Below are 95,840 nucleotides of genomic sequence, written 5' to 3'. Positions count from 1 at the left end.
ATACCATAGGATACATATGTATACAAAATAGAAAAAAATAATGATAAATACAAAAAATCGTAAAATATGACTATTAATTTGTGACTAATTAATCATTTACATCTGTTAATACAAAATTAAATAATATTAATGAGGTGATTTGCATTGGATACAGCTCAGAAAGAAATTGAAGACATACTTCTTGAGGAAGGCATCATAAAAATAGCCCAGCTAAAAGAAGCCTGGAGTCTCAATGCTTCTGCAAACAAGCCGATTCTTGATGTTTTGCTTGAAAATGGTGTGATAACTGAGAAACAAGCATTATTTGCCAGAGCAAAAAGTATGAATATTGCGTTTGCAGATTTGGAAAATTTGGAATTAGGTGATATGAACCTGCAAAAATCCATTCCTGAGTCTGTTGCAAGAAAGCATTGTGCAATACCTTACAAGTTGGATGGCAGCAGTCTGTTTGTGGCAATGAAGGACCCTGCGGATTTGTATGCCTTGGATGATTTGGCACTTTGCACAAAATATCAAATCCATCAGGTTTTAGGAGCAGAAAAAGAGATTGAGAGCCTCATTGAAAAGACATATAAGAAGGAAATCAAACAGGAAAAAATTGATCAGCTCAAGGAACTGCGTCTAAGTGAAGAGGATCTGGCGGATTTGGATAAATCAAAGATTCAGAAGATACTAGATGTTCAAAACAGGAGCAATTCTCCCATATTTAAAAGTCAGTTGGGAGGACTTTTGGTTAATAGCGGGGTTCTCACAGAGGAAAAGCTTGAAGAAGCCCTGCAGATACAGGCTGATAAAGGCGGTAAGCTGGGTGAAATACTGGTTAAAGAAAACTTCGTGCAGGAGCATGTATTATTCAAGTTTCTTGAAGTTCAATTAAATACCTCCTTTATAGATTTAAGAGAGGTAGAAATTCCTGCTGAAACAATAAGCCTGGTCAAGGAAAATTTATCAAGAAGATATAATCTCATTCCTGTGGAGCAGGATGGAGATAATCTTAAAGTCGCAATGGCTGACCCTTCCGATGTATTTGCACTTGACGATCTGAGACTGCTGACAGGTATGGAAATCATACCGTTGCTTGCAAAAGAAGAATACATATCTGAAAAAATAGACCAATACTACGAGAAACCAATTGTACCACAGCCGGAAGAGACACTGGAAGTTCCTGTGGATACCCTCATAGCAGATAAGCAGAAAGAATTCTTCAATGCCGATCTTGATGAAGAGATGAAGAAGGTAAATGAAGAAATCGCAGTTGAAATAAAAACTGTACAGCAAGAAGAGGATTTGAACGACTTAAGTGATGTATCCAATGCTCCTATTGTAAAAATGGTCAATATTATTTTCCAAAAGGCTATTGCACAAAGGGCAAGTGACATACATATAGAGCCATATGAGGATTGTATAGTCATCCGCTTCAGGGTGGACGGTCAACTGCTTGAAATAATGAAGCATGATAAGAAGATATTGTCCTCCATGGTTGCCAGAATAAAAATAATCAGTGCTCTTAATATTGCTGAAAAGAGGATACCTCAAGATGGAAGGATAACTATTACCGTCAATAGGAAAAATTTTGACATGCGTGTTTCCATACTTCCTACAGTCCATGGCGAAAAAGTGGTAATCAGAATTGCAGACAAGGATGCATTCAATGTTTCGAAAAAGGATTTAGGACTATTGGACGATGATATGCAGAATTTTAACGACATTATGGACAACCCTCATGGAATTGTACTTGTAACCGGGCCGACGGGAAGCGGAAAGTCCACTACCCTGTATACCGCTCTAAGAGAACTGAGCAAGCCAAATGTAAATATTCTTACAGTTGAAGACCCGGTTGAATGTGCTATCAAAGGCATAAACCAGGTGCAGGTGAATTCAAAGGCAGGGCTTACTTTTGGCTCCGCATTAAGAGCATTTCTCCGACAGGACCCCGACATAATAATGGTGGGTGAAATTCGAGACGGGGAAACTGCTGAAATAGCTACAAGAGCAGCTATCACCGGACACTTGGTATTAAGTACGCTCCATACCAATGATGCGGCAAGTTCAATAACCAGAATAATTGATATGGGTATAGAGCCTTTTGTTATTTCATCATCAATTGTGGGTGTTATTGCACAGAGACTGGTAAGGCGCTTATGCCCGGCATGTAAAGAGGAGCATATCCCTGACGAAAATGAAAAGGCCATGTTAAAACTTGAAACGGATGAGGAGGTAAAAATCTATAGGCCAACGGGCTGCAATGAATGTAACAATTCAGGCTACAAAGGAAGAATTGCAATTTACGAAATTATGAATATTACCAGAAAGCACAGGGAGATGATAGCAAAAAATTGCACATCCGACGAGCTGAAGGAGCTTTCAATAGGCCTTGGGATGCATACCCTGAGAGACAGTTGCATCATACGGGTTAAGGAAGGCACCACCTCCATGGATGAAATGTTAAGGGTGACATACAGCAAGGATTGAATCATATTTCAGTTAAGGTGATACTAATGGATTTAAATGAGATTTTGTTAGAATGTTTTCAGAAGAAAGCTTCCGATGTACATATAACAGCGGGTATTCCCATTGTTTTCAGAATTAACGGAGAGCTTGTATACAAGGATGAACGGGTGCTGACTCCTAAAGAATGCGAGGAGCTTTCAAAGCAGTGTATAGGCGATGAAGCTTATAACATTTTTTCAAGCAGCGGTGAAATGGATACTTCCTACGCAATTCCAAGCACAGGAAGATTCAGGGTGAATTTATATAAACAGCGGGGTACTGTAGCCATGGCATTTCGTAGTATTGCATACGAAATCCCCAAAATTGAGACGCTGGGGCTTCCTCAGGTGGTTTACCAGTTTGTCGCAAAGCAAAGAGGGCTGGTACTGGTGACTGGACCTACCGGAAGCGGTAAATCCACATCTCTGGCCGCAATGGTGGATTATATAAATTCAAATAGAAGATGCCATATCCTCACAATTGAAGACCCAATAGAATATATGCACAAGCATAAAAGAAGTGTAGTCAACCAGAGAGAAATAGGCAATGATACGGTTTCATATACAAAAGCATTGAGGGCCGCCTTAAGAGAGGACCCTGATGTAATACTGATCGGAGAAATGCGTGACCTTGAAACCATATCTATAGCTTTGACAGCAGCCGAAACAGGACATCTGGTTTTTTCAACGCTTCATACGGTGGGTGCGGCAAAAACTATTGACAGAATTGTAGATGTATTTCCGCCTCATCAGCAACCACAGGTAAGAAATCAGCTATCAACGGTTTTGCAGGGAATAATATCCCAGCAACTGATTGTCAACAAGGATGGAATGGGACGGTCGGTTGCAACGGAAGTTATGACATTGACTTCTGCAACCTCGAATTTAATAAGAGAGGCTAAAACACCACAGATAAACAGTTGTATATATAATGGAGCTCAGTTTGGGATGCATTCTATGGATATCAGCATAGCGAAATTATATAAAGCTGGAAAGATAAGTTATGAGTCAGCTTGTGAGTTTGCAATAGATATTGATAATCTAAAAAGATTATTGATTTAAAAAACATGGTAGGGGGGGATGGAAATGGCATTTTCATTTTTTAGCAACTACTTTTTAACTATCGACATAGGATTCAAATTGATTAAAGTTTTACAAATACGTAAAAAGGAAAATGATGCGATAGAAGTTGTCAATTTTGGCATCGGAAACACTCCGAAGGATTGTATAAAAAATGGTGCAATAAAGAATAAGGGTCGTGTAATAGATGAAATCAAGCGATTGATGCAGGATAACAATATTACTGCAAAGGAAGCAAAAATCGTAATGTCTGGAACAAACATCATAACAAGGATAATCATGATTGACGATGTGCCGGAAGATGAGGTTGGGGATAAGGTAATGAGAGAAATTGAAAGCTTTATGCCCATAAATATTGATGAACACAGTGTTGATTATAAAATTCTTGATTATGTTTATAAGGGGGGCATGAAGAAGCGCAGGATTTTTGTCACGGCAGTAAAGAAAAGTATTATCAGCAGCTATGTTGACATATTAAACAGCCTTAACCTGAAACCCATCTCTGTGGATACTCCGGCCAACAGCATAGCAAAGCTGTTCCATAAGGAGATAAGACTCAGAGAAATGGACGACAGGATACGGGTACAGCGCAATCAAAAATTTGATTCGGGAACTGTGGCGGTTTTGGATTTCGGATCTGAGACTACAATAGTAAATATATTGAAGAACAAGGTTATTGAATTCAACAGGGTCATTCTCATCGGAAGCAGCAATATAGACAAAGAGATTTTTGAGAAAATAATAACCGATAAATTAAAGATTGATTTTGCTGAACAGTATAAAAAGAAATACGGCATTGTTCTCAAGAGAGACTTTAACAACGATCTGGAGTGGAATTGCAGCGAAACCTCAAAGGTGGTCGTAAATGAGATTATCAAAAACATCAACATTTGCTTTGATTTTTATACGGCCAGATGCGGAGGAGAAAAGATAACCAAGATACTCATAACAGGAGGCGGCTCTCAACTGCCCAATCTCAGAGAGTATTTGGAGAGTATTTTCAAGGTGCCTTGCTATGAGACCAACTCCATAGATATTCCAGGCGTTGAGTTCTCTGTAAATCTTGATATAAATAGGATCAACTATCTGACAAATGCGCTTGGAATTGCCCTGTAACTGATTTTAACCAGGCTGTGGTTATAGAACTGTTTTTATCAGGAGGGAAATATGCCCATATATGAATTTAAGGCCAGAAACATTGAGGATAAAATACTGGAAGGAAGAAGCAAGTTCAGCAGCAAGGAAAGCCTGGCTGAGCAGTTGGAACTAAAGGGATACATACTTGTGGAGGCAAAAGAACTGAACGCCTTTACCGACATCTCCCAGATATCCATTTTCAAGCAAAGGGTAAAGGTCAAGGACCTTGCCATATTCTGCAGACAGTTTGCCATAATACTTGAGGCCGGAGTTCCCATTGCCACCGCGCTGGATGTTTTGAAGGAGCAAACCACAAACATAACGCTGAGGGATTGTATTTCAGACATTTATGAAGACATACAAAAGGGAACAGCACTGTCAGTGTCCATGAAAAAGCATGACAATCTTTTCCCAGAAATACTGATTTACATGGTGGAATCAGGAGAGCTCAGCGGTATGCTGGACAAAACCTTCTCCAGAATGGCTGAGCACTTTGAAAAGGAAAACAGACTGCACCAGAAGATCAAAAGTGCCATGACCTATCCGGCTATAGTGCTTTTGGTAGCTGTAGCGGTTATATTTGTACTGATGGTAAATGTGGTACCTTCGTTTTCCAGTATTTTAGGCGGCTTTGGAGTAGAAGTGCCTATATTTACAAAAGTACTCATCAGTATAAGCAGCTTTTTCCAGAGCTTCTGGTGGCTGATGATAGGCATTCTGCTGGGGGCGGTTGCTGGCTTTTCCCGTTACAGGAAGACCGACAGCGGGCGACATCTTTTCGGAAACCTGGCAATAAAATTACCAATTGTAAAGCAGGTCACCAGGAATGTAATAACCGCACGCTTCTCAAGGACCATGGGGACGCTGATGGCGTCAGGAGTGCTTATAATACAGGCACTGGAAGTTGTACAGAAGCTGTTGGGCAATATAATAATTGAAGAGAAAATTGATTTGGTCATTGAAGATATAAAGCAGGGAAAGGGCTTGTCCCAGCCCCTTGCGGCAATGAAGTACTTTCCTCCCATGATGGTTTCCATGATACGTATCGGAGAGGAATCAGGAAACCTGGACTATTCACTTGACAAAGCTGCAGATTTCTTTGACGAAGAGGTTGAAACCTCCGTACAGCAGCTAACATCACTAATCGAACCCATCATTGTAATATTTCTTGCAGTAATCGTCGCTTTCGTAATATTAAGCATCCTCTATCCCATGATGAGTATTTATCAGAACATGTCGGTATAAACCGTATGGTTATACTTTTACTTTCTTTTTTTGCTAATGTTGTACTTCACATTTCTATTTTTGTATAAACTGCTGTTGGTCAAGACCAATTGCTTTTTATAGCAGTACCCAAGTAAAAATAACAGAAAGGAGTAAACATTATGAAGGTTACAGAATTAACAACTACTGATGAAATAAAAGGAGGTGAAAGAATGAAAAGACTTATTAAGAATAATAAGGGCTTCTCGCTGGTTGAACTTCTGATTGTTATAGCAATAATGGGTGTTCTGGCGGTTATAGCTTTCAATATGTTCGGGGGAGTTCTCAATAACAGTAAGCAGAGAGCAGATGAACAGCAAGGAGATAATATTGGGAAAGCATTGCTTACATATTGTATTGATTCAAACGACTGGAAGCTGGAGGCGGGTAAAGTGTCCGGTTCTGGAATCAGTCTTACTGATGTTGGAGTAGTTACGGCACTTATGAGTACTATTGATATTAACGGTAAGAAGTTTGGACCATACCTTAGCAGAAAAGATCCAGATAAAAGTATTAGTGAAAATCTAGATGCATATTTACCGCAATACAGGGTTGGGAAAGGTGGAACATATGCAGGTTGGGACATTAAGATATTTTCAAATGAGCAAAATGTTAAATGTACTCCTGGTACAACCAGTAATGCAGCAATAACTAGAAATTAATGCCACTTGATATCTATAAGATCAAGTATAACTAAGTATGCAATGTAATACTTTTTGTGGATAGACTTATTAAATAACAGTATCTCCAACAAGTTTTTAATTTTTTAAAATTAAGAATTTGTTGGAGAAGACTTTAATTTATACACCACCCATTTTGTTCATATGATATAAAATTATTTGAAAGCCGGTGGTTATCATGAAAACCTCAAACAACAAGGGCTTTGCCCTTGTAGAAATGATTATCGTAATAGCTTTGATAGCTATTGTGCTGCCCCTCATATTGCAGTTATATATGTTCGGGCAGGAAACTTTTTCATATAATACCAGATTGGTTGCCCAGCAGTACACTGTTACCAATGTGCTTTCCCATGTAAGAGGAGATGTGCAGGAGGCCGCCTCGGTAGACACTTCATCGGTAACCTCCGGTGACCAGAAAACAGTCACACTGAAGCTGGGGTATTATGATGGCGGCACACCTGCGGCTATCACCAAAGTCAGGTATTGGAGAATAAGAGGCACCGTAGGCGGCGAAGGAATACTTGAATACAGCGGCGAAAAAAATATTGCCGATATCCTGACAGACAGTGATTATGCTGAGGTAGTGACAGGCCTGGATATGGATAAATGCAATTTTGAACGAAGGGGCTTCTCCAATCCGGAACGGCATAGACTGTCAATACAGGTCAAGCCGTTAGAAACAAATACCGGCAAAGGAGCAGCAAAAAATATGAGAGAGGCAATAATGACAGAGATATCTGTATTATATAAAGAAACATTGGATAGTTAAGGCCGGGTTAATTCCCCAGACCGGATTTGCCGGCTGGGAACGTGGAGGTTGAAATGAAAGATATAAATTTGATGCCTGAGGAGGCCAAGGCAGCGCCTGCTCCAAAGGCTAGAAACTTAAAAAAAGGCAGTATTCCTGTAAAGGCTGTTGTAATAGCAGTAGCGGCTCTGGTTTTTGTTTTAGGAAGTATCTTGAGCCCCAAAATATATGTTAAAGCTCTTGAAAGCCATACTGCTGCATTGCAGGCTGAAGTTGAAAGTGACAAATACACAGAGGTCAAGAATATAAATCAGCAGATTGCTGCAATACAGTCCAATATTTCTGGGAAGAAGGAGGTTATTGACAGCATTACCGCAAATCCGCTGTTAACAACTGATATTATCAACTTTGCGCAGCAGTCGGTTCCAAAGGGAGTGACAATTGACAGCCTGCAGTGCGGGGATAAAAGCCTTTCCATATCGGGTGTGGCAAAAGACAGTACGGCTGTGGCTGAGTACATATCAAATCTCACACGTATAAACGCATTCGCCGACTATACCTCCAAGGCTGCCTTCAGTTATGATAAAGCCAATGTCAAGCTTGCGTTTAAAATAGAATTGAGCCAAACCAACCAGGGGGTATAGCCATGAATTTTAAACTTAAAAGAAATGAGATAATTCTATTAAGTGCATTGGGAGTATTGATATATGCATTCATTTTCTACAAATTCATATGGATACCTGTAGTACCTGAGATAGGGGAGCAAAAAGATCAGATTTCACGATTGGAGTCACAGAAGCAAAGCCTGGATACCGATATTATGAATCTTGAAATGAAAAAGACCGAACTCCAGTCAAAACAGGCCGGGGATGAAAGACTTGCAGGCTATCTGAACAACGAAACCAATGTTACCGATTGCATAGAATATATGGATAGGCTCACGAATGTGGTTGGCAGTGAAATAACGGGTGTTAATATAGCTGCGCCTGAAAAAAAAGAAGTGAACCAATCAGCTTATTATGAAATAAAAATAGAGTTCAGCACTAAAGCAAAGCTGAACAAAATCATGGATATGGTAGAGTATATCGAGAGCAGCTCAAGAATAATTAAGGTAAACTCCTTCCGGTTGGCAAAGGAAGGAGAAGAAAATGCAAAAACCACCTCAGAAAGTGCAATTACTACAACACAGGAAGGTAAAAATTTTATTGCAGCCTTGAATATCAGCATGTTCGCGCTGAATCTGGAAGCGGCGGACAAGCTTTATGAGTATGGCAGGCATAAATTCAACCGTTTCGATTATGGAGCCGAAGCAGCCTTCGGAGCTTCTGTTTCAGGAGCCGCAGGCACGACAGATACTGCCACAAATATAGGTACGTCAAATAGTTCTGATTCAAAGGATTTTGAAATCAAGCTGAACAGTTTTTTTGCCGCAGGCGATAATTTTATTGTCTTTGGCCCTAACAGGTCAAAAGACGGGCTTTCTCTTAAGACCAACAAATATCTGACAATGGATATGAACATTGAGAAAAACTCCTATAGCATAAGTGTTTCAGATGCCTCGGGTAAAAGCAGGAAAATGAGCGGAACTGTTCCCGACAGGGATATAAATATGTATATCAATGTCCAGCTTTCTGGAGTTTCAGAAAATAATGGCTTGAATTTAAAGCTGAATATCAAAAACAACTCAGGAAATAACTTATACATTACATCTGTTGACAAATCCGACAGAGTCAGGCTTTATGACCGGCAGGGAAAAGGTATGGATAATGGAAGTAATGAAGAAAAAGTGACAATAAAGTAATAAGGTGGAGATATGTTTAAATTGTTAAAAAACAATAAAGGAATGACCATAACTGAGATAATTACCGCACTGGCTGTATTAGGAATAATATCCATTCCGCTTATGGCGGTTTTCTCAAACTCGGTACTGCTGACTAAAATGACCGGCAATCAATTGGAAATAAACGCTGTTATGCAGATAGCCAAAGCCGACGTGGTTCAGTCCGTCAAGAATGACGTTAGACTGTGTGATTTCAGCGATCCCGACAAAGAGATTTATCTTAATCCTTCAAGGCCAACTCCGGATGCCATATATGCTCATGTAGGCAATGAGACTGCTGCATTTTTGGAGCTGGGGACCGGTAATTTAACCGAAAAGTACAAGTATAAGGTAAGGTATGAGGATATGGGGGCCCCGGATATAGTCCGGCTTACAATTAAATTGTATACAGCTCAGGAGAAATTTCTTAGTGAACTGAAAATCGAGGTTTCCAGCCGGGATTTTCAATGAACAAAATAGCCGGCAGATAAAAATACGGACTGAAGCGAGGTGAAAAATACTTTTATGCTAAAACCTGTAAAAAATCAAAAAGGCTCTGTAATGCTGGCCGTGGTGGTTGTGCTGGCAATACTTGTCATCCTGGGAGTGGCGCTTCTGGACAGTTCTACTATGGGATATAAAATAAGCAAGCATGAAGAGACGGCCGATAAAGCGTATTATGCTGCACAAACAGGCATTGAAAGGTGTTTTTCCCATATCGTAGATTATTGTGCCAATGAAAGTAATACCAATGGAATGAACGGAGCTGACGAGGTTGCTTTTGCCCGTCAGGTAATTGAGAATATAAAGGCCAGTCTTGAAACAGAGCCTGGAAAAATCATATATAAAATAGACCTGTCCGGTGGTACAGGGGATACTGCCACTGTCACCATATCCGATATCAGGTATATTAAGCACCAGCCCTCTGAAGACCATGACCCGCGTAAAATAGATGTTACCGTTGGTGTGACTGCAGAGTCTGATTATGAAAGATTCGGAGACAGAGTCTCCAATAAAAAAATCAGTTCTTTTTTGAAAGTCACCATGCATGTACCAAAGGACTTTCAATTAAATGCTGCAATTTACACCATAGGAGATTTAATGGTTGAGAACATAAACGCCCAGGTTAAGGGAGATGTCGTAGCCTTCGGAACCTCTCCTCAGTACGCAAAACAAGTGCAGCAATATTACTATGGGGGCATTTACGCCAAAGATGGCGGGCATTTGTCCGTAGACGGAAATGCATACTCCAGGGGACTGATAAGAACAGGTGAGTACCTTAATATGAACAGCCTGGCTCCCAGCTCTATATACATATACAGAGATGCAATAGCAAACGGGATTCAGGTATTCGGAACAAAAGAGAGAATAGTGGTTGGAAGAAATGCGTACACCTTTGATGATCTGGAGATGAATGGTGAGGATTCCGTCATTGCCATTAATGGCAGCTATCTTGGATTGACAAATGAAAAGGATGCAAAGGCACATGACCAGAGCAGTGCTATTGTAAACAGTGCAATTATACACTATGCCGGTTCTGAGGACTCAATGAAATCCAGGATAGTAATTAACGGAGATGTAATTATAAACGGAGGAACCTTCAATGTGGACAGTGACGGAAATCCGACAAATCTGCTGGAACAGATTGAGGATGCATCTGTTCTGGTGTCGGGCAGCTTGGGCACACCTATGTATAAGGAATATCTTGATGAAATAAATAATGGGGTTATTGATCCCAGGGTTTCCCCTTACCATAGTTGGCTTTATGGTAAAAAGAGCCTTGCAACCGGATTTGTCAACTTGTTTCAGCGCTGGATGCAGAGAGCATTTATCGATGACAATGATATAGACTTATGGATGCAGCAAATTGATCTGGCCAGAGGCAGCGGGACAAATGACTCAACCTGCTTCGATATAAATACACCTGCCATATCGGGTTTTTGTCACTATGAGATCGGTGCAAATGACAGGATATATTTCATGAACCGTTCAAGGTACAATGCCTCAGACATGGAAGTTGAAATTCTGCCGTTGAGCTTTGTTACCACAGGCCCTGGTCTTGCCATTGATTATGTGACCGAACCGGCAAGCAGTTGGCCCAATTATATGAAGGATGGCCTGCCCCAGATATCCTCGGATTGGAAGGGGCAAGATCTGGATGATGACAGGATGTCAGAGAAACTCAAAGAGATATTGAATATGGTCAGGCCGTTGACCCAGCCATTTGCAAAAAGAGATTTCGATGGTACAAATACTTTTATTCTCAATAGTAACCAGCCTTCTACCGAAGCAAGCTCCGCAAACCTGTTTTTAAGTGTCAGGGATAAGTTGGAGGATAGATTCGGCACCGGCACAAAGCCACATGTTATAAATCTGAGTACAGTGACACCTGGAGCTGTTGATATTAATGCACAAATGAATGAACGAATCAGCAGTAGTACACCGGGAGCAATATCCACAGATGATTACTACCTGTTTATCAATTCCAACCCGAAAGTTACGCTGGAGGTCAGCGGAAGGGTCAATGGAATAGTATTCAGTATGGGAAAGGTGATACTTAAGAAGGATGCAGAGGTAACCGGTGCTGTTATTGCTGCCGGAAGAGGTTACACGCCCGATTCCGCATATGGCTATTTAAGTCCTGATAAGTCCTCAGCGGATCAGCAAACTGTAGCCGGTGTAACTACCAATTATCTTCCCCAGATACTGAAGGAGGGCCAGAACCTGCAAAGGCTGGATGATGGCAGCTACGCTGGAGTGCATTTTGCCGGCAGTGGTGTAGCTGACTTGGCAAGAGTTACTTTTCCGGGCAGGTATAATTTACTGACTGAGTTTTTAAATGAAGGTATAGATTTGGATTCAATATTTTAATTTCGTATAGAGGTGACCTACATGAAAAAAATACTGTTATTGGCGTTAGCAGGGACTTTAACCGTTGCGTTGTTTCTGGCAGGGTGTGCTTCGGGAGAGGCTGACACAGCTCAGAATACTGATAATGGCGGGAATAAACCCGCTTCATGGCAAACCGCTGTCAGTAAAGAGGATAATGAAAAAATTCAAAAGTTGATATCGGATTATTTTGTAAAAATGTATTCCGTACCGGTGGATAACTATCAGCAAAATTCAGAGTCCGGAAATATCCCTGATAATTTGCGCTCCTTTATTGCAAAACGAACAATAGAAGAAGGCAACAATAATGCTGAAATCGGTTTGAATTTTCCAAGGTTCGTGGGAATGAACGGAATAACCCTGATAGACTATACACCTCTTATGAGACTGGAAGACAGCAAACAACCGCAGATTGAAGCTACATATATAGAAGAAAATAACGGCAGCCTGCTTTACTTTGTAAAATTGAACTTAAAGGCAAAATGCATTATGGACGGATTGTTTGAAAAAAACTACAAGCTGAATGAGCAAGCTAATACATACCAGAAAATAACTGCACCGGCGGATAGTGATATTGATACTGTTCTGGTACAGACAAAATATGACGTTGAGCTGGTGAAGGAGGAAAAGGATTACAAGATTCTGAGGGCAAGAGAGTCTACCTTCAAACAGAAGGCAAGGGACAGGCTCTTCAGGTATAATAATGATTTTATTGCACGCATACCCTATCTGAACCTGGAAAAGACCGCCGATAATACAAATTACGCAAATAAACAGGATGGGGATACCTATAATAAAGAGAAAGCTGCAATAGTGTCCTTCTTTGAAAATATAATCAATCTGGATAATGAGAGGCGCATTCTTCTCAATAGCAGTTGGGATAAGGGTATAGCAGATTTCAGCAAATTGATGAACACTTTGTCCATAGCCAAAAATGAGGAAAAGCAGGATATCATGACAATTGGTGAGGATTATAGGGAAAAGTTTTCCAAGGAGGCTTTGCTGCTGCAAAACAACATATACAGCATAAGAGTTCAAGGAGAACTGAAGGATACCTGCAATGTTGCCTTGCATCCCGCCTATTCTGAAAAAAACAGTTGGTATATTGTCACTTTCAAGGCTGCTATGAACAAGAATACCGGAATCAGCGGAAGTGAAAAGGAATACAGCTTTGATTATTTAGTGAAATTGGTAAAAAAGGCTGCGGGCCCTCAAATAGAAAGCATAAAGCTCAATGGCATAAACACCGTGAACAGTCCGGCGGGGGAATAAACAATGATAATTCAAGTATTGACTGTTTTATTTGTATTTGCCATAGGGGCTTGCTGCGGGTCTTTCCTGAATGTTTGTATATGCAGGATTCCGAGAGGAGAGTCCATAGTAGCTGTTTCCTCCCACTGCACAAGCTGCAATGAAAAATTGAAACCCTTGAATCTTGTTCCCGTGTTGAGTTATCTGTTTCAGAGGGGAAAATGCAGTAACTGCGGGGAAAAAATATCACCCAGGTATATGTGTGTGGAAATTACAACTGCAATACTGTATGTCTGTTTGTTTTATAAATATGGCATAAATATTGAATTTTTTGCAATGGCATTACTGATATCCATACTGATAGTTATGTTTTTTATTGATCTTGAGTTCGGAATCATTCCAAACTCATTGGTTGCAGTTGCTGCAGCAGGCGGGGCAATACAGTATATTTCAAGTTTTTTTACACATATAGGCATATACGGCGACAGCAACTGGTGGAACCCTATATTAGGTGCCTTTTTAGGCAGTACGTTTTTTATTTTAGTGGCCAAAGCAGGTGCATACATATATAAGACGGAGAATACCATTGGCGGAGGAGATATAAAGGTACTTTTCCCGATCGGCTTGTTTTTGGGGTGGAAAATGATGATTGTGGCACTTTTTATCTCAATTGTAACAGCGGCTATGATTTGTGTTGTTCTTATTATATCTAAGAGGCTCAATAGAAAAGATACTATTCCCTTCGGGCCATTTATAGCGTTGGGAACAGTTATAACCATATTATTCGGCTGGCAGATCATGGGGATGTATTTTCATTGAACAGCCATTAAGCCAAATAATACTCAATATATCAGAAATAATTGAAAAAGCTTAAAAACAATGGGTGTAGTTTTTTCATTATAAATAAAATACTGTCATATATTTTTATGGAGGTGTATAAAAATGTATACTCAAACAAGAAAAGGTAAAGTGGGTTGTATGCTATTGGCTGTAATGCTTCTTGCAACCATGTTGGTTCCAAGCTTTGGCACAGTTACAGCCGTAGAGAGCAGCGCCGGTACCGAACCGGTCAGGATACTGGAAATACAGCCTACAACATCGTACGACATCACAGCCACAATGGAAACATCACTTGAAACATATTTCCAAAGGCCTGTAGAGATAATCAGAATGCCTATGCCGCTGATTATATCAAAGGCGGAGGAAATAAACGGAGCTTATGACATTGTCTATATAGGCAATAATATTTCTACATCGGATCCCTACAATAAATATTATCAGCAGAATGTCTATAAAAGATTCGGGCCTTCAGTCTCAGGAAACTGTAATGTTGCCACCTCTGTAACCGGCAACAAGGAATTTTATAACGGCAACGATATTTCGGATATAGCTGCAAATAAGATCAAGAGTTTTATTAAGTCAGGGCAGCTTATGGTATTTGACAGCGGAGTATTTGCGTCAGGTATGGAGACTACAAAGCTGTACAAGAATTTTAACAGCTATAGAAACAATAGCAGCTATACCAATGTAAAAGCAGGTACTACCGCCAATTTATTAAACAATTTGAAAAAATATAAAGAGTCGGGAATACATGTGCGGCCAATGCTTCAATTGACACAAAGGCCTGCAGAATACAACGGAAATAATATAGCAGTTAACAGCGGCCTTATGAGCTTTGTCATGAACCTGGATAACAGGAACAGTAATAAGTCCATGAGTGTTACCCTCTATATTGACAGCAACGGGGATGGGATATTCAAGAGCGATGAAGTATCCAGAACTTATACAGATGTAGGAGATGTAAATGGTTATTCGGTCAACTACCTTTTTTCAAGCAAGTATACCGGTGTGGTGCCATGGAAGATCGAGGTCACCGATGACAGTGGGGCTAAAGCCTATCAAACCGGGTTTGCCGCCTTCAAGGGTGAGGAACTCAATATAAGGGTACTTCAGTTGCTGCCGGACAATAGTGATAATTATGCAACCTTGAAATTATCTACATTGAGTAATTACCAAGGTAAGAATCTGTTACAAAGACCCGGTGAGTATAAAATCCAAATTACCGAAATGAAGATTAAGGATTTTAATGATAATTATGGTAAGCTGGTAGCCGGAAAGCCCACAATTTTAAATCAAAATTACGATATGGTCATTTTCGGCTTTGACGATGCATACAAGGGTGATTTGTCAGGACAGGCCCTCAAGGATATGGAGGCATTTGCCGATTCGGGCCAGGCCATAATGTTTACCCACGATACTATAGGTTTCACTAAGAGCAATCTGACGACAGCATTTAAGGACAGACTGGGCATGAATACTTTTGCAACCGACTCGAGCTTGCCCTCCGGGATATCGGTATCAACAGGCATGACCAGGCTTGCCCTGTTAAATGTAAATGGGGACAGCCGGTTTCCGGATACTGTATTGACAAAAAAAATAAATGAGAGCAATATTACGAAATATCCATTTATTTTAGGAGATATTACGGTTTCACCAACTCACCTGCAATATATAAGGCTGAATCCCGAAGATCCTGATATAGTTACTGCTTTTACATATAAAAATGAATACAGATATACACATGGCAGCAGAACAGCAAAGTTGATCACTCCTACGGTTAATGAGGACAAGTATCATGAGTATGACGGCCTCAACGACTATTATACGTATTTTAAAGGCAATCTGACCTTCTCCGGTACAGGCCACAGCCCAATTACATCGGGCGAAGAACTGGAGATGTTCGTAAATACCATATTAAAGGCTTCAAAAGGTGCCAATCATGCCCCCTCGGTAGAGATACTCGGACTGAATAATGACGAAGATATTGCCAATACACTGGGAACCCTTAACTTCAGACTTCTTGCCAATGACCCTGATAATGATGCAATCAGCAGTTGCAAGGTTTATATTGATAATGACGGTGATGGCATATATGAAGCGGGAGAAGGTGTAGCAACCTTCGAAGGCTCTGAGGCTCCTGTAATAGGGGTAGAGAAAGCTGTAGCAATGGTGAAGAATGTTGCAAAATCAGTCACCAGATTTAATATTAAGGCAGTTGTAACCGATACCAAAGGTGCACAGGGTTCAAAGGAAATATCCATAAACCATAAGAACACACCGGTATTGAGTATGAGCCATAATACAGTAAATGCCCTGGTTGGGGATACAGACAATATAAATATTTCGGTAAATGCCCAGGCTACTACCTATAATACTACCTATAAGGACCTTAAGCTCAGTATGCAGTTGAATTCCACTACATTTGGCAGTATTACAGCCATAGGCGGCGGCAGCGTAAACAATGGACAATACGCAAAGGATTTGAGCGCGGTCCGTTTTACCCCTACACCTGATACAATCACCCAGAACGGTCAAGTAAGCTTTGTTTGCAAGGCACCGGTTACAGCATATACGACAAATGCCATACTTTCATATAAGGATGCAATAGGAGCAGCGGCAACAATAAACGATCCTATTAGTATTAATGTGAAAACCGGAAATGTTTCAGCAGAACTGAAAGACTATGAAGGAAAAGCTTTTGCGGGTCAGAAGGTAACGCTCAAGAGATATATTAAAAATGAGGCAACAGGTCAGTTTACAGAGGATGCAGCCTTCGTACCCAGGACAGCAGACACAGACAGTACCGGTATTGCCGGTTTCAGCTCAGTACCCACCGGCTATTATGGTGTAAGTATAGTTTTACCGGAAGGGTATAAGCCTGTCAATAACAGCAATGTGGGACAGAATCTGACTAAGCTGGGCAGCCAACAGCTAAATTATGATAACAATACAATGGTTATAGAGTTTCCAAAGTTGTATCAGCCTCCGACACTTTCAATAACCGGCTCAAGTCTTGCTGTAATTTGGACTAAGAAGGATTTAAAGGTATCCATAAGTCCTGAGAAATATAGAAATGAAAAAGTTATATGGTCGGTTAATGATACGAAGATCGGGGAAATTAAACCTAAACTTGTTAAAGTAGGCGAAACATACCAGGAAGTGCCTAACACTGCAGTATTTTCAGCAAAGAAAGTGGGTAAAGTCACAATAACCTGTAAGGCTGAAAATAAAGATCCTGTGGGAAATGATATTGTTGGAACCTTCGAAATAAATGTGGTACAGGGTTCGATAGATATTAACTGATTGTTTTTAAAGAACGCCTTGTTTAAAACATGGCGTTCTTTCTGACTGATTCATAATTTTAAAAAAGATGGAAATAAAAATAGTAAATATAGATTTAATCAAGCAGGGAACACTTTGTTGTAAATTTATGACCTGCAAAGCTTGGATTTATTAGTGAAATACTCCGAGAAATTTTTAAAAAAAATCCTTGCAAATGTGTAGAATATGTAGTAAAATATTGAATGTTGTGGCGAAGGCATACGATGAAGTGGGAGATTGCTATCCTGTACCTGAATTCAGGGACGTAAGAGATAGGTAACTTTCACGGAGAATGTCCGATTCAAGAAACCGGGCGACAAGTCACTGTACATTTAGGTTTTATATTGCTGTGTAATATAATCGCTTTAAATGCCCAGGTTAAGTTTGTCCAATGAGCTTATAAGCTCAATAGAACTTTTAGTTCTACGGGATAAGAACAATCTGGGTTTTTATATAAAACGGTATGAAACACCCGGCATAGTGTACAGACGAATGCTTGTTGTACGTGACAATAATAAAACGTACGAGGAGGTTTATGTATGTCAAACAAACAGAAAATACGCATCAGATTAAAGGCGTTCGATCATCAGGTGTTAGATCAGTCAGCTGAGAAGATTGTTGAAACTGCTAAGAGGACAGGAGCAAGGGTTTCAGGACCAGTGCCGCTGCCTACTGAAAAAGAGATTATTACAATCTTAAGAGCTCCCCACAAATACAAGGACTCAAGAGAGCAGTTTGAAATGAGAACTCACAAGAGACTGATTGACATTCTTTTGCCAACACCAAAGACTGTTGACGCATTGATGAGACTGGATCTTCCAGCTGGCGTAGATATAGAAATCAAGCTTTAATAATTCGCAGGTAATGCGTTTTCCGTTTGATTTCTGCAGGGATAAAATATAATCTCTGTAGTGCCAGGGTAACAGAGGTCATGTTCATAGCGTGTAGCCGCGCCCCGTGAATAACATTCACAGTGTGTATCCGATACACATGGATTATGAACCAATAACCATAGGAGGTATTTTAAAAATGAAAAAGGCAATGATTGGCAAGAAAATCGGAATGACCCAGATATTTGACGAAAATGGTCTGGTAATACCAGTAACAGTTGTTGAAGCAGGCCCATTGACTGTTGTTCAGAAGAAGACAGTTGATACTGACGGATACGATGCCATAAAGGTCGGATATGCAAAGGTACAGGAAAAGAAGCTCAGCAAACCGGCTTTAGGACAGTTCACAAAGACTAAGCTGGCTCCAATGAAGTATTTGAAGGAATTCAGATTTGAAGACATTTCAGGTTTCGAAGTTGGACAGGAAATTAAAGCTGAGGAAATGTTTCAGGCTGGAGATAAAATAGACGTAAGCGGTATCTCAAAAGGTAAGGGCTTCCAGGGTACCATAAAGAGATACGGACAAAAGGGTGGTCCGGGAACTCACGGTTCCATGTACCATAGAAGAGTTGGTTCTATGAGTGCAAACACTAACCCTGCTAGAGTATTTAAGGGCAAGAAGCTGCCAGGTCACATGGGTATGGACAATACTACGGTTCAGAATCTTGAAGTTGTAAGAGTAGACGGCGAAAGAAGCCTTATTCTTATAAAGGGAGCTGTTCCAGGACCTAAGGGCGGATTGCTTGTTATTAAAAATACGGTTAAATCCGGTAAATAATAACGTTGAAGGGAGGAAGTAACACATGCCAAAGGTTGATTTATATAACATGAAAGGTGAAGTGGTTGGAGATATCCAGCTTAGCGACAATGTTTTTGGCGCAGACATAAACAAGAACGCTCTTCACGCTGCAGTGGTTAATCAGTTAGCAAATAAGAGACAGGGAACCCAGTCAACAAAGACCAAGAGTGAGGTTAGAGGTGGCGGTAGAAAGCCATGGAGACAAAAGGGAACCGGTCGTGCAAGACAAGGTAGTATTCGTTCAGCGCAGTGGATTAAAGGTGGTATTGTATTAGGACCTAAGCCACGCAGCTATAGATACACTCTTCCAAAGAAGGTTAAGCGTATAGCATTGAAGTCAGCATTGACCTCAAAGGTATCGGCAAATGAAATCCTGGTACTGGATAACCTCGCATTGGAAGCTATTAAGACAAAAGCAATGGTAGGAGTTCTCAACAGCCTCAAGGTTGATTCGAGTGCGCTGATAGTAATCGGCTCAAAGAACGATATCATCGCAAAGTCGGCAAGAAATATCCCCGGAGTTAAAACTGCACTTGTTAATACTATAAATGTATTTGATATATTGAAGTATGACAAATTCATTATAACAAAGGATGCTGTTGAAAAGGTTGAGGAGGTGTACGCATAATGAGATTACCACAAGATATAATCATAAAGCCACATATAACTGAAAAAAGTAATATGGAGATTGCTAGCGGTAAGTACACTTTTATAGTTGATGTCAAGTCAACCAAGACCGAGATCAAAAAGGCAGTTGAAGCATTATTCAGTGTAAAGGTGCTTCAGGTTAACACCATGAAGTATGAAGGCAAGGTTAAGCGCACCGGCGTTCACGAGGGACCCCGCGCAGACTGGAAAAAAGCCATAGTTAAAATAGATACTGATCCAAAGGCGGTTTCATACCTCACAACGGGCGGTAAAGCAGTATCAAACAATAAGAAATACAAGAGCAGTATCGAAGAATTCGGAGTTGCTCAGTAATTACACGCTATAAAGGAGTGAGAAGAGATGGCAGTAAAAAAGTATAGTCCTATTACCCCTGCAAGAAGGTTTATGACGTCACAGGATTATTCAGAATTATCAAAAGTTGAACCTGAAAAGTCATTATTGCAGCCAAACAGCAAAAACGGGGGAAGAAACTCATATGGAAGAATTACTGTTCGTCACCAGGGCGGCGGTAACAGACAAAAATATAGAGTTATAGACTTTAAGAGAGATAAAGACGGAATAAAGGCAAAAGTTGCTACAATCGAGTATGATCCGAACAGGACTGCAAATATTGCGCTTCTTAACTATGTGGACGGTGAAAAGAGATATATTCTTGCACCGGTTGGTTTAAAAGTAGGCGATATTGTTGAATCTGGTGAATCAGCAGATATCAGATCAGGAAATGCACTTCCTCTTGCAAATATCCCTGTAGGTTCATTGATTCACAACATAGAACTTAAACCCGGCAAGGGCGGACAGATGGTAAGAGCAGCCGGAAATTCAGCTCAGTTGATGGCCAAGGAAGGCGAATATGCCCAGGTAAGACTTCCATCAGGTGAAGTTCGTATGGTAAGGATCAACTGCAAGGCTACTCTCGGACAAATCGGCAACATTGAACATGAAAATGTTAAAATCGGTAAGGCCGGCAGAAAGAGATGGATGGGCGTCAGACCTACAGTTCGTGGTGTTGTTATGAACCCTGTAGACCATCCTCACGGTGGTGGTGAAGGTAAATCACCAATCGGAAGACCAAGCCCGGTTACTCCTTGGGGTAAACCTACTCTTGGTTACAAGACAAGAAAGAAGAAAAACAAATCTGATAAATTTATCGTTAAGAGAAGAAATCAGAAGTAATAAAAGGATTATAAAGTTCATGAAATGGACTTTGTTCCATAAAGAGAACTTCATCTTTAGAGACTTGGAAGTGAGAGCGGGGTAACCGCTCCGCCAAATCCTTTGAGATAGCGGCGAAGGGAGGATTTAAATTATGAGTAGATCAGTTAAAAAGGGACCTTATATATTGGCTTCATTGCTTAAGAAGATTGAAGAAATGAACAAGGTTAATGATAAGAAAGTTATCAAGACCTGGTCAAGGGCTTCAACAATATTCCCTCAGATGGTTGGACACACTATTGCTGTTCATGACGGCAAGAAGCATGTACCGGTTTATATAACTGAAGAAATGGTTGGCCACAAGCTTGGTGAATTTGCACCAACAAGAACATATAAGGGACACGCTGGAAACGAAAAGTCATCTTCATTAAGATAACAGCGTAATTTCCATGCTGAAAGTTAAGTTTAAGAATTAAAAGCTGAAAGGAGGCTATTCAGTTGGAGAAAAAGGTATTATCCAAAGAGGAGCTATTAAAAAATAAAGATCAGATTTTAGCGCAGCAAAATGCAAAGCATACAAAGTCTAATAAGCCTGCACTTCTTACCAAGAAGGAAAGAAAAGTTCTCGGAGTGGGTAAGGACGAAGGAAGAGCAATATTAAAGCATGCACGTATTTCCTCCAGAAAGGTTAAAATAGTGCTTGATTTAATTAAGAACAAGGGTATTGATGAGGCATATGGTGTTTTGAAATTCACCCCCAAGGCTGCATCAGAAGTTTTGTACAAGCTTCTTAAATCAGCAGAGGCAAATGCAGTCAACAATAACGGTTTGAATCACGATGAACTCTATGTTGCTGAAGCATTTGCAACACAGGGACCTACATTGAAGAGAATAATGCCGCGTGCACAAGGTAGAGCATTTAAAATTCAAAAAAGAACCAGTCATATAACATTGATTGTTAAGGAAAGACAATAAGCGAGAAGGAGGTTGGATGATGGGCCAGAAAGTTAATCCACATGGATTGAGAATCGGAATAATTAAAGATTGGGATACAAAATGGTATGCTAATGCCAAAACTTTCAGCAGTTATCTTGTTGAAGACGTTCAGATAAGAAAGTTTATCAAGAAGAAGCTTTATATCTCCGGCATATCAAGAATTGAAATAGACCGTGCGGCAAACAAGGTTAAAATCAACGTAAATACTGCCAAGCCAGGTCTTGTAATCGGTAAGGGTGGCCAGGGTATTGAAGAGCTCAGAAAAGAAGTTGAAAAGATGACAGGTAAAAGTGTTCTCATCAACATTACTGAGATCAAGAGTCCTGAAATGGACGCTCAGCTTGTTGCAGAAAACATTGCATCACAGCTTGAAAAGCGTATATCTTTCAGAAGAGCCATGAAACAGGCTATGTCAAGAACCATGAAGCTTGGAGCAAAGGGAATCAAGACTGCATGTGCAGGCAGACTGGGCGGTGCTGAAATCGCAAGAACAGAGCACTACCATGAAGGAACTATTCCTCTTCAAACACTTCGTGCTGACATAGATTATGGTTTTGCTGAAGCAGACACAACCTATGGTAAGATTGGTGTCAAGGTATGGATATATAAAGGAGAAGTTCTTCCAGCTGTTAAAAGAGAAAAAAAAGCGGAAGGAGGAGTTAAGTAATGTTAATGCCCAAAAGAGTAAAACGTAGAAGGGTTCACAGAGGCAGAATGACCGGTAAAGCTACAAGAGGTAATGTAGTATCCAACGGTGAATTCGGTATACAGGCTCTCGAACCCGCTTGGATCACAAGCAACCAGATCGAAGCTGCCAGAATAGCGATGACCCGTTTTATCAAGCGTGGCGGTAAGGTTTGGATAAAGATATTCCCAGATAAGCCGGTTACAAAGAAACCTGCTGAAACTCGTATGGGTAGCGGTAAAGGTTCACCTGAGTACTGGGTAGCAGTAGTTAAGCCAGGAAGAGTATTATTTGAAATTGCGGGAGTACCGGAGGAAACTGCTAGAGAGGCTTTAAGACTCGCTATGCACAAGCTTCCTGTAAAATGTAAGTTTGTAACCCGCGAAACAGAAATGGGTGGTGAAGCAAATGAAAGCTAGTGAAATCAGAGAAAAGGATATTGTTGAGTTGAATAAGGAATTGGGCGATTTAAAGTCTGAACTCTTTAAGCTTAGATTTCAGCTTGCTACAAATCAGCTTGAAAACCCAATGAAGCTAAAGGATGTTAAAAAGTCCATAGCTAAGGTAAAGACAATAATAAGGGAAAAAGAGCTTAGCGGAGTTGAGAAGTAATATTGATTACATTGCTCAAAGCTATAATAGACCTTAACCATAGAATGCGAAGCAAACACTCATGTAAACAACGTGGAACTTCGCATAGGGAATCACAAGTGCAAACATTGTGGACTTCAATGCGAGTGGGACATTAGTACGGACATCCTTAAATTCGCATTGTAATAACACCGTCAAACATGTGATGAAGGTTGGTGCAGAGTATTCGAAAAGGAGGTAATTCCACTTGGTTGAAAGAGCGTTAAGAAAGACTAGGGTTGGTAAGGTTGTCAGCAATAAGATGGATAAGACTATTGTTGTTGCTATAGAAACCAGCGTAAAGCATCCGTTATACGGAAAAATAGTAAAGAGAACTTACAAGCTTAAGGCACATGATGAGGAAAATGTGTGTCAGATAGGCGATAAAGTAAAAGTTATGGAGACAAGGCCATTGAGCAGGGAAAAGAGATGGAGACTTGTTGAAATTGTTGAAAAGGCACAATAATTGCTGTGTCTCATAGTCAAAGAAATTTACGCTGCGGTTATAATTCACCGCACAGAATCATTGGAAGGAGGTACCAGTATGATTCAAGTCCAGTCTAGGATGAAAGTAGCTGATAACACTGGAGCTAAGGAACTTATGTGTATTAAGGTTCTTGGCGGTTCTTGGAGAAAGTATGCTAATATTGGAGATATAATAGTAGCTTCTGTTAAAAATGCAACACCCGGCGGTGTTGTAAAGAAAGGTGACGTAGTTAAGTGCGTTATCGTACGCTCCAGGAAAGGCGTAAGAAGACCAGACGGTTCTTACATCAAGTTTGATGAAAACGCTGCAGTAATTATAAAGGAAGATAAGAACCCAAGAGGTACTCGTATATTTGGACCTGTTGCAAGAGAATTGAGAGATAAGGATTTCATGAAGATTCTTTCTCTTGCACCGGAAGTATTGTAAGGAAGGAGGCGGCTTAATTTGGCAATCAAAGTTCATGTTAAAAAGGAAGATACAGTTCTTGTGCTTTCAGGAAAAGATAGAGGCAAGAAGGGCAAGGTATTAAGCGTAAATCCTTCTACTAATCAAGTACTTGTTGAAGGCGTAAATATGTCAACAAAGCACAAAAAACCAAGAGGCAGATATCAGCAGGGTGGTATAATCCATCAGGAATCACCTGTTGACGGCTCAAATGTTATGTTGGTTTGTGACAAATGTGGCAAGCCTACAAAGGTGGCCAGGAAGATTCTCGACAATGGCCAGAAGGTTAGATCTTGCAAAAAGTGTGACGAAATAATTGATGTTATTCTTGAAAAGAAATAAAGCGCGACAAGAAAGGAGGTATTGTGGATGGCAAGGTTAAAAGACAAGTATTTAAAAGAAGCAGTTCCTGCTTTGCAAACAAAGTTTAAATATAGCAGCAACATGCAGATCCCTAAGATTGAGAAAGTTGTTCTTAACATGGGCGTTGGAGAAGTTAAGGACAATCCCAAGGCCATGGATGCTGCAGTGAGTGATATGACACTGATTACTGGTCAGAAGCCAATAGTTACAAAAGCTAAGAAATCAGTTGCGGCATTTAAGTTGAGAGAGGGAATGAGCATAGGCTGCAAGGTAACATTGAGAGGCGAAAGAATGTATGAATTCGTTGACAAACTCTTCAATGTGGCCCTTCCCAGAGTAAGAGACTTCAGAGGCTTAAACGGCAACTCATTTGATGGCAGAGGTAATTACTCAATGGGTATAAAGGATCAGTTGATATTCCCTGAAATCGAATATGACAAGATAGACAAGATAAGAGGTATGGATATAATTTTTGTAACTACGGCTAAAAGTGATGAAGAGGCTAAAGAGCTCTTGAAATTGCTTGGTATGCCATTCAGCCAGAACTAAGGAGGTATTGAGGGCATGGCAAAGAAATCTATGATCATAAAGCAACAGCGTACGCCCAAGTTTAGCAGCCGGGCATACAATAGATGTAAGATATGTGGAAGACCACATGCGTACATTAGAAAATTCGGAATTTGCCGTTTGTGCTTTAGACAGTTAGCGTACAAGGGCCAGATACCCGGCGTTAAGAAGGCAAGCTGGTAATAGACTTTGGAAGGAGGTTAAACATATGCAAATCACTGATGCAATCGCTGATATGTTAACCAGAATTAGAAATGCAGGTTCTGCAAAACATGAATCAGTTGATATACCCGCTTCCAACCTTAAGAGGTCCATAGCAACTATATTGCTGGAAGAAGGTTATATTAGGAATTTTGAAGAAGTAAACGATGGTAAGCAGGGTGTTATAAGAGTTAGCTTGAAGTACACTGGAAACAAGCAGAATGTTATAACTGGTATAAAGAGAATAAGCAAGCCCGGTTTGAGAGTATATGCCGGCAAGGAAGAGCTTCCTAAGGTATTGGGCGGTCTCGGAGTAGCTATTATCTCAACATCAAAGGGAATAATGACCGACAAGAAAGCCAGAACTGAAGGCGTAGGCGGAGAAGTACTGGCATTTGTATGGTAAAAGCGCGAACATGTTCGCGCAGTGGATTACTCCGTAATCACACGACAAAAACACTGGAAAAGTATTTTATATTTTTCCTGACTTGCTGCCAGTCTGATTTATATATCTGGCTGGTGGCGATAAAAGGTCTGAAAAGGGCGTATTAACGCTCATAATTTTAAGAACTGGAGGTTACGACATGTCAAGAATAGGTAAGTTGCCGATAGCTGTTCCCAAGGGAGTAGACATAAAGCTGAGCGGCGACAATGTGTTGACAGTAAAAGGATCAAAGGGAACTTTAACAAAACAGTTCCACAAGGATATGATCATCAAAGTGGAAGGCGAACAAATACTTGTTGAAAGACCTTCTGATTTAAAAATGCACAAGTCACTTCATGGTTTGACCAGAACACTTGTAAACAATATGGTTGAAGGCGTAACAAACGGATACCAGAAAGCTCTTGATATCAACGGTGTTGGTTACAGAGCTCAGAAGCAGGGCAAGAAGCTGGTACTGACCTTGGGATATTCACATCCTGTTGAAATGGATGATCCTGATGGGATTACTACTGAAGTACCTGCACCCAACAAGATAATTGTTAAGGGCATAGATAAGCAGGTAGTGGGAGAGATTGCTGCAAAGATTCGTGAAAAGAGACCACCTGAGCCTTATAAGGGTAAGGGTATCAAATACGAAAATGAAGTAATCAGACGTAAAGAAGGTAAGACTGGTGGCAAGGGTAAAAAGTAGAAAGGAGATGAGAGTAAATGATTAATAAACAAAACAGAAACGAAATAAGACTCAGAAAGCACGTTAGAGTACGTAAAAAAGTTGCTGGAACAACAGAACGTCCTAGACTGAATGTTTTCAGAAGTTTAAAAAACATTTATGTTCAGATTATTGATGATTCAACCGGCAATACTCTTGTATCCGCTTCAACCCTTGATACTGCGTTGAAAGGAAAAGTTGCTTACGGCGGAAACAAGGAAGCAGCTAAAGAAGTTGGAAAATTAATAGCTGAAAAGGCTGTTGAAAAGGGTATAAAGGCAGTTGTATTTGATAGAGGCGGATATATCTATCATGGAAGAGTAAAAGAGCTCGCTGACGCTGCAAGAGAAGCAGGCTTGGATTTCTAAGAGAAGGAGGGGAATACATTGCAACGAATTGATGCCAACACTTTGGGAGAACTGAAAGAAAAGGTTGTTAATATAGGTCGTGTAACAAAGGTTGTTAAGGGTGGTAGAAACTTCCGTTTCAGCGCTTTAGTTGTTGTAGGAGACGAAAACGGCTACGTTGGAAGCGGTATGGGTAAGGCTGCTGAAATACCTGAAGCTATCCGCAAGGGTATAGAAGATGCCAAGAAAAATCTTATAAAGGTTCCATTGGTGGATACTACAATACCACATGAAGCAACAGGAGTATTCGGAGCAGGTAAAGTATTGCTCAAACCAGCAGGACAAGGTACTGGTGTTATTGCTGGCGGTCCTGTCAGAGCCGTGCTTGAACTTGCAGGAATACGTGACATAAGAACGAAGTCATTGGGTTCAAACAACCCTATCAACATGGTTAACGCAACAATAAAAGGTCTTTCCCAGTTAAAGACCGCTGAGGATGTTGCCAGACTTCGCGGAAAAACTCCAGAAGAGATTCTGGGTTAGGGGGGACATTATGGCTAAGTTAAAAATAACTCTGAAGAAAAGTACAAATAAGGCCGTTGAAAATCAGGTTGCTACAGTAAAGGCTCTTGGCTTGGGTAAAATCGGTACTTCAGTTGAGCACAATGATAACCCGCAAATCAGAGGTATGATCAGAAAAGTTTCACATCTTGTTTGTGTAGAAGAAATATAAGGGAGGTGTAGTCAATGAAATTATTTGAATTACAGCCTGCTCCTGGATCAAAAAAGCTACCTAACAGAAAAGGTAGAGGTATAGGTACTGGTAACGGAAAAACTGCCGGCAAAGGTCACAAAGGACAGAATGCCCGTGCAGGTGGTGGTGTAAGACCTGGTTTCGAAGGTGGTCAGATGCCATTATACATGAGATTGCCTAAAAGAGGATTTAATAACTATGAGTTTGCTGACAAGTATACTGAAGTTAATGTATCAGAATTGAACATTTTCGAAGACGGTACTGTAGTTAATGAAGAATTACTTAAATCATCCGGCCTTGCCAAAAAGATTATTGATGGAGTAGCTATTTTAGGTAACGGTGAGTTAACTAAAAAGTTAACAGTTCAGGCGACTAAATTTACGAAGACAGCAACTAGCAAGATAGAAGCTGCGGGAGGAAAGGTCGAGGTGGTATAACGTGAGTGGTATGTTGGATACACTTAAGAATTCCTGGAAGATTCCTGATTTAAAAAGAAAACTTTTGATAACAATTGGTCTGCTTCTGATCTTCAGATTAGGCTCAAGAATTCCGGTTCCCGGACTTGACCCTACATTTTTTGCAAGCCTTATTGATAAAGGCGGACAGTTGTTTAATTTTCTTGATGTAGTTGGTGGAGGCTCCTTTAAAAATGCAACAATATTTGCCATGAGTATTACTCCATACATTAATGCATCAATTATTATGCAGCTTTTAACCATTGCCATTCCAAAGCTGGAACAGCTCTCAAAAGAGGGTGAGGAAGGCAGAAAGAAGATCGGCCAATGGATAAGATATGCAACGGTTATTCTTGCGTTTGTTCAGGCAATAGCTATCACTGTTAGTTTAAGAGGCGCAATTATTTCAGGACTTAACGTTATGACCTTCATTACAGTAACATTCACACTTACTGCCGGAACCGCATTTTTGATGTGGTTGGGTGAGCAGATCACCGAGTATGGTATTGGTAACGGTATTTCAATGCTTATCTTTGCAGGTATCGTATCAGCAGCTCCAAACGGGCTGAACTACCTTATCAGAAACTATCAGGCTGGAAAGCTTGGTAATGATGTCGTTGGAGTATTGAGCATAATCGGTATACTCGCTGTATTTGTTGCAATCGTAGCCTGCGTTGTTTTCGTTAACCAGGCAGAGCGCAGAATTCCAGTACAGTATGCCAAGAGAGTAGTTGGAAGAAAGGTTTACGGAGGACAGAGCACTCATTTGCCTATCAAGGTAAACTGGGCAGGTGTTATTCCAATAATCTTCGCCATGTCAATTATGGCGCTTCCTTCAACCATATTTGCTTTTGCAAGACCTAACACTACTACTGGTTTCATCGGATTTATGAAAAACTGGCAGTCACACTGGTCTTATGCACTGCTCTATGCGATTCTGATAATTGGTTTTACCTTCTTCTACACATATGTTCAGTTCAATCCCATTGAGCTTGCAAACAATATGAAGAAGAACGGTGGCTTCATACCTGGTATCAGACCCGGAAAGCCCACATCAGATTATATTCAAAAGGTTTTAAACAGAATTACCTGGTTTGGTGCACTATTCCTTGCCCTCATATCCATATTCCCATATGTTATTGTTTGGATTACCAAAGTACAGGGCGTATGGTTTGCAGGAACAAGTGTACTGATTCTCGTAGGTGTTGCTCTTGATACCGTAAGGCAGATTGAGTCACAGATGCTTATGAGACACTACAAGGGCTTTCTTGAATAGTCCGCAGTCAGTGTAATCCATAGCTTATATAAATAATTTAAATGTTTGGGGTTTATGATACGTCATAAACCCTTACTTTAAATTTGTTTGCTTTTTAATTTTATTCATTTGATTTTAATTTATACCATTGAGGTCAGTTATTGTAGAAGTATTTCCGGAGGTGTCCGGAATGCTGGTAGAACGGTAATAAGGGGGTAAACATTATGAAGATCGTACTTTTAGGGGCTCCTGGTGCAGGAAAGGGAACTCAGGCCAAGAATATATCTGAAAGACTATCCATACCACATATATCTACAGGAGATATCTTCAGAGCAAATATAAAGGGGAATACTCCACTTGGTCTAAAGGCAAAGGAATATATGGACAAAGGACAGCTTGTTCCGGATGAACTTACAGTTGAAATAGTTAAGGACAGACTGGCCAATCCCGACTGTGAAAAAGGATTTGTACTTGACGGTTTTCCAAGGACAATACCGCAGGCCGAATATCTTGACAGTGTTCTCGGTGAAATGAGTATTGAGTTGGATGCCACCTTGCTGATAAGCGTCAAGGATGAGGATATTATTGAAAGAATGTCAGGCAGACGCACCTGCCCCAACTGCGGAGCATCATACCATGTTGCTTTCAATCCTACCAAGGTTGAGGGAATCTGTGACATTTGCAAGACGCCGGTAATACAAAGAGCAGATGATGCTGCCGAAACAGTATTGAACAGGCTTGAGACTTACCACAAGCAGACACAGCCTTTAATAAGCTATTATGAAAAGGCCGGAAAGCTGAAAACTGCTGAAGGTGCTGATGCGGTTGAGGAAACAACTTCAAGGGTATTTGAGGCTTTGGGATTATAATAAGGACTAGAGGTAGGCATGTTTACTATAAAATCGCAATCTGAAATAGATAAGATGAGGAAGGCGGGAGAGGTTCTGTATGAAACTCTTCAGTTGCTTAAAAAGAATATAGCTCCCGGTGTTACCACAAAGGAACTGGATAGAATAGCTTTTGACAATATAAAAAAGCATAAGGCTGTCCCGTCATTTATGGGCTATAATCCGGGCGTACCCGGAGTAGTGCCGTTTCCGGCAAGCATATGCACATCTGTAAATGAAGAAGTGGTTCACGGAATACCCAGCAGTTTAAATCATCTGAAAGATGGCGATATTATTAGCATAGATGTAGGTGTCTATCTGGACGGCTATCACGCTGATGCCGCCCGGACCTATGGAGTGGGCAAAATATCCCATGAGGCACAGAAACTCATATCCGAAACCCGGCAGAGTTTTTATGAAGGACTGAAGCAGATGGAAATCGGCAAGCACATAAGAGATATTTCTGAGGCAATTCAGATGCATGCCGAAAGCAACGGCTTTTCGGTAGTCAGGGATTTCGTTGGTCACGGTATAGGAAAAGACTTGCATGAACTGCCGGATATTCCCAACTATATTACCAAACGCCGGGGTGCAAAGCTGGAAAGCGGAATGACCATCGCTGTGGAGCCCATGGTAAATGCCGGGGATTACAGTGTCAGGTTGCAGAATAACAGTTGGACGGTAGTGACGGCGGACGGGTCGCTTTCGGCTCATTATGAGAATACGGTAGCTATCACGGCTAATGGACCGTTGCTTTTAACAAAGTTTTAAAAGAATTTTAATAAATGTATTGTTATTATTGCAGTTTTCCTGTATAATTTATATTTGGTTTGACCTGTGTCAATTATGCGAAAGTGCTTTATTTAAGCCGCCGCAAATTGATAGATGGAATTTTATGCATAGAAGGTGACAGAGTTTTGAATAACGCGGGCAATGGATTGTTTTGTGGGTTGCACCACGTTCCTCGCGTTGAAGTTTCAAACGTGCAAGTGATTTTCAGGATTTTATTTTCATTTTGTGTCGCCGTTGTCTTATGACTTGGAGGTTTAGCATGAATGTAATGCTGGGACAGGTAGTTTGTTCAAAGGCAGGGCGGGATGAAGGCAGGATTTTTATTATCAGCGGTATTGTCGACGACAAGTATGTGTTTGTCAGTGATGGTGATCTCAGAAGATTTGAAAATCCCAAGAAGAAAAAAATCAAGCATCTGGATATTACTTCAATAATTATTGAGTCTTTGACCAAAAAACTCAATGACAGCATAAAAGTTACCAATGCCGAGATTAGAAAGGCTCTTGCCGAGGTAAAAGAGAAAAGTGAGAGCGGGGAATAATTTCCGGTAAAAATTATTAATAGATAAAAATCCTATTCTGTAAATATCCCGGTATATTTCGTGGTATTTGAAGGAGAACTCTGGAGGAGGTGCAAGTTTGGCAAAAGATGATGTTATAGAAGTCGAAGGAACCGTAATTGAGGCATTACCAAATGCTATGTTCCAGGTTGAGCTTGAAAATGGCCATAAAGTTCTGGCTCATATTTCAGGTAAGTTAAGAATGAACTTTATCCGGATACTTCCCGGTGATAAAGTGACAATTGAATTGTCCCCATATGACCTTACCAGAGGAAGGATTACTTGGAGAGCAAAATAATATACCTCTACTGGTTGTGAAATGGGAAAGGTATTATTAAATATAAAAAGCAGTATTAATTAATAAGACAGGTTTGTTTCTTAATATAAGGAGGCTATTAAAATGAAAGTTAAACCATCAGTTAAGACTATATGTGAAAAGTGCAAGATCATTAAGAGAAAAGGCAGAGTTATGATAATCTGCGAAAACCCAAAGCACAAGCAGAAGCAGGGTTGATTTTGAGGTGGGCCGTTTACGGCCCATAAACGGGTGCTATGCCCGATAAGCAATACTTACTTTCGTAAAATCTCACAAGAAGCGGCTGAACAAGAGAATTTTCCCAATTCTCAATGTCAATTTATTGACTTTGTTATTCTTGATGATATTTTAAATATTTGACGATATCGCCAGGATTTGGATGCCATAGGCTGTTTGGCCTTGGGAATGGCAATAATTACAATATCTGCATCCTGCGGTGGAGAATTAGCATGCAGTACGCGAAGCAGGCTGATCATGTATTCAGGCTTCGCGTAAAAAAAGCCCGAAGGCTTTTTTACAAGAATAAGTTATGAGAAATTATTTGGAGGTGTAGGAAAAGTATGGCACGTATTGCCGGAGTAGATTTACCCAGAGAAAAAAGGGTTGAAATTGGTCTAACTTACATTTTTGGAATCGGAAGAGCTAAGTCAAATGAAATTCTCGTTAAGACTGGCATCAATCCCGACACAAGAGTTAGAGATCTGACTGACGATGAAATCAACAAACTAAGAGAAACTATCGACAGAGAATATAAGGTTGAAGGTGACCTTAGAAGAGAAGTAGCGTTGAACATCAAGCGCCTTATTGAAATAGGCTGCTACAGGGGAAGAAGACACAGAATGGGTCTTCCAGTAAGAGGTCAGCGTACAAAGACAAATGCAAGGACTAGAAAAGGCCCTTCAAAAACCGTTAGCGGTAAAAAGAAATAGTTAAAGGAGGTTTGCGAACACATGGCAACAAAGACTGCTGGTGCTAAAAGAACAACCAGAAAAAGAAGAGAACGTAAAAATATTGAACGTGGAGCAGCTCATATCCGTTCATCTTTTAATAATACAATTGTTACCTTGACAGATACTGCCGGAAATGCGCTTTCATGGGCAAGTGCAGGCGGATTGGGTTTCAGAGGTTCAAGAAAGAGTACGCCATTTGCTGCACAGATGGCTGCAGAAACGGCTGCAAAGGCTGCAATGGAACATGGACTTAAAACTGTTGAAGTATACGTAAAGGGACCTGGAGCAGGCAGAGAAGCGGCAATCAGAGCATTGCAGGCTGCTGGTTTGGAAGTTAGTCTTATAAAGGACGTTACACCAATTCCTCATAATGGCTGCAGACCACCTAAGCGTAGAAGAGTTTAATTGATTATTATGGAGGTGTAAATTTAAATGGCAAGATATACTGAAGCAGTTTGCAGACTTTGCCGCAGAGAGGGCGAGAAGCTCTTTTTAAAGGGTGAGAGATGTTATACTGACAAATGTTCTATAGCAAGAAGGGCATATGCGCCCGGACAACACGGACAGGCTAAGAAGAAGATGTCAGAATACGGTATACAACATCGTGAAAAGCAAAAGGTAAGAAGATATTACGGCATACTGGAAGGCCAGTTCAGTGAATATTTTGAAATGGCTTCAAGACGTAAGGGCATAACAGGTGAAAACTTGTTACAGATATTGGAAACAAGACTTGACAATGTTGTCTACAGACTTGGACTTGGTACTTCAAGACCGGAATCAAGACAGTTGGTAACACATGGACACTTTACTGTAAACGGAAGACGTGTAAACATACCTTCATACCTCTTAAAGGTTGGAGATGTTATAGCACTCGCTCCCAAGAGCAGAAGCTCTGAAAAGGTTAAGGCTATCAGTGATATAACTGGTGGTAAGGTAATTCCGAAGTGGCTCGAGTATGATGCAGAAAACTTCACAGGAAAAGTTGTCGCTCTTCCTGCTAGAGAAGATATTGATTTGCCGATAAAGGAACATTTGATCGTAGAGTTGTACTCCAAGTAATAATAGGTAGATGGATAATTAACTTGGAAGCAACTGAAAGGATTATTTCCACAATAATTCTCTATGAGATGTATGTTAGAATCAGTTGCCCTCAAAAAATAAAAAGTTGTTAAGGGAGGGTTTTTGGTGATAGAAATAGAAAAGCCTAGAATTGAATGTGTTGCTAATAGCGATGATAACACATACGGCAAGTTTATTGTTGAGCCTTTGGAAAGAGGCTATGGTATTACTCTCGGTAATTCCTTGAGAAGAATATTGCTTTCTTCTTTACCTGGTGCCGCTGTCAATTCCATAAAGATTGACGGAGTGTTGCATGAATTCTCCACAGTGCCGGGTGTAGTTGAGGACGTAACAGAAATAATACTTAATATTAAGGCTCTTTCTTTAAAAATGCATGGCGAAGGATCGAAGGTCATATATATTGATGCAAATGGTGAAGGACCTATCACCGCTGGTGATATCATAACAGATCAGGATGTAGAGATACTTAATCCGGATCTTCATGTTGCAACATTGAACGGCGACCACAGATTCTACATGGAACTTGTAATCAGCAAGGGCAGAGGCTATGTTGCGGCTGAAAAGAACAAGCAGCCGGGACAGCCGATTGGTGTAATACCTGTTGACTCGATTTATACTCCTGTTAAAAAGGTTAATTACACTGTGGAAAACACCCGTGTTGGTCAGATAACAGATTATGACAAGCTTACCTTGGAGGTTTGGACAGACGGAAGTATTAATCCTGACGAGGCTATAAGCCTTGGCGCCAAGATATTGAGCGAACATTTGAATCTGTTTGTGGACTTGTCAGATCAAGCTAAGCATACTGAAATTATGGTAGAAAAAGAAGAAACAAAGAAAGAAAAAGTTCTTGAGATGACAATTGAGGAACTGGATCTCTCAGTAAGATCTTACAATTGTCTCAAAAGAGCCGGCATAAATACTGTTGAGGATCTTACCAACAAGACCGAAGAGGATATGATGAAGGTAAGAAATCTCGGCAGAAAGTCTCTTGAAGAGGTTCTTCAGAAGCTCCAGGCACTTGGACTTGTATTGGCTCCAAGTGAAGAATAGTCTGCAATGCAGGCATAGCAAAGAAAAACGTAAATGTTTACCTTTGTTTCCAGAATAATTACTATGAGAAATATAAATGCATTACAAGTAAAATACAAGGTAAGGAGGGATAGGTAATGCCAGCGCAAAGAAAGTTAGGGCGTGCAACTGACCAAAGAAAGGCAATTTTAAAGAATCTTACAACAGCATTATTTGTAAGTGGCAGAATTGAAACTACTGAGGCGAGAGCCAAGGAAGTTAAAAATATTGCAGAAAAACTTATCACTATAGCGATCAAGGAAGCAGACAACTTTACTTCAAAGCAGGTAAAGATCAGTTTAGCTAAGGTTGACAGCAAAGGTGCTAAGCTTACTGACTCCAAGACATCCAAGAACGGCAACAAGTACTTGGTTATCGACAGAGAGCAGAAGACTGATATGGTATCAGTTGATAATGCATCAAGACTTCATGCAAGAAGACTTATAATGAATTGGGTTTACAGACCAACTACTGCTGATGGAAAGAACGTAAACATCACAGATAAGCTTTTTGATGAAATTGCTCCTAAGTACAAGGGCAAGAATGGTGGTTATACAAGAATATACAAGCTGGGACCAAGAAGAGGCGACGCTGCTGAAATGGTTATCCTTGAGTTGGTATAACGAGGCGGGAAAAATGTATCCATGGTCACCAACTGTGACCTTTGCCTCATTGAAACGCCGCTGATGTAATGAGATTTTTCTACAATTGAAAAATTTCATTTGAATTTAGGCGTTATAATTCAGTATAAATAATTAAACTAAAATATTAGGGATTGGACCTGTTGGCAGCAAATGTATGTCCGGCAGGTTTGGTCCCTATATTTGTATGAGTGTTGTACTGCAAAGTAATTTTATACATACTGGACTATGTGTTAATAATCTAGTGTGAAAAAAATTAATTTATTGTTTATGAATTCTCATTTAAAAGTATGCGAGTACAATATAGAGAAATGGGAAGGCTGATTAAAAGGTACTTGCTGAAAAAGTAGGTGAAACGTAAATATTTTTTCCGGCAAAGTGACAGGATGTCACTTTGATGCAGCACGCGAGACCCGGATGGGCGAGTCGCTGCGACGGAATGAAAATGTTTACGGTGAACCGTATTTTTACAGGCAAGTACTTTGTGGCAATCCATTTCTCTATATTGTACGGGAATACTTAATATGGCAGCTTGGTAAGAAATTAATTTTTTATATAAGGGATGGAAGTTACCACTGCAATATGGATTAAATTTTTTGGAGGGTTACATGAGTATATTTTTTGATGTTCAGGAAGTGAGCTTTTCATATACCACCTATGGTGAGATCCCGGTGGAGGTTCCAGCTCTTGAAGGCGTTTCCGCCAAGATAGAAAAGGGCGATTTTGTTGTTATTCTCGGACGGAACGGTTCAGGAAAATCAACCTTTTCCAGGCTTCTGAACGCACTTCTTGTCCCCAAAAAAGGTATTGTCCTGGTAGCAGGAAAGGACACAGCCCTTGAAGACAATGTTTGGGATATCAGAAGTAATGCCGGCATGGTTTTTCAGAATCCGGACAATCAGATAATTGCAACTACTGTTGAGGAAGATGTTGCTTTTGGCCCGGAAAATCTGGGTGTGGAGCCTGCAGAGATAAGGAGAAGAGTTGATGAAGCTCTGGAGACAGTGGGAATAGGCCAGTTCAAAAGGAATGCACCGCATCTTTTGTCAGGAGGACAGAAACAGAGGGTTGCCATAGCAGGAATACTGGCTATGAAGCCGGAGTGCATAATACTTGACGAGGCTACCTCAATGCTGGACCCGGTAGGCCGAAGAGAAGTAATAAAGGTACTGAAAAAACTCAACAGGGAAGAAAACATTACAATTATACACATAACACATCATATGGATGAGGCTGCAATTGCGGACAGGCTGATGATAATAGACCATGGAGAGCTTGTACTGGACGGTTCGCCCCAGGCGGTTTTCAGCAATGTGGAAAAGGTGAAGAGCCTTGGTCTGGACGTGCCGCAGGTTACAGAACTGATGTACAACCTGAAGAAACAGGGCTTTGATATCCAAAGGCTTCCACTTTCAGTAGACGAGGCTTTCGAGATAATAAAGGGTTTGGCAAGGCAGAAAAATAATCCATAAAAAAATTATATGATTGTCTGTCCATATTCTTATGATTTTATGGCCTTCCAAATGATTCGCCATTGTCTATAACATAGACGCCCATTTATCATATTTTCATTGACTTTTTCATCTATTAGCGGCTTGTTCTCAGGCAAGGTGTAATCTGGGTTACCAGGAAATGCTGTTAAAAATTTTGCAAATTCTCTATCATTGGGGAAAACGCATATTACATCATCAAAAATATTAAATTGGATATCAATAAAACCATTATCAGATAATCTTTCAGAAAGAATAGCAATGATATCAGGGTATTCAGGGCAAATACCATATATTATTCCCCCAGGACAAAGAATCCGACTATGTTTAGTAATTGAGGTTGGTCCTCTTCTACAATACACTAAGTCAAATTGTCCATCTTCAAAGGGTAATTCTGATTTTGTGGCAGCACGTACGAAATTTACATTGTCTGCTTTATAATGCTCTTTTAGTGAGTCGGCAATTTTTAATAATTCTATAGACCAATCAAATCCAACAATTCCATAGGCGTACTTTGCCATTTTTATAGTAAAATCCCCATGTCCACACCCTGCGTCCAAGGCTGATTTTGAATTACGTAATAATTGAATTAACTCTTTTTCAAAAACATCTTCGCCGGAAATTCCCTCCACAGTAAATATTGCGTTGCTTTTATATCCACCATTCTTTTTGGCTACCATGTCATACCATTCCATACCCATCTTATGGTTCACTCCTAATTTCAATTTCAGGCCGAATATATAATAGTTCTTTATTTTTTAATCGCTTTATATACCCTGATGCCTCCGCTTTTATCCATATCCTCCACATTCCCGAAAACGCTTTTCATGATGTCCTTCAAGGTTGAGCCGCCTTTATTGTGAAAGGCCACCAGCCACAGGGAGCCATTCTCGGACAAGTGTCCCCGTGCCTCTGCAATAAGCCGGGTATTCAAATCCTTACCTGCTGCAAAAGGAGGGTTTGATACAATATCGTCAAAAAATCTACCGGTAAGAGCTTCGTAAAGATTGCTGTGAATGACCTGTACTTCCAGCTTGTTTGCAGCAGCATTTTTTCTTGTATAGTCAAGAGCCCTGTTATTTATATCTATCATGGAAACCTGCTGGGACGGGAAAAGGGCTTTGAGAAACAGGCCGATTGCACCGTAGCCGCAGCCCGCGTCAAGTATGGAACTGCCGCTGGGTGTAAAGTTTTTGATAAGATTATGAGACACCTTGTCAATCCTGCCTTCAAAGGAAAAAACACCGCTTACCGACGTGAAACTCAGTTGCCTGCCATTTATGGTTTCAGAAAAGCTTTTTTCTTTAATTTCCGAATCGGGATTTTCTGTATAATAATGCTGACTCATGCTTTTGTATTACCTCCGGTGAAAAATTCCAACAGCAGGGTCCGCCTAGACGCCGCCGTGCTTTATGGCTTACTTGACTTTTGTAATAATAACTATTATTATAACACATAGGTTAAGATAAATTTTTGTATGGGAAAAATTTATTACTCTTGTGTGTTTCATAATCCATGGCAGCCGGGAAAATCCGGTGTATTTTCTTGTGGAGGGGTTTTTTTGCAGATAAATGTACTGGAATACCTGGAACAGGCAGCATATAAATATCCTGATAAGGTTGCATTAAAGGATGAAACCCAGGAGATTACCTTTTTCGGGTTAGAACTGGAAGCCAAGGCACTTGGCACTATGATAACAGATAAAACATCGGGTTCGGTAAGAAACCCGGTAATTGTTTTTGTGGACAGGACATGCTCCACAATAGTTGCTTTTATGGGTGTGCTGTACAGTGGAAACTACTATGTACCCATAGATAATCAAACTCCTCCCCAAAGACTCAGGACAATTATTTCCACACTGAAGCCAAGGCTGATCTTATGCGGGGCAAAGGATATAAGGGCCTTTGAGGGAATGGCGGATTTACCTGAAATATTGAAGACTGATGAAATACAAAATAAGGCGGATAACGAAAAATTACAGGTTGTGAGAAGCAGGCTGATTGATACCGACCCTGTATATACCATTTTTACCTCCGGTTCAACCGGGACACCCAAGGGAATCGTGGTGCCCCATAGAAATGTCATGGACCTTGCAGAATGGCTTGATGACACCTTTGGCTTTACCAACGAGGATGTCATTGGCAATCAGACACCTTTTTATTTTGACGCCTCTGTCAAGGATATATATTTATGCCTTAAAAAAGGGATTACACTGTGCATTATTCCAAAGAAGCTGTTTATGTTCCCCGTGAAGCTGGTGGAGTATCTTAATGTGAACAGGATAACAGCCATTTTGTGGGCCACTTCAGCTATTACTCTTTTGTCCAACTCGCAGATATTTAAAAAAGTGCTGCCGGAGCACCTGAACAAGGTGTTTTTTGCAGGTGAGGCAATGTTCGCAAAGCACCTCAACGGCTGGCGGAAATATCTTCCGGAGGCAGAGTATATTAATCTGTACGGTCCCACCGAAGCAACTGTTGACTGTACGTATTATATTGTAAACAGGGAGTTTGGCGACGAGGAGGTAATACCTATCGGGAATGCCTGCCGGAATATGGAGGTTATCCTGCTGGATGAGGACAGAAGACCTGTTGACGGAAACCGGCCCGGAGAGCTTTGTGTCCGAGGGACGGGTGTTGCGTTGGGCTATATAAACAGCCCGGAGCTGTCTGCGGAGGTATTCATCCAGAATCCGTTGAACACAGCCTACAGGGATATATTATACTGCACCGGAGATATAGTAAGATATAACGAGTGCGGTGAACTGGTATTCCTCTCAAGGAAGGACGGGCAGGTAAAGCACATGGGAAACCGCATTGAGCTGGGCGAAATTGAAGCGGCGGTTAATGGGGTGAACCAGGTTCAGGCCTGTGTCTGCTTTTATGATCATGAAGCGGCTAAAATAATATTGTTTTATACAGGCAGTGTTGATAAGACCGAGCTTGTAATCAAGCTCAGCCAGAGACTCCCAAAATACATGCTGCCAAACGTTATTGAGCAGTTTGAGGCTTTTCCTTATAATGCAAACGGCAAGATAGACAGAAGAAAACTTTCGGAGAAATATGCCAATGAAAAGAATTGAGGAATTTGGAGAAATAAGCAGCCTTATAGCGCCATATATGAAAAAAGGGATTATGTCCAATAACTTCATGGTCAAGGATGGGTATGAGGCTTATATCGGCGCAGGAGATTTGTATTATGAATGCAGTGATTCGACTCTGATACTGCTTTTGGACTGCAGGACACACTGGCGCATTTTCTATCATATCAAGGGCCTGGAGGCCGGAATTGTACTTCCGGCAGATAAGCCGCTTGTTATGGAGCTTGTATATAAAAATGAGAATGAGGCAGTGGTAAGTCAGCTTGACTTTTGGGGTTCCAGAGGCTTCCGGCCTTATATATACAGACAGCGTATGAATGGCATTCCTGAGAAGCTTTTACTGGAAAGTGCAGGTAAAGGGCAGCACGCAGTGAAAAATGCTGCCTGTAAGCAGGCGGGGCAGATACGGGCGATGATAGCCGAAATGTTTGACCCGTATTTGGGCTGCATTCCAAGCCTGGATGAAGTGCTGGAATATATAAATAAAGAGGAGATGCTGGTGTCGGAAGACGGCAGCGGCAGTATCCTGGGAGTTTTGCACATAGGCAGCAAGAACTCCGCAAACTTTGTCCGGCACCTTTTAGTCCATCCTGATGCGCGGGGCAAGGGTATAGCAAAAGGCCTCCTGGCTCACTTTGCAAGAAGTGTAAGCGGACAGGGGGATGGCAGAATACAGCTATGGGTGAAGAAGGACAATATAAGTGCCAGGGGGCTGTATGAATGGGCAGGCTTCAAATATGACGGCTGGCAGTCCACAGGGCTTATAAAAAATCCATAAATTTATAAAAGTTAAAGGCTATGCGGAGGAGCAAAGCCGGAAATGGAGACTCACATGGAAGAATTATTGAGAATTTTAAAGGAATTGAGACCTGATATAGATTTTAATGAAAAAAAGGCACTGATAGACGACGGAGTGCTGGATTCCTTCGACATTGTGGCTTTGGTAGGTGAAATAGGAGAAACCTTCGATGTCCAGATCGGTGTTGAGGGTCTGGTGCCTGAAAACTTCAATACCGTACAGGCAATATTGGGTTTGATTAACAGATTGAGGGACGGAGAATAAGGGTATGTCACTGTCATCAGCTTCATTTTTAATATTTCTGGTGAGCACCGTTGCCCTATATTTTCTGGTGCCTAAAAAGCTTCAATGGATGGTTTTGCTTGCTGCCAGCTATTTCTACTACTTGTCGTACGGGGTTAAGATAGTTGGTTTTCTCCTTACGACAACCTTTACTACATATGTGGGGGGCTTATTGCTGGGAGAGCTCAACAGCCGCAGGAAAATACGGGTGAAGCAGCTTGGCAGGGAGGCCTCAAGTGAAGAGAAAAAAGCTGTCTCAGACAGGTTCACCGGAAATAAAAAATGGGTGGTTGCCGGCATTCTGCTTATAAATTTCGGCATTCTGGCCGCCATAAAATATTACAATTTTGCTGCTGAAAACACCAATGTGCTTTTGGGGCTGTTTACAGACGCAAGTTTTCCCAAAGTGAATTGGCTGCTTCCTGTAGGGCTTTCTTTTTATACCTTTCAATCTGCAGGTTATGTAATAGATGTTTACAGGGCCAAGTATCCACCGGAAAGGAACTTTTTTAAATTCGCCCTTTTTGTATCATTCTTTCCCCAGATCATACAGGGGCCCATCAGCCGCTTCGACCAGCTGGCCCATCAACTGTATGAGTCCCACGCCTTTAGCTTTGACCGCTTGAAATACGGCCTCCAGCTCATGATGTGGGGTTTCTTCAAGAAACTGGTGGTGGCGGACAGAACTGCGGTTATAGTTAGTAATGTTTTTGGAAATTATCAAAAATACTCCGGTGCTGAAATCGCCTTTGGAGTATTTATGTATTGTATACAGATATATTGTGACTTCTCAGGGGGCATAGACATTATCAGGGGTATTGCTCAGATACTGGGCATTGATATGATAGAGAATTTCCAGCGCCCCTATTTCGCAACCTCTCTGTCGGATTTCTGGAGAAGATGGCATATAAGCCTGGGGGCATGGATGAGAGATTACCTTTTTTATCCCCTGTCCTTGTCCAAGCCCTTCGGAAAGCTGGGCAAGTATGCCAGAAAGAAGCTTAAGGGCAATCTTGGGAAGATACTGCCTGTTTCACTGGTTACCTTTATAGTATTCTTTACAATAGGCATCTGGCATGGAGCCAGTTGGAAATATATAGCCTTCGGAATCTGGAACGGCGGGATAATCACCTTTTCGGTAATTAATGCCCCGGTTTATGAAAAGGCGTTGAAAAGGCTCCATATTAACCCCGAAAGTACCTGCTGGAAGCTGTTTCAAATATTAAGGACCACCGTATTGGTGTTTATAGGCAGGTATTTCACACGGGGGGAAGACCTTATGACTGCGCTGCGAATGCTGAAGCGTACGGTTTTGCATTTCGACTTGAGGAATTTGGCGGGAAATGTATTGTCCCTGGGGCTGGGAGCCTTTGATCTGCTGGTAATCCTTGTGTGCTGTACGGTTATACTGGGAATTGGCTATCTGAAAGAAAGAGGTGTCCACATCAGAAAGACCCTGGAGGAGAGGAACATGCTGGTTCAATGGCTGGTATTGCTGGCCGGACTTGCGGTTATTGCTTTCCTGGGCATATACAGGGAAGGCTATATAGCTTCCGAGTTTATATATAAGCAATTTTAAGGAGAAAGCAATGTCATCAAAAAAATGGTTTGTAATGTTTATAATTACGGTGCTGCTTCTGACTTTGGGAGTGGCAGGTATGAATATATTGGTGGACCCCTTCGGAGCATTTGGTGATAAGGTAATGCAGTGGTATACCTATGATTTTACAAAGAATCCAAGGGTGGCAAAGATAGCCTATATGGATCAGCACAAGGAAGAATATGATTCCTTCATAGTAGGCAGTTCCTCCACCTCTTCCTTTCCTGTGGAGCAGCTTGACAGATATATGAATGCCAGGTTCTATAACCTGTTCATGTATGGGGCGGACATGTATGATGTCAAGCAGACCACCCAGTATATCATTAATAACTACAAGGTTAAAAATCTTGTGCTGAACCTTGGTTTTATAAATGCCATGAGATACAAGGTTGAGTCGGACCCTTACACAGGAAGCCTGCATTACAAGACAGAGCAATCCTCTCAGTTTGATTTTCTTAAAAAATATCTTTTTGCCAATCCCAGCTATTCTCTGGAAAAGCTTCGGGCATACAAAAATGACAGTTATCTTCAAAACAAATACAAGGTTTTTGAGGTTGGCACAGGGGCATATGACAAGTCCTCAAGAGATGTTGAAAATATTCAGGCCATGCCGGACTACCTTGAAAAATACCCTGTTTTCAAGTCCTATCCAAAGGACAGGCACAACCTGGGGAGCATTGATGAGCTTATAGAAGACACCAAACTGATAAAAGCCCTTTGTGACAAGAACAATATAAATCTCCTTGTACTCTTTCCTCCCATGTATAATGAGTATGTTCAGAATTTCAGTCCCCAGCAGTTGACGGAGGTTTATACCCGACTGGCTGAAGTAACTGATTTCTGGGATTTCTCAACAAATTCCCTCACCTCGGACTGCCGTTTTTTTTATGACAGCACCCATTTCAGAAATGCAATGGGAAAGATGGCCCTTGCAAGGATTTTCGGAGATAATGAAATATATGTGCCTGAGGATATAGGCGTATATGTTACGTCACAAAATGCGGCGGAACAGGCTGCGGCCATGTCCAGGCCAATAAGTATGGATGATGAAAGCTATACAAAAAAAGTTCCGGTACTGATGTACCATGATATTGCCCCTAAGTCCACCGGGCCGCTTGTTATTTCCACACAGCAGTTTGAGGCTCAGCTAAAGGCCCTTGCCGGGGACGGATATACGGGGGTGTCCATCCAGCAGTTGCTGGATTATGTGGAAAAGGGGAGTGAGCTGCCTGAAAAGCCGGTGGTAATTACCTTTGATGACGGGTATCTCAGCAATTATGAACTGGCCTACCCACTATTGAAGAAGTATAATATGAAGGCCACAATATTTGTTATAGGCTCCTCAGTGGGCAAGGACAGGTATAAGGACACCCAGAATCCCATAACCCCTCATTTCAGCTACGGGCAGGCACAGGAAATGCTGAAATCCGGCATTGTAGACATACAGAGCCATACCTATGATATGCACCAATGGGCGCCTTTTGAAGAGGGAAAGGGAGAGGGAAAGGCCCGGACAAGCATAACACGGCTTGAGGGGGAAGCAGAGGACGCTTTTATTGACAACCTTCAGAAGGACATTTCACTCTCCAGGAAGAACATATTGGAGGAAACCGGAAACAAGGTCATGGCCCTGGCTTATCCTCTGGGGAAATACAGCGAGGTATCCGAGGTGGTACTGAGCAGGCTGGGCATTAAAGCCACATTTACCACAAAGGCCGGTACAAATACCCTTATAAAGGGGCTGCCCCAGTCACTGAGAGCAATGAACCGCTTCGGGATTACAGAGGACATTTCGCCGGAGGAACTTCTTGAGAGAATAAAGTGATTGACTGCTTACTTTTTTCATTCACTAAATATACCTGGTTGTGGTAATATTAATTATCAAGAAGCAATCAGTCTGACTTGAGTTTACTAAATTAGAAAGCCGGGAGTGCAATATGCCTATCAACATAGAAGGTTTGTCGTTTACCTATTCCAACGGCGGTCCTTTTGAGAAAAAAGCATTAAATGATATTAATTTAAATATAGAAGACGGAGAATTTATCGGAATCATCGGGCACACAGGTTCAGGCAAGTCGACGCTTATACAGCATTTCAACGGTATACTGAAACCTACGGGAGGACGTATTTCTGTAAATGGCATCGACACCAGGCAAAGAGACCTGAAAGTGCTGAGGCGCCAGGTGGGTATTGTTTTTCAATATCCCGAGCACCAGTTGTTCGAGGATACGGTAAAAAAGGATATTTCCTTTGGTTTGCTGAAGCTGGGACTGTCCGAGGAGGAAACTGCACAGCGGGTGCTGGCGGCACTGCAGTCGGTAGGTCTTGACCAGAGCATTCTTGAGAAATCTCCCTTTGAGCTTTCGGGGGGGCAGAAACGCAGGGTTGCAATAGCCGGAGTAGTTGCCATGATGCCCAAAATACTTGTGCTGGATGAGCCCACTGCAGGGCTGGACCCCAGCGGCAGGGACGAAATATTCGGCTATATCAAGAAGCTTCATAAGGACTTCAATATGACCATAATACTGGTGTCTCACAGCATGGAGGATATAGCAAGACTGGCGGAGAGGGTCATTGTAATGAACCAGGGTACGATTTTTATGGATAAGCCCTCGGCACAGGTGTATAATCAGCCTCAGGAACTTGAAAAAATAGGGCTCTCGGCTCCGCAGATAACCTATCTGATGAAAAGGCTGAAGGCCATAATACCCCACATCGATGAAAATATATTTACTGTAGAAGCGGCACTTAAGGAGCTTCAGAAGCATTTGAAGGCATAGTGCCGGGCTTTCATGGTTTTGACCGCGGCTGCGGCTCTGGGAGGAAAAAATGATACGAGATATAACAATTGGACAGTATGTGCCGGGGGATTCCATGCTTCACAAATCCGACCCCCGTACAAAAATCATACTGACCTTTGTAATGATGATATTCATATTTATGATAAACACCTATTGGGGATATCTGATGCTGACGCTTTTTACGGCATTGACCGTTGTGACTTCGAATATTCCTGTCAAATTTGTACTTAAAGGTTTAAAACCGGTTATATTCATTGTGATTTTTGCAGGAGTAATCAATATGTTTACCATAGGAGGCAGGACCATTTTTGAGTGGGGCTTCCTGAGAATGACCTATGAGGGTGTGGATACAGCCATTAAAATGGCTATACGGCTTTTCCTGCTGATTATCATTGCAAGCCTTCTGACCTATACCACCACACCCATAGCCCTGACCGACGGAATCGAAAAGCTTCTGGGCCCGCTGAAAAGGCTCAGGGTGCCTGTGCATGAGATAGCCATGATGATGACAATTGCTCTGAGATTCATTCCTACCCTTCTGGAGGAGACAGACAAGATAATAAAGGCGCAATCCTCAAGGGGTGCTGATTTTGACAGCGGAAACCTTATAGAGCGTGCCAAAAGCTTTATTCCAGTACTAATTCCCCTGTTTATAAGCGCATTCCGCAGGGCGGACGAGCTGGCAACGGCAATGGAAGCCAGGTGCTACAGAGGCAGTGAGGGCAGGACAAGGATGAAGCAGCTCAGCCTGACAAGGTATGATTTCGTTGCAACAGCCATAACCGTGGTCTTTATGGCCTGGGTGCTGGTAATGCAGTACATGGTATGGTAGTGGGTGGCATTGCAGTGCTTGGTATTGCTGTGGTTGGCGCTGCAGTACATGCTTTTGCTGCGGGTGCCTCTGCGGTAAAGGTTATAGAAGGCTGCTCTTTTCAGTTGCAGTGAAGTGTGAGAAATGTAAAAATGACAGGTGGAAAATGCGAAATATTAAACTGACCATAGAATATGAAGGAACAAATTATCACGGCTGGCAGGTTCAGAAAAATGCCGTCACCGTGCAGGAATGTATTGAAAAGGCACTTTCACGGCTTCTTGGGGAGAAAACCGGCGTGGTGGGCTGCAGCAGGACCGATGTGGGCGTGCATGCCTACGGTCAGGTTGCGCATTTTTTCACAGCTTCGGCAATCCCCGGGGAAAAGTTTTCCTATGCCCTGAACAATCTGCTGCCTGCGGATATTGTAATACAGAAATCGGAGGAGGAGCCTGAAAACTTTCACGCCAGATATTCCTCCAAAGGGAAACGGTATAGATATCTCATCTGCAATACCGCACACCAGTCTGCTTTAATGCGAAACAGGGCCTGTCATGTGAGGCCGGAGCTGGATTTTGAGCAAATGAGAAAAGCTGCGGAGCATTTTGAGGGAGAGCATGATTTCGCAGCTTTTCAGGCTACGGGAGGTCAAGTCCGCAGCACTGTACGGGAGATTTACAGCATGGCGGTTAAAAGAAGGGAAGACAGTCTCATAGAGCTTGAGGTCACAGGCAGCGGATTTTTGTACAACATGGTGAGAATAATTGCGGGAACTTTGATATATGTGGGAATGGGGAAGCTGGCCGAAAGCGATGTACCGGGAATTATCCGCGGGCTTGACAGGACGAAGGCGGGGAAGACAGCTCCGGCGCAGGGGTTGTATCTGATGGAGATATATTATTGAACAGCCTGCAAAAAAAGGTTCTCCTGTGAAGAAGTTTTAGCCGTTATTCAAGATATGCGGGCAAATTGGGGAAAATAAGCCCACAGGTATAAAATAATGGCATAATGCTAAGCATTACGCCCAATATCGTCTGTTTTATACTTAATAAGAAAAAATGAATTGAAAAACGATTATATGAGAGATATGGAGATATATCGAGAAAAATCGAGAGATAATGAGAGATAAATTAAAATCTCGGTAATTTATACTTGACATAGTTAGAAGTGTATATTAAAATGTTCTAGTGTCCAAGGACTTGAAAAATGAATAAGGAATTTTTATCAGGATTTCAGCAAATTATCAAGACCTCGAAACGGTTATAATTGAAAACCGTCACATATACGGTGAACACTGTTTGACATAGACAGTACAGATTTTTAAGGAGGTAGTATTAGGAAATGAAAACTTTCATGGCAAAAGCGGAACAGATTGAAAGAAAATGGTACATTATTGATGCTGAAGGTAAGCCGCTTGGAAGATTGGCAAGTGAAGTTGCCGCTATTCTAAGAGGAAAAAATAAGCCGATATTCACACCACATGTTGATACTGGCGATCATGTAATAGTACTGAATGCAGAAAAAGTTCTTTTGACAGGTAAAAAACTTGATCAGAAGCTTTACAGAACTCACTCACTTCATCCAGGCGGATTGAAGGAAGTCAAATACAAGCATTTGATGGAAAAGCACCCTGAAAGAGCTGTTGAAGTGGCGATTAAGGGAATGCTTCCTAAGAACAGTCTTGGAAGACAAATGTTCAGAAAGCTCAAAGTTTACAGAGGAACTGAACACAACCATCAGGCGCAGAAGCCTGAAGTACTTGACTTAAATATTTAATGGAGGGAGGACAAAATAATGGCAAAAGTATATTACTATGGTACAGGACGTAGAAAGAAATCAGTAGCAAGAGTAAGACTTGTTCCTGGTGAAGGCAAGATTCTTATAAATGACAGATCATTGGATGATTACTTTGGATTGGATACTTTGAAGGTTATAGTTAAACAACCATTAACCCTCACAGATACAGTGGCAAAGTTTGATGTTATATGCAAGGTTATCGGCGGAGGTTTCACCGGTCAGGCCGGCGCAATCAGACACGGAATAGCAAGAGCTCTCTTAAAGGCTGACGAAGAACTCAGACCGGCTCTTAAGAAAGCAGGCTTCCTCACAAGAGACCCAAGAATGAAGGAAAGAAAGAAATACGGTCTCAAGAAGGCAAGAAGAGCACCACAGTTCTCAAAGAGATAATATTCTTAACAAATACAAAACCCTCAAACGGTATAGTTTGGGGGTTTTATTATTTTCAAAATCTTATAAGGGCCAATAAAAGTTGGTGGATAATAGGCGTACAATAGACAAATATAAACCTATTTTTTAATTAATCTTTCATCGACACCGGCTGCAGTAAGCTGATGCAGTTTCTGAAGCAGAGACTAATTCGGAGCCATGTTTCACAATGTTTATAGTAATAGTACTGTCATTAAAAAAATAGCTTTATTTCTATGCCATGTATTGCTAAAATTAAAGATAAAAGAACTAGGAGTGTTATCATGGGACGTAAAATAGAATATTCTGATGAAGATTTAATCCCTCATGGGGATGGAGAATTACCCAGTAATATAAATATACCCAATAAAGCAATGTGGATTGGAATTGTATTCAACCTATTACCAAGCCTATTTTGCTTATTTTTAGCGTTATATTTTTCATTTGCCACTATACTGGATAAAAACATGGTTTGGGACTTTTCCAATAGGCTTCCTGGCATTATTATTTTTGGTATTCTTGCGTTATTGGGTTTTTGGATTACATACCGTTATTTTAAAAGAGATATAACCATAAAGAAAGAATTAAGAAAAAATAGAAACTAAAAACTAAATACTATTAGCTTAATGAATTAAGAGGATTACCCAGTAAATGGTAGTCCTCTTTTATATATCAAAAAATCGAAGGAAGCAGGGGTAACCCCAGCTATTTTGTTCCCAGAGCACAAATATGCTTGCTGTTTTCAAACAATTGGACTATTCTGAAGCCGCTGTCCCGCAGCAAATCTTTTGTAAGCTTTGCAGTGTTATACTCCTTCATGTGATATTCAATTTTATACTTCTCTGCCACAAGGACAAATTGCCCGCCCGGTGTCAGTTTATTATGTATTTCCCGGACAGCCTGCAAAATATGGGGCCAATGATAATGAGATTGAAAGGTGACTATTGCATCGAAAAAAGCATTTTCAAAAGGAAGCTCCAAAACAGATGCCTTCTCAATGGTGACAATACCTCTATTTATCAGCCGCTGGTTATATTGGGTGGATAGGGCCACTGCCTCAGGGGACAGATCGATTCCATAAACATGCTCAAACTTGCCGCTTTCGGCAAGCAGCCGAATTGCACTGCCTCCGCCGCAACTTACATCCAGCACGTTTTTTCCGGATTTGAGCTTCGATATTCCCCAAAGTGTCAGCCCCTTATGAGCGTTATTCATAATTTTCAACATCAATCTGCCGATAAAACCGTCCGGAAGACGACTTTGTTCAATCAAATTCTGCAAAAGTCCCATGATAGCTCCTTATATGAACGCAATTTATTTTCTGTTACAATTGTAGCTGAGCTAATTTTACTATACTCTGAACCACAAAACAACAGATGCTGCCCCGGTAGGGAGGCTGAGATTACTGAAATGCTGAACTACTGAAGTTCTGAACTACCTTAATTACCATAACATAAAAGTCAGAAGGCTATTTTTCAAAGTCTGAAAACATTTTCTTTGAAGCTGTGCCTGCCAGGTACAGCAGGATTGCTGTAGGTATTAAAACCCAAAATACCCTGTTGTGCAGCAGGTCAAGCAGGATACCATATACCATTTGTCCCAGGGGCTGTGCGCACAGTGTAATGGTTGCTGCATAGGACATGACTTTTCCCAGAAGCTCGTTGGGCGTCTTTTGCTGTATGATGGACAACCCGAATACCGAGAAAATCGTGGCTGGAAATTGTGCCAATACGAAGGATAGAATAATTGAGCCATATGAAACCATAGTGGGAGCCTTGAGCAAAAAGGCCAGGCCTGCGGGAAGCAGGCTGATTCCCAGTGCGGCAAGCAGTAAATACAGCTTTGAATTTTTAAATTTGCCAACAAGCAAGCCTGCCGCAATACTTCCCGCGATGGAAGCAGCTCCAAGTGCGCTTTCAGCCGCCCCGTAAAAGGTTGCGTCCAAGCCGAGGACATTTCGTATCATAAAGGGCATTCCCACTGTCGCAAGACTTGCAATAAAAAAGCTGATAATGGCAATTAGCAGCAAAAGCTTTAAGATATTTGGTTGTTCCTTTGTCATAAACCTCATGCTTGCTGAAAAGTCGTTTTTAATGATAGTGAAAATGTTGTTTTTCATACTGGAGGGTGTATGCTCCAATTTTATAAAGCACTCAAATAAAGCGGTTATAAAGAAACACACCACACTTGCTATTATAATCGGGTATAGTCCAAATATTGAATAGAAAACACTGCCCAGGATGGGAGCTGCTAATCCAGCCAAAGCTGACACCTGATAAACCGCGGCGTTTGCACGAATGACATTATCGCCTTCCTGCAACTGGGGAACACAGGCCGTTGCAGCAGGAGACTCAAAAGCCGCCAGGATGGACAGGATAACCATGATTGCTCCAATGGCTGTGACAACATTACTATCAGAAAGAATAAAAACAAAAGACAGTACCGACAGTCCGGATATAAAATCCAGTGCAACCATAATATTTCGCCGGTTTACCCTGTCTGCCAATATGCCGCCAAGGGGGGAGAGCAAGATTGTGGGAACGATTGAAATTGCCAGAAGGCTTGCAAAAATTGTGGCGGAGCCCGTGACCTCCAAAATGTACATGGATAATGCAAATCTAAGGATGGTATTACCGAAAAGGGAGCTTATCTGTCCAAAAAGCAATAATGTGAAGCTGCGGTTAAATAATTTTGAATTCATAGGATTTCCTCTCTTTTATACATTCGGTATGAATGTAAATGGTTAAATAAAAATTGCCTGATGGCAATTTTATTCCGGCAAGCTCTGCCGACATAACTCGATTATGTGGTCATCCAAAACAGGCATGCCCATTTTATCGGTAATTTCTTTGACAAACAGAAGCCGCTGCCAGCTTTCCTCTGCCGTACCGGGGTATATTGTGGGTATCATCCAGAAATTAGTAAGCAATACAAACACCTGGGCAAGCAGTTTTGCCTGTTCCGATTTTATTGAGCCATCCCGTATGCCCTCCTCAATTAATTCCTGGTACATAGGGGCTACCGTATCACGGTTATCGTCAATAAGAACCTTCAAAAAATTAGGACTGCCCAGCAACTGCATTGCTTCTATACTGATTTGGCGATGGTCACTGTTGTCGTCCAGTGATTGCAGGAACATTGATTTTATCTTTTCAAGTCCTGTCAAGTCCTTCTGCCTTTTTACCTTTTCAAATGGATTGTCGTCATAGAATAACTTCGTGGTCAACGCGTCCATTACTTCCTCTTTGGATTTAAAATGATGATAAAAAGCGCCTTTTGTCAGACCGCCCAGTTCACTTACAATATCCTGTATGGTTGTTTGCTCATAACCCTTTTTTAAAAAAAGTCTCATGGCTGCTTCCAGTATTTTTGCCTGCGTTTCTTCCGGATATTTGTTGCGTGCCATCCGCTGTTACCCTCCTTAAACAATATACATTCTATGAGTATGTATTGTATTATAGGGGCTAAGGCATATTTTGTCAAGTATACATTCACAGAGTATGAAATATGAACACATAATTCTCTGGCAACAAATTTCTGACAGCAATAAAAGCTACCCGTGTCACAGGCAGTAATTTTTAACTTTTCCTTCAAAATGTTATTTGGAGATATATTAATATTTTCTTTATAAAAGTAAACATATTTTGTAAAGGCTTTATATTTGTAAAGAAAAGGGGTATAATAATTTAAAGGAAGGTGATTAAATGGCAATTCATTATACAAAGCTTTTTAAACTGCTCTCGGAAAAAAACATTTCCAAAACTGAATTACAAAAACGTATAGGTATGTCTTCCACCACAATGGCGAAGCTTTCCAAAAATGAAAATGTATCAATAAAAATTATTGAAGATATCTGCAAGGTTTTGAATTGCCAGCCGGGTGATATAATGGAGATGGAAAACAGGATTGACAATCCGCTGCTTGAGCAGCTCAGGGAAGAGAAGGCAATGAAGCTCAAAGGCGGTATATATCATCAGACCCAAATAAAATTGGCATATAACTCCAATCGCATTGAGGGGAGCAAACTTTCAGAGGATCAGACAAGATATATTTACGAAACCAATTCCATTGTTACAGAAAAGGATGAAACAGCGTCTATTGATGATATTGTGGAGACCATAAATCATTTTCAGTGCTTTGATTATATGCTGGAAACGGCAGACCGGGAATTGTCGGAGGCTATTATCAAGGAATTCCACAGAATATTGAAAAGCAATACTTCGGACAGCCGGAAAGAATGGTTTAATGTGGGCGATTACAAAAAAAAGCCTAACATGACAGGTAACAGAAAGACAGCGGCGCCCTCCAAGGTAAAGGGTGAGATGGCTAAATTGCTCATTGATTACAGCCAGCTTCAGAAAGTAACCTTTGAAGATATTATTGAATTCCATTACAGTTTTGAAGCTGTTCATCCCTTCCAGGATGGAAATGGAAGGGTGGGGCGGATGATTATTTTTAAAGAGTGTCTGAGAAATGGGATAGCACCTTTTATTATTGACGAAGAGCATAAGCTGTTCTATTACCGGGGGCTGAAGGAGTTCGGGGAAGAGAGGGGATATCTGCTGGATACATGTTATTCGGCCCAGGATAGATATAAGGAACTTATGAGCTATTTTACGTAAGGAGTAGAGGGGCAGGAGACTTTAAAGACCATATTTTATGTGTTTGATTGTATATTTAAGATTATTCATTTTTGATATAATATATTGATTTTTTACACATAACACAAATATACCTGTCCTTTTATACTAATACATTTAAATCGGATAGAAAACAGGTGTAATTGTAAAGTAAAAAACAAACAAATCTGTTGATGTTTTTTTAAAAAAGTGTTATAATTTATAACATAAATGCATATAATATTGATATTAGGATGCATGGAGGAGTGATGAAATGTTTACGAGTGTTAAAATAAAAAATTACAAATCACTTATTAATTTAGAGGTAGATTTGTCTGCAAAAAAGAAAGAAGCTAAACCTCTTATTATTATTTATGGAGAAAATGGAGTAGGTAAATCAAACTTTTCAACTGTATTTTATACATTGTGTGAATCGTTGCGTACAATGTCAATAAAAACAGCATTACAAAAATTATTGGATGGCCATGATGATTCGCAGGATATAATGTCTAATGAGGGTCTTAGAATGTTTATCTCTAAAAATTTAAGTGATACAGAAGCAATAATCAGGAGTTGCAAGACTATTAATACGAATGAAAATATGTCGCTTGAATTTGAATTTGTAATAAACAACAGAAGTGGGAAGTATTTGATTGAATATGATAATAGCAAAGTAGTTCATGAAAAGCTAGAATACGTTTTAAACAAAAACAGGAATGTATTTTTTGAAATCCTTGAAAATAAAATAACAATTAATGAAAAGATATTTAATGATAATACCTATTATAAAGAATTTTATAATTTGCTAGAGAAATATAATGGAAAGCATACTTTTTTATCTATGCTCGTGTTTGAAATTGAAGATAAAGCAGAGGGGTATGTTAGGGGAAAAATTAATAAACGTCTTTATGACGTTATTGCTTCATTTATGTCCATGTCTATCCGGGTAAAATCAGGGTTTCGTTCAGAAAGAGGCAATATGGGTATCAGTCATAGAATGTTAGGTGTTCTTGATAATGGAACAATAAGTATAGCAGAAGAAAATGAATTAAACAATGCGGAAAGAATGGTAAATGAGTTCTTCACATTGGCATACTCTGATATTAAGGAAGCTTATTACAAAAGAGAAGTAGTAGATGAAAATATAAAATATAGTTTGTTTTTCAAAAAATTAATATATGGAAAAATTGTTGATGTTGATTATGAATTGGAATCTACGGGAACGCAATATCTATTGAGAATAATACCCTTTTTATTAATGAGTGTTGAAGGGGAAACCGTCATTATTGATGAGCTGGATACCGGTATCCATGATTTGCTGGTTAATAATATTTTATGTAATCTTATTGATTCAATCAAAGGTCAATTAATAATCACTACTCACAATACTATGCTTTTGGAATCGGATATTGATGCAGAGTATATTTATACGTTTGTTGTCGACAAAGATGCAAACAAGGAATTGGTTCCAATTGTTAAATTTGAAGATAGAGTGCACCCAAATTTAAATTATCGCAATAGATATCTAAAAGGAATGTATGGAGGAGTACCAGTCACTAGAGATCTTGATTTTGAAGAATTGCTAGATATGATGGAGTAGGGGGGCAGATATGGTAAAATCAAAACCCTGCTATTTAAAAGCTGTAGTCATCGTTCATGGAAAATCAGAAAAGCAGATATGTGATTACATCAAGTCTAACTTGAGGTTAAAAATGGAGGTGGTAAGTGAGAAAAAGGGAGAAAAATCAATACAAATAAATAGTTTAAAAAATATTTTAAATGATTCAAGATTTAGGTCATTTAATGACTTTATAACTCACTTTGATGATGCCGAAATAGTGTATATCAATAAGAAAAAGAAGTTATCTCCTGATTTCAAGATTTTTATAATTATGGATACAGATGATTGTACAGACAAAAGAAAGTCAGAATATATAAGTAAATCAATGTTTAAAGATCATTGGGCATATGATTATATTGTTCCAATATATGATACTCCAGATTTGGAATCTGTATTAGTAAAAGCAAAAATTCCATTTGAAAAGAAGGGTGTTGAACGAAAGAAAGAATATATTAAGATTTTCCCGACGAATAGCAAATATACTATAAGCGAGGCCTCGGAACTTAATAATTTCTGTAGTAATTTAAAGAAAGTAAAGGAAACAAATATGGATGAATTTGTTGAGTTCTGCCTAGGAAAAGTATAAAAGTAAATATATGTACACTACATAACAATTATCTAAAGCTGCTTGACATCCGGCAGCTTTTCTTATACATTAAAATTGAACAATGTTCAAAAAGGAGAAAATATGAAATCAGAACAGACAAAAGAAAAAATCATTGAAAATACAATTAAACTTATCCGGGAGTATGACGGGGACACTGAAAAGATAACCATCCGTAGAATAGCAGAGCAGGCCGGGGTTGGCACCGGACTTGTAAATCACTATTTCGGTCAGAAGGACACGCTGATTGAAATATGCGTACAGAGGATTATAAGCAATGTAATCCATTCCTTCCGCCCGGAAGATATACAGAGCAATTCGCCTGTGGAGAGGACAAAGTACACTGCAGGGCAGGTCATGGATTTTCTTATGGAAAACCGGCAGATTTCAAAGGTATCCATTTTAAATGACTTGAACTTTCCCCAGGCAATGGATAATACCATGAGGTCGGCTGCAGGCTTTGAACGCGGTCTGTCAGGAGAAGAACCCGGCGGGAAGGCCAAATTGGAGGCCTTCGCCATAACCGTAATAATGCAGGCTGCCTTCTTGCGGAAGGATGTATTCAAAGAGAGTATGGGAATAGATTTTTATTGCAAAAAAGAAAGAGATGCTTTTCTGGGAGAAATAATTGAAAAAATCTGTGGAGGTAGGAGTATATGAAATATCTGATACTAAACGGAAGCACCCGCCGGGGGAATACGTGGAAGATAGCCGGGCTGGCCAGGGAGAGGCTGCTGGAAAGGGATGCTGCGGCGGTTTTTGAGGAAATTCACCTTTCAGAACTGCAGCTTCCCTTTTGTATAGGCTGCAGCAATTGTTTCAGACTTGGAGGACAATACTGCCCTCATTGGGAAAAGCTCATCAGGGTTTTAAATGCATTTGACGGTGCGGACGGTATTATTGTGGCATCTGCCACCTTCAATCTCAGGGAAACCGGAATGCTGAAAAATCTTTTAGACCATATGTGCTACCTGCTGCACAGACCCAGATTCTTCACAAGAAAGGCCCTGGTAATCACTTCGGTGGGAGGGGTGGGCGGAGGCAGTGCCGCCAAGAGCATTGCAGGCACGCTCCTGGGAATTGGCTTCAACCGCTGCTATAGGCTGAGCCTCGGCACAGCCAGTTGGAATGCCTATGCCCCTGGAGAAAAGCATAAGAGCCGTATTAAAAAAGCCACGGACAGATTCTATAAGGATGTGGCAAGTGGAAAAATACATTATCCCTCCACAAGTATTTTGATACCCTATAATTTATTCAGGGGTATGGGCGTAAACTATGCGCCTGGAACAGAATATGAAACAGAGGATGGCATTTACTGGATTGAGCCCCGGAGACAAAAGAGGGCATATGACACTGACATACCTCTCACCATAATCCAGAAGGCTGTAGGAGGCATATTTTATGTTCTGGGAAAAACTTTTGGGAAACGAAGTATTGTCACATACAAAAAATCACTGGAAATAACAGGGCTTCCGTCAGAACGTATTGATATGTAAATTAAAACTCACAATACTTCACCTGCAACTTGGTAATTGATATCCGCAACTTGGCCTTTGTGCACTTGAAAGCAAAAAGCCCCGCGGATATTATATAGATGAATGGAGGTCGGCAAATGAAGATAAACATTCGGACCGACAACAGTGTAAAAGACACCGAAATAAACATTACCTGCAACCGTCTGACGCCAGAAATTGAAAGGCTGGTTTCTCTGATAAGGGTCATGGACCTGCAGCTTACCGGGGAGAAGAACGGGCATATACATATTCTGGACACTGGCAGTATCCTGTATATGGACACTGTGGACAAGAAGACATTTTTTTATACAAAGACAGATGTATACGAGTCCGCACTGCGCCTATACGAATTGGAGCAGCAGTTGAGCGGCACTGAATTTTTCAGGGCGAACAAATCCTGCATCGTGAATTTTGCCCAGATAAAGGCTTTGAAATCAGACCTGGACGGAAGAATACTGCTGACCATGAGCAACAATGAAAAGCTCTATGTTTCCAGGCAGTATGCACCATTTGTAAAAAAGAAGCTGGGGGTGAAGTGATATGGATAAGAAGTTTACAATATTTGATTTTTTCTCAGAGGCATTTAATACATTTTCCATAATGATAATCTGCATCACCTTGACCACCTATTTATTCGGAACGGACGCCGGAACAATATCCTCACTGTATAAGCTGGGAAGTGAGGGAATAGCTGTTGACACCATAGCACAGTTTATGTCGGCGGCACTTGTTCTGGAGTTGGTAAAAGTGTTCTGGTTTTCCGAGAAACTGATAAGGAATATGATGGCACTATGGAGAACAGTATGCATGGTCATATCCGTTATACCTGTCATGGCCGCCTTTGCAGGCATATTCGGGTGGTTCCCCCTGGATAATCTCCACGCCTGGGGTGGATTCCTCATATCCTTTGCAGTTTGCTTTGTACTTAGCCTGGGTGTGATTTATCTGAAGGCCAGGCTGGAAAGCAGAAAGTATGAGGAAGGCTTTAAACGGTACCGCCTTGAGCATGGATTGGAGGAAAAGGATGACTAGCATTGAGAGTATGAACAGTGTGGAGGTAAAAGATCTGGTCAGGTATTTCGGTGAAAAAAAGGTTCTGGACAATGTCAGCCTGACCGTGCGCTCCGGAGAAATATTCGGGCTTCTTGGCCCGTCGGGAGCGGGAAAGACCACCTTGATAAGGATATTGACGGGACAGTTGAAGTACTTTGGTGAAGCAAAGGTATTTAACACCCCCTGCTCCGACCTGGGAAAGGACATATACCGCAAGGTGGGAATGGTTATGGATAATTGCGGAATATATGAAAGGCTGAGCTGCAAGGATAACCTGAAGCTGTTTGCAGGTATATTCAAGGTGGAAAGTGAAAGACTGCATTGGGTCTTAAAAAGGGTCGGACTGGAGGAGTCCTTGAATACTCCCGCGGGAAGACTGTCAAAGGGCATGAAGCAAAGATTGCTGCTGGCAAGGGCGGTACTTCACAGCCCGGGGCTGCTGTTTCTGGATGAGCCTACCGGGGGCCTGGACCCGGTCACTGCCGGACAAATCCATGAATATCTGAGGGAGCTGCAGGAAAACGGGACGACTATTTTCCTGACAACCCATAACATGGAGGAGGCCGCTAAACTGTGCGGGCACATAGCCTTGCTCAATGACGGTAAAATTGTGGAATATGGAGTTCCCGACCACATATGCAGAAAATATAATGAAACAAACATTATTGAAATTACCCTGAAGACCGGTGAGACTGTGAGAATACCAAACAGTCCTGCGGGCTCGGACAGGATTTCCGGGTACTTCCGGGAAGAGCTGGTTGAAACAATCCACTCCTCCGAACCCAACCTGGAAACCGTATTTATCAGGCTGACAGGAAGGGGGCTGGATGCATGATGAGGATAAATCACATTACTGCCATATTGTCCAAGAATGTCAAGGATGTAATCAAAAATATACAGGTATTGATTTTGTTTGTGGTATATCCCGCAGTAGGGTTTATTATGACACAGTCCATAAACGTAGAAAAAGGCTTTTTTATTTCGGTTTTTGCCACAATGCATTTTGTATTTACGCCTATTGTTGTCTCGGCCCATATGATTTCGGAAGAAAAAGAGAAAAATACCCTCCGGGTGCTGAGAATGTCTGGAATCACCTCCACGGAATTCTTTCTGAGCACGGCGATATTCATAATATTTCTGGACTGTATTTCAGGAAGCACCTTTATTTTCATGGCGGGAGAGGGCGGAATCGACCCGGGGCTTTATTATTCTGGGGCAATTATGGGAAGCGCTGTGTCGATAATCCTCGGCATGTGCATAGGCACTTTTTCAAAGGGCTCAAGTGCGGCAAACGGCCTGGCAATTCCGCTGGGATTGTTTTTTTCCTTTCTTCCCATGCTTTCATACTTTAATAAAGGGCTGGAAAGTGTTTCAAAGTATCTTTACGGACAGCAGGTGGGCAATATGATATACGGGCAGGGCTGGTCGGCGGAAACCGGCATTATCTGTCTGGGCAATCTTGTGCTTATAATGGGATTGTACGTGGTACTATACAGGAGAACGAAAACAGAGGAGTAGTTAGCTGGCAATAACAGTCAGCAGCGAGTGTGTAACCGGAAGGCAGTGACGGTATTAAAAACCGCATATAGGCTATTTGGCAGGGCTCAGGGTCTTGCTGCCCATAAGGCAGTAAGACCCTGAGCCCTATTTAAATCAATTTATTTACATATAACCTATAAAATATTGCCAAATTAAAGAAATTTTGAGATAATCTATTAGTATGTTACAGCATTTTATTATTTTATACATTATCTAACAAATTTACGTTGCATTTTAGGAGCATATTTTACATTTTACTGGGACATATGACATTTTCATAAAGGGAGATGGTAGCAACGTGAAGAAAACCATAATTGTTGGGGCAGGGCCTGCGGGATTATCGGCAGGTTACCAGCTTTCAAAAAACCGTAATATTGTAGAAATATTTGAAGGTGACAGCCAGGTAGGCGGAATCAGTAAAACAGTAGAATATAAAGGGTATTACTTCGACCTTGGAGGACATAGGTTCTTCACTAAAATGGAGGATGTAAACAGCTTATGGAATGAAATTTTGGGCCAGGACTTCAGGAAAACTCCCAGGTTATCAAGAATCTACTACAGGAATAAATACTTCAATTACCCTATAACTCCTGCAAACGCTTTATTTGGTGTAGGTATGCTGCAAACCTTATTGATAATTTCAAGCTATATATGGATAAAAATTTTTCCATATAAAAATGAAGATACTTTTGAGGAATGGGTGTCAAACAGGTTTGGAAAAAAGCTGTATTCAATTTTTTTCAAGACCTATACGGAAAAGGTATGGGGAATTCCGTGCTCTACCATATTGGCGGAGTGGTCGGCGCAGAGAATCAAAGGTCTTTCTCTGGTAAGTACCATCAAAAATGCTTTTTTTAAAAAGAACAGGTCCAAAATAAAAACCCTGATAGATCAGTTTGATTATCCCACATATGGCCCGGGTATGATGTACACCGCCATGAAGGAGAAGATAGAAGAACTGGGGAACAAGGTGCATGTGAACTCAAGAGTCACGGCAGTCAATGTTGAAGGTGACGTGGTGAAAAGCATAGAGGTATCCCGCCAAAGTGGTGAAAAAAGTGTTGTCCACGGTGACGATTTCATATCAAGCATGCCGCTTACCGAGCTTGTCAAAATAATAAACCCGTGTTCAAGCAAAGAGGTTTTGGACGCTGTAAACAAGCTTAGCTACAGAAGCATCATAACAGTAGATATAATAGTCAACCAAAAACAGCTTTTCCCTGATAATTGGATATATATCCACTCTCCTGAGGTTAAGCTCGGCAGGATACAGAACTTTAAGAACTGGAGCAGGCATATGGTTCCCGACCAGGAAAAGACCTCCCTGGGACTTGAATATTTCTGTACGGAAAATGATGAATTGTGGAATATGTCTGACCAGGAGCTTTTCAAGCTGGCCTCAAGTGAAATTGAAAGAATCAGGATATGCAAGTCCTCGGACATAATTGACTATTGCATTGTAAAAGTACCCAAGGCATATCCCGTATATGATTTGAATTACAAGCAGCACATGGACATTATAGAGAAACATGTAAGGAAAATAAAGAATCTTCAGTTGGTGGGGCGTTACGGACTTTTTAAATACAACAACATGGACCACTCTATTGCCACAGGCTTATATGCGGCAAAAAACATAGAGGCCGGTGCATACATATACGATACCTGGTCGGTAAACACCGATGAAGAATATCATGAAGAACATGCAGAACCCCTGACCGAAAATAAAGAGGCTGTACCTGTACCATAAAGTAAATTCCCGGCAAGTCAATACTGCCTTAAATCAACACCAGGCAGAACAGGAGTATCATATATGATTAAAAGAACCTTCACGGAAGTAAACCGCTTGAAGTGGAGATTTGCAAGAATAATCTCCCTTCCAAGAATATTCAATTTTTTGCTTTATCTCATAGACAGGATTTTTCCGGCTCCCCGTGCAAAAGCCCGTCCTATGGCAGTGATGATAGAGCCTACCAACAAGTGCAATCTCAGATGCCCTATGTGCCCGGCAGTGATTGAAGGCACTTTGGGCATGAGGCCCGATATGACGGCGGACTTTTTTTCCTCGGTTGTGGGCAGCCTGTCTTCCCATGCCTTTTATCTTGCGCTGTGGAATTACGGAGAGCCTCTTATGAATAAAAATATAGAGCACATGATCAAGTGCGCGGTAGATAAAAAGTTTCTGGTGGAAATGCACACCAATGCGCAGCTATTGGATAAGCTTACCGAAAAGGCTTTTTTTAACGGGAACACCGGTGTTTCAGGATATTTGCCTGACAAAATGAGTATTTCCGTTGACAGCATCAATGAAGAAACATACAGGTACTACAGAAAAGGCGGAGAACTATCAATACTCAAAAATAATGTCAGGGATTTTATACTCAGAAGAAATACCTTTAAGTTGTCAAAGCCATGGGTTTCAGTACAGTTTATTCTTATGAAAAACAATGCGGATGAAATAGAGGGCACCTCCAGTATTAAAGCTTTCGCAAAAGATCTGGGGGTTGATGATTATGTTATCAAGTATTTCAGCTATAGAGGGGATAATCTTGAGGAATATCTTCCAACCAAGAAAAATCTGAGATTGAAGCAGGGCGGGAAAAACACCCGGAAACTCTGCACAAGACCGTGGAACTCCACCGTTGTTCTTTCTGACGGGACCGTACTGCCTTGCTGCTATGACTACAGCAATGAATGGCCCATGGGCAATTTAAACACAAAGTCCTTCAGTGAGATATGGAATGATGTCCCATATAGTGAATTCAGGGCCAGTCTTATTTCAGGAAAGGTTCCCAAGATATGCATAAACTGTCCCGGAAAAAGCTTTGGGACATTGTTCAGCAAGTAGTTATAAATTTTTAAAAATAAATTAAGTGAGGTTAAATTATGACTAAGAATGTGAAAGATATTTTAATTTCTGTGTTTTGTGTACTGATTGCCGGTGCCGCGGCTCTGTTCATATTGAGTTGGGATGAGCACGCCTTGAAAATTGCCAACCTGGGTGTCTTTTTCTTTAAACTCGTGCCCTTCGTCTTTGCAATCATGGCCATATGCTTCTTCCCCTTTGAAAAGATCAGTACCCCTGTAAAATTGCTGTTTTGCGTATCGGCCTTTGGTGTATTCTTCTGCTATGGAGTTGCAAAACTTATTTACTACTTCATAGAGCAGGTTACTTATGAAGAGTTTTACCTGCTGCTGCAACTCCTGACTCCGTTTATAATCCTGGCATTGGCGTTTGCATTGCGCTGCGGAGGGATGAAGAGCAAAGATGTGGGTATCTTTGGAGCAATATCCATTATATTTATGATTTCAGGCATAGAAGATTTAACTTCCCAGTATGTGAGAATTGCCATTGTACCAGGGTATCAAATTCCTGAAAACTGGGACTGGGCAAACCACATGACAGTTTTTCTCGGGAGAGTCCTGACCAAAAATGAGGCCTATATTTTTATAGCCGTTCACTTTGTAATTATAGCTCTTATACTATACCTTGCATATTCTAAGAACAATCCTCTGAAACGCCTGCTGAAAAGTAAGGGCGTGCTGGAAAATAATGAATTTAATAAATAATTCGGTAAAGGAAGATTCAGAATGGATAAAATTTTAGTAACCGGTGGTTCGGGTTTTTTTGGTCAAATATTGTTAAGGTATTTGACGGGTGAGGGATACGAATGCATCAACGTGGATATTGTGCCCTCGGAGTTTGAACATTCCAGTGTCATTCATTATCAGGAGGATATAAGAAACTTCAGCGGGCTGGACAGGATAGCAGGACAACATAAAATTACTGCAATTATTCACTGCGCTGCGATTTTGGGCCATGGAATAAACAGCAAAAAGGTGCTGTGGTCGACCAATGTGGAAGGTACGGAAAATATTGCGCGCCTTGCAAAAAAATATGGTATAAAAAAGGTGGTCTTTACCTCTTCAAATTGCCTTTGGGGAAACAGGTTCGACAGGCCGATTGTAGAGGAGGATGCACCCTGTCCGGTGGAACTTTATGGAAAGACCAAGCTGGAAGGGGAAAAAATACTGCTTGCATGCGGAGAATGGTTTGACAGTGTAATAATACGTTGTCCCACCATTATTGATTCAGGCCGGCTTGGACTCCTGGGAATTCTTTTTCAATTCATATATGAAAACAGAAAAATCTGGGTCGTCGGGAAAGGAAATAACTTTTATCAGTTCATATACGCGGAAGACCTGGCTGATGCCTGCTTGAAATCTGTCCACCACAAGGGAACGGAGATTTTCAATATTGGCTCTGACAATGTTAAGTCTTTTAACGCAGTATACAGCTATGTAATAGAAAAGGCCGGTTCAAAATCCAGAATCAAGAGTCTTCCAAAGAAATTAACCCTATTTGGAATGAAGGTTGCCTTTAAGCTCAGGCTGTCTCCCATGGGGCCATATCACTATAAAATGATAGCGGAAAGCTTTATTTTCGACACTGCCAAAATCAAAAAAGTTCTGGGCTGGAAGCCCAGTCTGACAAACGAGGAGATGTTGTACAAAGCGTACTGCTACTATCATGAAAACAAAAACGAAATTGATGGCAGAAAGGGAGTATCGCCCCACAGGAAGGTTGAAAATATGAGAATTATACATTTGCTCAGGTGGTTTTCATAATGGACAGGAACTTTGCAGCCCTGAAAGCGGTATATAAAAATGAAAACTTCCTGTCTCTCATGGGCAGCGGGTGCTTTGCACTGTTTGAGGCTTCTGTACTGTTTCTGATGGCTCATACCTATTCTCAGGGAACCTTCGGAGAGTGGATTATCTTCTATTCCGGCTTTACACTTATTGACAGGATGATTTTTGGAATAGGCTCCTTTTCGCTGGTCAAATTCCATTCAGAATCAATTGACTCCTGTGAAAAGGCTAAATTGACCGGTTCCTCATGGATTATTCAGATAATTATAATCTTCGCGTTGTCGGTATTGTCCTTCAGTATATTGAGACTGACACATCTGGCCGAAAGACAGTACGGGCTTACCCTGCTTTTGCTGTTTTTCCCGGTGCTGGCTCTGGTTAAGCTCCCTGTAAACCAGAGCCTTGCAATACTTCAGAGCGAAAACCGGTTTGCGGGCATACTCGTTCTACGAGCCGCAGGGATGGGATTTTTCGTGCTGTTCCTGCTGCTCAACATGCGGATGAAATTGGATATCCTGTACGTTGTGCCTGCATATGTGCTTTCTCATATGATAAACGCATTCATATGCTTTTTTAAAAGCTGGTCCGGCATAATACACCTGTTCCATTTTCAAAAGGCTCAAATCAGGAAGCTTATAATGTACGGAAAGTATTCCATGGGAACGTATATCGGCTTTAATATTCTCAGAGAGTCTGACGCAATAATTATTGCATTTCTGATGACGAAGTCGGATGCGGCACTATTTGTAATACCTCTGAGACTGATTGATATTTTAAATGTTCCCCTTATGGGGTTTATTGCAGTCATAGTTCCTAAAATATCAAGAGCCAGCTCTGACGGAAATTATGGCATGGCAAGAAACATATATTACAGATACGCCGGCGTATTGACGTACCTGTTCATACCCCTGACGGGATTGATGTACCTGCTTGCGCCGTATTTGATATGGATTTTCGGGGGAGCCGGGTATATGGGCAATCCCACGGTGCTCCACATTTTCCATATACTGCTTATATACGGTCTGATACTGCCTGTAGACAGCATTACCGGAACTACGCTGGACAGCATAAACAGGCCGCAGCTTAATTTTATAAAGGTTTCTATTATGGTGGTAATTAATATTGTGGGTGACATTTGGGCTATCAGGGTATTCGATTCAATGGTAGCTGTTGCCGTTGTTACAAACCTCAATCTTTTGTCCGGGCTGCTGGCCGGATTGATTATGCTAAAGAAAGAGTTGGGGATTAAGGTTTCATGCATTTTTTCGTACGGCTTCGCCATGATAAAGGAAAGCGTCCCCAGATAAGAGCTGTATGTGAGTATAAATCGAAAGGAAATAACACAAGATGGCAAACATTCAACTGACTACATGTATTGCGATTCCGGTCTACAACAGGCTTGACCTGATTAACCGCTGCCTGGACAGGTTGGAGAAACAATTGGACCAGGACAATATTCTGCTGCTTTTGGTTGATGACGGCAGCAGCCAGGAGTTTCAGGCTTCGGTATTGAAAAGGCAGCTATTTCAACGGAACAATGCTTTCTATGTAAAACATGAAAAAAATATGGGAGTCACGGCGGCCAGAAATACATCCATAAGCTGGTGCAGGACAAATAATGTGGACATCCTGATAATGCTGGACAGTGATTGTGAAGTAGCTGAGGATTTTATCCGGAAGCATATTGAGCTTCATAAAGCATTCCCTGATATAGCCTGCTTTGGTGCGGGAATAAATGGAGTCGGAAAGGGCTTTTGGGCTGTGGCTGACAGGATTATGAGCTGGGCTCCGTCAGTTCCGGCAGGAGCGGTCCGGGAGCTCAACAGGTCTTATTCTCCGCCTTCTGCAAATATAAGCTTTAAAATGTCAAAATTGCCTCTGAGGGATAAGGTATTCAATGAATGTCTGGAAACCGGAGAGGATGTTGCGTTAATCAGTGAACTGCGCAGAGCAGGTGAAAAAATATATTTTTCTCCACAACCTGCCGTAAGGCATTATGACAGGGATTCCGCAAAGGGAGTATTCAAACATGCGTATTCCTGGGGAAAGCATATCTATTTTCTTCAGATGGGCGGAAATATTTCTGCCAGATGCTTCAATATCTGGTACAGGATATTATTCTTCCTGTCGTTTTTTATTGCGCTGCCTGCCTTCGGATGTCTGGGAATGATATTCACAATAAAGCCCTGGCTGAGAACCAAGCCGTTATACGTTTTTTATTCACCTGTAATCTTCCTGCTTTGGGTGATAAAGGGAATAGCTGTCCTGCAAATGGCGTTGAATCCATTTTCCTATATTCCCGCCGGACATAAGAGTGTCTGCTGTGAAGCTGCCGGCCGGCAGGAAAAGATTAACTGAAAAGTGGTCGGAGAAAAGCCGGAAAATGCGTTGACACAAAATTATAGCTGGCATATAATATAAAAAAGTTATTTGATTGAATAAAGTCTCAAAAAAAGAGTTTGTTTCTATTTTTATGAGATGACTGTAAAGACTGCGAAAAGAAGAGTAGGTACCCGATACATTCACAGAGAGTCCTGTTGCTGAGAGAGGATATAGCTTGAAGGTACTGAATATGGTCTTGGAGTTGCGCACCGAACACCTGCATACGGGTATAAGGCTGCGACGGTCTCACCCGTTATAGTGATAAAGTATAAGGTGAAACACAGCCGCAACTTGTTTGCAGCTTCAGCATCCGTACTTGATGAGGCCTGTGTTGTGAGGCGCGGGTAAATTTGGGGTGGTAACACGAAGTCATACTCTCGTCTCCGAAAATAATATTTTCGGAGGTGGGAGTTTTTTATTGTCTTTTTTTTGTTTCAGATTTCAAATAAGTATTTGTGCCGCTGAAAGGCACCGAAAGGGAGGATACAATGAATAACGAAGAATGCAGGAATATATTGATAGGGGGCGCATGGCCTTATGCAAACGGTTCCCTCCATATTGGAAGGGTCTCGGCGCTTATACCGGGAGATATACTGGCCAGATACCACAGGGCAAAGGGAGACCGGGTGTTCTATGTGTCGGGCAGTGATTGCCACGGAACGCCTGTGGCTATCAGGGCAAGACAGGAGCAAAAAACGCCCCGGGAAATCAGCGACTTCTACCATCAGGAGTTTCAGGAATGCTTCAGACGTCTGGGTTTCACCTTTGATTCATATGACAGGACATCTTCAGAAGAGCACCGGGAGTTTGTACAAGATTTTCACAGTACAATGTATGAAGGAAAATATATATATGAAAAGAGCGCTCCCCAGGCTTTTTGCACCGTATGCAACTGTTTCCTGGCCGACAGGTTTGTGGAGGGCAAGTGCCCTGAGTGCGGGCAGGCTGCAAGAGGGGATCAGTGCGATTCCTGCGGCAAGGTATTGGAACCTGAGCTGCTGGTGGCTCCGCACTGCTCGGTATGCACGGCCACACCGGAGTTCAGGGAGACCAGGCATCTGTACCTGGCGCTTTCAGAACTGTCCGGAGAACTTGAAGCCTATATCGGCAGACATCCGGACTGGAGAAAAAATGCCCTGGCATTTTCAAAAAAATATATAAATGAAGGTTTGAGAGACCGGGCTGTCACCAGAGATTTAGATTGGGGCATTGAGGTTCCCAAGTCCGGTTATGACAACAAAAAAATCTATATCTGGGCGGAAAATGTACTTGGGTATTTGTCAGGCAGCTTGCAGGTGGCAGAAAGCAGGGGGGATGATTTCAAGGAACTCTGGTTCGGAGAAAATTCAAAACACTACTATGTTCACGGAAAGGATAATATTCCCTTCCACTCAATAATACTGCCGGGGCTTTTGCTGGCAAACGGAGCCGGCTGGCGGCTTCCAGACGAAATTATATCCTGTGAATACCTGACTCTGGAGGGTAGAAAGCTGTCAACCAGCAAAAAGCATGCTGTCTGGGTAAAGGATATGCTGGACAGCTTCCATGCCGACTCCATCAGATATTTTCTGATAACCAACGGCCCTGAAAAAAGGGATACGGATTTTACGTGGAGAGAATATGTAAACAGCCATAATGGAGAATTACTGGGGGCATATGGTAATTTCGCAAACAGGAATCTGGCTTTTGTTGCAAAATATTTTGAGGGGCTGATACCCGGAGGCGGCATTGATTGCGAAATATCTGAAAAGCTTGGGGAGCTGTATGAAGATACCGGCAGGAGAATAGAAAACGGTGCATTTAAGGAAGCACTGGATGTCCTGTTTGATTTCGTCAGGTGGTCCAACAAGTATTTTGATACACACAAGCCCTGGGAGACCAGGACTACAGCGCCTGAAGAATGCCGGAACACGATTTTCAACTGCCTGCAGATCATAGCCAATCTTTCAGTGCTGCTTAAGCCGTTTATCCCCTTTTCTTCTGAAAAGCTTCAAAGCTGGCTGGGGCTCAAGGACTGCTGGAGGCGGCAATTTGTGCCCGCAGGCTATTGCCTGCCTGAGACAGGCATATTATTTGAGAGAATTGATAAAAAAAGAGTGGAGGAAGAGGTAAGAAGGCTGTCTCAAGCATAGTTTCAAGGAGCTGCAGCACAAAATACAAGTGCGCAGCTCCTTTTTGGATTACATGCCGCCGCTGAAGGTAAGGAACAGCAGTACTGCGTTGGCGACGATTATAATGCCTGCAATGATCCAGCCTGCAACATTGGTTATGGACCTGTTTACAAGTGAACCCATAAGGTCCCTGCGCCGTGTTATTATCAGCATGGGGATTATTGCGGCCGGAAGGATGAAGCTCAGAGCAACCTGGCTTATTACCAGCGCCTGCATCGGATTTATCCCCAGGATAATTATGAGCATGGCCGGCAGCATGGTTACAAGCCTTGTAATATTGTCACTTATTTTCAGGCCCACGAAACCCTGCATTATGGTTGTGCCTGCCATTGTTCCCACCACTGAGGAGGATAAGCCGGAGGCAATCAGCGCCAGCCCGAAAGCTCCGCTTGAGGCGGCTCCCAGCAAGGGTGACAGTGACCTGTGTGCCTCTTCTATTGTTTCTACGGCCATGCCGTTGCGATAGAATACCGCGGCAGAGACAATCACCATGGCTGCATTAATTATAAAAGCAATATTCATTGCCACGGTGATGTCTATCCGCTCCATTCTCAAATGCCTTTTTTTCTGCTGTTCGGTGTGATTGCCGTTTCTCTGCTGTACAAGTTGGGAGTGCAGGTAAATCACATGGGGCATTACGGTAGCTCCCAGCATGCCCACTGCTATCATGACGGCTTCTCCTCCCGGCAGTGACGGGATTATTGCATGAAGCCCCGCCTGTGTCCAATCGGGTTTCGCCAGAAAAACCTCCAGTGTGTATGAAATGCAGATAACTGCCACCAATACTGAGATAATGATCTCAAGCATCCGCTGGCCGTATTTTCCCATATATACTATAAAAAAAGTCAGCACTGCCGTTAACAGGCCCGCCCAGAGCATGGGAATGCGAAAAAGCAGATAAAGGCCCAGGGTACAGCCAAGGAACTCCGCCAGATTAGTAGCCATGGCGGCCAGCTCGGCCACTACCCATAGACCCCAGTTTGTCTTGCGGGAAAAAACCCTGCCGCACATCTGAGGAAGGTTATAGCCCGTTGCGATTCCAAGCTTTGCGGAAAGGGACTGCAGAAAGATTGCCATAATATTGCTCCAGAGGATGACCCAGACAAGATTGTAATTGAATTTGGAACCTCCGCTGATATTGGTTGCAAAGTTGCCGGGGTCGACATAAGCCACGCTCACAATAAAGGCAGGGCCCAGAAATTTAAGCAGTGTCTGGAATCTTGAAAAGGGCTGGCGTTTTACTGTAAATATTTTTTCTATACCCATGGAATCGGACTTGGTTCCGGCTGAGGGTATGTAACTTTCTTCCAACATAATTGCACCTCATGGTATGTTTGCGTTCAGCTAATAACTTTAGCTTAGACTAATTTCGTTTACCTAATCTTAAAATATGTGCAGAATAAAAAAAGTGTTACATCTGAAATATAAGACAAAAAAAGCTGCGAAACGGCGGAAAACCACTACTGCACGTACGTCCGAATGATATTAAAAAAAACAGGAACAATAGATATGTACAAAAAAATCAGAAATATTATCATAATAAAGGAGAGCTGAATATGGCGTTACAGGTATATATAAACTTTAACGGAAATTGCAGGGAGGCTGTGGAATTTTATGCAGAGGTTTTTAAGGCGGAGAAGCAAAAGATAATGCTTATGGGAGACACACCTGCCAATCCCGATTTTCCCATCCCCGAAGACGCCAAAAAACTTGTCCTGCATACCTTCCTCGATATAAAAGGCGGAACCGTGATGTTTTCAGATGTTATGCCGGGAATGGACTTCAAGACAGGGAATAACATAAGCCTTACGGTTTTAAGCGACGATGCGGAGGAGGTCAGAAGCATGTTTGACAAGCTCAGCCAGGGAGGAACCGTGCAGATGGAACTGCAGGAAACCTTTTGGAGTAAGTGCTACGGCTTTGTCATCGACCGGTTCGGGGTAGGTTGGCAGCTTAGTCAAAGAGATGCCTGAGTACAAATCAAAACAGCGGAATATATATGGAAAAAGTGCTGTTTCACATCGGGAAACCGCACTTTTCTCATATGATGACAGTCAAAAAAAGTAAGCCTACGCAACAATTTCGGACTGCTCCTTTGTCTGCTGGTTTATCAGATATTCCTGGTAACTTAAATTCCGGCAAGGATAACTTTCCATATCCGAAGGGTTCTTTAAAAATAAATGTCCGGTAAACGTACATACCTTTTTCCCCTTCTCCTGGGAGTAATAGTCGCAATAGCCGCAGTCAAGCATAACATGCACCTCCATAACAAACATCAAATCTGCTTATAAGCCTATTATAGAACTGCGGTCATATATAACAAGGAATTAATTTTGGTGCAAATAAATCAAAGAATACCCGAGAGCATTATTTATACGGTTTTTTGCTCCTGATGTAGGCGGTCAGCTTATTGCTGATGTCGGCGTTATCCAGCAGGAATTTGTTAAAAAGCCCGATCTTGTTAAGAGTGGCAAGAGAAACGTAATGTTCAATCAATTCGGTCTCTGTGAGGATATCCTCCGACACGCCCAGATTTCCAAGAAATTCCTGAATGGTATTGTGCCTCTCCAGAAGAAATTTACCTATTTCACGTCCATTTTCCGTCAGAAAGATTATTCCGTATTTTTTGTAATCCAGCAGTCCCAATTTGCTCAGCTTCTGAACCATTTTTGTGGCAGACGGGGCTGCAACATTCAAAAGCTCCGAAAGGGTGTTGATTCTCATATACCCCTCTTTCAGGCTGTTTCTGTAAATCATCTCAAGATAGTCCTCCATAGCGGAAGTGAGAAGGTTCTTGTTTTGTGAAAGCAGTTGGTAGCCGCGCACTGTGTGAAATTTTGACAATTCTTCCACCGGTTGTTCACTATCCTTTATGAAATAAGGTTCCCATAGATAATATATTCAAAAACTTGGGATATATAACTTGCAGCATTCGGGGGGCAGTATTCCGGCAGGGTTGAGATTATATATTGTGTTTGCAACCATAATATAATAAAATTAAAATGCCAAAAAAGTTACCTGTGAATCAGGCTGTCATATACGGCGGGCGGAAACAGGAAACTTTAAGAACATGGGATAATAAAAACTGCGGGGGAAAAAATGCTTTTAATATATAATGGCAGGATACAAACAATGGCAGGAGCGGAATATACAAATGGATATATTTTGTGCGGGGATGACAAAATAATTGCAGTAGGCGGGGACATAAAGGAAATTGAAGCATTGCTTGAGCCGGATGTGAAAAAAATAGACTGCGGGGGAGGCTTTGTATTACCGGGACTTATCGATGCCCACAGCCACATCGGAATGTGGGAGGATGCGGTAGGCTTTGAGGGAGATGACGGGAATGAATCCACAGACCCGGTAACTCCGCAATTAAGAGCCATAGACGCTGTTTACCACGCCGACAGAGCCTTTGTTGAGGCATATGAGGCGGGAGTCACCACCGTGGTTACGGGGCCCGGAAGTGCAAATGTCATAGGCGGACAGTTTGCCGCCTTCAAAACCTTTGGGCGCAGTGTGGACGAAATGCTGATAAGGCAGCCGGTTGCCATGAAGGTGGCCTTCGGAGAGAATCCCAAGACGGTGTACAATGAAAAACACCAGTCGCCAATGACCAGAATGGCCACAGCCGCAATATTGAGGGAGAATCTTTTCAAGGCCAGGGAATACAAGGAACAGTGGGAGGAGTACAAAAAAAATACCGAGGAACTGGATAAGCCGGAATTTGATTTCAAGCTTGAGGCCCTGGTACAGGTGCTCAAGGGTGAGATGCCTCTCAAGGCCCATGCTCACAGAGCTGATGACATACTTACGGCAATAAGGATTGCCAGAGAATTTGATATAAAAATCACACTGGAGCATTGTACCGAAGGGTATCTGATAAAAGACCTGCTTGCAGAAGCAGGATATCCGGTCATTGTTGGGCCCATGCTCACAGACCGGTCAAAAATCGAGCTCAGGAATCAGAATCTTAAAAATCCGGGCATACTTGCCAAGGAGGGCATAAAACTGGCCATAATGACGGACCATCCCTGCGTTCCCGTACAGCATCTGTGTCTCTGCGCCTCCATAGCAGTAAAGGAGGGCATGGAGCCGCAGGAAGCGCTTAAGGCCATTACAATAAATGCCGCGGAAATTATCGGGATAGCACAGCGGGTAGGCTCAATAGAAAAGGGCAAAGACGCGGACATAGTCATATATGACGGAAATCCTCTGGAGTTGATGAGCAAGGTGCAAAAAACCATAATTAACGGGAAAGTAATATTTGAGAGGACCGGCAATGATTAATACTGAAACTCATTCCTTCGGGGAAACGGTTGAATTTGGAAGGAAGCTGGGCGCAATACTTAACCCGGGTGATGTTATCTGCCTTTCAGGAGACCTGGGCACGGGCAAGACCGCATTGACAAACGGAATAGCCAAAGGCCTCGGAATAACCTCATATATCACAAGCCCTACCTTCACGCTGGTGAATGAATATGAGGGAAAGTTTCCGCTGTACCATTTTGATGTGTACAGGATAGCAGACCCCGAGGAGATGTTTGATATAGGCTTTGACGAATATATATATGGTGACGGCATTACCATTATTGAGTGGGGAGAGCTGATTTCGGAAATCCTGCCCCGGGAAATAATCAGGGTGGTAATCAGGAAGAACCTCGGCAAGGGCCTTGATATCAGAGAAATCTCGGTGGATTTCACGGGTTCAAGATATTCAGGCTATGAGGCGGAAATACAACCAACAAACTTTTTTGGAGACACATAATGAAAATACTGGCTTTGGACACATCCACAAATGTCGCTACTGCAGCAGTGCTGGAAGATGGCGTAATAACAGGTGAATATAGCTGCAACAAAGGGAAGACCCACTCTCAAAGATTAATGCCCATGATAGAGAGCCTGCTCAAAGCGTCGGGCTTGAAGGCGGCGGATATGGATGCATTTGCCGCCTCCATCGGCCCCGGTTCCTTTACCGGTCTCAGAATAGGCGTCACTACGGCAAAGGCCATGGCTTTTGCCGCACAGAAGCCTGTAATCAGCGTTTATACTCTGGACGCACTTGCGTACAATCTGCCGTCTTCAAAGGCAGTGCTCTGCCCTGTCATGGACGCAAGAAACAATCAGGTATTTACGGCAGCATATAAAATTTCCGGGGATAAGCTGGAAAGGCTCACAGACTACCTGGGAATACATATTAATGAATTAGCGGATATTTTAACTGCTATGAAGGAGGATGTGGTTTTCCTTGGAGATGCGGCAGCCATGCACCGTTCCTTCTTTGAAGGGAGGCTTGGAGAAAGGTTTTCCATGGCACCTCCCAATACGGCGCAAGCCCGGGCGGCATCTGTTGCGGCCCTTGCAGCCAAGCTGTATGAAGGCGGAAGCCTGGAGAGCTGTTACGATATGAAGCCTTTCTACCTGAGAAAATCCCAGGCTGAAAGAGAAAAGGGCTGATTTCGAAAGGAAGCAGAATGGTTGATAACATTGAAGTGGTGAGAATGACCCAAGAACACCTGGACGGAGTAATGACCATTGAGAATCTGAGTTTTAAGATACCCTGGTCCCGGAACGCCTTCATCGACGAAATGACAACAAATGATATGGCGGTGTACGTAGTTGCGGTTTCCGGAAAGAAAATCATAGGCTATGGCGGCTTATGGCGCATACTTGATGAAGGGCATATTACAAACATAGCAGTACACCCTGAATTCAGGCGTTGCGGAGCAGGCTGCCGCATAATGGATGAACTCCTTAAGCTATGCCGGGAAAATGGAATCCTGAGCCTGACGCTTGAGGTCAGGAGAGGCAACCTGCCGGCGCAGAAGCTATATGAAAAATATGGCTTCAGGTCTGAGGGAATCCGTAAGGGCTACTATTCCGATACCGGAGAGGACGCCATAATCATGTGGAAGCATTTGGACCGTTAAAACCGGCAGTTGGGCAAGAAAAATGGAAGGCTTGATTTTATAACTATTTTTTGTGTGTTTTGCACACGGTTAGGAGAGAGTATGAAGCCGAAAGAACTTAATTATAAAGACTTGGATTACAGGTGCAGTGAGGCTGCGTTCCCTTTCAGGAACACCGGTGAGCTGGGACCCTTTGAAGGTATCATCGGACAGGAGAGAGCCTCCAGGGCAATGAAATTCGGTCTCAAAATGAAAATGAGAGGCTACAACATATATATGTCAGGCCCCACCGGCACCGGCAAAACAAGCTTTGCAAAGCAGATAGTAAATGAAATGGCAGCCTCCATGAAGATTCCCGACGACTGGTGTTACATATATAATTTTACACAGCCCAACCAGCCAATGGCCATCAATTTGCCGGCGGGCATGGGCAAGGGATTTCAGTCGGATATGGACGCTTTCGTAAAGGTTATCAAGCAGGAAATAGTAAATGCCTTTGACAATGACCAGTACGAAAAGGAAAAGGCTGAAATAATGGAGGAATACGAAAGCAAAAAGAACGAGCTTCTGGATAAACTCAGTGAGGATGCCGAATCCCACGGGTTTAAAGTAAATACCGGAAGTTCCGGCATATACTTCTTGCCTATCGTTGAAGGAAAGACCATCAGTGAAGAGGAATTTGAAAATCTTGACGACACTATAAAGGATCAAATAAATGAGAAGACAAATATCCTGCAGCAGGAAACCCTGGACATTATCCGGAAATTAAAAAATAATGAAAAGGAAACCCGGCAGAAGGTTTCGGAATGGGAAAACAGGATAGCCTTGCTGGCACTGGGCGTTCAGATGAATGACCTGAAGGAGAAGTATAAGAAATTCGATGTCATATTGAAGTTTCTGGATAATGTGCAGCAGGACATACTGGATAATCTTGACGATTTCCAGGAGGAGGAATCCAGCGAGGAGCAGCCGCAGTTCATCATACCCTTCATGCAGAAGGAGGAAACTCCGGTATACAAGTACAAGGTAAACGTACTTGTGGACAACAGCGGCCTCAAGGGGGCCCCTGTTATTGTGGACTTCAATCCCACCTATCCAAACCTTATCGGAAAGATTGAGTATGAAAACGAATTCGGGTCGGTGTCCACGGACTATACCAAGATAAAGCCCGGGCTGTTCCATCTGGCAAACGGGGGATACCTCATATTGCAGGCAAGGGATGTTCTGGGGAATCCCCAGGCTTATGAAGCCATCAACAGGGTGCTGAAGACCAAAAAAATAAACATAGAAAACATGAAGGACCAGGCTGGAGTGGTAGCCGTTCCGGCATTGAAGCCCCAGCCCATCCCAGTTGACATAAAGGTAATAATGGTGGGGAATACTTCGATATATCAGCTTTTATACGAATATGAAGAGGACTTCAGGAAGCTTTTCAAGGTAAAGGTGGATTTTGATGAGGAAATGGAGCGCAGTGAAGAAAATATCCTGAAGCTGGCTTCTTTTATCAGCGGCTTCTGCAGGAAGGAAGAGACTCTTCATTTTGACAGGTCAGGAGTGGCAAGTGTGGTAGAGTATGCCTCCTGGCTTGTGGAGGACCAGAAAAAGCTGACTACCAGGTTTAACGATATTGTTGAAATTCTTTGTGAAGCATGCACGTGGGCCCAGGACGACCGGGCAAAGCATGTAAAGGCAAAACATGTAAGGCAGGCTGTAAAAGAAAAGGCTGCCAGGTGTGACCGGGTTGATAAAAAAATACTGGAAATGCTGGAAGACGGAACAATAATGATAGATACCGCCGGGGAACAGGTGGGACAGATCAACGGACTGACGGTAATGGACATGGGGGACTATTCCTTTGGAAAGCCCTCGAGAATCACCGCCTCCACCTATATTGGAGAAAGCGGTATTGTAAATGTGGAGAGGGAGGTTGACCTGAGCGGTACCTCACACAGTAAGGGAGTGCTTATACTCAGCGGATATATCGGGCAGAAATACGCTCAGGACTTTCCGCTGTCCCTGACAGCCAGCCTGTGCTTTGAGCAGTTGTACGGCGGCGTGGACGGGGACAGCGCATCCAGTGCCGAGCTGTACGCCATACTGTCCAGCCTTGCGGAAGTTCCCATAAAGCAATACATAGCCGTAACCGGTTCGGTTAATCAAAAGGGCGAAATCCAGCCGGTTGGCGGAGTTTCATATAAGATTGAAGGCTTCTTCGAACTGTGCAGGCACAGAGGACTGGACGGAAGGCACGGCGTAATAATACCTCACCAGAATATCAGGAACCTTGTATTGAATGATGAGGTTGTAGAGGCTGTCAGGAAAAAGCTGTTTCACATATATCCCGTTGCAAATATTGATGAAGGAATTCAAATATTGACAGGGTTTGAAGCCGGCAGCAGAAATCCCGACGGCAGCTACAAAAAAGACACCATCAACTTTCTTGTAAACAACAAGCTGGAAAAATATGCAAAGACCGTGATGGGCACTCCCAGAAGGAGAAAATAATTTCAGACAATTTCAGATTCCAAACGTAACTATTATGTACTGAGAATATGAAGCAAAGCATATGGAAAATCGAGCATTGCATTTTTTCTTGTGTGAGAGGGGGTGTATCGAGCTTTGGTGCCTACAGATGCAGAACTGGTATCCCAATGTATAAACGGGGATGGTAGTGCGTTTGAAGAAATAGTAACCAGATATAAAAAACTGGTCTACAGTGTAGTCTACAAGATGATATCGGATAAAGAAGAAGTCAATGACGTATCTCAGGAGGTTTTTATCAGATTATACAAATCTCTTGAGAAATATAACCCGGAATACAAAATGTCTACATGGATAGTAAAAATTACTTCTAATTTGTGTCTGGACACCTTAAGGAAGAAAAAACAGGACACTGTTACACTGGAGGATGCTATTGGAGTCTCAAGCGATATCGATACACCTGAACAGACGCTGATAAAGAAACAAAGATCACAGTTGATTAAAAAGGCAATTAATGAATTGCCTGAAAAATATAAAATACTCATAGTGCTTTTCCACAATAACGGAATGTCCTATGAGGAAATGACAAAGGTTTTAAATGAGCCCATGTCCATAATAAAAAACAGGCTTTACAGGGCAAGGCTCATGCTCAAGGAAAAACTTGATAGTGCAAGAAAGGAGGAGGTATTATGAAATGTAACGAAGCACAGGACTATATGATGAAATACTTTGATAAAAATATAAATGATATCGAAGCGGCCCAGTTGAAGCAGCACTTGAAAAACTGCAAGAAGTGCTCGGATGAATTTCTATCCTTGGAGGAAGTATTTTTAGAAATAGAGCAAGACTCAGTGATTGAGCCTCCTGAAGATTTTGAGCTACAAGTAATGAGCAGGATAGAAAAAGAAGTGAAGATGTACACCCAGCCGGTCAGGGAAAACAATTTCGTATATAATATACTTTTGGTTGCAGTATCATTTATATTTGTAAGCTTATTCGGAGGAATACTGTATGAGGCTGTAAACCACCCGCTGGAGCTTATGCAGAATGTACAGATTGCAGTGGATCTGGCAAAGGAATTCCTGGCTGCGGCAGTTACGATGACAAAGGGAATAGTTATAGCGCTTATGGGTTTTGCCACATCCATGTATAAAACCTACTATTACGCTTACATTTTACTTGCAGTGCTGCTGCTGGTCGTTCAGGGAGTGTTCATCAGAATGGTCAGAGAGGGTAATGGTGCAGCTCAATGAATAAAAGAATAAAGCTGGTTATAATCTTTCTTCTGTTTTCATTATTGATTCCAGGCGCGGTATCTGCTGCAAAAAATGATCTGACTATCAGTAACCTGATTGTACTGGAGGATCAGGACATAAATGGCGTAAGCTGCGGAAATATTACGGTTGTGCTGGGCTCAACCGATATAGATTCAAATGTACTGGGCAGCGTGATAGTTGTTTTCGGAAAAGCCAGTATAAATGGGACAGTGAGCGGTGACGTGGTTTCAGCCTTTGGTGAAGTATATCTGAAGGATAAATCGGAGGTTATGGGCAACCTGGTTTCGGTGGGGAAGCTGGAGATGGGCAATGAGGTTAAGGTAAACGGCACCAAGGTTTCTATAAATTTTGATTATATTTCACTTTTTAAATCCAACGGGATAATTATCAATACACTTATTGCCGGTTCCCTGCTTATATTGATTGCGGGCCTTATACTTATAACCATATTCACTTCAAGATTCAGGGTAATGTCCTATTCCATGGGGAAGGCGCTGTCCCGGAGAATGATATTGGGTGCGCTGGTAGTGGTGAGCCTGACTATAATACTTGCCTTCCTCATATTCCTGATAGCGGTGCCTGTGTTTTATGTCTTGATTATCATGCTGGCAGACATAATAGGCAGCATATACCTTGGAACAGTAATTTTTAAAAATAATTATGACAGGTCGGCAATTTATATTGAATTTTTTGTAGGACACATCCTTATAAGCATAATCAAGATAGTTCCTCTTATATTTATTCCGTCAGGCTATTATACCGCGCTGATGATATACGGGATTTGCTTTATAGCTGTGGAATTGGCCCTGGCGTCCTTCGGCATAGGTACTGTAATAGATACAGGCTTCGGCAGGAATAAAAAAGACCTTAAGGTATCTTGACGGTATCAAGGATTTTTTAAGGGCTTGATAAATGTATGCATAATCTAATATAATATTCTACAGAGTTTGATTTGTTTAGTGATTATTTGGTATAATATTATATACACAATTGTCAAGTTCAATTAACGGGGGAGCGAAAGATGATTTCAAATAAAGTAGTTATAAACTGTCCGTCGGGTTTGGATTCAAAAGCAGCGGCATTACTTGTACAAAAGGTATCAAGGTATAGTTCGAGCATATGGCTTGAAAAAGGGGAAAGACGGGCAAATGCAAAAAGCCTTCTGGGACTGCTGTCACTTGGGGTTGAGAGACAGGCCACTATTACTGTCATAACTGACGGGGAAGATGAAGAAATAGCGTTAAAAGAAATTTCTGAGTATTTTTCAACCGGATTTTAACACCTGAGACATATATTTCAATATGAAATACAAACAGTTGTGGCTTTTGCAAACCTGTGTGTTTGCATAAACCACTTTTTGTTTATTCCAGGCTTATAAACGCTTAATACACACTCAAGGCCTGAACATGGCTCATGGAGGCAAATATGTTTGATATACAGGAAGAGCTTAAAAAACTGCCGGATAAACCCGGCGTCTATATAATGAAGGATTCAAACGGTATTGTCATATATGTCGGAAAGGCAGTTGTGCTTAAAAACAGGGTGCGACAATATTTCCAGAATTCTTCAAACCACCCGCCCAAGGTCAGCGCCATGGTTTCAAAAATCCAGGAGTTTGAATATATTGTTACCGACACGGAAGTTGAAGCCCTGATGCTGGAATGCAACCTCATAAAAAAGTTTAAGCCCAAGTACAATATACTTCTCAAGGATGACAAGCATTATCCGTATATAAAGGTAACAATGCAGGAGCAGTATCCCAGGATACTTAAAACCCGCAGGGTGGAAAAGGACGGGGCAAAGTACTTCGGGCCTTACTCCAGCGCTTTTGCCGTCAATGATGCCATTGACACCATTAAGAAGCTGTTTCCCATCAAAACCTGCAACAGGGTGCTGCCCAGGGATATAGGCAAGTTCAGGCCATGCCTGAATTATCACATAAAGCAGTGCCTGGGCCCCTGCCAGGGAGAGGTAAATAAGGATGAATACAGGAATATGATGAAAAAAATCTGTTCCTTCCTGGGCGGACAATATGATGAGATATTGAATGACCTTAAAGGACATATGGAAACCGCTGCCATGAATCTTGAATTTGAAAAGGCGGCCCAGCTCAGAAATAAGATGAACAGCATTGTCCAGCTTTCTGAAGCACAGAAGGTATTGTCCACCGACGGGCAGGACAGGGATATCATCGGGTTTGCCCAAAACGTGGCCGACCTGTGCATTCAGGTTTTCTTCGTAAGGAACGGGCGCGTTGTAGGCAGAGAGCATTTCATATTTGAAGGTGAAGGAAAAGAGGATGTCAAGTACTCCCTGTCCACTTTTATCAAGCAGTTTTACAATACGGTGCAATATGTGCCCTCCGAGGTAGTACTGCCACAGGAAATAGAAGACGGTGAGATTATCGGGCAGTGGCTTACAGGCAGGAGAGGTTTTAAGGTGAACCTGCGCATTCCCCAGAGGGGCGAGCTGGTAAAGCTTGTGAAAATGGTTGTACAAAATGCAGAAATATCACTTAAATTGTATGGTGAACGATTGAAACGGGAAGGCTCTATCCATGAAGAAGGCCTAAGGGAGCTGGCCGGAATTCTGGGTCTGGAAAGTATGCCTGACAGAATAGAAGCCTATGACATATCCAACACCGGCTCCTCTGAGATAGTCGCTTCCATGGTGGTCTTTGAAAAAGGCAGGCCTGCAAGGGATGAATACAGAAAATTCAAAATGAAGTCGGTTTCAGAGCAGAACGACTATGCCAGTATGCAGGAAACCCTGTTCAGAAGGCTGAACAGGGCAATAAGGGAGTCCCGGGAGGAAAGCGGACAGGCCAAGTTTTCAAGGCTGCCCGATTTGATTCTGGTGGATGGAGGACTTGCTCACGTAAACGCCGCACAGCAGGTTGTCAGTGAGCTTGGTTTTGAGCTGGTGATTGCGGGCATGGCAAAGGATGACCGGCACAGAACAAAGGCCCTGGTATATAAAGGCGGCGAGTATGAGCTTTCAGCAAAATTGCCGCTGCTGAGACTTATTACCGAGATTCAGGATGAAACCCACCGTGTTGCGGTTCAATACAACAGGAAGCTGCGGGAAAAGAGATATACTCATTCGGAGCTGGATAATATAGACGGTATCGGCGAAGCCAGAAAAAAAGCTCTCATAAGGCATTTTAAATCGCTGACTGCGGTTAAAAATGCCGAAATAGCTCAACTGCTTGAGGTGGACGGAATAAATCAAAGAGTGGCTGAAAAAATATATGAATATTTCAGAAAATAATGTTTAAAGGAACGGGTACAAAATCATATGTCAATCTTTGCAATAGCCGATTTGCACCTGGCTTTGGGAATAGACAAGCCAATGGATGTTTTTGGCGGAAGATGGTCAAATTACATGGAGAAGTTGAAAAACAACTGGATAGAGACGGTTGCCCATACTGATACCGTAATAATACCGGGGGATGTATCCTGGGCAACCTATATAGAAAATGTATACGAGGACTTCAGGTATATTGAAGCCTTGCCCGGCAAAAAAATTATTTCCAAGGGCAACCATGATTACTGGTGGACAACTTCGTCAAAGCTGAATAAATATTTGAAGGAAAAAGAGTTCACCACCATTTCCTTTATGCATAACAATTCCTTTATGGCAGAAAATTTTTCAATCTGCGGTACCAGGGGCTGGAAATGTCCCGGTGAGGATGATTTTAAAAAGGAAGATGAAAAAATATACAACAGGGAAATCGAACGCCTTGAGCTGTCAATCAAATCCTCCGCCAATCAGGAACAGAGCGAAAGGCTGGTATTCATGCACTATCCTCCTGTCACTGCCAAAAGCCAGTCTTCGGGTTTTATTGATGTAATGAAAAAACATGGTATAACCCGGTGTTTTTATGGACATCTTCATGGTGACGGGATCAAGGGTGCCATAGAGGGAGAATACGAAGGCATAGAGCTCAAGTTGATTTCGGCGGATTATCTGAATTTTGTCCCGCTGCCCATAGTCAGCCGGTAATACATCTTTCGCCGCGGAATACCACTGTGGAAAATACTCAAAAACCTGTTGACAGGGTACTTTATTAAAGTTATATTGATTCTTGAAATATGCCAATAATATGGTATAATTGAATGGTTAATTTTTAAACTAGAGTTTTTTCTGTTTTTTCATGGAAAAGGAATTGGCAAAAAAACAAGCATTGCGCTGAATGGATAAAATTATACAAAACTAAATACCGGGAGGAAGTTTATTAAAATGAAGGTTAACAAATTTGAAGATGTTGAAAAGAATGTTGTACAGCTTGAAATAGAAGTTGATGCAGCTAAATTTGAAGAAGGTATGCAGCAGTCCTTTAAGAAGAACGCATCAAAATTTAATGTACCTGGCTTCAGAAAAGGCAAGGCTCCGAGAAATATCGTAGAGCGTTACTATGGCGAACAGGCATTATATGACGATGCCATAAACATTGTTTGCTCCGAAGCATATGACCAGGCGGTGGAAGAAAAGAATCTGGAGCCTGTGGACAGACCGGAAATAGATATCGTTCAGATCGGAAACAAGGAAAACCTTATATTTACTGCCAGGGTTACAACAAAGCCTGAGGTGGAATTGGGCGCTTATATGGGCGTGGAAGTGACTAAGGCAGACGCTATAGTTACAGAAGACGATGTGGAAAAGGAATTTGAAAAGGTAGTTGAAAAGAATTCACGTCTTGTTACTATAACGGAAAGACCTGTACAATCAGGCGACACTGCCGTTATCGACTTTGAAGGCTTTATTGATTCAGTGCCGTTTGAAGGCGGAAAAGGAACGGATTACAGTCTGGTAATTGGTTCCGGCACATTTATTCCAGGTTTTGAAGATCAGCTGATTGGAAAGAATACAGGAGAAGAGCTGGATGTTAATGTAACCTTCCCTGAAGAATACGGTAAGGAAGAGTTGAACGGAAAGCCTGCATTGTTCAAGGTAACAGTCAAGGAAATAAAAGTCAAGGAATTGCCTGTTGTGGATGATGAATTTGCCAAGGATATAAGCGAATTTGACACACTTGAAGAATATAAAAAGGATTTGAGAAATAAATTAGAAGAAACTGCAAAACATAAGGCTGAACACGAGAATGAGGAAAGTGTCATTCAGAAGATAGCAGAAAATGCAGCAGTTGAAATACCTAAAGTCATGGTTGAAAAGCAGATTGATGTCATGACCAGGGACTTTGATATGAGACTCCGATACCAGGGCTTGGATTTGCAGAGATATCTGGAATTGATGGGTATGGATTTTGAAGCCTTCAGAGGACAGTTTGCCGCAAGAGCCGAAAATGAAGTAAAGGTGCAGTTGGTGGTTGAGAAGATTTCAAAGATTGAAAATGTAGAGGTTTCAGAAACTGAAGTTGAAGAAGAAATAGCAAAAACTGCCGAAGCATACAAACAGTCTGCCGAGGACTTGAAAAAATCCTTGAGAGCTGAGGATATGGAATACCTCAAAAAGGATATCGCTTTCAGAAAGACTATAAAATTACTGGTTGAAAATGCGAAGCTGGCTTGATTTAAGCGGGTTTCCCATAGCGGAAGGGTGTCTCCTTCTTTTTGTAATTAAAAAAACGATTGGACACCTCCGGAAATGGGTAAGATTATATCAGGTAACTGAGGTATGAGGTGCTCGGGAGAAGCGGTGCATGCCGGATTGATTTTTGAGTTCCATGAACAACGAGCGGGTATGAAGCATAGTCTGATTCTAGTGAAAGGATTTGCTCCAGCCGTTTTAGAGGACGTAACGCGTTCCAACCGGACTGTTAACAGTCCGGTAAAAATAACATATATTAATAAGGGAGGTATGGTCATGAGTTTAGTACCTATGGTTGTTGAACAGACTAATCGCGGTGAGAGGTCTTATGATATTTTTTCCAGACTGCTGAATGATAGGATAATAGTGTTGAGTGATGAGGTAAATGATGTTACTGCCAGCCTGATTGTTGCGCAGATGCTTTACCTTGAAGCTCAGGATCCCGACAAGGATATACAGTTTTACATTAACAGCCCGGGAGGCGCTGTGCATTCCGGATTTGCCATTTTTGACACAATGCAGTACGTAAAATGCGATGTGTCAACCATCTGCATGGGTATGGCTGCAAGTATGGGAGCATTTCTTCTGGCAGCAGGAGCAAAAGGCAAGAGATTTGCACTTCCAAACAGTGAAATCATGATTCACCAGCCTCTTGGAGGTGCAAAAGGTCAGGCAACTGACATAAAGATACACGCTGAAAATATTTTGAAGACTAAAGACAAGTTGAACAGAATATTGAGCGACAGAACAGGTCAGCCTCTGGATAAGATAGAAAAGGATACCGACAGGGATTTCTTCATGTCTGCCGAGGAAGCAAAGGCCTATGGACTTGTTGATGATATTATGGTTAGAAGATAATAGTTGAGGTGCAATGATGACCAGATATGATGAGAAGAAGCAGTTAAAATGCTCTTTTTGTGGTAAGTCTCAAGAGCAGGTAAAGAGACTGGTGGCAGGTCCTGGAGTTTATATCTGCGACGAGTGCATAGAACTGTGCTCAGAGATTATTGAAGAGGAATTTGAAGACACAAAAATAGACGCTGAAGTTAACGAAATACCAAAACCCAAGGAGATCAGGGAGATTCTGGACCAGTATGTAATAGGTCAGGATACTGCCAAAAGATCACTTGCGGTTGCTGTTTACAATCACTACAAGAGAATAAACAGCGATATAAAGTCCTCTGATATCGAGCTGCAGAAGAGCAATATAGTAATGCTTGGACCTACAGGCAGCGGTAAGACTTTTCTGGCGCAGACCCTTGCAAGAATTTTGAATGTTCCTTTTGCCATTGCTGACGCTACTTCTCTCACAGAAGCAGGCTATGTCGGAGAGGATGTTGAAAACATTCTATTAAGGTTGATACAGGCTGCTGATTATGATATTGAAAAAGCTGAAAAGGGCATTATTTACATCGATGAAATCGATAAAATAGCCCGTAAATCTGAAAATCCGTCCATAACAAGAGATGTCAGTGGTGAAGGCGTACAGCAGGCACTGCTTAAGATACTGGAGGGGACTTTGGCCTCTGTTCCGCCTCAGGGTGGAAGAAAGCATCCCCATCAGGAGTTTATTCAGATTGATACCACAAACATATTGTTTATTTGCGGCGGTGCTTTTGACGGCATTGACAAGATAATACAGAACAGAATCGGCAAAAAGTCCCTGGGCTTCGGCGCTAAAATCGAAAGCACCAAGGACAAGGATGTGGGAGAGCTCTTAAAAGAGATACTTCCGCAGGATTTGCTGAAGTTTGGACTTATTCCTGAATTTGTGGGAAGACTTCCTATTGTGGTCACACTGCAGTCACTGGATAAGAAGGCACTGGTACAGATACTTACCGAGCCTAAGAATGCACTGGTTAAGCAATACCAGAAGCTGCTGGAAATGGATGATGTGCTGCTGGAAATCCAGGAGGATGCCCTTGAACTGATTGCTGAAAAGGCAATTGCCAGGAATACCGGCGCCAGAGGGCTTCGTGCCATTCTTGAGGAGATAATGCTTGGAGTCATGTACGACATACCGTCCATGACCAACGTTGAAAAGTGCATTATCAGCAAGGATGTTATTGAAAACAGTTCCGAGCCTGAACTCATACTGAATGAGAACCGCAAGTCTTTAAAAAAGGCCGGTTCCAAAAAAGCAAGAGTTAAGAAGGAATCTGTGTCATAAGTCAATAATTTATATTTTAGCAAGGGCTGTCCCAAAGTAGAAATTAAATTCTATTTTGAGGCGGCCCTTGTTTTTTTGAAATTTATCCCAATAACTTGGATAAAATATAAATCATTGCCAATAATATAAGTACGCAGCAAAAAAGCCTTAGGAGGTAATTCATGTTTACAACCACGATGTTCATCATACAGTTTTTCTTTTCGGTCATAATCGGAATTTATTTTTTTACGTTGCTCAGAACCCAGCAGGGCAACAAGAGCGCCATAGACAAGGAAGCCAGAAAGGAACTGGAAAAGCTCAGAAAGCTGAGGGATATTCATCTCACCGAGCCCTTGTCCGAAAAAACCAGGCCCTCCACCCTGAGGGACATAGTGGGCCAGGAGCAGGGAATAAAGGCCCTGCGCGCGTCCCTGTGCGGGTCAAATCCACAGCACGTTATAATATATGGGCCTCCCGGTGTGGGAAAAACTGCAGCCGCCAGGGTTATACTTGAGGAAGCAAAAAACAATGGAATATCACCCTTTAAAAAAGAGGCAAAATTCATTGAAATGGATGCTACAACCTTGAGATTTGACGAGAGGGGCATAGCAGATCCCTTGATAGGCTCCGTGCATGATCCCATTTATCAGGGGGCGGGCGCCTACGGCGCCGCAGGAGTGCCGCAGCCCAAGCCGGGAGCGGTTACCAAGGCACATGGGGGAGTTCTGTTCATTGACGAAATCGGAGAACTGCATCCCATTCAGATGAACAAGCTTCTGAAGGTCCTGGAGGACAGGCGGGTATTTCTTGAGAGCGCCTACTATACCTCGGAGGACGGGAACATACCCTCCCATATACATGATATATTTCAAAAGGGCCTGCCGGCGGATTTCAGGCTTGTAGGAGCAACAACAAGAACCCCTGACGAAATACCGGCAGCCATCAGGTCCAGATGTGTGGAAATACATTTCAGGGCCTTAAGAGCGGAGGAAATAAGTGCCATATGTGAAAATGCGGCGGTTAAGGGCGGCTATATCCTTGCGGAGGGCTGCAGTGAGCAGGTGGCCAAATATGCGCAGAATGGCAGGGATGCGGTCAATATCATTCAGATTGCCGGGGGTATTGCAATGCTGGAAAGCAGGAATGCAATCGACGTAAAGGATATTGAGTGGGTCATAGAGTTCGGGCATTACAGCCCAAGGATAGAAAAGAAGGTCAATGCCGAAGAGCAGATAGGCTGTATAAACGGCCTGGCAGTATTCGGAAACAGCACAGGCATGGTGATAGATGTGGAGGCCACGGCCATGGAGGTTGCACCGGGCAACGGCAATATTAAGATTACAGGTATAGTTGAAGCCGAGGAAATGGACAACAGGGGGCACAAGCTCAAGAGAACCAGTTCAGCGAAGGCTTCTGTGGAAAATGTCCTGACGGTGCTCAAAAGATATATGGATGTGGATTTCAGGGATTATGAGATACATTTGAATTTTCCCGGGGGAATTCCCATAGATGGGCCCTCGGCCGGAATAACAATCGCTACGGCGGTTTATTCAGCCGTAAAGAGCATCCCTGTGGGCGGAGACATTGCAATGACAGGGGAAATATCCATCAAGGGAAAAATCAAGCCTGTGGGGGGAGTGGTTGCAAAGGTGGAAGCTGCGAAGGCTGCCGGAATCAGGAAGGTATTCATACCAAGAGACAACTACCAGGAGCTGTTTGAAGATATGGATATCGAAGTGGTGGCGGTGGACAACATCGGGCAGGTTATGAAAGCCCTGTTCAATATGGAGGTAATAGACCGGAAGGATGAGACAGTTATGGGAGGCACTGTGCCGGTGACTGTCCTGACTGCCCAAGGGACGTAAGGGAATATTTATTGCCGGAGAGGTAAATAATAAATTGACGGCAAATGAGTGAGAGCCGCTTTGGACATGAAATCAAGTCTTAAGTGATATCGGCCAATACACGAATGATACACTTAATAAAGGGACAGTCTGGTTGACAAGGGAGTTGATCAGGCTGTTTTCTTTTGTACCCGTTAAAAAGCTGCGTGAACAGTACAGTAAGTGTAGTACAGTAAGTATAGTACAGTAAGTATAGTACAGTAAGTATAGTGCAGTAAGAACAGTGCCGTAAGGCTGGTATTTGCCAGAAGCTGTGGTATAATAGCCATGTTAAGGAATGACTAAATAATCGTCCAAGAATCGGAAGTTATTATTTGGTCATTCCTAATAACATTGAAAGGTGACATCAATGAAAAAAAGGACTATATCCGCACTAACTACACTTGCAGTTGCAGCAGTAATTTTTATTGGAAACGCCTTAAACAATCCCGGGTCGGGCAACCTTTCCGCAGCTTCCGCGGTCGCCGCCGGTACTGCAGGTATTCCGGTTTCCGGCAGCTCAGCAGTGAGCACTTCCGCAAATTCACCCGGAGAGCCAATCGGAGACCCAACCGGCAGTTCTTCTGAGAGCTCAGCCGGTAAACAAAGGCCTTCACAGACGGATGGAACGCAAAACACGGCAGCGGCATTTCCGTCAGAGCTTTTACAGTCCGAAAAAGAGGGCATAGCCCCCTTTGGATACATTGAGGCACATGTGGACAGGGTAACTGACGGAGATACCTTTCACATTACTTACAAAAGCAAGGAATATAAAGTGAGGATGCTGGATATTGACACTCCCGAATCTGTAAAGTCTGGGGTAAAGCCGCAGCCATACTCGGAAGAAGCCTCCAGCCTTACCAAAGAAATGCTCACAGGGAAAAAGGTAAAATTGCTGTTTGAGAAGGATACCACCGACCAGTTTGGCAGACTGCTGGCCCATGTACTTTTGGAAGATGAAACCTATTATAATGCATATATGGTTGAAAACGGCTATGCAATATGTGTGTTCTACAGTCCGAATACCTTGCTGAAGGAGTATTTCAACCGGCTGCAGGACAGTGCCATTAAGGAGCGGAAGGGCTTCTGGCAGCTTCCGGAAAAGGAGAGGCCTTTTATAAAGGACAGTAAGGGCAAATATGTTGCAGCCTATAAATTAAGGAACAAGGCAGCGTAAACAGACTGCATTCCAGGTATTCCTGCCTTGACCAGATGCCTACATGAGGGCTGGGACTTTTGGACTAGCTCTCGTGGTAGGGATTGTCTATTTTCAGTTAGGGGTATATCTGGTAATATTAGGTTGAACATTAGCATTTCTCCTTTTAGGGGCATGGGGCCCGCAAAGCTCCATGTTTTTTTGTTGCCCTGAAACAAGTTTCCGGAATAAGCTTCCGAGGCTTTATCCAGGAGAAAGCTCTGTGTCTTTTTCCTTCCCGCCTTGATAAAATACACCCAGTAGGCTATTATATTCTGTAGGAATGTTCTTCTCCCCTGTTCATGGACAGCAGGCAGAAGGTACATGTGTTACGGAGGCATAAGCAAAATGGATACACTTATTCTTGGAATAGAGAGCAGTTGTGATGAGACCTCTGCTTCTGTGGTAAAAAACGGCAGATATATTTTGTCAAATGTAATTTCCTCTCAGGTTGACCTGCATAAGAAATATGGCGGTGTCGTTCCTGAAATAGCTTCCAGAAAGCATGTCGAGCTTATAATGCCGGTAATAAACCAGGCATTGGAGGAGGCAGGAACACCGCTGGATGCCATTGACGCCATTGGGGTCACCTATGGTCCCGGGCTTGTAGGTGCACTGCTGGTGGGCCTTACCGCAGCGAAGGCAATAGCATATACAACCGGAAAGCCTCTTGTAGGGGTGCATCACATTGAGGGGCATATAGCAGCCAATTATCTGCAATATCCTGAGTTGGAGCCTCCCTTCGTATGTCTGGTGGCATCCGGAGGGCATAGCCATATAGTTCAGGTGGAAAGCTACAGCAAATTTGAAATTCTGGGGCAGACGAGAGATGATGCTGCCGGAGAGGCCTTTGACAAAATTTCAAGGGCCATAGGTCTGGGCTATCCCGGGGGGCCTCTCATTGACAGGTATGCGGCTCAGGGAAACAGCAGTGCCGTGAGGTTTCCCAGGGTGCAGTTTGAGGACGGCTCTCTGGACTTTAGCTTCAGTGGCCTGAAAACAGCGGTTTTGAACCATCTGAACAGGCTCGCGCAGACAGGAGAGCAGGTGAATATTCCGGATATAGCCGCCAGCTTCCAGCAGGCTGTAGTGGATGTGCTGGTGAGGAACACCATAGCTGCGGCAAAAATGAAGGGCATGGGAAAAATTGCGCTGGCTGGCGGAGTTGCAGCTAATTCACAGCTTAGAAGCCAGATGAAAAGCCAGGCTCAGAAGCATGGGATTGAGGTATTGTATCCTGCCCTGGTGCTTTGTACGGATAATGCAGCTATGATAGGCTGTGCTGCATATTTCGAGTACGAGAGAGGAAATATTTCAGGATTGGATTTAAATGCAGTTCCCGGGTTAAAATTAGGGTAATATAGCAATGTTTTACAATAGTTATCCACAGAATGTATAATAATGGGAAAAGACTTGCTTTACTGCAGTATTAACGAGTTCAGGGTTGTGTAAAAAAATAACATATTTTGTCGTTAAATCTGCAAAGCCTGATAATGAGCGGTCTTGGGCTGTAAATTTACGCGGTGTGAATAATTATCTGTGAATAAAATACGCCTTCTGTGGAAATTTCTCGAAAGATAAGATATATAAGTATTACAGAGCTGTGGATAATTATGTGGATATTGTGTATAAAATTATTTTAAATAAGTTCTATTTTTCAGGAAATATAATAAGGTTCACATGCATTACCAAAGTCAATTACGGTTCAAAGCTTTCGTCTTCCATAAGCCAACAAGTTGGTTCTGGATAATGCTTTAAAGCTGGCTTTGAATGCAGTTTGGGGTTGAATTAGCTTTGACTTCAGGAGGCTTTAGCCCAAACCCAAACTATCGGATTTCAGCGGAGGGTAATTGACTTTGTGAAGCAAAGCAACAGAGCCTATATTAATTGGATAAAAATATATTATATTAAATTTATTAAATGTAATATATAAAGTAGGACAATATGGGCAGGTAAAATAAAAGCAAGCCGCATCAGCGGCTTGCAAGCATCTTGTATTGATTATAATATTCTGTAACCTTCTGTACATAATTCTGGGTTTCATTATAGGGAGGAATTCCTCCGTATTTGTCAACGGCGTTGGGACCTGCATTGTAGGCCGCCAGTGCCAGGCTTATATTTCCATTGAATCTGGAAAGCTGGTCTCTTAAATACTGGACTCCACCATTTATATTCTGAACAATATCAAAGGGATCTGATACATTCAGTGAATCTGCTGTTCCGGGCATTAACTGCATCAAGCCCTGAGCTCCGGAAGAGGATATGGATTTGGGATTGAAGGAGGACTCCTGCTTCATAACAGCCCTTATAAGATCCTTGTCTACGCCATACCTTGAAGCTGCACTTTCAATAGCAGAGTTTATCATGTCCATCAGTTGGGTCTGATCTGCGGGAAAATATGCGGTTGATCTGGATAAGGCAGCTTCAGCCCTTAATACATTCAAGGAAGTAGTGCTGCTGTCCTTGTTCAAAGTGTTCAAAAGGCTTGTCCAGGTGTCGGTGTCCGACAAGGAAAAATTCTCTCCGGAGCCTGAAAGGGAATCGCTTAACCCCGAAAGTGAGGCATCGGACAGATACTTTTCAAAGGGTATTTCTGCTGTATCACTGCTTTTGGTGGTTAAGCCGGGCGCAATGTCCGCAAGCCTTTTCTCAATCTCCGCCAGCTTCTGATTGAATATGGAATTGATATCTAGATTCATACTACCCCCCTGACCGCTGTAATAAGACTATTATAATATAAAATACCGTACAATGACAGTCATAAATTATATCGGAAAAAGATAGCAAAAGCATAAGGAGGTTTATGGCAGAAAGGAAAAATTATCCCGAAAGTTTCAGCAGGAATCAGAAGATTTAAGTGACTTCATGAGGTTTCTTCAAGAGACTTCCTCAATAAACATTTTTCTGGAAAATTTCGAGCAGGCATTCCGGGTATTGCCGTCAAAGTCTCTTGCGGAGAACAGCTTGCATTTACCTAGGTTCTGATTTTCAGAGTCCAGTTCCACAAGAAAGTATTCACAATGGGCGCACTTATAGGAAGGCTGTTGAACTTGAGGCAAGTCAGCAGAGCTTTTATATTTGAAGCAAATATAATCAGGGGTTACAATTCCCCGGTATTTACACAAAATATCCTTTGTCAAATGCATCGATGTTCCACGCTGGCAATTGCTGCAGCATTTTTCCTGCTTCATAAAAGACGACCACCCTTTTGAATCCGAAGTTTGTATTCATTATAACAAAACATATCCGGATAGTAAAAAAATGGGAAATAACTCGGGGCACATCTTTCAAGGCATATAAGGGAGCTTGTGGTAAATATTAATACAAAATACTTTTTTGAGACTATTTTAAAAACAAATTAAAAACAATTGTATATAAATCTTCAAAAGCATCATATTCTAATGTATAATAACCATAAGCAAATTTTGACGATTTTAGGAGAAGATATGAATAAGCCAAAAATTTTCAGGACCAGGTATATTCCTTTTGAGACAGTTGATATTTCAAGTGACGAGCTCTTATACATTGATGAAAATATTTTAATTACACGCTGGAAAGCAATTAAGCCAAGGGCAGATATTTCGGGGGGGATTTCATATACCTTTTTAAAGGAAGGTATAAAAATCAGCAGGTTTTATGATGCCGAAAGAAGGTTTGCCTACTGGTATTGCGATATTATAGATGTGAAATATGACAGGGAGCTGGATCAATATACCCTGATAGATCTGCTGCTGGATGTGAAGCTCATGCCCGACGGGACCATGAAGGTGCTGGATGCCGATGAGCTGGCCATTGCTCTGGAGCAGGGACTTATAACACAGGAACAGGCTTGCAGGAGCTTGAAAAAGATGGACAGCATATTGCAGAGTGTATATAACGGCACCTTCCCTCCGGCGGTCTGTATGGACAAAAAATATTGGGAAGTATAGAATTTGCCCGGAAAACAGGAGCTTTGCCTCAGACGAGGCGGATTAGAAATTGGAATGGAAATGCAAGTAACTTTTAGTGTTGATAGTAAATCAGAATACTTTTGGAGTATGTTTGAGTAACCTTGCAGTAATCTTGCAGTACACTGAGTAATATTGGAGGGAATTTTGAAGGATCAGAATAAAAAGCTCATTGATTTGCATACTCACAGTATGGCTTCAGACGGCAGCATGAGTCCTGCGGAGCTTGTCAGACATGCTCACGGGAAGGGGCTTTCTGCGCTGGCATTGACAGACCATGATACTGTGGACGGAGTACAGGAGGCCCTTGAAGAAGGTGAAAAGCTGGGTGTTGAGGTGATTCCGGGTATTGAGATAAGTGTTGATTACAAACCGGAAATGCACATTCTGGGGTATTTCCCCAGGCTGTATGCCTATAATTCCATAAGGAATGAGCTGGAGGTAATAAGGCAGGGCAGGGAAGCCAGAAACCTGAAGATAATCAACAGGCTGAATGAGTTGGGAATAGCTATTACGCTGGAAGAGGTAAAAAAGGAAGCCCTGGGAGATATAACGGGACGCCCACATATTGCAAGGGTGCTGGTTAACAAAGGCTTTGTAAAATCCATAGATGACGCTTTCGACAAGTACCTGAGCAGGGAAGGCCGGGCGTATTTCAAAAGGTTCGAGCTGAAGCCGGAGGATGGAATACAGGCAATCCGCAGAGCCGGGGGACTGCCTGTGCTGGCGCATCCTGTGTTCCTGAGAAAGACCTATGACGAGATGGACAGGCTGCTGGAGGAACTGAAGGGATTTGGACTGGCAGGCATAGAAGCGCTGTACAGTGATCATAGCAGGGAGGATACCGGCAATTTCCTGAGACTTGCCATAAAACATGGACTTATTGTTACCGGAGGAAGTGATTTTCATGGAAGCTTCAAACCGGGCATGGAGCTGGGAACGGGAAGGGGAGGACTGGAGGTTCCATATGAACTGCTGGAGAACCTTAGAAAGGCTTAAAACTTCTGGAACTTGACCTTTTCATATGGCGGTGCTATAATATGTTCTGTCAGATAAATACCCGATGAAAAAGCCCTTTTCAAGAGGGTTATTTTTGTCTGATATGGTTTCAAGCTTTACATTGAGCGCAGATGGAAATGGTGGTAGGAATGGTAAAGGAAGCTTTTAAGGTTGTTGCACAAAATAAGAAGGCCCGGCATGATTACTTCATAGAAGAAACAATTGAAGCAGGCATTGTTCTGTCCGGAACAGAGGTCAAGTCCATAAGGCAGGGCAAACTGAACTTGAAGGAAAGCTATGCTTCCATTGTGGGAGGAGAAGTAATTCTCAGCGGTATGCATATAAGTCCTTATGAGCAGGGCAACATATTTAACAAGGACCCTTTACGTGACAGGAAGCTTTTGCTGCACAGGTCGGAAATAAACCGGCTGATAGGTTTGACACAGCAAAAGGGTTTGACACTTGTTCCTACCCAGGCATACCTGAAGCGCGGCATGGTCAAAATAGAGCTGGGCGTTGCCCGGGGCAAAAAACTCTATGACAAGAGGGAGGACATTGCGGCCCGGGATGCCAAGCGTGAGATTGACCGCAGGCTGAAGGAACAGCAGAGGTAAGCTCCGTTGACGTGTTGACGGCAGGTGTGGGTTGACAGACGATGCAAGGTGTTATGCCTGGTAAAAATGACAACTGATTTGGCAATGTAGTAATGATGTAATTGGTAATGTATTTTGCAATTGCAATGTAATAACAATGTATTTGAAAATTTAATTGTAAAATTTAATTGTTATTCTAGCTCAATTGAAAACTGAATAGTGGAGAGAAAATAAAGCTTATATGCCCAACGGCGCAGCATTTTTATGCAGCGTATTTTATACATGGGGGCGTAATGGTTTCGACGGGATTGTTGAGACATGATAAGCGGGTAGAGGATTCTCGTTGGCCTCTTAAAAAACGAGAAACTAAAATTAAACGCTAAAAACGATAATTTCGCTTTAGCTGCTGCCTAATTAGGCGGCCCGTCAGTCCCAGGTTGCTGCACCTGGGGTAGCTGGCGTCGATAAGTCAGCCCTTTTGCATAGGAAGGTCAAATGCCAGCACTGATTTGGCCGTAGCCTTGAGCCATTTCGGAACTTAAAGGCTACCGAAAGTGGCACCCTGCCTGTAGGGGTCCACCGTAGGGAAACGTAGGATTCAAGTCCAAATGAGACGTAGTCTCTATGGATACTGGGTGCTGCACAAATTACAGGCTACACCCGTAGAAGTTCTTGAGGATATGGTTTCGGACAGGGGTTCGACTCCCCTCGCCTCCACCACAATTTGTCTGAAAAGTCCGATTTTGTCGGGCTTTTCGGCGTTTTAAGAATGAAAAACGGTACGAAATTGATGTGAAAAACCAATTTCGGTACCGTTTTTGTTTTTATACAGGAATATTTTATGGATTACCTCCTACATTGCTTCAATTAACTTCTTTACTCCCACCATATTTATCGCTCTTTTCATATTGTACGCAAGGAAGCTAAGCCCCAGCTCTGCTGTTGCTTTTTCTTT

General features: G+C 42.0%; 104 protein-coding genes and 1 other RNA gene. 95 read left to right on the top strand and 10 right to left on the bottom strand.

What is annotated here, in order from left to right; genetic code table 11:
* The first annotated feature begins 144 nt into the window (after positions 1 to 144).
* The 46 genes from CLHUN_RS15880 (at position 145) to CLHUN_RS15655 (ending at position 37,133) form a co-directional block, all read left to right on the top strand.
* Positions 145 to 2,472, top strand: coding sequence for a type II/IV secretion system protein (locus tag CLHUN_RS15880; protein ID WP_080065612.1), 2,328 nt, complete (start codon positions 145 to 147; stop codon positions 2,470 to 2,472).
* Positions 2,473 to 2,498: 26 nt separating this feature from the next.
* On the top strand, positions 2,499 to 3,551 hold the full coding sequence (locus CLHUN_RS15875) for a type IV pilus twitching motility protein PilT (RefSeq protein ID WP_080065611.1): 1,053 nt from the start codon (positions 2,499 to 2,501) through the stop codon (positions 3,549 to 3,551).
* A gap of 24 nt (positions 3,552 to 3,575) precedes the next feature.
* A complete protein-coding gene (pilM, locus tag CLHUN_RS15870) occupies positions 3,576 to 4,685 on the top strand; it encodes a pilus assembly protein PilM (protein WP_080065610.1) in 1,110 nt (369 codons plus the stop codon).
* A 51-nt stretch (positions 4,686 to 4,736) separates the two neighbouring features.
* Complete coding sequence (locus CLHUN_RS15865) at positions 4,737 to 5,951, top strand: type II secretion system F family protein (protein WP_080065609.1); 1,215 nt, start codon at positions 4,737 to 4,739, stop codon at positions 5,949 to 5,951.
* 140 nt (positions 5,952 to 6,091) lie between these two features.
* Positions 6,092 to 6,631, top strand: a complete 540-nt coding sequence (locus tag CLHUN_RS15860) for a type II secretion system protein (RefSeq protein ID WP_080065608.1) — start codon at positions 6,092 to 6,094, stop codon at positions 6,629 to 6,631.
* 196 nt (positions 6,632 to 6,827) lie between these two features.
* A complete protein-coding gene (locus CLHUN_RS15855; protein ID WP_080065607.1) occupies positions 6,828 to 7,418 on the top strand; it encodes a prepilin-type N-terminal cleavage/methylation domain-containing protein in 591 nt (196 codons plus the stop codon).
* Between the two features lie 53 nt (positions 7,419 to 7,471).
* Positions 7,472 to 8,041, top strand: a complete 570-nt coding sequence (locus CLHUN_RS15850) for a PilN domain-containing protein (protein WP_080065606.1) — start codon at positions 7,472 to 7,474, stop codon at positions 8,039 to 8,041.
* A gap of 2 nt (positions 8,042 to 8,043) precedes the next feature.
* Positions 8,044 to 9,198: a type 4a pilus biogenesis protein PilO gene (pilO, locus tag CLHUN_RS15845; RefSeq protein ID WP_080065605.1), complete on the top strand. Its 1,155-nt coding sequence runs from the start codon at positions 8,044 to 8,046 to the stop codon at positions 9,196 to 9,198.
* A gap of 12 nt (positions 9,199 to 9,210) precedes the next feature.
* A complete protein-coding gene (locus CLHUN_RS15840; RefSeq protein WP_080065604.1) occupies positions 9,211 to 9,687 on the top strand; it encodes a type II secretion system protein in 477 nt (158 codons plus the stop codon).
* 54 nt (positions 9,688 to 9,741) lie between these two features.
* Positions 9,742 to 12,087: a hypothetical protein gene (locus tag CLHUN_RS15835; protein ID WP_080065603.1), complete on the top strand. Its 2,346-nt coding sequence runs from the start codon at positions 9,742 to 9,744 to the stop codon at positions 12,085 to 12,087.
* A gap of 21 nt (positions 12,088 to 12,108) precedes the next feature.
* Positions 12,109 to 13,377: a hypothetical protein gene (locus CLHUN_RS15830; RefSeq protein ID WP_080065602.1), complete on the top strand. Its 1,269-nt coding sequence runs from the start codon at positions 12,109 to 12,111 to the stop codon at positions 13,375 to 13,377.
* A 3-nt stretch (positions 13,378 to 13,380) separates the two neighbouring features.
* Positions 13,381 to 14,175 carry a prepilin peptidase gene (locus CLHUN_RS15825; protein ID WP_242656536.1) on the top strand — a complete coding sequence of 265 codons (795 nt, stop codon included), beginning with the start codon at positions 13,381 to 13,383 and terminating at the stop codon, positions 14,173 to 14,175.
* 123 nt (positions 14,176 to 14,298) lie between these two features.
* On the top strand, positions 14,299 to 17,499 hold the full coding sequence (locus CLHUN_RS15820) for a DUF5057 domain-containing protein (protein ID WP_080065601.1): 3,201 nt from the start codon (positions 14,299 to 14,301) through the stop codon (positions 17,497 to 17,499).
* A gap of 557 nt (positions 17,500 to 18,056) precedes the next feature.
* Positions 18,057 to 18,368: a 30S ribosomal protein S10 gene (rpsJ, locus tag CLHUN_RS15815; RefSeq protein WP_080065600.1), complete on the top strand. Its 312-nt coding sequence runs from the start codon at positions 18,057 to 18,059 to the stop codon at positions 18,366 to 18,368.
* A 178-nt stretch (positions 18,369 to 18,546) separates the two neighbouring features.
* Positions 18,547 to 19,185: a 50S ribosomal protein L3 gene (gene rplC / locus CLHUN_RS15810; protein ID WP_080065599.1), complete on the top strand. Its 639-nt coding sequence runs from the start codon at positions 18,547 to 18,549 to the stop codon at positions 19,183 to 19,185.
* Between the two features lie 25 nt (positions 19,186 to 19,210).
* Entirely contained in the window at positions 19,211 to 19,834 is a 624-nt protein-coding gene (gene rplD / locus CLHUN_RS15805; RefSeq protein ID WP_080065598.1) for a 50S ribosomal protein L4, read from the top strand.
* Positions 19,834 to 20,187 (top strand): 50S ribosomal protein L23, encoded by a 354-nt coding sequence (gene rplW / locus CLHUN_RS15800; RefSeq protein ID WP_080065597.1) that lies wholly within the window; start codon positions 19,834 to 19,836, stop codon positions 20,185 to 20,187. Before rplD ends, rplW begins: the two co-directional genes overlap by 1 nt.
* A gap of 27 nt (positions 20,188 to 20,214) precedes the next feature.
* Positions 20,215 to 21,048, top strand: coding sequence for a 50S ribosomal protein L2 (gene rplB, locus CLHUN_RS15795; RefSeq protein ID WP_080065596.1), 834 nt, complete (start codon positions 20,215 to 20,217; stop codon positions 21,046 to 21,048).
* Positions 21,049 to 21,181: 133 nt separating this feature from the next.
* Positions 21,182 to 21,463, top strand: a complete 282-nt coding sequence (rpsS, locus tag CLHUN_RS15790; RefSeq protein ID WP_080065595.1) for a 30S ribosomal protein S19 — start codon at positions 21,182 to 21,184, stop codon at positions 21,461 to 21,463.
* Between the two features lie 194 nt (positions 21,464 to 21,657).
* Positions 21,658 to 22,002: a 50S ribosomal protein L22 gene (gene rplV, locus CLHUN_RS15785; RefSeq protein WP_479692033.1), complete on the top strand. Its 345-nt coding sequence runs from the start codon at positions 21,658 to 21,660 to the stop codon at positions 22,000 to 22,002.
* A 19-nt stretch (positions 22,003 to 22,021) separates the two neighbouring features.
* Positions 22,022 to 22,690: a 30S ribosomal protein S3 gene (gene rpsC, locus CLHUN_RS15780; protein ID WP_080065593.1), complete on the top strand. Its 669-nt coding sequence runs from the start codon at positions 22,022 to 22,024 to the stop codon at positions 22,688 to 22,690.
* Positions 22,690 to 23,127: a 50S ribosomal protein L16 gene (gene rplP / locus CLHUN_RS15775; protein ID WP_080065592.1), complete on the top strand. Its 438-nt coding sequence runs from the start codon at positions 22,690 to 22,692 to the stop codon at positions 23,125 to 23,127. Before rpsC ends, rplP begins: the two co-directional genes overlap by 1 nt.
* Positions 23,117 to 23,320 carry a 50S ribosomal protein L29 gene (gene rpmC, locus CLHUN_RS15770; protein ID WP_080065591.1) on the top strand — a complete coding sequence of 68 codons (204 nt, stop codon included), beginning with the start codon at positions 23,117 to 23,119 and terminating at the stop codon, positions 23,318 to 23,320. Before rplP ends, rpmC begins: the two co-directional genes overlap by 11 nt.
* Before the next feature lie 226 nt (positions 23,321 to 23,546).
* Entirely contained in the window at positions 23,547 to 23,804 is a 258-nt protein-coding gene (gene rpsQ, locus CLHUN_RS15765; protein ID WP_080065590.1) for a 30S ribosomal protein S17, read from the top strand.
* A 78-nt stretch (positions 23,805 to 23,882) separates the two neighbouring features.
* Positions 23,883 to 24,251, top strand: coding sequence for a 50S ribosomal protein L14 (gene rplN, locus CLHUN_RS15760; protein ID WP_004626656.1), 369 nt, complete (start codon positions 23,883 to 23,885; stop codon positions 24,249 to 24,251).
* Between the two features lie 18 nt (positions 24,252 to 24,269).
* Positions 24,270 to 24,611, top strand: a complete 342-nt coding sequence (gene rplX / locus CLHUN_RS15755; RefSeq protein WP_080065589.1) for a 50S ribosomal protein L24 — start codon at positions 24,270 to 24,272, stop codon at positions 24,609 to 24,611.
* Between the two features lie 27 nt (positions 24,612 to 24,638).
* Positions 24,639 to 25,181 (top strand): 50S ribosomal protein L5, encoded by a 543-nt coding sequence (gene rplE, locus CLHUN_RS15750; RefSeq protein ID WP_080065588.1) that lies wholly within the window; start codon positions 24,639 to 24,641, stop codon positions 25,179 to 25,181.
* 15 nt (positions 25,182 to 25,196) lie between these two features.
* Positions 25,197 to 25,382, top strand: a complete 186-nt coding sequence (locus tag CLHUN_RS15745) for a type Z 30S ribosomal protein S14 (protein WP_080065587.1) — start codon at positions 25,197 to 25,199, stop codon at positions 25,380 to 25,382.
* A 25-nt stretch (positions 25,383 to 25,407) separates the two neighbouring features.
* Positions 25,408 to 25,806, top strand: a complete 399-nt coding sequence (rpsH, locus tag CLHUN_RS15740; RefSeq protein WP_080065586.1) for a 30S ribosomal protein S8 — start codon at positions 25,408 to 25,410, stop codon at positions 25,804 to 25,806.
* 178 nt (positions 25,807 to 25,984) lie between these two features.
* On the top strand, positions 25,985 to 26,536 hold the full coding sequence (rplF, locus tag CLHUN_RS15735; protein WP_080065585.1) for a 50S ribosomal protein L6: 552 nt from the start codon (positions 25,985 to 25,987) through the stop codon (positions 26,534 to 26,536).
* Positions 26,537 to 26,553: 17 nt separating this feature from the next.
* Complete coding sequence (gene rplR, locus CLHUN_RS15730; RefSeq protein WP_080065584.1) at positions 26,554 to 26,922, top strand: 50S ribosomal protein L18; 369 nt, start codon at positions 26,554 to 26,556, stop codon at positions 26,920 to 26,922.
* An 18-nt stretch (positions 26,923 to 26,940) separates the two neighbouring features.
* Positions 26,941 to 27,444 (top strand): 30S ribosomal protein S5, encoded by a 504-nt coding sequence (gene rpsE, locus CLHUN_RS15725; RefSeq protein ID WP_080065583.1) that lies wholly within the window; start codon positions 26,941 to 26,943, stop codon positions 27,442 to 27,444.
* A 10-nt stretch (positions 27,445 to 27,454) separates the two neighbouring features.
* Positions 27,455 to 27,634 carry a 50S ribosomal protein L30 gene (gene rpmD / locus CLHUN_RS15720; RefSeq protein WP_080065582.1) on the top strand — a complete coding sequence of 60 codons (180 nt, stop codon included), beginning with the start codon at positions 27,455 to 27,457 and terminating at the stop codon, positions 27,632 to 27,634.
* A 14-nt stretch (positions 27,635 to 27,648) separates the two neighbouring features.
* Positions 27,649 to 28,092, top strand: a complete 444-nt coding sequence (rplO, locus tag CLHUN_RS15715; RefSeq protein ID WP_080065581.1) for a 50S ribosomal protein L15 — start codon at positions 27,649 to 27,651, stop codon at positions 28,090 to 28,092.
* A 1-nt stretch (position 28,093) separates the two neighbouring features.
* On the top strand, positions 28,094 to 29,386 hold the full coding sequence (secY, locus tag CLHUN_RS15710; RefSeq protein WP_080065580.1) for a preprotein translocase subunit SecY: 1,293 nt from the start codon (positions 28,094 to 28,096) through the stop codon (positions 29,384 to 29,386).
* A gap of 203 nt (positions 29,387 to 29,589) precedes the next feature.
* Entirely contained in the window at positions 29,590 to 30,234 is a 645-nt protein-coding gene (locus tag CLHUN_RS15705; RefSeq protein ID WP_080065579.1) for an adenylate kinase, read from the top strand.
* Between the two features lie 18 nt (positions 30,235 to 30,252).
* Positions 30,253 to 31,023, top strand: a complete 771-nt coding sequence (gene map, locus CLHUN_RS15700) for a type I methionyl aminopeptidase (protein WP_080065578.1) — start codon at positions 30,253 to 30,255, stop codon at positions 31,021 to 31,023.
* A 280-nt stretch (positions 31,024 to 31,303) separates the two neighbouring features.
* Positions 31,304 to 31,585 carry a KOW domain-containing RNA-binding protein gene (locus CLHUN_RS15695; RefSeq protein ID WP_080065577.1) on the top strand — a complete coding sequence of 94 codons (282 nt, stop codon included), beginning with the start codon at positions 31,304 to 31,306 and terminating at the stop codon, positions 31,583 to 31,585.
* A 97-nt stretch (positions 31,586 to 31,682) separates the two neighbouring features.
* Positions 31,683 to 31,901, top strand: coding sequence for a translation initiation factor IF-1 (infA, locus tag CLHUN_RS15690; RefSeq protein WP_080065576.1), 219 nt, complete (start codon positions 31,683 to 31,685; stop codon positions 31,899 to 31,901).
* Positions 31,902 to 32,003: 102 nt separating this feature from the next.
* Positions 32,004 to 32,117, top strand: coding sequence for a 50S ribosomal protein L36 (gene rpmJ, locus CLHUN_RS15685; RefSeq protein ID WP_080065575.1), 114 nt, complete (start codon positions 32,004 to 32,006; stop codon positions 32,115 to 32,117).
* Between the two features lie 362 nt (positions 32,118 to 32,479).
* Positions 32,480 to 32,848 (top strand): 30S ribosomal protein S13, encoded by a 369-nt coding sequence (gene rpsM, locus CLHUN_RS15680; RefSeq protein WP_080065574.1) that lies wholly within the window; start codon positions 32,480 to 32,482, stop codon positions 32,846 to 32,848.
* A gap of 21 nt (positions 32,849 to 32,869) precedes the next feature.
* Entirely contained in the window at positions 32,870 to 33,274 is a 405-nt protein-coding gene (gene rpsK / locus CLHUN_RS15675; RefSeq protein WP_004620814.1) for a 30S ribosomal protein S11, read from the top strand.
* A 27-nt stretch (positions 33,275 to 33,301) separates the two neighbouring features.
* Entirely contained in the window at positions 33,302 to 33,928 is a 627-nt protein-coding gene (gene rpsD, locus CLHUN_RS15670) for a 30S ribosomal protein S4 (RefSeq protein ID WP_080065573.1), read from the top strand.
* A 126-nt stretch (positions 33,929 to 34,054) separates the two neighbouring features.
* Positions 34,055 to 35,002, top strand: a complete 948-nt coding sequence (locus CLHUN_RS15665; protein ID WP_080065572.1) for a DNA-directed RNA polymerase subunit alpha — start codon at positions 34,055 to 34,057, stop codon at positions 35,000 to 35,002.
* A 116-nt stretch (positions 35,003 to 35,118) separates the two neighbouring features.
* Positions 35,119 to 35,643 carry a bL17 family ribosomal protein gene (locus CLHUN_RS15660; protein WP_080065571.1) on the top strand — a complete coding sequence of 175 codons (525 nt, stop codon included), beginning with the start codon at positions 35,119 to 35,121 and terminating at the stop codon, positions 35,641 to 35,643.
* A 626-nt stretch (positions 35,644 to 36,269) separates the two neighbouring features.
* On the top strand, positions 36,270 to 37,133 hold the full coding sequence (locus tag CLHUN_RS15655) for an energy-coupling factor transporter ATPase (protein WP_080065570.1): 864 nt from the start codon (positions 36,270 to 36,272) through the stop codon (positions 37,131 to 37,133).
* A gap of 29 nt (positions 37,134 to 37,162) precedes the next feature.
* On the opposite strand, the gene CLHUN_RS15650 is transcribed toward CLHUN_RS15655, so the two are convergent.
* Together CLHUN_RS15650 and CLHUN_RS15645 are read right to left on the bottom strand one after the other, a co-directional pair.
* Positions 37,163 to 37,852: a class I SAM-dependent methyltransferase gene (locus CLHUN_RS15650; protein WP_080065569.1), complete on the bottom strand. Its 690-nt coding sequence runs from the start codon at positions 37,850 to 37,852 to the stop codon at positions 37,163 to 37,165.
* A 50-nt stretch (positions 37,853 to 37,902) separates the two neighbouring features.
* Positions 37,903 to 38,499 carry a class I SAM-dependent methyltransferase gene (locus CLHUN_RS15645; protein ID WP_080065568.1) on the bottom strand — a complete coding sequence of 199 codons (597 nt, stop codon included), beginning with the start codon at positions 38,497 to 38,499 and terminating at the stop codon, positions 37,903 to 37,905.
* Positions 38,500 to 38,712: 213 nt separating this feature from the next.
* Between CLHUN_RS15645 and CLHUN_RS15640 the strand changes: the two genes are divergently transcribed.
* The 11 genes from CLHUN_RS15640 (at position 38,713) to CLHUN_RS15590 (ending at position 49,354) form a co-directional block, all read left to right on the top strand.
* Complete coding sequence (locus tag CLHUN_RS15640) at positions 38,713 to 40,233, top strand: amino acid adenylation domain-containing protein (RefSeq protein WP_165755774.1); 1,521 nt, start codon at positions 38,713 to 38,715, stop codon at positions 40,231 to 40,233.
* Positions 40,220 to 41,029: a GNAT family N-acetyltransferase gene (locus tag CLHUN_RS15635; RefSeq protein WP_165755773.1), complete on the top strand. Its 810-nt coding sequence runs from the start codon at positions 40,220 to 40,222 to the stop codon at positions 41,027 to 41,029. Before CLHUN_RS15640 ends, CLHUN_RS15635 begins: the two co-directional genes overlap by 14 nt.
* A gap of 54 nt (positions 41,030 to 41,083) precedes the next feature.
* Positions 41,084 to 41,314 (top strand): acyl carrier protein, encoded by a 231-nt coding sequence (locus tag CLHUN_RS15630; protein ID WP_080065565.1) that lies wholly within the window; start codon positions 41,084 to 41,086, stop codon positions 41,312 to 41,314.
* A 4-nt stretch (positions 41,315 to 41,318) separates the two neighbouring features.
* On the top strand, positions 41,319 to 42,911 hold the full coding sequence (locus CLHUN_RS15625) for an MBOAT family O-acyltransferase (RefSeq protein ID WP_080065564.1): 1,593 nt from the start codon (positions 41,319 to 41,321) through the stop codon (positions 42,909 to 42,911).
* A 10-nt stretch (positions 42,912 to 42,921) separates the two neighbouring features.
* Positions 42,922 to 44,757 (top strand): polysaccharide deacetylase family protein, encoded by a 1,836-nt coding sequence (locus tag CLHUN_RS15620; protein ID WP_080065563.1) that lies wholly within the window; start codon positions 42,922 to 42,924, stop codon positions 44,755 to 44,757.
* Positions 44,758 to 44,869: 112 nt separating this feature from the next.
* Entirely contained in the window at positions 44,870 to 45,712 is an 843-nt protein-coding gene (locus CLHUN_RS15615; protein WP_080065562.1) for an energy-coupling factor transporter ATPase, read from the top strand.
* Between the two features lie 49 nt (positions 45,713 to 45,761).
* Complete coding sequence (locus CLHUN_RS15610) at positions 45,762 to 46,565, top strand: energy-coupling factor transporter transmembrane component T family protein (RefSeq protein ID WP_080065561.1); 804 nt, start codon at positions 45,762 to 45,764, stop codon at positions 46,563 to 46,565.
* 145 nt (positions 46,566 to 46,710) lie between these two features.
* Positions 46,711 to 47,448, top strand: coding sequence for a tRNA pseudouridine(38-40) synthase TruA (gene truA, locus CLHUN_RS15605; RefSeq protein WP_080065560.1), 738 nt, complete (start codon positions 46,711 to 46,713; stop codon positions 47,446 to 47,448).
* Between the two features lie 437 nt (positions 47,449 to 47,885).
* Complete coding sequence (rplM, locus tag CLHUN_RS15600; protein ID WP_080065559.1) at positions 47,886 to 48,320, top strand: 50S ribosomal protein L13; 435 nt, start codon at positions 47,886 to 47,888, stop codon at positions 48,318 to 48,320.
* Positions 48,321 to 48,338: 18 nt separating this feature from the next.
* Positions 48,339 to 48,731: a 30S ribosomal protein S9 gene (rpsI, locus tag CLHUN_RS15595; RefSeq protein ID WP_080065558.1), complete on the top strand. Its 393-nt coding sequence runs from the start codon at positions 48,339 to 48,341 to the stop codon at positions 48,729 to 48,731.
* A 302-nt stretch (positions 48,732 to 49,033) separates the two neighbouring features.
* Entirely contained in the window at positions 49,034 to 49,354 is a 321-nt protein-coding gene (locus tag CLHUN_RS15590; RefSeq protein ID WP_080065557.1) for a hypothetical protein, read from the top strand.
* Positions 49,355 to 49,454: 100 nt separating this feature from the next.
* Here CLHUN_RS15590 and CLHUN_RS15585 read toward each other — a convergent pair whose 3' ends face one another.
* From CLHUN_RS15585 to CLHUN_RS15575, 3 genes are all read right to left on the bottom strand, one after another.
* The gene (locus tag CLHUN_RS15585; protein WP_080065556.1) at positions 49,455 to 50,039 is read right to left on the bottom strand and encodes a class I SAM-dependent methyltransferase; all 585 of its coding nucleotides are present in this window, start codon (positions 50,037 to 50,039) and stop codon (positions 49,455 to 49,457) included.
* A 178-nt stretch (positions 50,040 to 50,217) separates the two neighbouring features.
* Entirely contained in the window at positions 50,218 to 51,450 is a 1,233-nt protein-coding gene (locus CLHUN_RS15580) for an MFS transporter (RefSeq protein ID WP_080065555.1), read from the bottom strand.
* Between the two features lie 69 nt (positions 51,451 to 51,519).
* Positions 51,520 to 52,155 (bottom strand): TetR/AcrR family transcriptional regulator, encoded by a 636-nt coding sequence (locus tag CLHUN_RS15575; RefSeq protein WP_080065554.1) that lies wholly within the window; start codon positions 52,153 to 52,155, stop codon positions 51,520 to 51,522.
* A 298-nt stretch (positions 52,156 to 52,453) separates the two neighbouring features.
* Here CLHUN_RS15575 and CLHUN_RS15570 point away from each other — a divergent pair, with 298 nt between their 5' ends.
* The 16 genes from CLHUN_RS15570 to metG all read left to right on the top strand — a co-directional run bounded on the left by CLHUN_RS15570 (position 52,454) and on the right by metG (position 68,863).
* Complete coding sequence (locus CLHUN_RS15570; protein ID WP_080065553.1) at positions 52,454 to 53,371, top strand: helix-turn-helix domain-containing protein; 918 nt, start codon at positions 52,454 to 52,456, stop codon at positions 53,369 to 53,371.
* A gap of 271 nt (positions 53,372 to 53,642) precedes the next feature.
* Positions 53,643 to 54,968, top strand: coding sequence for an AAA family ATPase (locus tag CLHUN_RS15565; protein ID WP_080065552.1), 1,326 nt, complete (start codon positions 53,643 to 53,645; stop codon positions 54,966 to 54,968).
* A gap of 10 nt (positions 54,969 to 54,978) precedes the next feature.
* Positions 54,979 to 55,575, top strand: coding sequence for a hypothetical protein (locus CLHUN_RS15560; protein WP_080065551.1), 597 nt, complete (start codon positions 54,979 to 54,981; stop codon positions 55,573 to 55,575).
* Positions 55,576 to 55,677: 102 nt separating this feature from the next.
* Complete coding sequence (locus tag CLHUN_RS15555) at positions 55,678 to 56,253, top strand: TetR/AcrR family transcriptional regulator (protein ID WP_080065550.1); 576 nt, start codon at positions 55,678 to 55,680, stop codon at positions 56,251 to 56,253.
* Positions 56,250 to 57,089: a flavodoxin family protein gene (locus tag CLHUN_RS15550; protein ID WP_080065549.1), complete on the top strand. Its 840-nt coding sequence runs from the start codon at positions 56,250 to 56,252 to the stop codon at positions 57,087 to 57,089. Before CLHUN_RS15555 ends, CLHUN_RS15550 begins: the two co-directional genes overlap by 4 nt.
* Before the next feature lie 116 nt (positions 57,090 to 57,205).
* A complete protein-coding gene (locus CLHUN_RS15545; RefSeq protein WP_080065548.1) occupies positions 57,206 to 57,646 on the top strand; it encodes a LytTR family DNA-binding domain-containing protein in 441 nt (146 codons plus the stop codon).
* Position 57,647: 1 nt separating this feature from the next.
* The gene (locus CLHUN_RS15540; RefSeq protein ID WP_080065547.1) at positions 57,648 to 58,139 is read left to right on the top strand and encodes a hypothetical protein; all 492 of its coding nucleotides are present in this window, start codon (positions 57,648 to 57,650) and stop codon (positions 58,137 to 58,139) included.
* Entirely contained in the window at positions 58,132 to 58,995 is an 864-nt protein-coding gene (locus CLHUN_RS15535; protein WP_242656535.1) for an ABC transporter ATP-binding protein, read from the top strand. Before CLHUN_RS15540 ends, CLHUN_RS15535 begins: the two co-directional genes overlap by 8 nt.
* A complete protein-coding gene (locus CLHUN_RS15530; RefSeq protein WP_080065546.1) occupies positions 58,992 to 59,678 on the top strand; it encodes an ABC transporter permease in 687 nt (228 codons plus the stop codon). Before CLHUN_RS15535 ends, CLHUN_RS15530 begins: the two co-directional genes overlap by 4 nt.
* A 319-nt stretch (positions 59,679 to 59,997) precedes the next feature.
* Positions 59,998 to 61,446 (top strand): NAD(P)/FAD-dependent oxidoreductase, encoded by a 1,449-nt coding sequence (locus CLHUN_RS15525; RefSeq protein WP_080065545.1) that lies wholly within the window; start codon positions 59,998 to 60,000, stop codon positions 61,444 to 61,446.
* Positions 61,447 to 61,509: 63 nt separating this feature from the next.
* Positions 61,510 to 62,544, top strand: coding sequence for a radical SAM/SPASM domain-containing protein (locus CLHUN_RS15520; protein ID WP_080065544.1), 1,035 nt, complete (start codon positions 61,510 to 61,512; stop codon positions 62,542 to 62,544).
* 38 nt (positions 62,545 to 62,582) lie between these two features.
* Positions 62,583 to 63,266 carry a hypothetical protein gene (locus CLHUN_RS15515; protein WP_080065543.1) on the top strand — a complete coding sequence of 228 codons (684 nt, stop codon included), beginning with the start codon at positions 62,583 to 62,585 and terminating at the stop codon, positions 63,264 to 63,266.
* A gap of 21 nt (positions 63,267 to 63,287) precedes the next feature.
* On the top strand, positions 63,288 to 64,325 hold the full coding sequence (locus CLHUN_RS15510) for an NAD-dependent epimerase/dehydratase family protein (protein ID WP_080065542.1): 1,038 nt from the start codon (positions 63,288 to 63,290) through the stop codon (positions 64,323 to 64,325).
* Positions 64,325 to 65,656, top strand: coding sequence for an oligosaccharide flippase family protein (locus CLHUN_RS15505; protein WP_080065541.1), 1,332 nt, complete (start codon positions 64,325 to 64,327; stop codon positions 65,654 to 65,656). Before CLHUN_RS15510 ends, CLHUN_RS15505 begins: the two co-directional genes overlap by 1 nt.
* Before the next feature lie 40 nt (positions 65,657 to 65,696).
* A complete protein-coding gene (locus tag CLHUN_RS15500; RefSeq protein WP_080065540.1) occupies positions 65,697 to 66,707 on the top strand; it encodes a glycosyltransferase in 1,011 nt (336 codons plus the stop codon).
* Between the two features lie 512 nt (positions 66,708 to 67,219).
* The gene (metG, locus tag CLHUN_RS15495; RefSeq protein WP_080065539.1) at positions 67,220 to 68,863 is read left to right on the top strand and encodes a methionine--tRNA ligase; all 1,644 of its coding nucleotides are present in this window, start codon (positions 67,220 to 67,222) and stop codon (positions 68,861 to 68,863) included.
* A gap of 48 nt (positions 68,864 to 68,911) precedes the next feature.
* On the opposite strand, the gene CLHUN_RS15490 is transcribed toward metG, so the two are convergent.
* The gene (locus tag CLHUN_RS15490) at positions 68,912 to 70,168 is read right to left on the bottom strand and encodes an Nramp family divalent metal transporter (RefSeq protein ID WP_422785066.1); all 1,257 of its coding nucleotides are present in this window, start codon (positions 70,166 to 70,168) and stop codon (positions 68,912 to 68,914) included.
* 290 nt (positions 70,169 to 70,458) lie between these two features.
* On the opposite strand from CLHUN_RS15490, the gene CLHUN_RS15485 reads away from it, so the two are divergent.
* Positions 70,459 to 70,875, top strand: coding sequence for a VOC family protein (locus CLHUN_RS15485; protein WP_080065537.1), 417 nt, complete (start codon positions 70,459 to 70,461; stop codon positions 70,873 to 70,875).
* Between the two features lie 96 nt (positions 70,876 to 70,971).
* Here CLHUN_RS15485 and CLHUN_RS15480 read toward each other — a convergent pair whose 3' ends face one another.
* Both CLHUN_RS15480 and CLHUN_RS15475 read right to left on the bottom strand, forming a co-directional pair.
* On the bottom strand, positions 70,972 to 71,178 hold the full coding sequence (locus tag CLHUN_RS15480; protein WP_133051117.1) for a hypothetical protein: 207 nt from the start codon (positions 71,176 to 71,178) through the stop codon (positions 70,972 to 70,974).
* A 91-nt stretch (positions 71,179 to 71,269) separates the two neighbouring features.
* Positions 71,270 to 71,755 carry a metal-dependent transcriptional regulator gene (locus CLHUN_RS15475; protein ID WP_207559174.1) on the bottom strand — a complete coding sequence of 162 codons (486 nt, stop codon included), beginning with the start codon at positions 71,753 to 71,755 and terminating at the stop codon, positions 71,270 to 71,272.
* A gap of 246 nt (positions 71,756 to 72,001) precedes the next feature.
* Between CLHUN_RS15475 and CLHUN_RS15470 the strand changes: the two genes are divergently transcribed.
* The 17 genes from CLHUN_RS15470 to tsaD all read left to right on the top strand — a co-directional run bounded on the left by CLHUN_RS15470 (position 72,002) and on the right by tsaD (position 90,705).
* Positions 72,002 to 73,192 carry an amidohydrolase gene (locus CLHUN_RS15470; RefSeq protein ID WP_080065534.1) on the top strand — a complete coding sequence of 397 codons (1,191 nt, stop codon included), beginning with the start codon at positions 72,002 to 72,004 and terminating at the stop codon, positions 73,190 to 73,192.
* Positions 73,185 to 73,670, top strand: coding sequence for a tRNA (adenosine(37)-N6)-threonylcarbamoyltransferase complex ATPase subunit type 1 TsaE (tsaE, locus tag CLHUN_RS15465; protein ID WP_080065533.1), 486 nt, complete (start codon positions 73,185 to 73,187; stop codon positions 73,668 to 73,670). The genes CLHUN_RS15470 and tsaE overlap by 8 nt, the downstream gene beginning before the upstream one ends.
* Positions 73,670 to 74,359: a tRNA (adenosine(37)-N6)-threonylcarbamoyltransferase complex dimerization subunit type 1 TsaB gene (gene tsaB, locus CLHUN_RS15460; protein WP_080065532.1), complete on the top strand. Its 690-nt coding sequence runs from the start codon at positions 73,670 to 73,672 to the stop codon at positions 74,357 to 74,359. The genes tsaE and tsaB overlap by 1 nt, the downstream gene beginning before the upstream one ends.
* A 17-nt stretch (positions 74,360 to 74,376) precedes the next feature.
* Positions 74,377 to 74,832, top strand: a complete 456-nt coding sequence (gene rimI, locus CLHUN_RS15455) for a ribosomal protein S18-alanine N-acetyltransferase (protein ID WP_080065531.1) — start codon at positions 74,377 to 74,379, stop codon at positions 74,830 to 74,832.
* Positions 74,833 to 74,913: 81 nt separating this feature from the next.
* Positions 74,914 to 77,316 carry an ATP-binding protein gene (locus tag CLHUN_RS15450; RefSeq protein WP_080065530.1) on the top strand — a complete coding sequence of 801 codons (2,403 nt, stop codon included), beginning with the start codon at positions 74,914 to 74,916 and terminating at the stop codon, positions 77,314 to 77,316.
* 117 nt (positions 77,317 to 77,433) lie between these two features.
* Positions 77,434 to 77,985, top strand: coding sequence for an RNA polymerase sigma factor (locus CLHUN_RS15445; protein WP_242656534.1), 552 nt, complete (start codon positions 77,434 to 77,436; stop codon positions 77,983 to 77,985).
* A complete protein-coding gene (locus CLHUN_RS15440; protein ID WP_080065528.1) occupies positions 77,982 to 78,545 on the top strand; it encodes an anti-sigma factor family protein in 564 nt (187 codons plus the stop codon). The genes CLHUN_RS15445 and CLHUN_RS15440 overlap by 4 nt, the downstream gene beginning before the upstream one ends.
* On the top strand, positions 78,542 to 79,450 hold the full coding sequence (locus tag CLHUN_RS15435) for a hypothetical protein (protein WP_080065527.1): 909 nt from the start codon (positions 78,542 to 78,544) through the stop codon (positions 79,448 to 79,450). Before CLHUN_RS15440 ends, CLHUN_RS15435 begins: the two co-directional genes overlap by 4 nt.
* A gap of 140 nt (positions 79,451 to 79,590) precedes the next feature.
* The gene (locus CLHUN_RS15430; protein ID WP_080065526.1) at positions 79,591 to 79,848 is read left to right on the top strand and encodes an HPr family phosphocarrier protein; all 258 of its coding nucleotides are present in this window, start codon (positions 79,591 to 79,593) and stop codon (positions 79,846 to 79,848) included.
* A gap of 146 nt (positions 79,849 to 79,994) precedes the next feature.
* Positions 79,995 to 81,839 (top strand): excinuclease ABC subunit UvrC, encoded by a 1,845-nt coding sequence (gene uvrC, locus CLHUN_RS15425; RefSeq protein ID WP_080065525.1) that lies wholly within the window; start codon positions 79,995 to 79,997, stop codon positions 81,837 to 81,839.
* 27 nt (positions 81,840 to 81,866) lie between these two features.
* Positions 81,867 to 82,574, top strand: a complete 708-nt coding sequence (locus CLHUN_RS15420) for a metallophosphoesterase (RefSeq protein ID WP_080065524.1) — start codon at positions 81,867 to 81,869, stop codon at positions 82,572 to 82,574.
* A gap of 237 nt (positions 82,575 to 82,811) precedes the next feature.
* The gene (gene tig, locus CLHUN_RS15415) at positions 82,812 to 84,101 is read left to right on the top strand and encodes a trigger factor (protein ID WP_080065523.1); all 1,290 of its coding nucleotides are present in this window, start codon (positions 82,812 to 82,814) and stop codon (positions 84,099 to 84,101) included.
* A gap of 294 nt (positions 84,102 to 84,395) precedes the next feature.
* Positions 84,396 to 84,977, top strand: a complete 582-nt coding sequence (clpP, locus tag CLHUN_RS15410) for an ATP-dependent Clp endopeptidase proteolytic subunit ClpP (RefSeq protein ID WP_080065522.1) — start codon at positions 84,396 to 84,398, stop codon at positions 84,975 to 84,977.
* Positions 84,978 to 84,993: 16 nt separating this feature from the next.
* Positions 84,994 to 86,289, top strand: a complete 1,296-nt coding sequence (gene clpX / locus CLHUN_RS15405; protein WP_080065521.1) for an ATP-dependent Clp protease ATP-binding subunit ClpX — start codon at positions 84,994 to 84,996, stop codon at positions 86,287 to 86,289.
* A gap of 161 nt (positions 86,290 to 86,450) precedes the next feature.
* The gene (gene lonB, locus CLHUN_RS15400) at positions 86,451 to 88,133 is read left to right on the top strand and encodes an ATP-dependent protease LonB (RefSeq protein ID WP_080065520.1); all 1,683 of its coding nucleotides are present in this window, start codon (positions 86,451 to 86,453) and stop codon (positions 88,131 to 88,133) included.
* A gap of 388 nt (positions 88,134 to 88,521) precedes the next feature.
* A complete protein-coding gene (locus CLHUN_RS15395) occupies positions 88,522 to 89,328 on the top strand; it encodes a thermonuclease family protein (RefSeq protein ID WP_080065519.1) in 807 nt (268 codons plus the stop codon).
* A 366-nt stretch (positions 89,329 to 89,694) separates the two neighbouring features.
* Positions 89,695 to 90,705 carry a tRNA (adenosine(37)-N6)-threonylcarbamoyltransferase complex transferase subunit TsaD gene (gene tsaD, locus CLHUN_RS15385; protein ID WP_080065613.1) on the top strand — a complete coding sequence of 337 codons (1,011 nt, stop codon included), beginning with the start codon at positions 89,695 to 89,697 and terminating at the stop codon, positions 90,703 to 90,705.
* Positions 90,706 to 91,319: 614 nt separating this feature from the next.
* Here tsaD and CLHUN_RS15380 read toward each other — a convergent pair.
* Both CLHUN_RS15380 and CLHUN_RS15375 read right to left on the bottom strand, forming a co-directional pair.
* Positions 91,320 to 92,045, bottom strand: a complete 726-nt coding sequence (locus CLHUN_RS15380; RefSeq protein WP_080065517.1) for a lytic transglycosylase domain-containing protein — start codon at positions 92,043 to 92,045, stop codon at positions 91,320 to 91,322.
* 177 nt (positions 92,046 to 92,222) lie between these two features.
* Positions 92,223 to 92,537 carry a hypothetical protein gene (locus tag CLHUN_RS15375; protein ID WP_080065516.1) on the bottom strand — a complete coding sequence of 105 codons (315 nt, stop codon included), beginning with the start codon at positions 92,535 to 92,537 and terminating at the stop codon, positions 92,223 to 92,225.
* A 255-nt stretch (positions 92,538 to 92,792) separates the two neighbouring features.
* Between CLHUN_RS15375 and CLHUN_RS15370 the strand changes: the two genes are divergently transcribed.
* The 4 genes from CLHUN_RS15370 to ssrA all read left to right on the top strand — a co-directional run bounded on the left by CLHUN_RS15370 (position 92,793) and on the right by ssrA (position 95,605).
* Positions 92,793 to 93,275, top strand: coding sequence for a ribonuclease FAU-1 family protein (locus tag CLHUN_RS15370; RefSeq protein ID WP_080065515.1), 483 nt, complete (start codon positions 92,793 to 92,795; stop codon positions 93,273 to 93,275).
* A 165-nt stretch (positions 93,276 to 93,440) separates the two neighbouring features.
* A complete protein-coding gene (locus tag CLHUN_RS15365; protein WP_080065514.1) occupies positions 93,441 to 94,292 on the top strand; it encodes a PHP domain-containing protein in 852 nt (283 codons plus the stop codon).
* Positions 94,293 to 94,441: 149 nt separating this feature from the next.
* Positions 94,442 to 94,906 (top strand): SsrA-binding protein SmpB, encoded by a 465-nt coding sequence (gene smpB / locus CLHUN_RS15360; RefSeq protein WP_080065513.1) that lies wholly within the window; start codon positions 94,442 to 94,444, stop codon positions 94,904 to 94,906.
* A gap of 263 nt (positions 94,907 to 95,169) precedes the next feature.
* Positions 95,170 to 95,605, top strand: a transfer-messenger RNA (tmRNA) gene (ssrA, locus tag CLHUN_RS15355).
* Positions 95,606 to 95,840: the final 235 nt, after the last annotated feature.

Source organism: Ruminiclostridium hungatei (assembly GCF_002051585.1).
Classification (GTDB): domain Bacteria; phylum Bacillota; class Clostridia; order Acetivibrionales; family DSM-1351; genus Ruminiclostridium; species Ruminiclostridium hungatei.
Note: the sequence above shows the minus strand (reverse complement) of the source record. Positions and strands in the feature narration are given on the sequence as shown.

Bases quoted from the DNA above. Each gene is read 5' to 3' on its own strand.
- CLHUN_RS15610 (WP_080065561.1), top strand. From the start codon at position 45,762: ATGATACGAGATATAACAATTGGACAGTATGTGCCGGGGGATTCCATG.
- tsaB (WP_080065532.1), top strand. From the start codon at position 73,670: ATGAAAATACTGGCTTTGGACACATCCACAAATGTCGCTACTGCAGCA.
- CLHUN_RS15625 (WP_080065564.1), top strand. From the start codon at position 41,319: ATGTCACTGTCATCAGCTTCATTTTTAATATTTCTGGTGAGCACCGTT.
- CLHUN_RS15515 (WP_080065543.1), top strand. From the start codon at position 62,583: ATGACTAAGAATGTGAAAGATATTTTAATTTCTGTGTTTTGTGTACTG.
- rplW (WP_080065597.1), top strand. From the start codon at position 19,834: ATGAGATTACCACAAGATATAATCATAAAGCCACATATAACTGAAAAA.
- CLHUN_RS15705 (WP_080065579.1), top strand. From the start codon at position 29,590: ATGAAGATCGTACTTTTAGGGGCTCCTGGTGCAGGAAAGGGAACTCAG.
- CLHUN_RS15395 (WP_080065519.1), top strand. From the start codon at position 88,522: ATGAAAAAAAGGACTATATCCGCACTAACTACACTTGCAGTTGCAGCA.
- CLHUN_RS15420 (WP_080065524.1), top strand. From the start codon at position 81,867: ATGTCAATCTTTGCAATAGCCGATTTGCACCTGGCTTTGGGAATAGAC.
- CLHUN_RS15370 (WP_080065515.1), top strand. From the start codon at position 92,793: ATGAATAAGCCAAAAATTTTCAGGACCAGGTATATTCCTTTTGAGACA.
- CLHUN_RS15865 (WP_080065609.1), top strand. From the start codon at position 4,737: ATGCCCATATATGAATTTAAGGCCAGAAACATTGAGGATAAAATACTG.
- CLHUN_RS15820 (WP_080065601.1), top strand. From the start codon at position 14,299: ATGTATACTCAAACAAGAAAAGGTAAAGTGGGTTGTATGCTATTGGCT.
- rpsM (WP_080065574.1), top strand. From the start codon at position 32,480: ATGGCACGTATTGCCGGAGTAGATTTACCCAGAGAAAAAAGGGTTGAA.
- CLHUN_RS15470 (WP_080065534.1), top strand. From the start codon at position 72,002: ATGCTTTTAATATATAATGGCAGGATACAAACAATGGCAGGAGCGGAA.
- CLHUN_RS15650 (WP_080065569.1), bottom strand. From the start codon at position 37,852: ATGGGTATGGAATGGTATGACATGGTAGCCAAAAAGAATGGTGGATAT.
- CLHUN_RS15630 (WP_080065565.1), top strand. From the start codon at position 41,084: ATGGAAGAATTATTGAGAATTTTAAAGGAATTGAGACCTGATATAGAT.
- CLHUN_RS15835 (WP_080065603.1), top strand. From the start codon at position 9,742: ATGCTAAAACCTGTAAAAAATCAAAAAGGCTCTGTAATGCTGGCCGTG.
- CLHUN_RS15500 (WP_080065540.1), top strand. From the start codon at position 65,697: ATGGCAAACATTCAACTGACTACATGTATTGCGATTCCGGTCTACAAC.
- CLHUN_RS15450 (WP_080065530.1), top strand. From the start codon at position 74,914: ATGAAGCCGAAAGAACTTAATTATAAAGACTTGGATTACAGGTGCAGT.
- CLHUN_RS15585 (WP_080065556.1), bottom strand. From the start codon at position 50,039: ATGGGACTTTTGCAGAATTTGATTGAACAAAGTCGTCTTCCGGACGGT.
- tig (WP_080065523.1), top strand. From the start codon at position 82,812: ATGAAGGTTAACAAATTTGAAGATGTTGAAAAGAATGTTGTACAGCTT.
- rpmJ (WP_080065575.1), top strand. From the start codon at position 32,004: ATGAAAGTTAAACCATCAGTTAAGACTATATGTGAAAAGTGCAAGATC.
- CLHUN_RS15860 (WP_080065608.1), top strand. From the start codon at position 6,092: ATGAAGGTTACAGAATTAACAACTACTGATGAAATAAAAGGAGGTGAA.
- CLHUN_RS15505 (WP_080065541.1), top strand. From the start codon at position 64,325: ATGGACAGGAACTTTGCAGCCCTGAAAGCGGTATATAAAAATGAAAAC.
- rimI (WP_080065531.1), top strand. From the start codon at position 74,377: ATGGTTGATAACATTGAAGTGGTGAGAATGACCCAAGAACACCTGGAC.
- lonB (WP_080065520.1), top strand. From the start codon at position 86,451: ATGTTTACAACCACGATGTTCATCATACAGTTTTTCTTTTCGGTCATA.
- rplR (WP_080065584.1), top strand. From the start codon at position 26,554: ATGATTAATAAACAAAACAGAAACGAAATAAGACTCAGAAAGCACGTT.
- CLHUN_RS15375 (WP_080065516.1), bottom strand. From the start codon at position 92,537: ATGAAGCAGGAAAAATGCTGCAGCAATTGCCAGCGTGGAACATCGATG.
- rplE (WP_080065588.1), top strand. From the start codon at position 24,639: ATGGCAAGGTTAAAAGACAAGTATTTAAAAGAAGCAGTTCCTGCTTTG.
- CLHUN_RS15565 (WP_080065552.1), top strand. From the start codon at position 53,643: ATGTTTACGAGTGTTAAAATAAAAAATTACAAATCACTTATTAATTTA.
- CLHUN_RS15875 (WP_080065611.1), top strand. From the start codon at position 2,499: ATGGATTTAAATGAGATTTTGTTAGAATGTTTTCAGAAGAAAGCTTCC.
- rpsH (WP_080065586.1), top strand. From the start codon at position 25,408: ATGCAAATCACTGATGCAATCGCTGATATGTTAACCAGAATTAGAAAT.
- CLHUN_RS15480 (WP_133051117.1), bottom strand. From the start codon at position 71,178: ATGTTTGTTATGGAGGTGCATGTTATGCTTGACTGCGGCTATTGCGAC.
- map (WP_080065578.1), top strand. From the start codon at position 30,253: ATGTTTACTATAAAATCGCAATCTGAAATAGATAAGATGAGGAAGGCG.
- rplF (WP_080065585.1), top strand. From the start codon at position 25,985: ATGTCAAGAATAGGTAAGTTGCCGATAGCTGTTCCCAAGGGAGTAGAC.
- CLHUN_RS15510 (WP_080065542.1), top strand. From the start codon at position 63,288: ATGGATAAAATTTTAGTAACCGGTGGTTCGGGTTTTTTTGGTCAAATA.
- CLHUN_RS15555 (WP_080065550.1), top strand. From the start codon at position 55,678: ATGAAATCAGAACAGACAAAAGAAAAAATCATTGAAAATACAATTAAA.
- CLHUN_RS15745 (WP_080065587.1), top strand. From the start codon at position 25,197: ATGGCAAAGAAATCTATGATCATAAAGCAACAGCGTACGCCCAAGTTT.
- CLHUN_RS15695 (WP_080065577.1), top strand. From the start codon at position 31,304: ATGAATGTAATGCTGGGACAGGTAGTTTGTTCAAAGGCAGGGCGGGAT.
- clpP (WP_080065522.1), top strand. From the start codon at position 84,396: ATGAGTTTAGTACCTATGGTTGTTGAACAGACTAATCGCGGTGAGAGG.
- rplD (WP_080065598.1), top strand. From the start codon at position 19,211: ATGCCAAAGGTTGATTTATATAACATGAAAGGTGAAGTGGTTGGAGAT.
- rpsD (WP_080065573.1), top strand. From the start codon at position 33,302: ATGGCAAGATATACTGAAGCAGTTTGCAGACTTTGCCGCAGAGAGGGC.
- CLHUN_RS15830 (WP_080065602.1), top strand. From the start codon at position 12,109: ATGAAAAAAATACTGTTATTGGCGTTAGCAGGGACTTTAACCGTTGCG.
- CLHUN_RS15850 (WP_080065606.1), top strand. From the start codon at position 7,472: ATGAAAGATATAAATTTGATGCCTGAGGAGGCCAAGGCAGCGCCTGCT.
- CLHUN_RS15545 (WP_080065548.1), top strand. From the start codon at position 57,206: ATGAAGATAAACATTCGGACCGACAACAGTGTAAAAGACACCGAAATA.
- CLHUN_RS15485 (WP_080065537.1), top strand. From the start codon at position 70,459: ATGGCGTTACAGGTATATATAAACTTTAACGGAAATTGCAGGGAGGCT.
- CLHUN_RS15635 (WP_165755773.1), top strand. From the start codon at position 40,220: ATGAAAAGAATTGAGGAATTTGGAGAAATAAGCAGCCTTATAGCGCCA.
- pilM (WP_080065610.1), top strand. From the start codon at position 3,576: ATGGCATTTTCATTTTTTAGCAACTACTTTTTAACTATCGACATAGGA.
- CLHUN_RS15540 (WP_080065547.1), top strand. From the start codon at position 57,648: ATGGATAAGAAGTTTACAATATTTGATTTTTTCTCAGAGGCATTTAAT.
- CLHUN_RS15435 (WP_080065527.1), top strand. From the start codon at position 78,542: ATGAATAAAAGAATAAAGCTGGTTATAATCTTTCTTCTGTTTTCATTA.
- CLHUN_RS15660 (WP_080065571.1), top strand. From the start codon at position 35,119: ATGCCAGCGCAAAGAAAGTTAGGGCGTGCAACTGACCAAAGAAAGGCA.
- CLHUN_RS15570 (WP_080065553.1), top strand. From the start codon at position 52,454: ATGGCAATTCATTATACAAAGCTTTTTAAACTGCTCTCGGAAAAAAAC.
- CLHUN_RS15530 (WP_080065546.1), top strand. From the start codon at position 58,992: ATGATGAGGATAAATCACATTACTGCCATATTGTCCAAGAATGTCAAG.
- tsaD (WP_080065613.1), top strand. From the start codon at position 89,695: ATGGATACACTTATTCTTGGAATAGAGAGCAGTTGTGATGAGACCTCT.
- CLHUN_RS15840 (WP_080065604.1), top strand. From the start codon at position 9,211: ATGTTTAAATTGTTAAAAAACAATAAAGGAATGACCATAACTGAGATA.
- tsaE (WP_080065533.1), top strand. From the start codon at position 73,185: ATGATTAATACTGAAACTCATTCCTTCGGGGAAACGGTTGAATTTGGA.
- CLHUN_RS15550 (WP_080065549.1), top strand. From the start codon at position 56,250: ATGAAATATCTGATACTAAACGGAAGCACCCGCCGGGGGAATACGTGG.
- rplP (WP_080065592.1), top strand. From the start codon at position 22,690: ATGTTAATGCCCAAAAGAGTAAAACGTAGAAGGGTTCACAGAGGCAGA.
- CLHUN_RS15560 (WP_080065551.1), top strand. From the start codon at position 54,979: ATGGTAAAATCAAAACCCTGCTATTTAAAAGCTGTAGTCATCGTTCAT.
- CLHUN_RS15615 (WP_080065562.1), top strand. From the start codon at position 44,870: ATGCCTATCAACATAGAAGGTTTGTCGTTTACCTATTCCAACGGCGGT.
- rplC (WP_080065599.1), top strand. From the start codon at position 18,547: ATGAAAAAGGCAATGATTGGCAAGAAAATCGGAATGACCCAGATATTT.
- rpmD (WP_080065582.1), top strand. From the start codon at position 27,455: ATGGCTAAGTTAAAAATAACTCTGAAGAAAAGTACAAATAAGGCCGTT.
- CLHUN_RS15655 (WP_080065570.1), top strand. From the start codon at position 36,270: ATGAGTATATTTTTTGATGTTCAGGAAGTGAGCTTTTCATATACCACC.
- CLHUN_RS15380 (WP_080065517.1), bottom strand. From the start codon at position 92,045: ATGAATCTAGATATCAATTCCATATTCAATCAGAAGCTGGCGGAGATT.
- CLHUN_RS15490 (WP_422785066.1), bottom strand. From the start codon at position 70,168: ATGGGTATAGAAAAAATATTTACAGTAAAACGCCAGCCCTTTTCAAGA.
- rplB (WP_080065596.1), top strand. From the start codon at position 20,215: ATGGCAGTAAAAAAGTATAGTCCTATTACCCCTGCAAGAAGGTTTATG.
- truA (WP_080065560.1), top strand. From the start codon at position 46,711: ATGCGAAATATTAAACTGACCATAGAATATGAAGGAACAAATTATCAC.
- rplM (WP_080065559.1), top strand. From the start codon at position 47,886: ATGAAAACTTTCATGGCAAAAGCGGAACAGATTGAAAGAAAATGGTAC.
- uvrC (WP_080065525.1), top strand. From the start codon at position 79,995: ATGTTTGATATACAGGAAGAGCTTAAAAAACTGCCGGATAAACCCGGC.
- clpX (WP_080065521.1), top strand. From the start codon at position 84,994: ATGACCAGATATGATGAGAAGAAGCAGTTAAAATGCTCTTTTTGTGGT.
- CLHUN_RS15620 (WP_080065563.1), top strand. From the start codon at position 42,922: ATGTCATCAAAAAAATGGTTTGTAATGTTTATAATTACGGTGCTGCTT.
- rpsC (WP_080065593.1), top strand. From the start codon at position 22,022: ATGGGCCAGAAAGTTAATCCACATGGATTGAGAATCGGAATAATTAAA.
- metG (WP_080065539.1), top strand. From the start codon at position 67,220: ATGAATAACGAAGAATGCAGGAATATATTGATAGGGGGCGCATGGCCT.
- rplO (WP_080065581.1), top strand. From the start codon at position 27,649: ATGAAATTATTTGAATTACAGCCTGCTCCTGGATCAAAAAAGCTACCT.
- rpmC (WP_080065591.1), top strand. From the start codon at position 23,117: ATGAAAGCTAGTGAAATCAGAGAAAAGGATATTGTTGAGTTGAATAAG.
- CLHUN_RS15825 (WP_242656536.1), top strand. From the start codon at position 13,381: ATGATAATTCAAGTATTGACTGTTTTATTTGTATTTGCCATAGGGGCT.
- rplN (WP_004626656.1), top strand. From the start codon at position 23,883: ATGATTCAAGTCCAGTCTAGGATGAAAGTAGCTGATAACACTGGAGCT.
- CLHUN_RS15440 (WP_080065528.1), top strand. From the start codon at position 77,982: ATGAAATGTAACGAAGCACAGGACTATATGATGAAATACTTTGATAAA.
- CLHUN_RS15590 (WP_080065557.1), top strand. From the start codon at position 49,034: ATGGGACGTAAAATAGAATATTCTGATGAAGATTTAATCCCTCATGGG.
- CLHUN_RS15430 (WP_080065526.1), top strand. From the start codon at position 79,591: ATGATTTCAAATAAAGTAGTTATAAACTGTCCGTCGGGTTTGGATTCA.
- rpsK (WP_004620814.1), top strand. From the start codon at position 32,870: ATGGCAACAAAGACTGCTGGTGCTAAAAGAACAACCAGAAAAAGAAGA.
- CLHUN_RS15575 (WP_080065554.1), bottom strand. From the start codon at position 52,155: ATGGCACGCAACAAATATCCGGAAGAAACGCAGGCAAAAATACTGGAA.
- CLHUN_RS15535 (WP_242656535.1), top strand. From the start codon at position 58,132: ATGACTAGCATTGAGAGTATGAACAGTGTGGAGGTAAAAGATCTGGTC.
- CLHUN_RS15855 (WP_080065607.1), top strand. From the start codon at position 6,828: ATGAAAACCTCAAACAACAAGGGCTTTGCCCTTGTAGAAATGATTATC.
- CLHUN_RS15520 (WP_080065544.1), top strand. From the start codon at position 61,510: ATGATTAAAAGAACCTTCACGGAAGTAAACCGCTTGAAGTGGAGATTT.
- pilO (WP_080065605.1), top strand. From the start codon at position 8,044: ATGAATTTTAAACTTAAAAGAAATGAGATAATTCTATTAAGTGCATTG.
- CLHUN_RS15580 (WP_080065555.1), bottom strand. From the start codon at position 51,450: ATGAATTCAAAATTATTTAACCGCAGCTTCACATTATTGCTTTTTGGA.
- rpsJ (WP_080065600.1), top strand. From the start codon at position 18,057: ATGTCAAACAAACAGAAAATACGCATCAGATTAAAGGCGTTCGATCAT.
- CLHUN_RS15645 (WP_080065568.1), bottom strand. From the start codon at position 38,499: ATGAGTCAGCATTATTATACAGAAAATCCCGATTCGGAAATTAAAGAA.
- rpsS (WP_080065595.1), top strand. From the start codon at position 21,182: ATGAGTAGATCAGTTAAAAAGGGACCTTATATATTGGCTTCATTGCTT.
- rpsI (WP_080065558.1), top strand. From the start codon at position 48,339: ATGGCAAAAGTATATTACTATGGTACAGGACGTAGAAAGAAATCAGTA.
- smpB (WP_080065513.1), top strand. From the start codon at position 94,442: ATGGTAAAGGAAGCTTTTAAGGTTGTTGCACAAAATAAGAAGGCCCGG.